Source organism: Parabacteroides sp. AM58-2XD, assembly GCF_003463685.1.
GTDB lineage: Bacteria > Bacteroidota > Bacteroidia > Bacteroidales > Tannerellaceae > Parabacteroides > Parabacteroides segnis.
In genome coordinates this window covers 1-87,768 of sequence record NZ_QSDP01000008.1, presented here as the reverse complement: position 1 = coordinate 87,768, position 87,768 = coordinate 1, and the positions used below count along the sequence as shown (strand labels likewise).

69 protein-coding genes and 6 pseudogenes are annotated in these 87,768 nt (G+C 43.1%); 41 read left to right on the top strand and 34 right to left on the bottom strand.

Annotated elements, in window-relative coordinates:
- The first annotated feature begins 117 nt into the window (after positions 1-117).
- Positions 118-3,390 (top strand): TonB-dependent receptor, encoded by a 3,273-nt coding sequence (locus DXA15_RS03430; protein ID WP_128133138.1) that lies wholly within the window; start codon positions 118-120, stop codon positions 3,388-3,390.
- A 14-nt stretch (positions 3,391-3,404) separates the two neighbouring features.
- Positions 3,405-5,455, top strand: a pseudogene (locus tag DXA15_RS03425) (RagB/SusD family nutrient uptake outer membrane protein).
- Positions 5,456-6,707: 1,252 nt separating this feature from the next.
- Here DXA15_RS03425 and DXA15_RS03420 read toward each other — a convergent pair.
- The 13 genes from DXA15_RS03420 to DXA15_RS03365 all read right to left on the bottom strand — a co-directional run bounded on the left by DXA15_RS03420 (position 6,708) and on the right by DXA15_RS03365 (position 27,698).
- Positions 6,708-8,177: a glycoside hydrolase family 125 protein gene (locus DXA15_RS03420; RefSeq protein WP_128133137.1), complete on the bottom strand. Its 1,470-nt coding sequence runs from the start codon at positions 8,175-8,177 to the stop codon at positions 6,708-6,710.
- A 17-nt stretch (positions 8,178-8,194) separates the two neighbouring features.
- Entirely contained in the window at positions 8,195-9,379 is a 1,185-nt protein-coding gene (locus tag DXA15_RS03415) for a glycoside hydrolase family 76 protein (RefSeq protein ID WP_128133136.1), read from the bottom strand.
- 566 nt (positions 9,380-9,945) lie between these two features.
- Positions 9,946-11,544, bottom strand: a complete 1,599-nt coding sequence (locus DXA15_RS03410; protein WP_128133135.1) for a DUF4874 domain-containing protein — start codon at positions 11,542-11,544, stop codon at positions 9,946-9,948.
- An 83-nt stretch (positions 11,545-11,627) separates the two neighbouring features.
- Positions 11,628-13,565 carry a RagB/SusD family nutrient uptake outer membrane protein gene (locus DXA15_RS03405; protein ID WP_128133134.1) on the bottom strand — a complete coding sequence of 646 codons (1,938 nt, stop codon included), beginning with the start codon at positions 13,563-13,565 and terminating at the stop codon, positions 11,628-11,630.
- An 11-nt stretch (positions 13,566-13,576) separates the two neighbouring features.
- Positions 13,577-17,050: a TonB-dependent receptor gene (locus DXA15_RS03400; protein ID WP_128133133.1), complete on the bottom strand. Its 3,474-nt coding sequence runs from the start codon at positions 17,048-17,050 to the stop codon at positions 13,577-13,579.
- A gap of 184 nt (positions 17,051-17,234) precedes the next feature.
- Positions 17,235-18,047, bottom strand: coding sequence for a FecR domain-containing protein (locus DXA15_RS03395; protein ID WP_233566767.1), 813 nt, complete (start codon positions 18,045-18,047; stop codon positions 17,235-17,237).
- Positions 18,048-18,175: 128 nt separating this feature from the next.
- Positions 18,176-18,301: a hypothetical protein gene (locus DXA15_RS27520; protein ID WP_255419916.1), complete on the bottom strand. Its 126-nt coding sequence runs from the start codon at positions 18,299-18,301 to the stop codon at positions 18,176-18,178.
- Positions 18,302-18,373: 72 nt separating this feature from the next.
- Positions 18,374-18,919 carry an RNA polymerase sigma factor gene (locus DXA15_RS03390; RefSeq protein WP_128133132.1) on the bottom strand — a complete coding sequence of 182 codons (546 nt, stop codon included), beginning with the start codon at positions 18,917-18,919 and terminating at the stop codon, positions 18,374-18,376.
- A 195-nt stretch (positions 18,920-19,114) separates the two neighbouring features.
- Positions 19,115-20,539 carry an arylsulfatase gene (locus DXA15_RS03385; RefSeq protein ID WP_128133131.1) on the bottom strand — a complete coding sequence of 475 codons (1,425 nt, stop codon included), beginning with the start codon at positions 20,537-20,539 and terminating at the stop codon, positions 19,115-19,117.
- Between the two features lie 79 nt (positions 20,540-20,618).
- Positions 20,619-22,526: a RagB/SusD family nutrient uptake outer membrane protein gene (locus tag DXA15_RS03380; protein ID WP_128133130.1), complete on the bottom strand. Its 1,908-nt coding sequence runs from the start codon at positions 22,524-22,526 to the stop codon at positions 20,619-20,621.
- Between the two features lie 21 nt (positions 22,527-22,547).
- Positions 22,548-26,042, bottom strand: coding sequence for a TonB-dependent receptor (locus tag DXA15_RS03375; RefSeq protein ID WP_233566765.1), 3,495 nt, complete (start codon positions 26,040-26,042; stop codon positions 22,548-22,550).
- A gap of 223 nt (positions 26,043-26,265) precedes the next feature.
- Positions 26,266-27,243 (bottom strand): FecR family protein, encoded by a 978-nt coding sequence (locus DXA15_RS03370; protein ID WP_128133128.1) that lies wholly within the window; start codon positions 27,241-27,243, stop codon positions 26,266-26,268.
- A gap of 131 nt (positions 27,244-27,374) precedes the next feature.
- Positions 27,375-27,698: a hypothetical protein gene (locus DXA15_RS03365; protein ID WP_128133127.1), complete on the bottom strand. Its 324-nt coding sequence runs from the start codon at positions 27,696-27,698 to the stop codon at positions 27,375-27,377.
- Positions 27,699-28,015: 317 nt separating this feature from the next.
- On the opposite strand from DXA15_RS03365, the gene DXA15_RS03360 reads away from it, so the two are divergent.
- From DXA15_RS03360 to DXA15_RS03345, 4 genes and pseudogenes are all read left to right on the top strand, one after another.
- The gene (locus DXA15_RS03360) at positions 28,016-28,939 is read left to right on the top strand and encodes a metal ABC transporter solute-binding protein, Zn/Mn family (RefSeq protein WP_128133126.1); all 924 of its coding nucleotides are present in this window, start codon (positions 28,016-28,018) and stop codon (positions 28,937-28,939) included.
- A pseudogene (locus tag DXA15_RS03355) lies at positions 28,923-29,680 on the top strand (metal ABC transporter ATP-binding protein). Before DXA15_RS03360 ends, DXA15_RS03355 begins: the two are co-directional and overlap by 17 nt.
- A 16-nt stretch (positions 29,681-29,696) precedes the next feature.
- Complete coding sequence (locus DXA15_RS03350) at positions 29,697-29,903, top strand: hypothetical protein (RefSeq protein WP_128133125.1); 207 nt, start codon at positions 29,697-29,699, stop codon at positions 29,901-29,903.
- Between the two features lie 3 nt (positions 29,904-29,906).
- Positions 29,907-30,913, top strand: a pseudogene (locus tag DXA15_RS03345) (NAD-dependent epimerase/dehydratase family protein).
- A gap of 1 nt (position 30,914) precedes the next feature.
- Here DXA15_RS03345 and DXA15_RS03340 read toward each other — a convergent pair.
- The 5 genes from DXA15_RS03340 to dusB all read right to left on the bottom strand — a co-directional run bounded on the left by DXA15_RS03340 (position 30,915) and on the right by dusB (position 35,488).
- The gene (locus DXA15_RS03340) at positions 30,915-31,484 is read right to left on the bottom strand and encodes a DUF2807 domain-containing protein (protein WP_128133124.1); all 570 of its coding nucleotides are present in this window, start codon (positions 31,482-31,484) and stop codon (positions 30,915-30,917) included.
- Between the two features lies 1 nt (position 31,485).
- Complete coding sequence (locus DXA15_RS03335; protein ID WP_128133123.1) at positions 31,486-32,271, bottom strand: head GIN domain-containing protein; 786 nt, start codon at positions 32,269-32,271, stop codon at positions 31,486-31,488.
- Between the two features lie 222 nt (positions 32,272-32,493).
- On the bottom strand, positions 32,494-33,318 hold the full coding sequence (locus tag DXA15_RS03330; RefSeq protein WP_128133122.1) for a head GIN domain-containing protein: 825 nt from the start codon (positions 33,316-33,318) through the stop codon (positions 32,494-32,496).
- A 29-nt stretch (positions 33,319-33,347) separates the two neighbouring features.
- Positions 33,348-34,160: a head GIN domain-containing protein gene (locus DXA15_RS03325; RefSeq protein ID WP_128133121.1), complete on the bottom strand. Its 813-nt coding sequence runs from the start codon at positions 34,158-34,160 to the stop codon at positions 33,348-33,350.
- A 341-nt stretch (positions 34,161-34,501) separates the two neighbouring features.
- Entirely contained in the window at positions 34,502-35,488 is a 987-nt protein-coding gene (gene dusB / locus DXA15_RS03320; RefSeq protein WP_128133120.1) for a tRNA dihydrouridine synthase DusB, read from the bottom strand.
- 168 nt (positions 35,489-35,656) lie between these two features.
- Here dusB and DXA15_RS03315 point away from each other — a divergent pair, with 168 nt between their 5' ends.
- The 11 genes and pseudogenes from DXA15_RS03315 to DXA15_RS03270 all read left to right on the top strand — a co-directional run bounded on the left by DXA15_RS03315 (position 35,657) and on the right by DXA15_RS03270 (position 45,843).
- On the top strand, positions 35,657-36,013 hold the full coding sequence (locus DXA15_RS03315) for a BlaI/MecI/CopY family transcriptional regulator (protein ID WP_010801464.1): 357 nt from the start codon (positions 35,657-35,659) through the stop codon (positions 36,011-36,013).
- Positions 36,014-36,025: 12 nt separating this feature from the next.
- Positions 36,026-37,297 (top strand): M56 family metallopeptidase, encoded by a 1,272-nt coding sequence (locus DXA15_RS03310; protein WP_233566763.1) that lies wholly within the window; start codon positions 36,026-36,028, stop codon positions 37,295-37,297.
- Positions 37,291-37,884: a hypothetical protein gene (locus DXA15_RS25885; protein WP_233566762.1), complete on the top strand. Its 594-nt coding sequence runs from the start codon at positions 37,291-37,293 to the stop codon at positions 37,882-37,884. The genes DXA15_RS03310 and DXA15_RS25885 overlap by 7 nt, the downstream gene beginning before the upstream one ends.
- 269 nt (positions 37,885-38,153) lie before the next feature.
- Positions 38,154-39,389 (top strand): lipopolysaccharide assembly protein LapB, encoded by a 1,236-nt coding sequence (locus DXA15_RS03305; RefSeq protein ID WP_128133119.1) that lies wholly within the window; start codon positions 38,154-38,156, stop codon positions 39,387-39,389.
- Between the two features lie 66 nt (positions 39,390-39,455).
- Positions 39,456-40,652 (top strand): 6-bladed beta-propeller, encoded by a 1,197-nt coding sequence (locus DXA15_RS03300; RefSeq protein WP_128133118.1) that lies wholly within the window; start codon positions 39,456-39,458, stop codon positions 40,650-40,652.
- Positions 40,653-40,936: 284 nt separating this feature from the next.
- Positions 40,937-42,193 carry a peptidase U32 family protein gene (locus tag DXA15_RS03295; protein ID WP_044215189.1) on the top strand — a complete coding sequence of 419 codons (1,257 nt, stop codon included), beginning with the start codon at positions 40,937-40,939 and terminating at the stop codon, positions 42,191-42,193.
- Entirely contained in the window at positions 42,193-42,603 is a 411-nt protein-coding gene (locus DXA15_RS03290) for a thioesterase family protein (RefSeq protein WP_007655786.1), read from the top strand. Before DXA15_RS03295 ends, DXA15_RS03290 begins: the two co-directional genes overlap by 1 nt.
- Before the next feature lie 7 nt (positions 42,604-42,610).
- Positions 42,611-43,720: a DNA-processing protein DprA gene (gene dprA / locus DXA15_RS03285; protein ID WP_128133117.1), complete on the top strand. Its 1,110-nt coding sequence runs from the start codon at positions 42,611-42,613 to the stop codon at positions 43,718-43,720.
- Between the two features lie 118 nt (positions 43,721-43,838).
- A pseudogene (locus tag DXA15_RS03280) lies at positions 43,839-44,620 on the top strand (HipA family kinase).
- On the top strand, positions 44,598-44,981 hold the full coding sequence (locus DXA15_RS03275) for a DUF3037 domain-containing protein (RefSeq protein ID WP_128133116.1): 384 nt from the start codon (positions 44,598-44,600) through the stop codon (positions 44,979-44,981). The pseudogene DXA15_RS03280 and the gene DXA15_RS03275 overlap by 23 nt, the downstream one beginning before the upstream one ends.
- 349 nt (positions 44,982-45,330) lie before the next feature.
- Positions 45,331-45,843, top strand: a complete 513-nt coding sequence (locus tag DXA15_RS03270) for a hypothetical protein (RefSeq protein ID WP_128133115.1) — start codon at positions 45,331-45,333, stop codon at positions 45,841-45,843.
- A 12-nt stretch (positions 45,844-45,855) separates the two neighbouring features.
- On the opposite strand, the gene DXA15_RS03265 is transcribed toward DXA15_RS03270, so the two are convergent.
- Positions 45,856-46,905, bottom strand: coding sequence for a linear amide C-N hydrolase (locus DXA15_RS03265; protein ID WP_128133114.1), 1,050 nt, complete (start codon positions 46,903-46,905; stop codon positions 45,856-45,858).
- 100 nt (positions 46,906-47,005) lie between these two features.
- A complete protein-coding gene (locus DXA15_RS03260) occupies positions 47,006-47,581 on the bottom strand; it encodes an RNA polymerase sigma-70 factor (RefSeq protein WP_128133113.1) in 576 nt (191 codons plus the stop codon).
- Between the two features lie 97 nt (positions 47,582-47,678).
- On the opposite strand from DXA15_RS03260, the gene DXA15_RS03255 reads away from it, so the two are divergent.
- The 8 genes and pseudogenes from DXA15_RS03255 to DXA15_RS03220 all read left to right on the top strand — a co-directional run bounded on the left by DXA15_RS03255 (position 47,679) and on the right by DXA15_RS03220 (position 55,073).
- The gene (locus DXA15_RS03255; RefSeq protein ID WP_007655777.1) at positions 47,679-48,266 is read left to right on the top strand and encodes an FKBP-type peptidyl-prolyl cis-trans isomerase; all 588 of its coding nucleotides are present in this window, start codon (positions 47,679-47,681) and stop codon (positions 48,264-48,266) included.
- 13 nt (positions 48,267-48,279) lie between these two features.
- On the top strand, positions 48,280-48,990 hold the full coding sequence (locus DXA15_RS03250) for an FKBP-type peptidyl-prolyl cis-trans isomerase (RefSeq protein WP_128133112.1): 711 nt from the start codon (positions 48,280-48,282) through the stop codon (positions 48,988-48,990).
- Between the two features lie 168 nt (positions 48,991-49,158).
- Positions 49,159-49,626: an Lrp/AsnC family transcriptional regulator gene (locus DXA15_RS03245; protein WP_007655775.1), complete on the top strand. Its 468-nt coding sequence runs from the start codon at positions 49,159-49,161 to the stop codon at positions 49,624-49,626.
- Positions 49,627-49,725: 99 nt separating this feature from the next.
- Positions 49,726-51,102: a S8 family serine peptidase gene (locus DXA15_RS03240; RefSeq protein ID WP_128133111.1), complete on the top strand. Its 1,377-nt coding sequence runs from the start codon at positions 49,726-49,728 to the stop codon at positions 51,100-51,102.
- A pseudogene (gene xseA / locus DXA15_RS03235) lies at positions 51,083-52,431 on the top strand (exodeoxyribonuclease VII large subunit). The gene DXA15_RS03240 and the pseudogene xseA overlap by 20 nt, the downstream one beginning before the upstream one ends.
- A gap of 61 nt (positions 52,432-52,492) precedes the next feature.
- Positions 52,493-54,019 (top strand): RNA-binding domain-containing protein, encoded by a 1,527-nt coding sequence (locus tag DXA15_RS03230; protein WP_128133110.1) that lies wholly within the window; start codon positions 52,493-52,495, stop codon positions 54,017-54,019.
- A 125-nt stretch (positions 54,020-54,144) separates the two neighbouring features.
- Positions 54,145-54,342: an exodeoxyribonuclease VII small subunit gene (gene xseB / locus DXA15_RS03225; RefSeq protein WP_007655765.1), complete on the top strand. Its 198-nt coding sequence runs from the start codon at positions 54,145-54,147 to the stop codon at positions 54,340-54,342.
- Complete coding sequence (locus DXA15_RS03220) at positions 54,342-55,073, top strand: 2-C-methyl-D-erythritol 4-phosphate cytidylyltransferase (protein ID WP_128133109.1); 732 nt, start codon at positions 54,342-54,344, stop codon at positions 55,071-55,073. Before xseB ends, DXA15_RS03220 begins: the two co-directional genes overlap by 1 nt.
- Here DXA15_RS03220 and DXA15_RS27515 read toward each other — a convergent pair.
- On the bottom strand, positions 55,030-56,064 hold the full coding sequence (locus DXA15_RS27515) for an alpha-L-rhamnosidase C-terminal domain-containing protein (RefSeq protein WP_255419915.1): 1,035 nt from the start codon (positions 56,062-56,064) through the stop codon (positions 55,030-55,032). The genes DXA15_RS03220 and DXA15_RS27515 overlap by 44 nt on opposite strands.
- On the bottom strand, positions 56,061-57,755 hold the full coding sequence (locus DXA15_RS03215; RefSeq protein WP_255419914.1) for a family 78 glycoside hydrolase catalytic domain: 1,695 nt from the start codon (positions 57,753-57,755) through the stop codon (positions 56,061-56,063). The genes DXA15_RS27515 and DXA15_RS03215 overlap by 4 nt, the downstream gene beginning before the upstream one ends.
- Before the next feature lie 239 nt (positions 57,756-57,994).
- On the opposite strand from DXA15_RS03215, the gene DXA15_RS03210 reads away from it, so the two are divergent.
- From DXA15_RS03210 to folE, 16 genes and pseudogenes are all read left to right on the top strand, one after another.
- Positions 57,995-59,134 carry an ATP-binding protein gene (locus DXA15_RS03210; protein ID WP_007655762.1) on the top strand — a complete coding sequence of 380 codons (1,140 nt, stop codon included), beginning with the start codon at positions 57,995-57,997 and terminating at the stop codon, positions 59,132-59,134.
- 730 nt (positions 59,135-59,864) lie between these two features.
- The gene (locus DXA15_RS03205; protein WP_233566761.1) at positions 59,865-60,995 is read left to right on the top strand and encodes a lipopolysaccharide assembly protein LapB; all 1,131 of its coding nucleotides are present in this window, start codon (positions 59,865-59,867) and stop codon (positions 60,993-60,995) included.
- Positions 60,996-61,045: 50 nt separating this feature from the next.
- The gene (locus DXA15_RS25875; RefSeq protein ID WP_233566760.1) at positions 61,046-61,438 is read left to right on the top strand and encodes a hypothetical protein; all 393 of its coding nucleotides are present in this window, start codon (positions 61,046-61,048) and stop codon (positions 61,436-61,438) included.
- A gap of 207 nt (positions 61,439-61,645) precedes the next feature.
- Positions 61,646-61,978, top strand: a complete 333-nt coding sequence (locus DXA15_RS03200; RefSeq protein ID WP_082150349.1) for a DUF3244 domain-containing protein — start codon at positions 61,646-61,648, stop codon at positions 61,976-61,978.
- Between the two features lie 38 nt (positions 61,979-62,016).
- Positions 62,017-63,126, top strand: coding sequence for a DUF4848 domain-containing protein (locus DXA15_RS03195; RefSeq protein WP_128133108.1), 1,110 nt, complete (start codon positions 62,017-62,019; stop codon positions 63,124-63,126).
- A 23-nt stretch (positions 63,127-63,149) separates the two neighbouring features.
- Positions 63,150-63,848 (top strand): porin family protein, encoded by a 699-nt coding sequence (locus DXA15_RS03190; protein WP_082150348.1) that lies wholly within the window; start codon positions 63,150-63,152, stop codon positions 63,846-63,848.
- A 326-nt stretch (positions 63,849-64,174) separates the two neighbouring features.
- Entirely contained in the window at positions 64,175-64,780 is a 606-nt protein-coding gene (locus DXA15_RS03185; RefSeq protein ID WP_052716663.1) for an outer membrane beta-barrel protein, read from the top strand.
- An 8-nt stretch (positions 64,781-64,788) separates the two neighbouring features.
- Entirely contained in the window at positions 64,789-65,253 is a 465-nt protein-coding gene (locus DXA15_RS03180; RefSeq protein WP_229061025.1) for a hypothetical protein, read from the top strand.
- 145 nt (positions 65,254-65,398) lie between these two features.
- A complete protein-coding gene (locus DXA15_RS03175; RefSeq protein WP_046145615.1) occupies positions 65,399-66,484 on the top strand; it encodes a YhcG family protein in 1,086 nt (361 codons plus the stop codon).
- Positions 66,485-66,509: 25 nt separating this feature from the next.
- Positions 66,510-68,605, top strand: a pseudogene (recG, locus tag DXA15_RS03170) (ATP-dependent DNA helicase RecG).
- Positions 68,606-68,813: 208 nt separating this feature from the next.
- The gene (locus DXA15_RS03165; protein WP_128133107.1) at positions 68,814-70,061 is read left to right on the top strand and encodes a M23 family metallopeptidase; all 1,248 of its coding nucleotides are present in this window, start codon (positions 68,814-68,816) and stop codon (positions 70,059-70,061) included.
- Positions 70,062-70,154: 93 nt separating this feature from the next.
- On the top strand, positions 70,155-70,700 hold the full coding sequence (locus tag DXA15_RS03160; protein ID WP_007655754.1) for a DUF1599 domain-containing protein: 546 nt from the start codon (positions 70,155-70,157) through the stop codon (positions 70,698-70,700).
- A gap of 3 nt (positions 70,701-70,703) precedes the next feature.
- Entirely contained in the window at positions 70,704-71,981 is a 1,278-nt protein-coding gene (locus DXA15_RS03155) for a BT_3928 family protein (RefSeq protein WP_128133106.1), read from the top strand.
- 38 nt (positions 71,982-72,019) lie between these two features.
- Positions 72,020-72,775: a triose-phosphate isomerase gene (gene tpiA / locus DXA15_RS03150; protein WP_128133105.1), complete on the top strand. Its 756-nt coding sequence runs from the start codon at positions 72,020-72,022 to the stop codon at positions 72,773-72,775.
- Between the two features lie 68 nt (positions 72,776-72,843).
- Complete coding sequence (locus DXA15_RS03145) at positions 72,844-73,347, top strand: cell division protein (RefSeq protein ID WP_046145613.1); 504 nt, start codon at positions 72,844-72,846, stop codon at positions 73,345-73,347.
- 50 nt (positions 73,348-73,397) lie between these two features.
- Positions 73,398-73,991, top strand: coding sequence for a GTP cyclohydrolase I FolE (gene folE, locus DXA15_RS03140; RefSeq protein ID WP_010801487.1), 594 nt, complete (start codon positions 73,398-73,400; stop codon positions 73,989-73,991).
- Between the two features lie 42 nt (positions 73,992-74,033).
- Here the strand turns inward: folE and DXA15_RS03135 are convergent, their stop codons facing one another.
- The 12 genes from DXA15_RS03135 to DXA15_RS03080 form a co-directional block, all read right to left on the bottom strand.
- A complete protein-coding gene (locus DXA15_RS03135; protein ID WP_128133104.1) occupies positions 74,034-74,642 on the bottom strand; it encodes a hypothetical protein in 609 nt (202 codons plus the stop codon).
- 13 nt (positions 74,643-74,655) lie between these two features.
- Positions 74,656-76,182 carry an FGGY-family carbohydrate kinase gene (locus DXA15_RS03130; protein ID WP_128133103.1) on the bottom strand — a complete coding sequence of 509 codons (1,527 nt, stop codon included), beginning with the start codon at positions 76,180-76,182 and terminating at the stop codon, positions 74,656-74,658.
- Positions 76,175-76,876, bottom strand: coding sequence for a deoxyribose-phosphate aldolase (gene deoC / locus DXA15_RS03125; protein WP_128133102.1), 702 nt, complete (start codon positions 76,874-76,876; stop codon positions 76,175-76,177). Before deoC ends, DXA15_RS03130 begins: the two co-directional genes overlap by 8 nt.
- Positions 76,877-76,878: 2 nt before the next feature.
- Positions 76,879-77,649 carry an SDR family oxidoreductase gene (locus DXA15_RS03120; RefSeq protein WP_128133101.1) on the bottom strand — a complete coding sequence of 257 codons (771 nt, stop codon included), beginning with the start codon at positions 77,647-77,649 and terminating at the stop codon, positions 76,879-76,881.
- Between the two features lie 15 nt (positions 77,650-77,664).
- Entirely contained in the window at positions 77,665-80,028 is a 2,364-nt protein-coding gene (locus DXA15_RS03115) for a hypothetical protein (protein ID WP_128133100.1), read from the bottom strand.
- Positions 80,029-80,037: 9 nt separating this feature from the next.
- On the bottom strand, positions 80,038-80,850 hold the full coding sequence (locus DXA15_RS03110; protein ID WP_128133099.1) for an IclR family transcriptional regulator: 813 nt from the start codon (positions 80,848-80,850) through the stop codon (positions 80,038-80,040).
- 254 nt (positions 80,851-81,104) lie between these two features.
- Positions 81,105-82,268 carry a DUF1735 domain-containing protein gene (locus DXA15_RS03105; protein ID WP_128133098.1) on the bottom strand — a complete coding sequence of 388 codons (1,164 nt, stop codon included), beginning with the start codon at positions 82,266-82,268 and terminating at the stop codon, positions 81,105-81,107.
- 30 nt (positions 82,269-82,298) lie between these two features.
- Positions 82,299-82,727, bottom strand: a complete 429-nt coding sequence (locus DXA15_RS27510) for a RagB/SusD family nutrient uptake outer membrane protein (RefSeq protein ID WP_128133097.1) — start codon at positions 82,725-82,727, stop codon at positions 82,299-82,301.
- Positions 82,691-84,253, bottom strand: coding sequence for a RagB/SusD family nutrient uptake outer membrane protein (locus DXA15_RS03095; RefSeq protein WP_128133096.1), 1,563 nt, complete (start codon positions 84,251-84,253; stop codon positions 82,691-82,693). Before DXA15_RS03095 ends, DXA15_RS27510 begins: the two co-directional genes overlap by 37 nt.
- 8 nt (positions 84,254-84,261) lie before the next feature.
- A complete protein-coding gene (locus DXA15_RS03090; RefSeq protein ID WP_128133095.1) occupies positions 84,262-86,619 on the bottom strand; it encodes a SusC/RagA family TonB-linked outer membrane protein in 2,358 nt (785 codons plus the stop codon).
- The gene (locus DXA15_RS03085; protein WP_233566769.1) at positions 86,613-86,954 is read right to left on the bottom strand and encodes a TonB-dependent receptor plug domain-containing protein; all 342 of its coding nucleotides are present in this window, start codon (positions 86,952-86,954) and stop codon (positions 86,613-86,615) included. The genes DXA15_RS03090 and DXA15_RS03085 overlap by 7 nt, the downstream gene beginning before the upstream one ends.
- On the bottom strand, positions 86,939-87,505 hold the full coding sequence (locus DXA15_RS03080; protein WP_128133093.1) for a carboxypeptidase-like regulatory domain-containing protein: 567 nt from the start codon (positions 87,503-87,505) through the stop codon (positions 86,939-86,941). Before DXA15_RS03080 ends, DXA15_RS03085 begins: the two co-directional genes overlap by 16 nt.
- Positions 87,506-87,768: the final 263 nt, after the last annotated feature.

Genomic DNA, 87,768 nt, shown 5'->3' with positions numbered 1-87,768 from the left:
TGTTTAATAAGACTAATTTCAATGATGTCAAAGAACAATTTAATCCCCTTATTCCGGGATTATTTGATTAATTAATAACTCGTCCCGATTTTAACGGGACACTAGTGATTTAAATTCATGAAAAAACTGTTATGTTTATCGAATGCAAATAATGCTACGCTCCTGAAAATCCCAAAACAAGCAGGCATTATCACCAGCATTTTACTGGCTTTTTCTCCGGTAATGAGTGCTAACGGAAATCCGGTAGCAGAGCCGGAAATTGTGGTACAGGTTTCTCAGCAATCTTCGACAGTAAAAGGTGTTGTAGAGGATGATATGGGTCCTGTAGTAGGAGCAACGGTAGTTGTGAAAGGAACTACGAACGGTACGGTAACCGATATGGACGGCAACTTTTCTTTACCCGGGGTGAAAGAGGGTAACATATTGGTCGTTTCGTATGTCGGTTATCTCTCTCAGGAAATTACTTACACCGGACAATCTTCTCTCCGGATTCAGCTGAAAGAAGACTCGAAACAGCTGGATGAAGTGGTAGTTGTGGGGTATGGCTCACAGAAAAAAGTGAATCTGACAGGATCTGTCAGTACGGTAGATTCCAAGGTCCTTGAATCTCGCCCGGTTCAGAACGTATCGCAGGCACTTCAAGGCGTTATCCCCGGTTTGAATATGTCGGTAGGCAGTAGCGGAGGTATGCTGGATGGATCACTGAATATTAATATCCGTGGCGGAGGTACGATCGGTCAGGGATCGAGCGGAAGTCCGTTGGTACTGGTTGATGGCATTGAAGGGGATATGAATACCGTGAATCCGAATGATATTGAGAATATCAGTGTCTTGAAGGATGCAGCCTCGTCTTCCATCTATGGAGCACGTGCCTCATTCGGTGTGATCCTTATTACGACCAAAAGCGGTAAATCCGGTAAGACCCGGGTGAATTACTCGGGTAACGTACGTTTCTCCGATGCTGTCCAGGTGCCGGAGATGGTCGATTCTTATTCATTTGCCCAATATTGGAATAGAGCAAATACGAATGGGGGAGGAAATCCGATATTCAATGACGACGCCATGAAAAACATCAAGGATTATATGGACGGTAAGTTCACCGACCCTACCAAACCTGAATACTATGGTACTGTTGCCGGATCTGATGGTAAATGGAATAACTATGGAGGCGCTTTTGCCAACACGGATTGGTTTTCCGAGTTCTATCGTGACTGGGTGCCTTCTACGGAACATAATCTTAGCCTGAGTGGTGGTACCGATAAGTTGACCTATATGCTCAGTGGTAGTTTCCTTGACCAGACCGGTTTGCTAAAGCATGGCGATGACAAGTTCAACCGTTATACAATGAATGCAAAGATTTCGGCAAAACTGGCCGACTGGGTCACTGTAAACTACACCGGCAAATGGACGCGCGAAGATTATCATCGCCCGACCTATCTGACGGGCTTGTTCTTCCATAATATTGCACGCCGCTGGCCGACCTGTCCGGTTGTCGATCCGAACGGGCATTATCAGCGGGATATGGAAATTGTCCAGCTGGAAGACGGAGGAAAGCAAACCAGCCAGAAGAACTGGTACACACAGCAGTTGCAGGCTATTTTCGAACCTGTTAAAGACTGGCGTATCGTTGCTGAAGGCAGTATGCGTTCTTACTACCGTAAACAGAGCTGGGCGGTATTGCCTATTTATGCGTACGATGCCAAAAATGAACCGTATCTTCTTTCCTGGAACGGTGGTGCAGCCGGTTACTCGGAAGTATCGGATTCACGTGAGGATGAAGACTACTTCTCTACCAATATTTATTCGGATTATACCAAATCGCTGGGCAATCATAACTTTAAAGTAATGGCCGGTTTCAATGCCGAACTTTACCGTCCGAGCGGATTGAATGGCTTCGGTACGGATCTGATCTCTGCGGATGTCCCGTCGCTCGGCCTGACACAGGATAATAAGAAAGCTAGTTCCTGGACACGTGAACGGGCCATTGCCGGTTTCTTCGGACGTATTAACTACAATTATGCCGACCGTTACATGCTGGAAGCCAATCTGCGTTACGATGGTTCTTCCCGTTTTATCGGCGATCAGCGCTGGGGCCTTTTCCCTTCCTTCTCGACTGGTTGGAATATAGCTCGCGAAGCATTCTTCGAACCCCTGAACAGTGTAGTCGGAACATTGAAGGTAAGAGCATCCTGGGGACAGCTCGGTAATAACAATACGGACAGTACCGATGCCTGGTATCCGTTCTATCAGAACATGCCGACTGGCACGGCTTCTTCCAGTTGGCTGATAAACGGTACCCAACAGAATGTGGCCGGCCTTCCGGGCATCGTCAGCAGTCTGATGACCTGGGAAACGATCGAATCATGGAATGTCGGTTTCGATTGGGGATTGTTCGACAATCGCCTGACCGGTTCGTTCGATTATTATAACCGTTATACATATGATATGATCGGGCCGGCTCCTCTGTTGCCTTCCGTTTTGGGTGCCAATGCTCCGCAGATCAACAACTGCGATATGAAATCATATGGATGGGAACTGGAAATGTCATGGAGAGACCGTATCCAGAAATTCAACTATGGCGTTCGTCTAGTAGTATCCGACAACTTGCGTAAGATACTCAGGTATCCGAATGAAACAATGGCCCTGAGTACGTATTATAAAGGACAGATCCTGGGGGATATCTGGGGATACCAGACGGTCGGGATCGCACAAAGTCAGGAAGAGATGGACAAACATCTTGCCAACGGCGGTACGCCTAACTGGGGAACAAGCTGGGGACCGGGCGATATCATGTATGCCAATACCGATGGTAAAGACGGTGTAGACAGCGGAGCCAATACGCTCGACGATCATGGGGACATGAAGATCATCGGAAATAACACGCCACGCTATAACTTCGGTCTGACATTGGACGGAGCCTGGAACGGACTCGACTTCTCTATTTTCCTGCAAGGTATCATGAAAAGAGATTATATGCTGGGTGGCCCGTATTTCTGGGGAGCACAAGGCGGCGAATGGCAATCCTGCGCTTTCAGCGAACATATGGATTACTGGCGTCCGGAAGGCGACCCGTTAGGAGCCAACACCGGAGCTTACTATCCGAAACCCTATTTCAATACCGACAAGAACCAGCGTACCCAGACCCGCTATTTGCAAAACGCAGCTTATATACGTTTGAAGAATATGCAGGTCGGATATACATTACCGAGAATATGGACGCAAAAAGCAGGAATGGAATCGGTACGTATTTATGTTTCCGGTGACAATTTGCTGACTTTATCTGATATCAGCGGCGTATTCGATCCTGAATTGCTGGGCAGCGACTGGGGAGACGGTAAACTCTATCCTTTGCAGAAAACTATTTCAATCGGTTTAAATGTAAACTTTTAATTCATTGAATGAATATGAGACTAAAATTAAAACATATATATGTCGGCGCATTGATCGGTATGGGCGGATTGGCGATGACATCCTGTAACGACTTTCTGGAACGTGCTCCGATCAGCCAGATAACCCCGGAATCTTATTTCACAACAGTGGATCAGGTGGGTAATTACGTGCTTAACTATTACGATTCCCAGCTCGAAAATTCCAACGGAACCAAGATGTTTCATCAAACGGCCTGGAATTCCGGCGTGCAACGTAATGATGCCAATACCGATAACCTGCTGACGGACGAAGGCAACCTTAATTATTTTGCCGGAAACTGGCAGGTGTCGGCCGGTAAGACCACACAAGGCTTGTTATCCCGTGTCCGTGTATGGAATTATCTGTTTGAAGAGATACTTCCTAAAGAAGAGGCCGGAACGATCCAGGGGCGAGCGATCTGCTTAGCCATTATATCGGGGAGGCCTATTTTTTCCGTGCATTGAGTTATTACGTAGCCCTTGTGAAATACGGTGATTTCCCGATCGTGGAAGAAGTGCTGCCCGACCAGAGCGACGTGCTTGTCGAACACAGCAAACGAGCACCCCGCAATGAAGTGGCCCGTTTTATCCTGAAAGACCTCGATGAAGCGATCTCCCGTCTTAAAGATCATGGATTTCAGATGAACCAGCGTATCAATAAACAAACGGCGCTGCTGCTGAAATCGAGAGTAGCCCTCTTTGAAGCTACTTTCGAAAAATACCACCAGGGTACGGGCCGTGTACCGGGCGATGCGAACTGGCCGGGAGCTAAGATGGACTATAACAGCGGTAAATCGTTCGATATACCCGGCGAAATAGACTTTTTCCTTACTCAGGCTATGGATGCTGCGTCAGCAGTAGCCGATCAGGCCACGCTGACGGATAATTCCCATGTGATGAACCCCGTTTACGGACAAGTATACGGCTGGAATCCTTATTTCGAAATGTTCAGTACGCCGGATGCGTCAGGGATTAACGAGGTGTTGCTATGGAAGCAGTATAATAAGGGGTTGAGCATTTCCCATTGTGTACCTATCCGTTTGCAGGTAGGCGACCGCACCGGAATGACCCGTGCACTGGTTAATACTTTCCTGATGAAGAACGGGCTGCCCATTTATGCCGCCGGTTCGGGTTATCATGGAGATGTAACCGTATCGCAGGAGAAAAAAGACCGCGACGAACGCCTGCAACTGTTTGTCTGGGGAGAAGAAGACGTACAGCGCAGTGATACGAAAGACCCTACAATAGCCGATACCGGTGTCGTAGTGCATATGGAAAATTTCCGTATCATTTCAGATGCCGAACAAAACCGGGATATCACCGGATACCGTCCGTGCAAAGCTTACACATACGATTACGACCAGAACAGGAATGACGAATTGTTGGGAAGTAACGGTTGTGTTATTTTCAGGGCTACGGAAGCCTATCTGAACTATATGGAAGCATGCTATGAGAAAAACGGTTCGCTCGACGGCAAAGCGCAAGGGTATTGGAAAGCTATCCGCCGTCGTGCCGGTGTTGACGAAGATTTCTCAAAAACCATCAGTGCAACCAATCTGGGCAATGAAAATGACTTGGCTGTTTATTCCGGCGATCAGTTGGTGGATCCGACACTTTATAATATCCGTCGCGAACGTCGTTGCGAATTTAATGGCGAAGGCATGCGTTGGGACGACCTGATCCGGTGGCGTGCTTGGGATCAGTTGCTTACGAAGCCTTATATCATTGAAGGCGTGAACTTCTGGGATGCCGCTTACCTGAAATATACAAAAACTGTAGACGGTGTGGAAGTTTCGGCAGTAGTTGCCGACGGCACGACTGAGGCAAATGTTTCGCGGAAAGAAGATAGTAAATATTTGCGTCCGCTACGCAGAACCAGTATCAACAACCAGCTTTACGATGGGCTGACCTGGCGAAAGGCATTTTACCTCAGTCCGATCGGTTTGCAGGATATGCAGCTTGCCGTCACCAATCCGGAAGATATAAACACCACGGTAATGTATCAGAATCCGTATTGGCCGATGGCGCCTGGTAAAGCACTGGAATAATACTGAATATTTAAAGAGTACATACAGTTAACTGAATTGATGGTTAACAGGGTAGGGGAAGAGAGTTCGGGAGAATATTCTTCCCCTTTTTGATGAATCTCTATTTATTTCGACTTGCCTATGACTTTTGACGTGTTGAGTATCTTAACTATCTAAAGTTTTTCTGTTTTTTTTCTTCATTTATTCATATTGGAGTTACTGTGTTGATGATTAATGGTTTGTAGATGAATATAATGAAGGATATCATCCTGTAGCATCTATATAATTCAAATTTTCCATGTAATAAATGAATAAAGGGAAACTTTCTGTATACCAACAAAAGAGTAAGTCGTGTGTTGTAAGCATTTATCTTATTATTCTTTAGTTGAAAAGTCATGTCCAATTTCTTGTTTGTCATCTGTCGGATGCTTGTTCGACAGATATCAGATAAGCGTCCGACAGGTATCGAACAAGCGTTTGACGAATGACGGACAAGAACGGATACAGCACTTTGGGTCTAAAAGTATATCAGTCCCACCCTACCTATACACTAATAAAGAGATAAGATATACCTTTGGATTTGCCGGTATCCAATGGTTGTTCATGATGAAGTGATAGGGGAGAAATAGAGATGTTTACATCAATTCAATTACAAATTATATTGGATCCTTCATTGTATTCATTTTGTATTCTTTGATTTATAAACTCTATATGCTATAGATGAAGGAATGAATACAGAAAACGGAAAAACTTTTATTGAAGAGAGTCTGCAATCGGTTTTGTTTTATTTACTGGTATTAATGCACCTCTTATCGTCTTTCAAGAGGAGAAACAGGTACAACTAGTCATATTCATAGATGGTTCACTTCTTATCAAAAATGAGTGTTTGTTTATAGCAACTGGTTGTAACTGGCTCCCCTCTCGAGAGGGGGAAGGGGGTGTGTCATATTCCCGCCTATACAACCATCCTAATCAGAGTCACTAGACTATTACATGTTCATTTGCCGTCTGCTTCAGCTGACGGTTTACAAGTTGTTTCTCTCTTTTGGCTTCAGCCACATGTCTCTTAGATAGAAAACTGTAAGAAATGGGACTAAAGTCCAATGAGATAGATCCTTTACTAATCCGTCAGCTGAAGCAGACGGCAAATAAACCTGTAACAAGGCTTGTTTTATTGACTGGCTTTAACACACCCCCTACCCCCTCTCGAGAGGGGAGCCAGTTACAACCAGTCACTTAAATAGATAGCTTAAATATTTCTATATTGACTCAATCATCCCAAATTATTCAATATATCCGTTTTACCTTCCTGTACCAGGCGGTAGATCATTTCACCGAATAGAGTATTTACCCAGGCGAACCAGGAACGGGTGAACTTCTTTGGATCGTCTTTGTGGAATGATTCGTGCATGAAACCGGTGTCGCCGTCCGTATCACGGAGCATTTTTACACAGTGGCGTATTTCTTCGGTATCGTTAGTCGTGTTGCATCGCATGATGATACTCATCGGCCAGATAAAGTCGAAACCGATGTGCGGACCGCCGATACCTTCGCCTGCCTTGCCTTTATAGAAGTAGGGGTTCAGCGGGCTCAGAACCAGTTTGCGGGTATTCTGGTAGACCGGATCGTTCACATCGACACATCCCAGGTAAGGCATAGCCAGCAAACTGGGGACATTGGCGTCGTCCATGAAAACGTGGTTATAGAAACCGTCTGCTTCGAAGGCATATACCTTTCCGAATTCGGGGTGTTCTACAATACCGTATTTCTCGATGGCGGCAGCTACTTCGTCGGCCAATGAGTCGCACTGGCGGGCAAAGTCGTTATCTTTTTTGATGTCGCGCATCATCTCTGCCAACTGGCGGAGTGAAGTGACGGCAAACATATTCGACGGGATCAGGAAACCGAACAAAGTCGCATCATCAGACGGGCGGAAAGAAGAAACGATCAATCCGACAGGGTTTACCGGACTACCGTAACCGTCGTTCAGCAAGGTGTCTCCCTGGCGGTCTGTCTTACGGGAGAAGCGATACGGGCCGAGGCTGTCTTTGCGCTGCTGCTCGATAAATGTTTTATAAACCGATTTCATCGCTTTCTCCCATTCGGCATCGAAAGGAGAGGTGTCGCCGGTCTTTTTCCAGAAGTGGTAAGCCAGGCGGATGGGGTAACAGAGCGAGTCGATCTCCCATTTGCGTTCGTGAAGTTCCGGTTTCATTTCCGTACGATCGCTTTCCCATTCACTGCCTGTCGGGCCTTCGTTGAAACCGTTGGCGTACGGGTCGATGTTGATACACCAGGTCTGGCGGTTGATAACACCTGCCAGCATTGTCTTTACTTTCGGGTCTTCATTTGCAAAAATGATATGCGGAAAAACCTGTGCGGATGAGTCACGGAGCCACATCGCGTGGATATCACCTGTAAGGACGAATGTGTCAGGCTTGCCGTTTACCATTTTATGCTCACAGGTTGTGTCGAGTGTGTTTGGAAAACAGTTCTCAAACATCCAGGCCAGTTTCGGATCTTTCAGTTTGGCTTTTGTCGTCTGGATTGCCTTTTCGACGGCGGCAGAAGTAAACTGGCGTTTCTCCGGTGCCGGACGTTGGCAAGTGTACTGTAATGTGTTAGAAACGAGAGGTGCGCCCGGTGTAGCCGATTCTGCCAAATGAGCAAATGATTTTTGCCCGACCAACAGACCTGCCAGAGACAAACCTCCGGATTTTAGAAAGTTTCTACGTGTAGTCATGGGTTTATATATTTTATTTATTGAATGTTACTTGTTTCAGCAAAAAGCTCAATCATACAGGCATTGTCCAGCAGCCACTTGAACTTTTTGTTATCGGTCCCAGCCCAGTCATTCCCCAGGAATCGGTTCTCGTCACGGGTATATTCCCAGGCGTAATGGGCATTGTCCACCATTGTTCTGACATATGTATAATCGTTGTCTACCTCCGCCAAAGCAAGGAGACCGCGTAATAAAATGACATTGAACCATGGATTTGTGGGGTAAAAGTAAGCATCTTTTCCGTTAATCCCTGTACGTTTCCCTAAAAAATGCTTGTAAGCGCCTTTTGCAGTGTTCTTTGCGTCTGCCAGATAGATTTTGTCCGAGGTCGTCTGGTAAAGGAGTACGCCTGCCTGGATCATTTGTCCGCTGTTGTAGGTGAATTTGGCTTTACCGATTGTTTGATCGAGTCCGATGTTATCCCAATATACCGAATCGGCAGGGTCGCACAGGTTCTTCTTTGTCCAGTTATACGTTTCTATGGCCTGGTCGAGGTACTTTTGTTCTTTCGTCAGGTTATACAGTTTCATGCACAAAACGGTTGCCGGAGCATTGGAGCAGGTGTTTTTAGAAGTCTTTTTCTGTTCGCACCAATAGATGCCGCCTCCCAGCGCATCGTCCCATCCGCTGTATATATACTCGTGCAACTCTTTTGCTTTCAGGAGATATTGTTGGTCTTTGGTGAGGGCATACAAATCGCAGAAGTCGATGGCCAGCCAGTCATTATCATCGTAAAAGCGGTCGCTTTCACCATTGAATCTCGGATAGCTTTGATAACAGTGCGGAGTACGTGTATTATCCCAATACAGATCCAGTCCCGGGATAATACGTTTTTCCAGTATTTCCAGGTATTTCTTTTCTCCGGTAACGTCATAGAGGGAGATACATCCCGACAGCATACCGGAGTAAGGCCATAGGAAAGAGACTTCCTGGTTCTTTTTCTGTTCACTCCCTTCGGCAAGGTAAGTGACTTGATTTTCCGGGTTTACCGGATAGGTCTCGGAAAGAAGACCGTACTTTTCGACGTTATACTTTGTCAGAATGTTGGTTAATAAGGAATCAGCGATAGCTACATTTCTGTTTTCACCGGGAAGATGTTGTCCGGTGCACGCACAAAAACACAATACGAGCAGGCAACAATTAAGAATTGATTTAGTATTCATGGTCTACAATAATTGAATTAAGAATAAAAGATGCAAATATAATATTTTTCTTTAGTTATTGAATTATAAAAGAGGCAGACAAAACTAGAAATTGTTTTGAATTTATTGTTTGGTTCCAATATAGAAATAATTGAACTATCTGTTTAGTGACTGGTTGTAACTGGCTCCCCTCTTGAGAGGGGGTAGGGGGTGTGTTAAAGCCAGTTAATAAAACAAGCCTTGTTACAGGTTTATTTGCCGTCTGCTTCAGCTGACGGATTAGTAAAGGGTCTATTCCATTGGACTTTAGTCCCATTTCTTACAGTTTTCTATCTAGGAGAAATGTGGCTGAAGCCAAAAGAGAGAAACAACTTGTAAACCGTCAGCTGAAGCAAACGGCAAATGAACCTGTAATAGTCAAGTGACTCTGATTATGGTGGTTGTATGGCGGGGATATGACACACCCCCTGCCCCCTCTCCAGAGGGGAGCCAGGTACAACCAGTTGCTATAAACAAACATTCAAATTTGATAATAAATAAATCAAATAATAAATTCAATGCAGTTTCTAATCCGACCGGGGAATAGATCAGTGGCGTATTATATCTAATGACGTTAAGATGTTGATGCCATATTTGTTGTCGGGCGAACTCCACCATTCCGTATCTCCGTTGGCACAACGGATGGCATAGCGGTTGTTATATTTCAACCGTTCGGAGCCATCAGGAATCCATAGACCTAACCGGTATTTTCCTGTTTCCAGGTGTTCCGGAATAATAAATTGTCCTTTGATGGCATGAAGCAAAGGTTTACACTCCGGATCTTTGGGCTGGTACGGTTGGAAGTCGTGAACGTTCGTCTCCGTCAGAAATTCCGTGATCCGGTCCTGTTCATCGATCAGTACAAAATAAACGGGATGCTCATTGAATAAGGTGGAAAAGCCTCTGTTAATCAGGGAGAGGTCCAGTGAGATTTCTTTTCCGGCTGTCGGGATGCCGTTTATTTTGAGTTGTTGCAGTTCCAGTCGATAACCCAGATGATCTCGGATATAATCGAACACATTTCTTACGGCAGGACTTCCGTCCTGATTCTTAAAATAATTACCGGAGACAGGCATATGGTTTTCCGACAGGAATGATTCTTCCAGTGGAGTTTCTTTCCAGTACATCATTGAGTATTTGTCTTTAGTTCCTTTCTCCTTGTAATTATGGATGGCACTGAGCGAGGTGTAATGTTGCAGGAAAAGTTGCCTGGCGGTCGCTTTACCGTCGATAACCCATCCGGCTTCCGGGTTGTCGGGGTCTTCGTTCATGCTCCAGGTACCCCAGGGGAGCTCTCCGTCTACAACTAAATAAGGACTTTCTTCAACGATCTGGTTGAAGTAGGAAGTCCCTTCGTGCATGCCTCCGTCCCATTGATGAGGTTTTATTACGATAAAATCATCGTGGAAAGAGATTCGGTTGTATGATTGGTCTTCCTTGTTGATCAGGTTTTTATATTCGGGGACTCTTATCTGTACCATTCTGTTCTCCGGAGTCATCCAGACTATCTTTTCCAGGATGGTACGTTTGCTGTCGTTCGTTTTTTCCAGTCCGTGGAATGAACTGTGCCATTCGCCCCATGCGCCGATGAATCCGGCTTGAACAACTTGGATGACATCTGTGTTTTGTGCAAGGAATGGTTTCAGTTGTTCCATATGGCGGAGCACATCTTCCAGGGTAGGACCAGTTCCTGCCCTTCCCATAAAGGCGGTTTCATAAGCGAACCGCAACACAGCCTTTTTACCAGATTCCCTTAGTTTGTTGAAATAGGTGTCCATTGTGACAAAAGCATCTTCCGACAGTTCCTTCCCGGCAAATCCGGTGAGATAAAAATAACTTTGGACCAGGCTGATACTGTCTGATGCATAAATAGCGGATTCTGATTCTAAATGACTGGTTATATCAGGGAATTGTTTAGGATTCCAGACATCTTTCCGGCCGGCAATATCGACTGCTATTTCTAACCGTAAACCTCTTTCCGGATTGTACAGACCTTCCTGTCCGGCAGGGTCGTCGGCATAGATGCCGCGGAAGGTGATTGTCTTTGCTTTTTCGTTGCCTTTATCCGGATTATTTCCGTGTATACTATTAGTAATGGAAAAGAATAACCCTGACAGGATAAGAATAAGGTATTTTTTTTGTTTCATGAGATATGATTTAAGAGAGAATAAGCCCTATACTAATAATATAACTAGTATAAGGCCTATCTGTTTTTATAATTAATCAGTTTTTACCATAAAGGATTCTGAACCAGAAGCCGACTTTTTTGTATTTCATCCTGTGGAATCGGATAAAGGTACATGGCACGTCTCCAGGCACGGTTTTCAAGAACAATGCGGTTGAAGAACGAATTGTTGGCTCCGATCGGTTGATCTTTGTATCCGTTCATATTCATCGAATAGAGAACGCTTTGATCTGCCTCTTCGCCTTCTCCGCAAATCATCCAGCGCCGGATATCGAAGTAGTGTTGTCCTTCCATAAACAGTTCCACAGTACGTTCGCGCTGAATCATTTTCCGTTGCAGTTCCTGATTGCCAATAATATTCTTTTTACCGGAAGCGGCAAGTTCTTTATAACCCGGAATGCCGGCACGTTGTCTTACCAAGTCCAGATATTTAATGATATTGGGATCGTTCGGATCGACTTCGTTACAAACTTCTGCATAGTACAGATAGAAATCTGCCAGACGGAAAAGGATAGAAGGACGTGCCCAGGCTCTTAAATAGTTTCCGGTAAACAGGATTTTACGGTTTTTGAATTTAGTAGGCAGATAGCCGGTACGAGGGTTATCGGCAGACGAGTTGTCGCTACCTTCCCCTTTGGCAAATCCGATTGTGTAATCGGGTCTTCCCACCGGCTGAATATGCCAGCTTTTGCCTTCATATCCTACGCCTGCATAGAAACGAGGTTCGCGGTTGGCATACATATTGAATACATTTGTATCTACCCGCTTGTTTTCGTTACATGGGTTGACAACATCGGTAAAACCATCTTCTTTATACATGCTACCCGGATCATCGATTGTTAACCCGTCTTTAACGAAGAAGGCATCCACTAAATTCTGAGAAACACCAAGATATCCCCACCCTGTGTAGCAGTCTCTGGGGTTGGTGTTCTGTTCCATAGTTGAACCGTTCCAAAGGTTGTCTCCGGTAGCCCACAATATTTCGTCATTGTAGTTCTGGAATAACTGATAAACAGATTCATCCGGATTGATGGTTCCATCTGTATTATATACGGTAAACAAGGTGTGTTTGTTTTGTTCCGCATTATTCAATAGATCTTCCAGACGGCTTTTAGCAGTAACCCATTTGTTGGCATCGTAGGAAGAAAATATTTTTTTACCATCGGTATTGGCAATATCCAGTGTCTCTTTGTAACCGCCATTGAATAGGGGAGAAGCTGCATATACCCAAAGTTTAGCTCTTAATGCTTTAGCAACGGTCATTGTCGGACGGACAATCTCGTTCAAATTGTACCGGTCGTTTCCGGTAGCTGACTGATTTTGGATAATCGTTTCGGGCAGATCACCGGATTCAATGACTTCTTTCAATAAGTTATCGATGTATTCAACAGTTTCATCCACGGAAGATCTGGCATAATCCAAGCCTTTGTCTTCCGGATCGGCTAATTCATCCAGGATAGGAACCGGGCCATACATTTCAAAGAGTGAAAAATAACTGTAAGCAATAAGGTATTTAGCCTCTGCTTTCATTCTCTTTACGTCTGCTTCAGTTAATTGAAATTGGTCGTTGATACCTCCTTTAGGATTTACTCTATCCAGGAAAATCTTAGCATCACGAATATACTGATATAACGGTGTCCAACGTTGGTATGGAGCATTGGCTGATGTAAAACCGGATATCATTTCACTCCAACCGGCAGCACTGATGGTTGTTTCTCCACACATGGATACCCAAACTCCGGAAAAGGCTCCGGCTCCGGGATAATTGTTGGTTTTATTTCTACCGATACTGGAATATTCTGAAATACAGTTGAACAGATTACCATGCCAACGACGCATGTAGTTGGGGTTATCAAAAACTTCATCTAAAGTCAGGTTTTCTGCCACTTCATCCGATACATCCAGATAATCACTACATCCTGTGAGGGCAAGAGTTAAAAAGCATGCAGAAGCTATTGATGTTATTTTATTTAAGAATTTCATATTTGTTGTTTTTAAAATGTGACTTCTAATCCAAGAGAATATGTGCTGCAGATAGGATATTTGGCACCTGAATTTGCACTACCTAATTCCGGATCCCAGTATTTGATGTGATCCCAGACTGCAACGTTATTTCCTTGCAAATAAACTCTCAAATTTTTCATACGGAGTTGCTTGAGTATTTTGTCATTGAACTGATAACCGATTTCGATGTTCTTCAGTCGAAGGAATCCAGCATTGCGATACCACCAGGTACTATTTTCCATATTATGGCTAAATGAATTGGTATGTAGACGCGGGAAAGTAACATCCTGGTTATTCGGGTTACCGGGCAGCCAGCGGTCTGTAATTTCTGTACGGGCCGAACCGTTGTCGATACCTTTCGTGAATGGGATCATTGCATAATTGTTTGCCAACATATTGGCCGACGTATGTGCTGTTCCCTGGAAGAAGACGCCGACAAAGAAACCTTTCCATTCTGCGTTTATCCCGAATCCATAGACGATTTCCGGTGTTGCCTGATAGAATTTGTGATCGTAAGTACGGTCATAAGAGTCGATGACACCATCGTTGTTCAAGTCTTTGTATTTGATATCACCGGGTGCTACATTGGCGGCAGGTACAGCTATACCGTCTTTCAACTTATAAGTCTGGGCTCCGTATTCGTTTGTTGTGATATTAAAATCATCCGGTGTATAAAGACCTTCTGCGATATACAGTAATGGTTTGTCGATGGAGTTTCCTGTATATGTCTGATAATCGTATTTCTGAGGAATCTCATCGCGTTCAAGGATCTTATTTTTTGCATAAGTCAAGTTGCCTCGAGCGGAGAGATCTACATTCCCTACTTTCTGTTTTAGTACAAGATTGGCATCAACTCCCTGGTTTCTAACGACACCGAAATTCTGGTACGGTTTTACTCGGAGACCGGAAACGTTTGAAACAGTTTGTCTTTGCAACAAGATATCGCTACGGCGGTTATAAAAATAATCGGCACTGAAGTCGACACGTCCTCTGAATAATCCTAAGTCGAGACCTAGATTCAGTTTTTTTTCAATTTCCCATGACAGGTTAGGCATGGCAAAACTACCTTCTGCAATACCGTTGCCCGGAGAGTTACCTGTACCGCCATTAGCTCCTGGCGTTAATCCGAAGCTATAACTGCCAAGACCAGTATTGATACTTTCTCTATAAGGGAAACGTGTATCTTCCCCAATGTTATCATTACCGGTTATACCATAAGAAGCTCTCAGCTTCAGTTTACTGATATAATCTTCTACTCCTCTCATGAACTTTTCATGGCTGACGAACCAGGCTGCACCTACGGCTGGGAAAATACCCCATCTGTGGCCTTGTGCAAAGTTTTCACTACCGGTCATACCCATACTGGCTTCCAGCATGTACCGGTCGTTGTATCCATAAGTTGCACGGGCAACAACGCTCTGTTTGCGGTAGGGTAAAAGTTGTAAACCCTCTTTGTTTTGATATTGCGTTTCTTTTTGCATATACAATATCATACCGGTTACATCATGCATCTTGTTGAAAGAACGCTGATAATCTAATGATGCTTCCATGTAGATCTTTTTCGTACCATCAGTCGAGGATTTGTAAGGATTGCTCAAGGCAGAACTTTCTTTGATCGTTTTTTTATTGAGTGTCCCGTCTTCATTTCGACCTAATGCAAAAAACGTTTGCGGGGTTTTTGATCTCTTCATGGTTGAAGAGAAGTCGGCATCAAAACTGACAGAACCTTTCACTGATAATCCTTCTGTGATGAATTTAAGATCTTGCTTTAATGTGACTTTTGTTTGTAAGAAAGCACTCCATGTTTTGCTGTATCCGCTATTATTCAACATGTTGTATGGCTGATATTCAACACCGTATCCGGGAGCTCCATGATCCGAGGCAGTATCGTCGGAATAGTACATCGGAATAACATGTACAGGGAAGTGGCTGATATAATTGAAGATTTCATCCGAAGTATATCCCGGTTGATTTTTCTTCAAGTACTGTCCACTCATATCGATAGATAGTTGAGTCGTTTTTGTCAGGTCCATATCCACGTTGGAACGCAGGTTGAAACGTTGTAATCCGATATTGGCATTGTAATCCTCTTTAGGAGTAGAATCGAAGATACCGTCTTCTGAATAGTAAGCCCCGGAAGCAAAAAAGCGTACTTTCTCGGAACCTCCTCTGAAGTTTACCGTATATCTCTGACTTTGTGTATGATCCTGAAGTAAATCATACCAGTTTACAGAAGGATATAAATCCCTGTCTATACCGGTTCTGTATTTTTCAAGTGTTTCGTCGGTAAATTGAGGATTGAAATACTCTTTGTTCGGATTACCCTGGTCATTCCATAATGCTTCATTATATAATGACAGATAATCATAAGAATTTAATGTTTCAGGCATGCGTGTCGGACTGACAATACTGTATTGTGCACTGAAGTTGACAGATGTCTTTTGGGCTTTACCGCGTTTGGAAGTAATCAATACAACACCATTCGCACCTTCTGCACCATAAACGGCAGTAGCGGCAGCATCCTTTAAAACGGTGAAACTCTCGATTTCGTCTACGTCGATATCGTCCATGCTTCTGGGAACACCGTCTACTAATACTAAAGCAGAGGTACCGCCGGCATATGAACTCTGTCCGCGAATATAGAATGCAGCTGCATCGTTACCCGGCTCACCGCTTCTTTGTACGGCAATTACACCGGCAATTTGTCCGGCCAACGTGTTGCGCAGGTTACGTTGTTTTACATTTAACTCAGCCGGTCCGATCGTGTTCAATGAAGAAACTACGCTCTCTTTTTTCTGTTGGCCGTAACCGATTACAACCACGTCTTCCAGACCTACGGAGGCTTCCATCATGCGAATGTTGATGTTAGCTTCGCCTTTGTAGGTTTTTTCTTCCGTATTAAATCCGATATATCGGAACTCAATAACGTCACCTTCGTTGACGTTATTGAGTATATATTTACCATCTATATCAGTCGTAACACCGTGGGTGGTACCTTTGATAGTAACTGTTGCACCGATAACCGGATTACCATCAGCATCAGTCAATAAACCGGTAACGGTTTTTTTTTGCTGGTTGGTACTTAGTACTCCGGTGTTTTCTTTTGTTTGTGATTTTTTGACAATGATCTGTCGACCTTTTATAGAATAGGTGTCGTTTGTTCCGGCAAAGATTTCATGAAGAATTGTCTGAACCGGTTGATCGTTCAGGTCTATGGATACTTTTCTGTCCAGATCGATTTTGGTACCCTGGTAGATAAAAATGAATTCACTGTTCTTTTCGATATAGGAAAATACATCCCGTACCGTTTTGTTGTTCATTTTTACAGTTAAATAAACTTGTGCCGAATAATTTTCGGTTAAATTTGCTGCTGTTTCTGCTGCAGTGCATAATAAACAGCCACTTAAACAAATACTTTTTAGATAATTAAATCTTTTAGATTTGATACTCTTTTGTTTTTTCATACATTTGTGTGTATTTTTTAGTAACGAACTAGATTAATACTTTCCTGAGCCAGGCAATATGACGGTATTGTCTGGCTTTTTCAGTATCATATACTTTTCTCTCTTGAGGGGGGAGATGTGGAATTTCCCTTTTCATTTCGTGTGTTTATTTCATAAGCAAATATATTTTAGGTTAAACAATCATTTATTGAAAGATCCGGATACTCCCGTCCGGCTCGGTTTTATATTTAATATCCAGTAACTCTGTAAGAATATCTAAAGAGTTATTTATGCCACTCTTTAAATCCAGTTTTCCTGAAACCGGATATGAGGCTATGGATGGTTCGCATTCGATATGAACACCATAATAGCGTGATAAACGTGTGAATACATCTCCGGCGCGATGCTCTGCAAACAGCATGATATAATCTTTCCATGAAATGTATTCATTTACGTCCACGATGCTAACTGTTGATTCTCCGTGGGCAATAGCGATTTTCTCATTGGGTCTGATCGTGGTTTTCTGAATGTTGTTATCCACTTCCACTTTACCTTCTACCAGTACGACGGATGCTATAGCGTCGTCTTTGTAGGCGGACACATTAAACGTTGTTCCCAATACTTTTACATCGAAATCCTTCGTCTTAACAAAGAAAGGACGTTTAGGGTCTTTAGTGACCTCCAGGTAAACCTCTCCTTCTACAAGAATTTCTCTTTTGTCTTTATCAAAGTCGGAAGGATAAATAACATGACTTCCGGAATTGATATACATAGATGTTCCGTCTGAAAAGGTTATGGTGGCCCTTTTCCCTTTCGGGACAATAATGTGGTTTAGTTTTTCTTTGTGACGGACAGGATTTTCTTTAGTAACATCTTCTTTGTTTACCTGTAGTGTCCCATTTTTTTTGTATTCCAGAGAAGCTTCGTTGGAGAGTTTCATCCGGTCGTTTTGGGTGATCAGGGTGATCTCTTTATCTTGATGAGGTATACTATCGTTCAGTAAAGATGTTGCCAGCATATCCCAGTCGTAGGAGTTTGGTGAATATAGAAAGTTGATTGATAAGGCTGCTATCAATAACGATGCGGCAACAGAAGCAGCGTAAAGCCATAGTTTTCTTCGTTTGTGTTGTATCTGATAGCTGTTTTTCAGATCATCCAGAGATTGTTCGATTCTTTGCAGGTCAACCTTTTCGGTTCCTGTATATGATCGATCAATGCCTGTCCGGCCTTTTTGAAAGAAGTTTTCCGTATGTTGTTTTCTGCTTTGTTCATCCTTTTTTCGTTGTCTCTCTATTATAAATACGGTGAAATTGGGAAAAGGTACTTGTAAGAAACCGAAAAAAGTTATTTTTTATTCAGGAAAAACATTTTACGTAATTGAACGAGTGACTGGGATAGTCTGTTTTTGCTAGATTGATAGTTGATATTCAATATGTCGGCAATTTCTTTGTGAGAGATACCTTTGATATAAAAAAGATATAATATTTCTTTTTGTTTGGCAGAAAGTTCCTGATAAGCCAACGACAGATTGCTTATATCTTCTTTAAGGGCAGATTCTTCTTCTGTTGTAGTGTGATATACTTCCGGTATTTCGTCAATGAAGATGAAATCATTGTGTTTTTCTTCTTTTTCAAGACTGTCCAGCAGATTGTTGCGGAAGGCTTTAAGTAAATATCCTTTTACAGAGGGTGTGTCTGATAAGTTTCGTGATTTAGACATTAGTTTTATAAACAAATTCTGAATGCAGTCTTGTACCAGATCCTGATTGGCAGAAAGTCTGCATCCGTAATTCAAAAGTAATGGATAGTATCGTCTGTATATCTGTTCAAGGGCTTCTTTGTCCCCTTTCAGATAAAGTGACCATAGTATTTCGTCAGACAATTTTTCCATTAACGGGTGTTTGAATTGTATAAAACTATATGGATAAAATTAAAAAATATTCTCGTATCTCGTCTGCAAATGTATGATATTTTTGTGGATAGGGTAATATTATTTCATTGTTTTCAAAAGAAAGAGGTTGATCAAAAATATCAGGCGGGATATCTTTGATCAACCTCTTTTGTCGTATTTGGTTTTAGCTATCGGTTAAAATTCAGCCGGTAGCAAAGGCCAGTTCGTGTCTTTTGTATGGACTTGCTCCATTAATGTTTTCAACTCGGCAAACTTTTCAGGATTGCGGTCGATCATGTTGTGTACTTCCGAAGGGTCGGCAGCGATATTATACAACTCATATTTCGGTGATTTCTGGATATCCAATAGGATCAGTTTCCAGTTTCCCCGGATGATGGCCTGGCGTCCGTTCATTTCGTGGAATTCAAAGTAGAAGTAATCGTGTTGCTTCTGCCCTTTTTCTCCTTTTAATGTAGGCAGGATACTGATACCGTCGCATTCCGGAGTTTTCTTAGTATGGATGACTTCGGCAAAAGTAGGCATCATATCCCAGAAAGCACAAGGCTGGTGGGAGATCGTTCCTTCTTCTATTTGTCCGGGCCATGCAGCGATCATCGGTACACGGATGCCTCCTTCATATAAATCCCGTTTGATGCCGCGGTAGATGCCATTGCTGTTAAAGAATTCAGGGTCGGCTCCTCCTTCACGGTGCGGTCCGTTATCGCTGGTGAAGATGATGAGTGTATTATCATATAACCCCAGTTCCTTCAGTTTGGCAACGATCTGCCCTACATATACATCGTAGCGGTAAACCATTGCTGCGAATGTGGCATGCGGGTATACCTGGGAACAATAGCCACCTTTGCGGAACATAGGCCCTGAATCGGTACCGTGATGAGGCTGTTCCGGATACATTCCTCTGAATTTCTGTATAATACTGTCTTCCGGTACCAATAATTCGGCATGGGGTAAGACATAAGGGATGAAGAGGAAGAAAGGCTCTTCTTTATTGTCGTCTATGAATTTCAGGGCATGTTTGTGAATCTCGTCCTGGGAATAGGTCCCATAGGCTCCGTTTGCATTTTCAGGATAATCAATTCGTTTATCGTTATCCCACATATGGTCGGGATAATAGTTGTGTGCAAGAAGCTGGCTGTTGTATCCGAAGAACGTATCGACGAATTGCTTGTTCGGATCACCGGTGCTGCCAACTTCTCCCAGTCCCCATTTCCCGAAAGCTCCGGTTTTGTAACCGGCCTCTTTGAATATTTTGAAGATGGTGTTGGTGCCGGTAGGAAGGGCTACTTCATAATCAGGGTTTACGCTGGAGTTGCCGCGGATGCAGGTGTTTCCGGTATGCATTCCGGTTACCAGGCTGCAACGGGAAGGGGCGCTGACGGTCGTTCCTGAATAACATTGGGTGAAACGTATGCCCCGCTGTGCCAGTTCGTCTATATTAGGTGTCTGGAATTTTTCCTGTCCGTAACAACTCAGGTCGCCGTAACCAAGGTCATCAGCCAGGATGAATACGACATTTGTTTTCTCTTTGGCTGAAAGGGATATTGCACTGCTCCCGGCGGTGAGCAGGTAGATACTGTAAAGTGAAATATTTCTTTTCATGGAATTAAGTGGGAATTTAAAAGGCTGTTTCAAAACGAAGGTTTCAAAAACAGCCTTTTATAATTAATAATGGAATTGTTTATTCAGCATTGGAACGCGGATAACCTTCATTCTGATCCATATTCTGGTTCAGCAACAACTCATTGCTGGGCAGTGGGAACAGATAATGGCGGTCTACCCATCCTACAGGTTTGCTGAAGAATACGATACGACCTTCGTCGCCATTGCGGTCAAGTTTCAGTTTGAAGTTTGACGGATTGGCAGAATCACCCATGTGACGTTCGTCTTCCAGGTCTGATTTCTTCAGATAAACGCCGAATTGCTGTTTATTCATATATTCTGCCTTTTTCCAACGGCGCAGGTCATCGTAACGGTATCCTTCGAACATCAGTTCGACACGGCGTTCACGACGGATTTCCCACAGAACCGGATCGACCGACTGGTCTCTTTTCGGATCGAAAGAAGCATTGATCTCGCTTACTTTCATATCCGCCACATGAGCACGTTTACGTAAAACGTTGATGGTGGCATCTGCAATTCCCTGGTTGAACTGTCCTAACTCCCAGGCAACTTCTGCATGGTTAACCATCACCTCTCCCATGCGGAACAACGGGAAGTCGGTAGAGTTCACGCTACCCGCGGAGTTTACCGGAGTAACCGTATTATAATATTTCCATACATAGTAACCGCCATAAGAAGTCATGAATCCCTGTCCCATATTATAAGAGTTTTCACGGAAATGGGGAACTTCGCGTAATATCTGGCCAGCCCACTGTAATGCCGGAAGCGTTTTAGTAGAACCGCCTGTGTTCGAGATTTGTGCCATCAGGTCTATAAATTCTTTATCCCGGGGATCATCTGTATTGGTAACTTTCGACATATCCATATTCGTTGCCGTCGGGCTGTTTACCTTATACGGAGGACATACATTGAAATATAAACGATAATCCCTGTTGCGGAATTCTGTGTAAACATCTGCATCACCGGTTTCTTTGTTTCCTCCGAACATTTCGCTGGTATAAATAGGTTTACCATCCTGGCAAAGATAAGCGGCGACACCGTCCGAGCTGATTTCCGAATAATGGGAAGATGTTCTCACGTAGCGTGTCATATTGTGTCCTTTTCCGTCTGACAGGAAATTCTTGTAAAGCAATATACCTGTCATTCCCTGTAATTCTTCAGAATTGAACAGTTCGTCATAATGATTATGTACGGTCGGATGAGCATTGATCAACTCTGTCGAAGCCTTGTAACTTGCCTGTAAATAGGTCATGCCGTCAGAAATGTTGTGGTATTTCTGCCAGGTTCCTTCGAACAAACCGAAACGGGAGATCAGGGCGCAAACGACTTCGCGGTTGATTGTGTTTTCACCGTCACCGTCGGGATTTATATTTTCCTTAGCGTATTCCAGCATTTCCAATACTTTGGCTGCCAGTTCCGTACGGGGAGTCCTTTTGGCATATAATACTTCCGTATCTGTATCTTTCAAGGCATTTTCTACCCATATGGCACTTCCGTAGTAAGCGATCAGTCGGTAATATTCGTTTGCTTTGAAGAAATAACCGAGACTGCGCCAGTGGGCTTTCTCCGTTTCGTTCATCTGGGAATTATCCAGATTGTCCAGCATGATGTTGATGGCACGGATACGTTCATAAGGTTTACTGTAAGCGTCGTCCGTACTGGGAACAGTTACTTTTTCAGGCCATACCCATTGGTTCTCACTTCCCGGATTTCCATAGAAACCATTATCCGAATAGCTGTCGAAGATATATTTTTCGTTAGGACCGCCTTTTATTGCTGTCGGACCGGCATAAGCAGTCAGATACGTATAAAACTTCCAGGAGTATGTCTTGAAATTGTCGTAGCTTACGAATACTGTTTCTTCCGTCTGCTTGTCGAGCGGAAGTCTTTCCAGGTAGTCGTTGTTCAGGCATGACTGGAAAAGAGTGGTACCTATTGCCAGGAAACTTATTAATAACTTTTTCATATATAGTGAATCTCCTTTACTTTAGAATGTAACATTAATACCAAAAGAAAATTGTCTCATCAACGGGTAGGACCAGCCGGATGCTTTAGAGTCGCCTTCGATATTGGCGTTTACTTTGTTGCTGCCCGGTGTCATACTGTATGAATCAGGATAGTATCCTTCCGGCAGGTGATGCCATGTGAAAAGGTTTTCACCGCTGAAGAATATTCTCAGCTTCTGAAGGTATAGCTTATTGCAAAGATCTGCCGGCAGATTGTAACCTATGGTCAGGTTCTTTAAGCGGACATACGAACCGTCTTCCAGATATTTAGTCTGGCGTTTGCTGTTGTAACTGTTGTTGCCGCCTTCTCCGTATACTCTCGGATAATATGCGTTGGTGTTTTCTTCTGTCCAGTAATCTGTCTGATAGTCAAATACGGAGGTGACGAACTGTCCGTTGGGTGCCCATAAGTCTCCAACCCATAAGTCACGTTTGCCTACTCCGGTGAAGAATAAAGACAGGTCGAAGTCTTTGTAAGAGATACCGGCATTGATACCATACTGGAAGCGAGGAGTGCTGTTTCCGATTTTGCGCAGGTCGCCCGGGTTATTTTCCGAGTTGTCACCGTCGCTGATTTTGCCATCGCCGTCGAAGTCTTTGTAAAGAATGTCGCCCGGTTTTACATTATCCCTGTTCTGTCCCAGGAAAACGGGAACGTCGTCTTTCAGTTTTCCGTCAACGAAATCATTTTCCGTATAGAAACGGTCGGTTGTATAACCCCATATTTCACCGAATTCCATGCCTTCGCGATAATACATTTTTTCGATGTTATTGTCCGAGGCATCCTTATAAGTCAACAGGTTGTCGTCATTGCTGTATTTGGTGATCTTTGAGCGGGAATCATACAGGTTCAAACCGATGTTGTAACGGATATATTTTCCGATCTTGTCGTTCCATGTGATTGCCAATTCCCAACCTTTACTACGCATATCGGCAGCATTCACTTTTGGGGCTGAAGCTCCCAGTACGCCTGGCAGCGGTTTGGCTGCGGTAAGCATATCTTTCGTATCACGCTGGTACCAATCGAAAACAATGCCCAGGCGGTTGAGCAGATTCAGGTCGACGCCAATGTCCAATGTGTTAACTGTTTCCCAGGTAAATGAAGAACTAACCAGTCCCGGAACACCTAAGGTCGTTACATATTTGTCTGTTCCCGGTAAGATCCAGTTGTAGTCATTCTTAGCATCGATAGTCGGCAGGTAAGCGTAATAATCTACATTCTGATTACCGATGCTACCCCATGATGCTCTTAGTTTCAGATTGTTCATCCAATCTTTTGTATCTTCCATGAAAGATTCTTCCGAAATACGCCATCCGGCAGAGAAAGAAGGGAAGAAACCGAAGCGGTCGTTTTTCGGGAAGCGGGATGAACCGTCGTAACGTCCGTTTGCCTCCACCAGGTATCTGCCTTTGTATGAGTAGTTCACACGATAGAATAAACTTCTGAGGGCATATTCTTTAAAGCTGTCTTCTGAGGTGATCGTTCCGGTTGACTGCGAGATAGAAGGCAATCCCTGGTTGATCGGGTCTTCACGGGTCGCTTTCAGTGATTCGTAGTACCAGTTTTCTTGGTTGTAACCACCCATTACGGAGAAAGAATGATCGTCGATATCTTTTGAATAAGTCGCAAAGATGTTGATAGCATTGGTGGTTTCAAAGAACTGTTTCATCTGGTACTTTGAATTTGTATATGTATCTTTCTTTTCTCCTGTTACCGGGGCGATGTATTTATAGATTTCATTGAATTGCTTTTCTGATCCCCAGTTGCGGTTGAAGCTGTATTCGCCGATGATATCCAGTCCTTCAAGCGGTTTAACCATTACACGGCCCAGGATACGGGTGTTGTTTGCCCGGTTGATCTTGGGAGAAGCCAGTCTCAGCAGATTGGATGGTGTTCCGTAAGGAAGTAATTCGTCGTCATCTTCGGTTGCATAGCCGTATCCCAGCGGACACATACTCGGCATGCTGCTGGCAAACGACCAGATAGCGTTTTCTCCATGTTCGGAAGTACCGGATTGTGCTGTCGATGTCTTGGAGTCCGTATAACGGAAATCTGCCTGCAATGTCAGCCATTTGTTTGCATCCATACTAACGAAAGCAGATGCGTTATAACGTTTATATGAGTCTTTGTCTGTAACCAGTATACCGTCTTCATCCACCATGCCGAATGATACGCGGTAAGTCGCTTTACTGCTACCGCCTGTTACAGAGACATTGTGCTGTTGCTGGAAACCGAAGTTATCCATCATATCGTCAATCACATCTGTTTCAGCCAGGTTGTAACGTACGCCGTCTGCATAAACATAACCGTCTTTGTGTTGTCCGTTCCTGTATTCATTCAGGTATCCCAACCATTGTTCGGTGTCCTGTCCCCCGTAGTAACGTTTCAGTCCCATATTGGCATAAGTCTGTACGGTCGTGTACGGATCAACTTTATTAGGCATGGTAGCAGGAGTGGAAAAGGAGAAGTTATTATTATAACTTACACGCATCGGCGTATCTTTTTTTCCTTGCTTGGTGGTAATCAGGATTACACCGAATGCAGCACGGGCTCCGTAGATAGCAGAAGCAGCAGCATCTTTCAGGGTGGTTACGCTTTCGATATCATTCGGGTCCAGTAAGTCGATGTCCATCGGAACGTTATCGACCAATACCAGCGGTGCGCCGTTTGTATCGTCGTTGATACTGGTTGCACCACGTACGTTCATATTGATAGTCGTACCGGGTTTACCGTTGTTGCGGCTTACCTGCAAACCTGGGATTGCTCCTTCCAGTGCCTGTGCCGTGTTGCCGACGGGGCGGTTACCCACTACGTCTTCCATTTTAACGGTTGTGATCGCGCCGGTCAGGTTTACCTTTTTCTGGGCACCGTAACCAACCACCACCACTTCGTCCAATGCCTGGCTGTCTTCTTCCAGGATTACGTTGAGGGTCGATTCGTTACCAACTTTAATTTCTTTCGTATTGTAACCGATAAAAGAAACCTGAAGGATAGCTCCGGGTTGTACGGTCAGTGAAAATTGGCCGTTCACATCGGTGATCGTTCCGTTGGTAGTCCCTTTTTCGACAATGTTGGCACCAATAACTTCCAGTCCGCTTTTATCTTTGATAACTCCGGTTACAGTCTTTCCTGTCTGTTGGGATTGAGCGGTCGAATTTATTTCGGAAGTGTTTTTTTTCATAGAAAGCACAATGTGCTTACCTTCCATTTCGTAGGTAATGTTTGTGCCGTTGAAGAGTTCCGACAATACTTTGTCAACTGTCTTTTCTTTCGCTTTAACAGAAGCCGTACGGCTGACATTTACATTATTCTTGTTGTAAATGAACAAATAATCGGTCTGTGATTCGATTGAATTTAAAATTTTACTGACTGCCACGTTATTCTCGTTCAGAGTTACCCTGGCGTTCTGAGAACTTACATTTCCTGCAATACCAGTGAATGCGCAACTCAGCAGAAGGAATGTTGATAATTTCATAATCCGTCCCAAATGGTTTGATTTATACTTTTTAGGTACAAAAAGGGTTTGACAAAGAAAATTTATCATAACTTTGTGTGGATTTAAATGTTAATAATGAGATAATTAATCGATGTTGTCTCTGATTAGCTTTCGGCCGGGGGATGTGGGGACATCTTCCGGCTTTGCTTTTTTTTCTTATGGGTCTCTGTTCATGGTGTATTGATTTTAAGATGTAACATATTTATATGATTGTAATTGTATTCAAGTCATCGTCTCTTATATATTTGAATGAGACGTCTTTCTGAAGAACTCTCAATGCATATTCTATACCGTCGGTTTGCCTGAACTTTCCGGTGCAGCGGTATTTCGATACGCTGTTATTTTTTATGAAGATGTCGATGCCGTAATAAACAGAGAATTTTTTCATCAGACTGTCGAATGGTTCGTCATCCAGGCAGATCAATCCTTCTCTCCAGCGCAGATGTTCCATATTATTGATCGTATCTTTTCGCAACGTACCGTTTATTTCTGTTACTTTCTCATGGGGAGTGAGTGAAACATGCTCAGTATTGTTGGATGAGAAAACTTCGACTGCACCTTCCAGCAGGGAGGTTTCGAATGCACTCAGTTTATTCTGATAGGCGGAGATATTGAAAGTTGTTCCTAATACTTTGATATCATACTTGTGTGTTTTTACGATAAAGGGTGCCTTTTCATTTTTCGTTACCTCAAAATAGCCTTCACCATCCAGTATGACTTCGCGCTTCTTTTTCCCGAATGAAGTGGGATAGGTTAGTTTTGATTTGGAGTTGAGCCAGACCCGTGTGCCGTCTTCAAGCACCAACTCTACACGCTGGCCGGCGGGAACCATAACGGCTTGTAATCCCCCGGCTTCTTTATTGCCGGAGATAATCCAGATCCAGGAGAGAGCAAACAGTAGAGCGACAGAAGCGGCGATGCTCGCTACTTTCCAAAGAATAAATGATTTATTCTGAACTGAGAATGCTGTCGCGTTCTCAGTAGGCTTTGTATAGTGTACTAATAGCGCATTCCAGATTTTGCGCTCTTCCAGATACTCCCGGTAATTGTCACCGGAAGCTTCCGCCCAATCCATGATCAGTTTTTCTTCCTGGGGGGAAGTTTCGCCTCTGAAATATTTATGTAGTAATTCTTTTTCCATTCTTTCGTATTGATTCAGGTTCCCGTTCAGTCCTTTCATACTAATAACACCCCATTCCCGGATTACCCTAACGAAAAAAGAAAAAAAATTACATCTTTTCAGATCAGCGCTGATCACAGATCGGCGAAAGCATGCAAAATATATGTGTGTTTAACTTGGGAATCAATGTCTTATTTGAAATAACTATGTTCCTTGACTACGGCTCCTTTGTCATCGAAATAAACTTTCATTTCTTTTCCTTCGCGTGTCACCAGGATAACTTTGTATTTAACATAAGTGCTGTTATTCGACACGTAAACGGATTTTATCAGACAATCCTGATAGACATTGTTTACACCCTCCTGAAGTATCTGGGGGATATTCGTAACGTCTATTTCATAAAACTTATCCTGTTTTTCTACCTGTGTTTTGTTGTCCGGTGCGTTTTGTGCCTGAAGCTGTGACGTAAAAGCGGTGCACATGGCAATCGCTGTCATTAAAATAATCTTTTTCATACTTTCTTTTTTGCCTTAAAACTAAAAACCTAAATTTACCTATTGCCCCATATTCTTCAATTTCCGTGCCAAAAAGATGATATGAACTATTCTTTCAGGTAACATGTTCTAAATGGGCAGGTTAATTTTTTATTGATTAACCGGGGTAAAAAGAAGTAAATCCGTCAGGTGGGGAATTTCTCCATACTTGTGTGGATTTTTCTACAAGAAGAAGTACCTTCTGTAAGGAATCGAAGGAGAAACAAAAAAATTACTACCTTTGTCAGGTTGTGATAGAAATAAAAGATTGCATGATATATAATGTATAGAAAATCAAGATGAAACAAACGAGTATACTAATCACTATTCTCTCATTTTTTCTGTTGACGGCTTGTGTGACAAAGCAGGCTAATGAGACTGTTGTTACAGTCACGATTGAACCTCAGCGCTATTTTGCGGAAAAGATAGCAGGAGATAAATTCAAGATAAATTGTGTAGTCCCTGCCGGGCAAAGTCCTGAAACATACGATCCTACTCCCCAGCAAATGATACAGATCGGAAGAAGTATCGCTTACTTGCGCATCGGTCCTATCGGGTTTGAACAGGCCTGGATGGATAAGATACGTGAAAATAATCCGAAACTACAGGTGTTTGATACATCTGAAGGAATGAACCTGCTGACAGATACGGAAGACGACGACCATGCACATGAACATGGCACCCACGATCATGATGCCCATGCCGGAGAGGAGGCGCATCACCATCATCATGGCGGAGTCGATCCGCATATATGGAGTTCGATTGCCGGAGCTAAGGCTGTTGCCTGGAATACGTTGAATGCATTTATTGAACTCGATCCCGAGAATACGGAGTACTTTTGGCAGAACTATAATAAACTGGTGGACGAGATCGATAAAACAAATACTGAGATAAAGCAACTGCTCGACCCGTTGACTGACCGTACATTTATTATCTACCATCCGGCACTGACTTATTTTGCCAACGAGTTTAATCTCACGCAACTTTGTATCGAGATGGACGGCAAAGAACCTTCGCCTGCACAACTGAAACGGTTGGTGGAAACAGCGCGTGCCAACAATGCCCGTGTCGTATTCATTCAACAGGAGTTCGATCAGAAGAATGCCGAACTGATTGCCAAAGAGACAGGTTGTAAACTGACTGTAATCAATCCGTTGGCTTATGACTGGACTAAAGAAATGATTCATATAGCAAAAGCACTGGCTGATGGACAAACTCATTGAAATAGATAAGATAACAGCCGCTTACGGGAATAAGACTGTCTTGAAAAATGTCTCCTTGATCGTATGGAAAGATGATTTCCTGGGCATAATCGGTCCTAACGGCGGTGGTAAAACAACACTGCTGAAGGTGATTCTGGGATTACTTCAGCCGGTATCCGGTGCGATACGTTTTTATCAGAATGGGGTTGAAGTTTCTTCTTTACGGATTGGTTATCTGCCTCAGTTGAATAATATTGACCGTAAATTCCCTATTTCCGTATGGGAAGTGGTCGCTTCGGGACTGGCTGCTGAAAAGCCTCGCTTCCGTTCTTATACGGCTGTCCAGAAGGAGCGTATTGAGGTGGTGATCCGGCAGATGGGGCTCGAAGATTTGTATACCCGTTCGATCGGAGAGTTATCGGGAGGGCAGCTACAACGTGTTTTGTTAGGCCGTTCGATCGTTTCACGTCCGCAATTACTGATTCTTGATGAACCTAACTCGTATGTCGATAAACGGTTTGAGTCGCGTTTTTACCAGTTACTGGAGGATATCAATAAAGAGAGTGCCATTATTCTAGTCTCTCACGATATCGGAACGGTCCTGGCAATGGTGAAAAATATTGCTTGTGTGAACGAGACTTTGCATTATCATCCGGTGTGGACGTTTCGGAAGAATGGTTGGGTGAGAAATATGCCTGCCCGATCGAGTTGATCGGACACGGGAATCTGCCGCACCGCGTATTGAAAACACACGAACATTAATATTCTTAATTCCACCATGTCACACATACTTTGCTTAATCTCATTACCGGAAGCCGGTGTTATCGTAGGCATTGCCGTTATCCTGTTCGGATGCAAGGCCGTTACGCAAAATCCTTTTATCTCCAGAGGACAGAAGATTGTATGGATACTAATCATTATTGTTCTCAACTGGATTGGTCTGTTATGGTATTACTACACCTATTATATGAAGAATAAAGACTGAGTTATGAAGATATTGATTACAGGTGCAAGCGGATTTATCGGTGGTTTTCTGGTAAAAGAAGCGTTGCGCCGGGGATATGAAACCTGGGCGGGCATACGTGCCACAAGCAGCCGTGAAAACCTACAGGATGAACGGATTCATTTTATTGATCTCAAATATAACAATCGGGAGGCATTGACTGCCCAGTTGAAGGATTTTGTCCGTGAGCAGGGCGCCTGGGATTATGTTATCCATAATGCAGGTCTGACAAAGACGCTCGATAAGCGGAATTTCTTCCGTATCAATGCAGAGAATACGCATAACTTCATAGAGGCATTGGCTGCTGCCGGTTGCAAACCGAAAAAGTTTCTGTTGATGAGTAGCCTGAGCAGTTATGGGAGGGGAGACGAGGTGAATTTCCGTCCGATTCGCCTGGATGATCCGCAACAACCGGATACTGCCTATGGTAAAAGTAAACTGGAAGCGGAGAACTATGTGCGCAACCAATCTCATTTCCCTTATGTGATCCTACGTCCGACGGGTGTGTATGGCCCCGGTGAAAAGGATTATTTTATGGAGATCAAAAGCGTAAAGTCGGGATTTGACTTTGCGGTAGGATTCATTCCCCAGCGTATTACATTTATATATGTAAAGGATCTGGCGAGAGTAGCGTTCCTGGCGTTGGAAAATGAAACAATCCTTAACCGGCATTATTTTGTGGCAGACGGAGATGTGTATACCGACGAGTCATTTGCACGGATGATACAGGATATAGTAAAGAAAAGACATGTGCTGCATGCCCGCATCCCGCTGGGACTGGTTCATGTAGCGTGCCATTGTTCCGAGTGGATAGGCAAATTGTTGAATAAGAGTATGACACTGAACACCGATAAATATATCATCCTGAAGCAGCGTAACTGGATTTGCGATGTTACGCCACTTCAGGATGAACTAGGTTTCACTCCTGAATACCCTTTGCGCAAAGGTTGGAGGAAAGTATTGAGTGGTATTGTAAGGAAGGGTGGCTGTAGATCAGTCCACCTTTTTTACACTACCGATTCCCGCCTTTTCCATTTTTATGGAAGGGTCTCCTTTATACCTGATATTCCCGCTACCGGCTATAGATACTTCCAGTTGGTTTACCGTAACAGTATCTTTCATGTGAAGCATGACGCTGCCCGCCAGGTTGAATTTGACCTTGTCGTTCGAAGACAGCTTGCTGTTTACATTGAATTTTTCTGCACCGGCCAGATCTACCTTCTTCAACTGCCTGGAATTGGAGGTAATGATGAATTGGGTCGGACGGAGGCGGAGTGTTTTATTTTCTTGTTTAGGGCGGATGACAAGCTTATTATCATCCGTCTTGAAATCGAAAAGGTCATAAATGTTCTGATCGACTGTGACAGTCAGTGCAGGTGCCGATTCTTCCTGAGTGTAATTGAAAACAGCTGCCGATGCATCGACGCTTATCTGATCGTAGTCTGAAATGTCGATCGTATGTGTCGTTACATTTCCGTCTCCTTTTACAGCAGGAAAAAATATACATCCTTGGGCAAGTAAAAGGATACTGCCCAATACTATAAGTGATAATTTCTTACTCATCTTATTTTACTTCTTCTACGGAGCCTTTACCAATAATTTTCTGTTGAACGGCTGTCGGGCCTTTATAACGGATTTTGCCTTTGCCGACAACGTTTGCCTTGAGGTTATTGGTGGGGTGAACTTCCATCGTTCCGTTGCCGGTCATTTTGCAACTCAGTTCAGGAACGTCTACACCGAAAGCCATGATCTCTCCACTGCTGGTGATGCTGTATTCACCTTCCTTGGCATTTCCTTTTTTCAGGTTGATAGTGCCGGAGCCGTTGATGCTGCATTCCAGTTTGTCTACTTGGAGGTCATTGACTACCATATTGGCACTACCGGAAACATTCAACTCCAGTTTTCCTACTTTTATCAGTTCTTTTAGTTGTACCAGGCAGTTGGAGTTTGCCTTTATTTTTACTTCGTCACCGGTCAAAGAGCTGTTTATCATGAAATTTGCATTTCCGGCGGCTTTCACCTCTTTCAGCCATTTGGAGTTGGTCTTTACGATAAATTTGGTATAGTGGTCCACTTTGACTCCTTTAAAACCAACAGAAAGTTCGCGCTCCTTTATATTGATGTTGACGTATTCATGCAGGTTTTCATCAACCGTTACTTCAATATAGGGTTCTGCATTCGACTGTTCATAGTTGAAATCGATAACGCCGTCAATCTTGATGGCATTGTAATCATCGATTTTTATTTTCTTTGTGGTAAGGGTCCCGTTGCCCTTCACATGATCTGCCGCCTGGACTGTAAATAACAGGCCCAGCAACATGATAATAGATAATAACCCTTTTGTTCTCATAATTTATTTGTTTAGTATTGCCTTTTCTTATAATAAATAGACGTGACTCCGATGCGGTCGGTTACAAAAATAGGAGTAATTTAATTTATAATTCCTACATTTCGTATATTTTTATAGGGAATTAAGTTTTGGAATTATAATAAATAACCCAGATATCACTATTCATCCAATGCCTTGATGAAAAGTAACTCCGGGTTTTCCAACTCCCAATATAATGATCTCTTATTTTATGTGGTCGATATCGCTGGAACCGCTTGAATGCTTTTTAACTTCCGGGTTACCTTTGTATTTGATATCGCTGCTACCGGAAGCGTTGGCTTCCAGTTTTTCGGTAACGGTTGTGAAAATGTCACTGCTGCCGCTTGCAGAACATTTCAGTCTTTTTATAACGAAGTCGTATGCTTTGATATCACTGCTGCCGCTGCAACTATATTTTCCGTCGTTTGCTTTTCCTTTCAGATTCATGTCGCTGGAGCCTGAGGAGTGGGTATCTATTTTGTCACAAATCAGATCTGAGATTTTCAGGTCGCTGGCCCCGCTCAGGTTGATTTTGCACAGGCTGGTTATGCGTATCGGTTTTTCCAGATAAACATCACTTGCTCCGGAAGCACTGATTTCCAGGTTTTCTCCGGAGAGGGAGCTGCGCAGATAGAAATCGATGCCCCCTGATACCCCTAATTTATTTAATTCTGAGGAATGAGTTTCTATAATCAATTTGCTCGGATTAATACGAGTGCCGCGTTCTGTCTCTATCTGAAGTACGTCTCCGTTTGAGTTGAATTTTAATTCGGAAAGGAGGTTCTCGTCGATGGTGATCTTTAAGCCGGATTTACCGCCCTTCTGTGTGTAATTCACCTGGGGAGACTGGTTCTTGCCGAAGAAAGAGTTTCCGCCTGTTTCGATTCCCTGGCCTACTTTTATCTGTTTATAATCGGAGACCTGGATCTCTTTGGTTATTATATTACCGTTCCCTTTGATTTTCTCTGCAAAACAGGATATAGTGCTGAATGCGATTAAACTGATGATGGCGAATGTAATTCTTTTCATGATGTTTGTTGTTAAGTTATGTTTGTTATTTAGTTTGCACTTTTTAATTTACCGGAGCCGATGATACTTTTGCTCGTAGTTGGATTACCTTTATAATAGACATTCCCGCTTCCTACGATGTTTGCTTCCAACTGATTTCTGGTATGAGTCTGGATATTTCCGCTACCGGCTATGTTGCATTCCGTTTTGCCGGTGACGCATTCGTAGGCTTTAATGTTGCCGCTTGCTGCCAGGTTGTATTCTGCGCGGTCCGCTTTTCCTGCAATCTGGATATAACCGCTGCCTGCCAGGCTGCATTCTATTCCTGCCAGATCGATATTGGAGGCTACTACGCTCCCGGAGCTGGCCAAGTTGATTTCCAGCTTGTTTCCTTCTACTTTCTTTTCCAAAAGAATATTGCCGCTGCCTGCCATATTGATTTCCAGTTTTCCGATATTTATCGGACTGGCAATAATGAAATCACCGGAAGATACCACGTTCAACTCTTTTATTTCGCGTGAGTTGGTTATAACCTTAAATTTGGTCGGTTGGAGGTTATATGAATTACCGTTACGACTATTTTCCTTGATCTTTTTGGGACCGATTATCAATTCCTTGCCGTCTACCTGTGCTTTCAGTAACGGAAACAGATTCTCGTCGATCATGATTTTCAGATAAGGAGCGGCATCCGATTGTTCATAAACAAACTCCATGACTCCGACTGTCGATATTTCATTATAGTCGCTGATAGAAATTTCTTTGGTAATGATATTTCCGTTTCCTTCCACTTTTTCATTGGTGAAAGCAAATCCAGTCAATGTGGTCAGTAAACAGGCAATAAGAAGGGATACTTTTGTTTTCATCTGTATAATTTTTTAGTTCTTTTATTTATAAGACGAATGCTATTGCGTTTAGGTTGCAGATTTGAAAGACTTTTTTGGGAAAAAAGCGAAAAGAAAAGGGATGGACGGATAAAAAGAAAACCGCAATCCATATAATTAACGGATGCGGCTTCTTTGCTTTCCAACGAAGCAGTCTCACGATTCCTCCTTTGCAAAGACTTGTTAACCTTAGATCTAAAATACTATGAAAAAAACTCATTGCAAATATAAGAGGAATTATAATATGTGCAATATACTATCGTCTCAATTTATTGTAAATTTGTCACTTTATGACGTAAATGTTACAATTTTTGAATGATTTGTTACAGTATACCGAACTTTTTCGGGATAGAATCCATAATATCAAACAGTTCTGACACTGTTTCAGCCCGTAACATAGCGACACGTGTTTGCTTGAAATCGCTAATTCCTTTGAACAATGGAGTGGCTGCCAGGTGACGTCGGATATGCAAAATACCGCGTCGTTCGTCCAAACGTTCCACACTTTGGTTGACCTGCTGTTTAAGGATATCCAGATACCAGGTGAATTTTTCTTCCGGCAGTGTTTCCCCGGTAGTCAGGAAATGTTTCACTTCACGGAATATCCAGGGGCGTCCGATACTTCCGCGACCGATCATAACGCCATCTACTCCATAATTGTCGAAACGCTGTTTGCATATTTCGGCAGAGGTCACATCGCCGTTACCGATAATGGGGATATGCATCCGGGGATTATTTTTTACCTCACCGATCAGTGTCCAGTCCGCTTCGCCGGTGTACATCTGGGCACGGGTACGGCCATGGATAGAAAGGGCAGCGATGCCACAATCCTGCAACTGTTCGGCCAGGTCGACGATTATTTTATTATCCGCATCCCATCCCAGACGTGTTTTAACCGTAACCGGAATATTGACGGTTTTTACTACTTCTTTCGTTATTTCAAGCATCAAAGGAATGTTCCGGAGCATACCGGCACCGGCACCTTTGCCTGCCACTTTCTTGACCGGACAACCGAAGTTGATATCCAGTATATCAGGACGGGCAGCTTCGCATATTTTGGCTGCTTCCACCATTGCGTCTACTTCTTTTCCATATATCTGGATAGCGACCGGGCGTTCATCTTCGGCAACGGTCAGTTTTTCCTGTGTCTTGTTTACGCTGCGTATCAAGGCGTCGCTCGATACAAATTCCGTATAAACCATATCCGCACCGAATCGCTTACACATCAGACGGAAAGAGATATCCGTTACATCTTCCATCGGTGCCAGGAATACCGGGCGTTCACCTAAATCTATTGAGCCTATCTTCATACCTTCTTATTATAGAGCACAAAAGTACTGCTTTTCCGGTAAGAATCATGAAATAATAGCCTTCAATCTGTGATCTACTACATATTATAGTAGATTAACTATATATTGTAGTTGTATTACTAAGGAATATAGTTATATTTGTGCATTCCTTTAATAAAACAACAGATTATGAAACGATTGACATCGAAAGAAGAAGAGATATTGGGCTATTTTTGGGCGAAAGGCCCTCTGTTTGTCCGCGAACTTCTCGATTTGCAGGAGGAACCCAAGCCGCATTATAATACGCTTTCAACCATTGTTCGCACATTGGAGGAAAAAGGATATATCGGTTATAAGGTATTTGGAAATACACATCAGTATTATGCATTAATTTCGGAAGACGAATACCGGAAGAAAACCCTGAAGCAGGTGGTCGATAAATATTTCGATAATTCCTATACTCGTGTCGTCTCTACTTTGATTGAGGAAGAGGCGTTGACTCTTGACGAATTGCAAGAGTTGATACAACAGATTAAAAATAAGTAAAAACGTAGGCTTATGGGAGCTTTACTTCTGTACATACTGAAATCCACTATTTGCCTGATATTATTTTATTTAGGTTTCAAGGCGTTGCTTAGCAACGATACGTTCTTCCGTTTCAACCGGTGGGTGTTACTAGGAGGGATAGGGATCTGTATGTTGCTGCCGGTCATAAAGATACAGACTTCCGAACCTTTGTTGATACAACAACCGATAATTCATCTGGAAAAGATGATAGCCGGTGAGGAAACTGTTGCAATTCATCTTCCGGATAATAATTCCGGAGTGGATATAACTCCCGTAACCGGGCCGGCAAGGATGATCGATTGGGGACAGATCATAGCTCTCCTTTATTGGGCAGGAGTTGTTTTTTGTCTGATGACAACGTTGCTGTCGTTCAGAAAGATGTTTGTTTTGATTCGGAGTGGGCGCAAATTGCAACAGGGGCGCTATACATTAATAATAGTTCCTTCCTGTGTGTCCCCTTTCAGTTGGGGACGTTATATTATTCTTTCGGAAGAAGATTATGAGAAATATCCTGACGAGATTCTGACGCATGAAATGATGCATTTGAAATCTCATCATTCCATTGACCTGCTTTTTATGGAGTGCATTCTTTGGCTTCACTGGTTCAACCCGGCTATCTGGCTGTTGAAACGGGAGTTGAAGGATATTCATGAATACCAGGCCGATAAAGGAGTACTTACCCTGGGCATCGATGCAACAAAATATCAACTGTTACTCGTGAAAAAAGCTGTCGGCTCCAGCCTCTACACTCTTGCCAACAGCTTCAATCACAGTAAAATTAAAAAACGTATTACTATGATGTTAAAAGGTAAATCAAACAATTGGGCCCGGTTGAAGCTATTGCTCCTGGTCCCCGTAGGACTTATCGTCCTGAACGCTTTTGCCCGTCCGGAAGTAAACCGGCAGTTAGAAACGCTTGTACAGAGCAAAGATAAGGAAACTCCGCCGGAAGAGCAACAGGATATGAAGAGTTTCTTTAAGACGGAATTGGATAGTTATATGAAAAAGGTGGAACCGCAAACCCGGTTTGAACCTGATGAAATTATAGCTTTCATGAAAAAGAATACTGAGCCGAAGGATTTATTTATCAATGCTAAAGGTGATGTGCTGTTGAATAATGATTTTGCAAACTATAAAGAAAAGGAACAATTCTTGACCAAGTTGCAGGATTTATTTGAAAAAAGTAAAAAGCCTGTTTCCTTCTATTTCCTTATTGACATAAATACTCCGGAGGAGCTACTGAGGCCGTTTTACACTTGGTAAAAGAGGCATTTGATAAGCGACAAAAAGTTGTAGGTGTTGATAAAGCCCCCTTCCTTCTGTTTGAGGATGCCAGAAATAATAAGAATTTTCCGGGAAAGGAGCAGGAAAAGAAGCAGGATGTAGCTTATTATACGGTCGATGGAAAGCAAGTGAGTCCTAAAGCGTATGAAGAGTTGAAAAAGAACTTTAAACAGATTAAACCTCGCAAGAGTGATTTAGTGGATATAAAGGGTAAAGTCGTGGAAATTCATACCTATATGAAACTGGAAGATGGCTCGACTATACCTTCGCCCGCTCTTTATGCTGAAATTTTAGAAGATGACAGTACTGCTTATCCCGTATTAATATCTTATCGAACGGCATCTTTCGAATCCGGTGTTTATGAAGCTACGCTGTCTAAAAAGATGGAGAATGTAAAAGCTACTGCTGAAAGAATAAGTAAGGGAAAAGAGAAGGTTGAGGAACTCACTGTTTTGCCGGCCAACAAAGATGTTCCATTGAGTTATCTTGAAGCAGTAAAGCAGGTTCTGGAAGAGAAAGGACTCTCTTGCGTGATTAAAAATAAGGTTCCTGACGGTGTTAAATGATTTGTTTATTTTTTATATCGGGGGCAAAAGTCAGTTTTGTCATGGCGGACTTGATCCGCCAACTCATACTATAGATTGAGTATAAGTCAAGTATGGGGTCCCGGGTCAAGCCCGGGATGACAGAACTGTCGCTCTGATAAGGAAAAATAGAGACTCACATCTGACAAATAGTGAATCATATTATAAAATCAAAATAGTTTCTAGAAGAAACTCCTATCTTTATGGCCGTTCAAAACGGACCACTTTGGACGAAAATGATATTGAAACAGATGAGATATAAGATAGGAATAGTATTTTTCATTTACCTTTTCGTCGCCTGTTCTTCAGCTGAGCGAAAAGAGGCTGTAACTGTCGGGGAACTGTTCCGGCAGGCTGCTTTCTATGAGGAAAGGTTACAGTATATTCCAGCATTGGATACTTATCAACAGGCTATCAGGCTGGCCGAAAAGGATAAAGACAGCCTTGCTCTTTCTCATGGTTATCTGGAAATGGGAAAAATTTACCGGAATCAATCTCTAAAGCAAAAGGCCCTGCAAAGCGAGAAAAAAGCATTGTCTTATCTCGGAGGTGCAGGCGGTGATTCTCTTCGAACGGTGCTTTACCGGGAGATGGGGGATATTTATATGTTGTCCCGAATGCCGGACAGTGCCTTCTATTATTATCAAATGGGCGATTGCCGGATAAAGCAGGCAAAAGTATTGCAGCAGGGAGGAAAGTATAAGGAGTCGGAGGCTTTACTGAAAACTGAATTGGAGCAAACAATCTCCCAAGAAGAAAAAGCGGAACTCTTTCTGGCTCTGGCCGATTTGCAAATAAACATGGGGAAATTGGAAGAAGCTGAAATAAATTTAAGCCAGGTACCCTCTTCCCATCCGCATTTATATGCCGCTTTGTCCCGGATTGCCCAATGTCGCGGAGACAGTCTGCAAGCTGATTTTTATCAAAAGAATTATCTCCATAACCTGTCCGTTTTGCGACGGCAGCAGGAAGACAATCAAATAACTCAACTTCTCTGGACTTCGGAGCAGAAAGAGTGGGAGAGACGTCTCTCGAATGCTGAAAATACTCAAACAGGGCGGCTGTATCTCTGGAGCGCCCTGTTTATCCTTTGCGGTACAAGTCTCTTGGGTTATTCCCGTTACCGGAAGAAAAAGGCGGCCGTCTCCCTGTCGGAAACAGATTTCTTCTCTTCGGAAGTTTATCAGCGTTTCCACCGGAAAGAAGAATGGCGGCCGGGCACTAAAGACTGGGAAGAGTTGTTGCAAGCCTTCAACCGGACCTACCCGGAGTTTCGCGAACGGCTGAAAAAGAAAATACCGAAACAGAGTGAACAGGAATGGCGCATGTGCTGCCTGATTAAAATGGATGTTCCCCCTTCTACAACGGCCATGTTGCTCTGTTGTACCAATCAGGCTATTTCGATGCGTCGTGTCCGTCTTTACCAGAAAATGACGGGTGGAAAGGGAACACCGGAACTGTGTGACTCCTTTATTCGTGATTTTTAAGCAGATGTGAACTGATGTGAAACCGTGAAGGAGACTGTTTCTTCTACTTTTGTCAGAAAAAAGCGTATGAGAAAGATGTTATTGGGGCTCATGGCAGCCATGATGGTTTTAACCGGATGCGGATCGAAGCAGTCGGCCGGCGAATTATCGGAGATTGATTTGACGGCAAAAACGTTTTCTTCCGATAAGGTTGGAATAGCGGACGAAATAGAATCTATTGAGTATATTCCTCTGGAGTTGACCGATGAATCTCTGATTGCAAACGTATTGGATTTATGTGTTTCCGATGAGTATATCTTTATTTATTCTACCCGGCAGGAAAGCGTTTTACAGTTTGACCGGAAAGGAAAGTTTGTCCGTCCTATCGCAAAGACAGGGAACGGTCCGGGAGAAGTCGCACAGATTATATCACTCACCATCGATGAAGAAAACCGCCTTTTTTGTGTTAACGAGTATTTTTCTACCTCGTTCTACTCTTTTGACGGCGAATTTATTAAAAAGATAACGAGCCTGCGTCCTAACTCTTATCAGCTTTCCGTCGGAGCGAATACGATGGCCGAACTAGGCCGGATGTATGTCCCTATGAATATTCCGGGAATGTTCAGCCTTGGAATTTTCAACTGGGCTACGGACGATACGATTGCATTTCGGCGGACGATTGGAAATGTGGGTTTAATGCCACTGGAAGAAGTCAGTTTAAAAGGATGGATATATAATGGCAGCATAGATGGCTGGTTTTGCTATTCGGATGGGATAGATACCGTCTGGAATGTGAATGCAAAAGCAATTTCACCGGCATTTCTTATCAGGCATGGTTATTCTGCTGCCGATGAGGAAGAAATACGTTCTTCTAAAACAGGAAATGCCGCTGTGGATGGTAAATTCAGTATTTTCAATATCTTTGAGACTCCCCGGTCTTATTTTGTCAAATGCTTTAAAGGTTCCGACCAATCTAAATTCTTTTTGTACAGCCTGAATAAAGAAACCGGAGCCTTGTGTCGTGAGGCTTCTCTTATCGACGCAGACGAATTGTTCGGATATAACAGGGCTTTGACCGGCATCGGTATCCGTAATGAAACGGACGGGGGACTTCCCATCTGGCCTTTCTTCTCTTTTCCGGCTAAAAAACTGATGATACAATTCAATACGGCGGTAGAAATAGAATATCTCAAAGAGAAATATCCCGATCTCAGGAAACACCCTGTCCTGCAACAGATAACGGAAGATTCGAATCCGCTCGTTACTATTTATCATTTACGTTGAAAGGCTTAAAAGGTATCGGATGAAGCGTTTTATAGATAAGCTTGTTACCCGGAAAAGTTCCTGACCGTTTTTGCTGCCGACAATTGTGAGCAGGCCTGTCGACAATTATGTGCAAGCCTGTCGATAATCGTCGGCAGGCCTGCGCATAATTATCGATAGCCGGCAGGATTGGATTGTTTTTTCGAAAGCATACCGGTAAGAGGCTAAAAGTTAACCGATTTTATTCATGTAATATTAGGAAGAAACCCGTATCTTTGTGGTTTCTAATTTAAAACCAAACAGCTTTGAACGAAAAAGATTTTGAAATAATGGCGCCGGTAGGTTCGTATGAATCGTTGATGGCGGCTATTCAGGGAGGTGCCGACTCTATCTACTTCGGCATTGAAGGACTGAACATGCGTTCGCGTTCTTCCAATAATTTCACGACAGACGATTTGCGCAAGATTGTTTCTATCTGTAAGGAACACGGGATTAAAAGTTATCTGACGGTCAATACGGTTATTTACGGGGAAGACCTGGCTCTGATGCGCGAGATTATCGATGCGGCGAAGGCGGCGGAAGTCTCTGCCATCATTGCGGCGGATGTGGCTGCAATGAGTTATGCGAACCGTATCGGACAGGAGGTGCATCTTTCTACCCAGTTGAATATTTCGAATGTGGAGGCGCTGAAGTTCTATGCCCAGTTTGCCGATGTGGTGGTGCTGGCCCGCGAGTTGAACCTGAAGCAGGTTTCTGAAATCTATCAGCAAATCGTTGAGCAACAGATTACCGGTCCGGGAGGCGAACTGATTCGTATCGAGATGTTTGCACATGGCGCTCTGTGTATGGCTGTCTCCGGCAAATGTTACCTGAGTTTGCATGAGATGAATGCCTCTGCCAACCGCGGAGCTTGCATGCAGATTTGCCGCCGTGGCTATACGGTGAAGGATAAGGACAGCAATATCGAACTGGATATAGAGAACCAGTATATCATGTCGCCCAAAGACCTGAAGACGATTCATTTTATGAACAAGATGATGGATGCAGGTGTCCGGGTATTTAAGATTGAAGGTCGTGCCCGTGGACCCGAATATGTGCGTATCGTAACGGAGTGTTACAAGGAGGCGGTGAAGGCTTATTGCAGCGGAAGTTATGATGAAGAGAAAATCGCTGTTTGGGACGAACGTCTGAAAAGTGTCTTTAACCGTGGTTTCTGGGATGGTTATTATCTGGGGCAGCGCCTGGGTGAATGGAGCAGCAAGTATGGTTCCGGTTCGACCAAAAAGAAAGTCTATGTGGCGAAAGGAATCAAATATTTCAGCGGTATCGGTGTGGCGGAGTTTGAAATGGAATCGGGTTCGCTGAAAGTGGGCGACGAGATCCTGATTACTGGGCCGACAACCGGTGCGGTGATGCAGACTATCGATGAAATACGTGTCGACCTCAAACCGGTGGAAGAGACTGTCAAAGGCGAACGCTTCTCCTTTAAAGTCTCCGATAAAGTACGTCCTTCGGACCGTCTTTATAAAATGGTATCTACGAACGATAAAGAACTGAAATAATGAAAGAGTATATTTTTAAACTGACAGACAAAGTGCGCGACTACGAATGCGACTTGCAGGGTGTGGTGAATAACTCCAACTATCAGCATTATATGGAACATACCCGTCATGAGTTCCTCGAGTCGCTGGGAGAGAATTTCGGTGCCATGCATGATAAGGGAGTGGACGGGTTTGTCTCTCATGTGGAGATCGATTACAAGACCTCTTTGAAGAGCGGTGACAGCTATATCTCCTGCCTGAATGTATATAAGAAAGGCGTAAAGTTGGTCTTTGAACAGGATATCTACAGAGCCTCCGACGGTGCGCTGGCAACTAAGGGGAAAGTCGAATCGGTTGTCGTACAGGACGGCAAGCTGACCCGCGGCGAATATTTTGACGAAATGTTGAAAAGGATACAAGACAAACTATGACAGTATCATGACAGATAAACGGATTTACCAGATTGGCTTAACTATGATAAACGGGGTGGGAGATGTCCTGGCCCGTCAGCTTCTGCAAACCTTCGGCGACGCAGAGGCTGTCTTTGCGGAAAAGAGACAGACGTTGGAGAAGATTCCGGGTTTCGGCAGCCTTACCGCTGCTGCCGTCAAAAGCCCGGAAGTGCTTCTGCAAGCCGAGAAAGAGTTGACTTTTATTGAAAAGAACCAGATAAGCTGTTATTTCCTGACAGATGAGAGTTACCCCAAACGTTTGAAAGAGTGCTCCGACGCTCCTGTGCTACTTTATTTTAAAGGGAAGGCCGACTTGAATAATACACATATTGTCAGTATTGTCGGGACGCGCCACATAACAGAATATGGCAGGACAATGACGGAAGAGTTGATACATGCCTTGTCGGTCTCTTATCCGGATTTGCTGGTCGTGAGCGGACTGGCTTATGGCGTCGATATCTGTGCCCATCGGAGTGCGCTGAAGTATGGACTGCCGACTGTAGCAGTATTGGCTCATGGTCTGGACCGCATCTATCCTTCCTCACATCGCTCCGTAGCCGTTGAAATGTTGTCTCATGGCGGATTGTTGTCCGATTTTCCCAGCGGAACGGAACCGGATAAACCGAACTTTGTCCGGCGTAACCGGATTGTTGCCGGATTAGCGGAGGCAACGGTTGTTATGGAATCGGCAGAAAAAGGGGGCTCGCTTATTACGGCTGACCTTGCTTTTTCCTATGGGCATGACGTCTATGCATTCCCCGGGCGGGTAAACGATTATTATTCCAAAGGATGCAACGCGCTAATCCGCCAGAATAAGGCGGGTTTGATAACATCGGCTTCCGATTTGGTGTCGGCACTTTGTTGGGACGTGAATAAAGCGCCTTCGCCTGCCCCCGTCCAGGCTGAATTGTTTTTTGAAGAAGACGACCGTGCCGGAACAGTCATAAAACTTCTTCACGAAAAGGGAGAAATACATATCGACCAACTGGCAACGGAACTGAATCTGCCTGTCCGTGAACTGTCTTCCCTACTATTTGAACTGGAAATGAACGGACGGATTAAGACGCTGCCGGGAAATATCTATAAATTGGTCTGACATGATTTGATTACGTCCTTTGAATAAAAACAACGGCTCGGGTATTTTGTTTTAGAGATGTAGATAGTTTCTTTTGTGTAAACAGGAAGTATCTTTATCTTTGTCAAAAGCATTTATTATGGAATTGCGAACAGCGAATGTAGTCAGATATATTATGCCTCTCCGGGAGGGAGGTTCGTTGCCGGCTTTGGCAGAAGCCGACGATGAATATAAATATGTCGTAAAGTTCCGGGGAGCCGGTCATGGAACCAAGGCCTGATAGCCGAATTGATTGGCGGTGAAATAGCGCGGGCATTGGGTTTTCGTGTGCCTGAACTGGTCTTTCTTAACCTCGATGAGGCCTTTGGTCGTACCGAAGGGGATGAGGAGATACAGGATTTATTGCAGGCAAGCCGTGGTTTGAACCTGGGATTGCATTTCCTGTCGGGTGCCCTGACATTTGACCCGGTAGTCAATAAGGTCGGAGAAAAACTCGCATCCCAAATAGTCTGGCTGGATGCCCTCCTGACGAATGTGGACCGTACGACCCGCAATACGAATATGCTGATGTGGCATAAGGAATTATGGCTGATTGACCATGGTGCGTCACTCTATTTCCATTATTCATGGTCGAACTGGCGCAAACATGCTTTAAGCCCGTTTATCCAGATTAAAGACCATGCCCTGTTGCCGGAAGCCGGTAAGTTGGAGGAAACGGATGCCGAATTTAAACGTATTCTTACTCCGGATAAAATCCGTGAAATTGTTTCTCTGGTTCCGGACGACTGGTTGCAGTGGAACGAAAGTCCCGGTACGCCGCAGGAAATAAGAGACGTTTATATTGAATTCCTGACAGAAAGGATTGCCCATTCCGAAACATTTATAAAAGAAGCGCAGCATGCAAGGAAAGCACTTATATGAATACGCCGTTATCCGTTTTGTTCCCCGGGTGGAACGGGAGGAGTTTATTAATGTGGGTCTTATCATGTTCTCTAAACGGGCCCGGTTTATAAAGGCGCGTTATCAGGTGGATGAAAAGAAGCTCTGCCTGTTCTCTTCCGAATTGGATATGGATTCGCTGTATGCCGGTCTGAAAGTATTCGACCACATCTGCTCCGGCACTGCCGACGGTGGCCCGATAGCCTCTATGGATATTCCCGAGCGTTTCCGTTGGCTGACGGCAGTGCGTAGTTCTTCCATCCAGACTTCGCGTCCGCATCCCGGCTTTTCGACTGACCTGGAGGTTACGTTTGAAAAGTTGTTTGCGGAGTTGGTTCTGTAAACCGGCGAATACGTTTTCCCAGAGTAAAAAAGCTCTCTTTAATTGTTAATTTTAGCAGTTTTTGCCAGTATTGTATATAGTTTTATCTTAGCTAACACTTTTTGGCGAAAGATGCTTGGAGGCTTAACATATATTGTCTGTAAAAAGCTTGACAAACGCTTGCTACAGGTGTATCTTTGTACTGTGGTTTTTTCATAATAGTATTAGATTTAAGGTTAACAAAGTTTGATTAGGGCTTGTCGTGAGACAGGCTTTAATTGTTTTTACCCGGAATATTTCTGTTATATGAGTTTTATTGGTTACTTTTGTGAATAATCAGCAACCCAGTTGTTTATAAAATCGATTATAAATGATATCTATCTTTACTTATATATTTATTGCTATAGCAGGGATTATTCTTTTAGTTTTTATTGCCGGCCTTCTTTTGCCGGATGAAAGAACTGCAACCAGTGAATGTTTTTATAATGCTTCACCCGAGAAGGTGTATAATGCACTCATCAATAATGCCGATTACGGTTATCGCAGTGATCTGGAAGAGATTGTTATTGTGGAAGAGAAAGACGGTATAGAAGTCTGGGATGAAATAGCGAAAAACGGCTCCGTTATCCGGTTCAGGACAGCCCGTAAAGTACCTCATTCCTTATATGAATTTGAAATTGTGAAAGGAAACGGATTCACCGGATACTGGAAAGGCGAACTGAAAGTAACCAGTACAGGAGGAACTCATTTTACATCGACGGAAATTATCCGGATGAAGAATCCTTTTCTGAAAGTCGCTTCCCGTCTTTTCTTTGATCTGGAAAAGTTTATGCATACTTATCAGAATGACCTGCGCGTGAAACTTAGTGAAGATATAGCCTGAAAAAAGGGAGTCTTAATCGACTCCCAGGAATTTGAATGGTTTAGCTTCGACAAATTGGTTTGCTGTGTTGCCAGCATAGGTTTTACCGCTAACCAGGTCAAGCATCTTCACCGGTGCCTTTTCTGAAAAATCCACATCTTGTAAATTTACCCAGAATACATTAGGCTGGATGGTCGATTCAAAGAAATAAACCTTGTTCTTTTGGTCGGAAACGGTTCTCCATCTTGTCGATGAGATATTCGGTTCATTAGGTGTTGTGATACCTAATGGTACTGATGTATTACGGATTACACTGAATACACTGGCAACAGCCGTACGGGTATCCGCCACTTTCGGAATAGCATTAATATAGAAAGAGGCTCTAACAAAACGGTCGGCAGCGCGGTTGGTTCCAGGTAGGAATGTCGTTCCCCCGATATTTTTCCAGTAATCATTCAAGGCCAGTTGCTGGTCGAAAACCGGAGAGTTAGTCATTACCTGGTATGACTTATCGTGGTGGATTTTCAATTCTCCGCCGATATATTCAAAGATAGCATTGTCACCGTCGGCATCCGAGATGGAAAGATGTAATGTTGCCATGCGGGTTCCGTCAGGCATCATGTCCGATACAACTTCGAAGGTACCTTTTTCAACATAAGAAACCGCTTCGTCGACCGTGGCGAAATTGTCCAGTATATATTGAACCCAGGCTGCAATGGACAGTCCCGGTTTTTTGCCATCCCACTGCGGGTATTCCGACTCTGCCAGCCAGAGCAGGTTGGCGACCAGTCCTTTTTCGTTCATCCCGTCCGTACTGCAAATATCGTAGGCGGAAGCAACTACACTTCCATATTTGGAAGTCCATTCAAGCGGATTCTTTCCTATTTCTCCATTACGCTTCATACCTCGCGGAAATATCCACAGGTTACTGCGGGTATCTTCTTTCCAGTCCATCGACCGGGCGGTCAGAACCGTATTGTCTTTTCCCTGATAAACAACCCGGGTGCAGGCTTCAGTGGAATTTAACTGGGCGCCCGCTGTAATTGTGGCTAGCACTATACCCCATTTCTGTATACGTCTCATAATCTTATCGTTTTACTTCATATATAAACGATGAAGAGGTTGTAATGTTTAAGTAATCTGACTCTTTTTACGCTGTAGAAGAGTGGATTTAAGGAATTGGTCAGAAATCGCTTATTCCGGTCAGTACCAGGAGTACCGGTAGATAATCTTTCAACCGGCTACGGAATAGTTTCAGTGCTTTCGAAATATGGAATTCTACTGTTTTGATACTGACTTCCAGTTCGGCTGCAATTTCCCGGTTGGTTTTGCTTTCATACCGGCTTTTAAAGAAGATCGCGCGGGTCTGTTCCGGCAGTTCGTTTAATGTTTTTCGGATGATCTCTTTGACTTCGACGGTGAAGAGGTCTGACGGGTCGCACGACTCCAGGGACGAGATACGAAAATTCAGTTCCCGCTGCCGGTGATCATATAACTGGTCTTCCACATCTGTACGGATGACTTGGTGGCGTAAGTGGTTGAGTGACTTGTTTTTTACAGTTGTTAATATGTATCCGGGAATATTGGTGTCGGCTGGCAGTTCTTTTCTTTTTTCCCAGTATTGGATGATTGCCTCCATGTAAATATCCTCCGCGGCGGCCATATCCCTTACGTATGAATTGGCAAACAGAATGAACGGCTCTTTGAATTGACCGAAGAGCGTTGAAAATAGTGAAGATTCCGTTTGTTGTTCTCCCATAACAGATGCAAAAGTAATAAAAAAGTGCCTTCTGATGACGTTTGTGTAGTTAAAAGCATTACTTTTGTAACTTGTAATTAGTTGAAAACGAAAAAGAATGGATAAAGTAAGTTACGCACTTGGCTTAAGTATCGGAAATAATTTCCAGAACTCGGGCATTAATGATCTTCAGATTGAAGACTTTGTGAAAGGATTGAAAGATATTTTAGGTGGTCAGACCCCGGAAATCAGTTATGACGAAGCTAAGCAGGTGATCAACGATTACTTCATGAAGCTGCAAAAAGAAAAATTTGAAATAAATAAGAAAGCCGGAGAGGAATTCCTGAATATCAATAAAGGAAAAGCAGGTGTAGTTACCCTGCCCAGCGGATTGCAATATCAGGTACTTCAGAAAGGTGAAGGTCCTAAACCGACTGCTTCTGACAAGGTGAAATGTCATTATCACGGAACATTAATCAACGGAACAGTGTTTGATAGTTCGGTACAGCGTGGTGAACCGGCTGTATTCGGTGTATCACAGGTAATCCCGGGATGGGTGGAAGCATTGCAGTTAATGCCGGTAGGATCTAAATGGAGACTGTTTATCCCGTCAGACCTGGCTTATGGCGAACATGGAGCAGGAGAAGCTATCGAACCGAACAGTGCATTGGTTTTTGATGTTGAATTGTTAGACATAGTAAAATAATTTATAGAGAAAAATGAAAAAGATTAATGTTTTAGCTGCTACAGCGATTGTAGCTTTAGGCATTGCTGCCACTTCTTGTGATTCTAAGCCAAGTGCAAATTTGAAATCGGCAGTAGATAGCGCAAGTTATGCTATCGGTGTTTCTACCGGTGCCGGTTATAAAGAAAATTTGAAAACATTACCTGGCGGCGAAGCCAATATCGATGCACTGATCGCAGGTTTTGTTCAGGCTATTAAAGGTGATTCTACAAAGATGACTCCGGAACAGGCTCAGACTTATCTGAACACTTACTTTGTAGAAGCTCAGGCTAAAGATGCTCAGAAGACTAAGGAAGAAGGCGAAAAGTTCCTGGCTGAAAACAAGACTAAGGAAGGTGTTATCACAACAGAAAGCGGTTTGCAGTATAAAGTGGAAAAAGAAGGTACAGGTGCAAAACCGGCAAAAGAAGATAAAGTAAAAGTACACTACACTGGTACACTGTTAGACGGTACTGAATTCGACAGTTCTGTTACTCGTGGCGAACCTGCTGAATTTAATGTTGACCGTGTAATTCCAGGATGGACTGAAATTCTGCAGATCATGCCGGTAGGTTCTAAATATGTGATCTGGGTTCCTTCTGAACTGGCTTATGGAGAACACGGAACTCGTGGTATCAAACCGAACAGCGTTCTGAAATTTGAAGTGGAATTATTGGATATCGTTAAAGACGATCAGAAAAAGTAATATCTCATTTTGTAGATAAAGAGGCGGGTAAATTATGCTAAAAAGCATTATTTGCCCGCTTTTATTATTTATTTGCTACTTTTTTCTTTCAGAATGATAGATTGTTGAAAATAATTATATACTTTTGATATATAAATAAAAAGAGCGTATAATAAAGCGATAGTAGAAATGGAGAAAATAGACAAACTGGACCGGCAGATATTGAACATTATTTCAAAGAATGCCAGGATCCCTTTCAAGGATGTAGCTGAAGAGTGTGGTGTGTCGCGTGCAGCCATCCATCAACGGGTACAGCGCATGATTGATATGAATGTGATCGTTGGGTCGGGTTATCATATTAATCCTAAGATTCTGGGATATAATACCTGTACGTATATCGGTGTGAAGCTGGAACGCGGTTCTATGTATAAAGACGTTGTGCCTGAGTTTGAGAAGATACCCGAAGTGGTTGAGTGTCATTTTACAACAGGTCCTTATACAATGCTGATCAAGTTATATGCCCGTGATAATGAACATCTGATGGAATTGCTGAATACAAAGATTCAGGAGATACCGGGAGTTACTGCTACAGAGACTTTGATTTCTTTACGTCAAAGTGTTAAGCGTGAAATTCCTATCTGTAACGTAAACGAATAAATTAGTTTAAAAAATAATGGCCCGGCCTCTTGATGAGTTGCCGGGCTTTTTTATATCCAAGGCAATTACTACTTTTGTAGAGTTGAGTTATATGATCCCATGAAAAAATATATAGGACTGTTTGTTTTGCTATGCTGTTTTTCTTCGTGGCTTACTGCCGGAGAAAGTTACTGTTTTCGTGTCTATTTGAAAGATAAAGGCGATTCCGGCTTTACAGTGGAAGAACCGGAGGCTTTCCTGTCGAAAGAATCCATTCAGCGGCGTAAAAAGGCGGGAACGCCGGTCACCGCTTCCGATCTTCCCATTGCGCATGCTTATCTGGATACATTGGTCGCTACCGGCGCTGAACCGGTGGTACAGAGTAAATGGCTTTCTACCGTAGTTGTGACCAGTAAAGACAGTACAGTTGTCGACCGTCTGAAAAACCTGACGATGGTCGACTCAGTAAAATGGGTATGGAAAGGGCATGATGTGACTCCGGCCCAGGAAGATGATCAGGAGATCCGTCTTTCTCCCTCTGATGCTCCTTTGAAAGAGAAATACGGATATGCTGAAAGGCAGATCAAAATGCTGAATGGAATCAAACTGCATGATGCCGGCTTTCGTGGGGAAGGGATGCGTGTGGCAGTGATAGATGCCGGCTTCCAGAATGTAGACCGTATCTGCGTTTTCGATTCCCTGCAATTGATCGGGACGCATAATGTGATTTATCCGGGCCGCAGTGTGTATGAAGCAGACGACCATGGGACAAAGGTTCTGTCTTGTATGGCAGCCAATATGCCCGGGATCATGGTCGGGACAGCTCCCAAAGCGTCTTATTTGCTTATAAAAAGCGAAGACAGCGATTCCGAGTACCCAATAGAAGAAGACTATTGGGCGGCGGCTGTTGAATATGCCGATAGTGTAGGAGTCGATGTGATCTCTTCTTCATTAGGTTATTTCGCTTTTGATGCAGATGAATTATCTTACGATCAGTCCGCCCTGGACGGAAAGAGTTCTTTGATCAGCCAGGCGGCACATATCGCAGCACAAAAGGGGATCCTGATGTTTTGCAGTGCCGGAAATGAAGGAAACGGCAGTTGGGGGAAAATTACTTTCCCTTCCGATGCATCGGATATTCTGACGGTTGGGTCTATTACAGAAGATAAAAAGAAAAGTATTTTCAGTTCGGTAGGATTTACTGCCGATTACCGGGTGAAACCGGATGTGGTGGCATTAGGGTCGGGTAGTTGTGTGATCGATCCACAAGGAAATGTACGTTATGCCAGCGGAACATCTTTTGCAACTCCTATACTGGCGGGATTGGGCGTCTGTCTGTGGCAGGCGTTGCCGGAGCTGAGTAATAAGGAAGTCATTGCTTTATTACAGCAGGTTTCCAGCCAGTTCAAACAGCCTGATGCTGAATTGGGGTATGGTATCCCGAATATATATAAAGCCTATAAGAAAGGAATGCAGTATGCCAGGACTGAACATTAATCCGGAATATATGGGCGAAGAACGCAGGGAACTGTCTTTGCTGGAATTGAATAACCTGGTGCGCGGTGCAGTCAGTGAGGCTTTCCCCGGCACTTGCTGGGTTCGTGCGGAGATGAGTGATGTACGGACGAATGCTTCTTCCGGGCATTGCTATCTGGAGTTTATTGAAAAAAATCCTATAACCGGGCAATTGGTTGCCAGGGCACGCGGCTCGATATGGGCTAAAACGTTCCGGATGCTGAAGCCTTACTTTGAGATGGAGACGGGGCAGTTGTTTGCTTCCGGGCTGAAAGTACTGGTGAAAGTATCGGTCGAATTTCATGAACTGTATGGATACAGCCTGACGGTGTTGGATATCGATCCTGCTTATACATTGGGGGATATGCTGAGAAAGCGGATGGAGATTATCCGCCAGTTGAAGGAAGAGGGCGTATTTACATTGAATAAAGAATTACCGTTCCCCGTCCTGCCTAAACGTATTGCTGTTATTACTTCCCCGACGGCTGCCGGGTATGAGGATTTCTTGAATCAGCTGGCAAATAATAAAGCGGGCTATCCGTTTTATCCGAAATTATTTCCCGCCCTGATGCAGGGGGAGAGAACGGAAGAGTCTGTCATCGCGGCGCTGGACCGTATTTACCATCATATCGATTGTTTCGACGTGGTGGTCATTATCCGCGGCGGTGGTTCAACTTCTGATCTGAATAGTTTCGACTCCTATCTGCTGGCGGCAAATTGTGCCCAGTTCCCGTTGCCGGTGATAACTGGTATCGGTCATGAGCGCGATGATACCATTCTGGATATGGTGGCACATACGCGGATGAAAACGCCGACTGCCGTAGCCGAATTTCTGATCGGCCGTATGGATGCAGCGGCGGAAGAACTGGAAGACCTTCAGCAGGAGGTGAGCGAACTGGCAAGCACGATCTTATTGAAACAAAAAAACTTCCTGCAATTGCTGGGTGCACGTTTACCGGTGATCGTTACGAACAGGATCGAGCGTAACCGTTCTTTCCTGCAAATGGCAGGCAATAACTACCGGCTTCCGCTTCGGCCATGTTGCTCCGCCGTCGTTCAACGCTTGAAAGCCTGCAAATGCAGTTGCAGAACCGTGCTGCTTCGCGCCTGGCGGAAGGCACGCGGTTTATTCAGTTGACGGAGCAGTTCATTAAAATGGCATCTCCCGATTATGTATTGAAGCGTGGTTATAGCTTGTCCCTGAAAGATGGTAAAATCATCAAACATGCAACCGATCTGAATCCCGGCGATGAACTGGTGACCCGGTTTGTGGATGGGGATGTGAAGAGTATCGTTAAAAACGCAAAGTGAATCAAAATACCGTTTGTATTTTGATTACTTTTGCAATAAGTTAATAATTGAAGGATATATTATGGCAATACCTGTGAATTTAGAGGATCTTCTACAAAAAAATAAAGTAGAATCTAACCGTATCGAGTTTAAAGAGGGTTGGAATCCTGATCGGATTTACAGAAGTATTTGTGCCTTTGCCAATGATTTTGACAATATAGGAGGTGGTTATATCCTGATAGGTGTAGAAGAAGAAAATGGAGTTGCTAAACGTCCGGTTAAAGGTTTACCGGTTGAACAGTTAGATAAGATACAGAGGGAGATTCTTCAATTTAATAATTTAATGCAGCCGGTTTATTTTCCTAAACTATTTATAGAAGAGGTGGATGGTGGATATATTGCTGTTGTTTGGGCAATGGCAGGCCAGGGACGTCCTTATAAATGTCCGGAATATATAACTCAAAAAAATAAGATATATCAATATTATATTCGATATGGTTCAAATTCCATTATTGCGAAAGGTGAAATGGAAACGGAACTTATAAGTTTGTCTAATCAAACACCTTTTGACGATCGTCCTAATCATAAAGCAACTTTAGATGATCTTTCTTTTATTTTAATAAGAGATTATCTGGTGAAAGTAAAAAGTAGATTGGCTTCGCGGCTGTCTGATTATACTTTAAAAGAGATATTGGACCGTATGGATCTTCTATCTGGGACTGCAGAACATTGGTATATAAAAAATTTGGCGTTAATGATGTTCTGTGATACTCCGGAAAAATTCTTTCCTTATACACAAATTGATATTGTTATTTTTCCAGAGGGAAAAGTTGTGAACCCAGATAACTTCATAGAAGTACCGGCTATAAAGGGACCTGTACCTTATATGATTACAACTGCACTTAATTATTTGCGGACTCATGTGATTAAAGAAAAAATTATAAAACTGAGGCAAAAGGAAGAAGCTGTCCGGTTTTTTAATTATCCTTATCAGGCGCTGGAAGAAGCTGTGGTAAATGCACTTTATCACCGGGATTACCAGATACAAGAACCTGTTGAGATTACAATAGAGCCTAATCGCATTTCTATTTTGAGCTATTCTGGTCCTGACCGCTTAATTAGCATGGATGCCATCTTTAAAGCTGAAAATTTGCGTTCAAGAAGATATAAGAATCGGCGGTTAGGTGATTATCTTAAAGAACTGGAACTGACGGAGGGTAGAGGGACTGGTATTCCTACTATTCAAAAAGAACTGAGAGATAATGGTTCTACTCCCGCCATTTTGGAAACAGATGAGGGGCGCAGTTATTTTTTAATAGATATACCTTGTCATCCGGAATTCCAGTCAGGTCAAATGGAAGAAATTTATATAGAAGATAAGTTAAAAGAAGTCGTAAAAAGGGTGCTTACAGCTCTATCTGAAAAGGAAATGAGCCGATCAGAGATTTTGGGTATGATTGAAGTTCCTGATAATTGGTATTATAAAGGAATATATTTGAATCCACTTCTCTCCAACAAATTAATAAAATCTTCGCAGGAGAAGAAAAAATCTCCCAAGCAGTCCTATATGATAACAAGGAAAGGATTGGATTATTTAGACAGATTATAAACTTGCAAGTTATTTGTAAGTTGTTTGCAAGTTATTGCTTTGAAAAACAATCGAATAGATGTATTTATTCTAAGCTTGCAATTATTTATGTTTGCAAGTTAAGTGCAAATGAAATATATAAGAATATGACAAAGAAAGAAGAAACATACAATGAAGCGGTAGAGAAACTCCGTAAAATTGTGGCCGATATAGAGAACGGTGATCTGGATGTGGATGTCCTTTCAGAAAAGGTGAAGGAGGCTACCCGGCTGATTAAGTTGTGTAAGGAGAAACTGTATAAGGTAGACGAAGAAGTCAAAAAGGTATTGGAGGAACTGGAGTAATGCACAAATATGTATTGATCGTGGCCGGAGGGAAAGGTCTCCGGATGGGAGGCGATCTGCCTAAACAGTTCATTCCGCTGGAAGGTAAACCGATCCTGATGCATACGCTGGAAGCCTTCCATCGCTGGGATAATGCGGCAGAATTGCTGCTGGTCCTTCCCGAAGATCACCAGCCTTACTGGAATATGCTTTGCCGGGAGATCGGGTGTAAGGCGCCTCACCGGATAGCGAATGGCGGTGAGACCCGGTTTCATTCCGTTCGGAACGGATTACAATTCCTTTCGGAAGAAATTGGAAATGCATCCGGACGAAATGAAAAAGTCTTGATCGCGGTACATGACGGTGTACGTCCGTTTGTCTCTCCCGAAGTAATCTGTGCCTGTTTTGATGAGGCAGAAAAAAGCGGTGCTGCTATTCCGGTTATGCCGATGATCGACTCGTTGCGTGAAACCGATGAAAACGGTTCGCATCCGGTAGACCGTAGCTGTTATGTAGCTGTACAGACACCGCAGGTTTTTCGCAGTGATATTTTGCTGGAAGCATACGAACAACCGTTCACATCTCTTTTCACGGATGACGCTTCGGTTGTTGAGGCTGCCGGAGTACCGGTCCGGTTGGTAACCGGCAACCGTGAGAATATCAAAATAACGACCCCGTTCGATCTGCTGATAGCACAGGGATTGCTTCTTAATCAGTCTCAAAACAATATTTTCCGGAAGACACCTCCATAACCGCATAACCATCCTGTATCCCGTTGTACTTAACGCCTTTTGCCTGTTTGATGCCGGAGCGACATTCTTTTACCGTCTTTCCGGAAATAACCGGCAGATAGACTGTGGCACGGCTTCCAACAGGTATTTCAACGTCCATTTTGAACGTATTATTTTGTTTTTCCCAACTCACAGCCGCCTGTCCGAAAGGGGTACGGGTAGAGTAGGAAGCATAGTTGATCGCTTTAGGAGGATAAGGTTTTATGATGATGTGTTTATAGCCGGGTTCCTGTTGGTCGCTATTCAGTCCTGCCATCTTCCTGTAAAACCAGGTAAAGCCGCCACCGAACATCGGGTGGTTGCGAGAGTTGTTGCCGTTCCATTCTTCCCAGGTCGTTGTGGCTCCCTGTGAAATCCACCATCCGTAACCAGGCATATCCTTTTTATTCATTGCTTCGTAGGCCAGTTCGTTCATTCCGTTGTCTGCCAATGTCTCAAAAAAGAACTGAGTACCGAAAATACCTGTGTATAAGTGTCCGTTATGGGCGCGCACTTCTTCCCGTATCGTTTCCTGTACATCTTTCTTTACTTCATCCGGAACTCCCATCACCAGAGCGAAGATATTGCTGCCCGAAGGACCATATGTTTTAGTCACCGGATTATAGAAACGTTTGTGGAAAGCCTGCCGTGTTTTCTCTGCCAGAGCGGAGAAAAGGCTTGCATCCTTTTTCTCTCCCAGTGCTGATGCCGCTTTTGCCGTAAGATCGGCACAACGCCAGAGATAGAATGTATGAACCAGGTCTTTCGGAGGAAATCCGTCTGCCGGGCACCATTCTCCCAGGTTGTGCCATTCGCTGACGTTTCCGTTGCTTTTTATCTGCGAAAGCATGATGCCGTCGGAATCTACCCAGGTTTGCATGTACCGGAGCTGTTCTTTCATTCCGGTGTAATTGGCAGCCAGCAAATCTTTATCTGCATAATGCAGATAAAACTCCCACGGCATAATGTTCATAGCTGCTCCCCATGCCACGCCGCCTCCGCAGCCGGGCTGCCAGGTGCACCGTTCGGAACATAACCGGTCGCTTTATTCTGGGCAAGCAATATGTCTTTGATCCATTTGGTATATAAAGCTGCGGCATCATAGTTGTGCATGACAGTGACGCAAGCCACCTGTCCGTCGCCGGTATAGGCAGAACGTTCCCGATGGGGACAGTCGCTGATAATACTGCCGTGTGAGTTGTCTGTCAGGCTTCGTCTCCATATCTTATTGATCTGGTTGAAAAGAGGGTTCGAGCATTCGAAATGTCCGGTCGTTTCAATTTCCGTATATACGGCTTCTGCTGTCAGGTTATCCTCCCGGAGTTCACCCGGCCAGTTGATGATCTCCGCTTCCCGGAAAACAAACCAGGTGAAGCGGGCGGCATACGATTCCGGTCCGCCGCCTTTCATTGTGTAAGAGTTTGATCCGTTGGGTGATTCACAGATATAACGTATCTCTACCTTTCTGCCTGCCTCTCCCTGCATATTGTGCAGATGTACCCAGCCGGATATTTCTTCTCCGAAATCGACTTTATAATTTCCGTTTTCCAATCGTGTGATCTTTTTCGGTTTCAAGACTTCCATTACCTTGTCGGAATGAGACATCTGTGCCTGTAGTTCACCTTCCGGCGCTTTCCGTACGACGGCAGACTCCCATCCGTCAGCTGGTTTGTCCGGCGAACACCAATCCGGCTGTTCCAACCGGGCGTCATAATGTTCTCCCTGGTAAATTCCATCTAAGACAATGGCGCTACGCGATACTTTCCAGGAAGTGTCCGATGTGATGACCTCCTCGCTGCCGTCGGTGTAGCCGATATGTAACTGCGCGATCAGACGTGGCGATCCGTAGGGCATCGTCCAGCTTAGTGCCGCATTATAGAAGCCGTTACCTAACAGGCAGCCGAGTGCATTTTTACCTTGTTTCAACGCTTCTTTCAGGTCGTAGCAGAGATAGAGTACATTATAGCCTCTGAAATTATCGTCGAGGGTCACACGGGTTACATCCAGGTCGTCCCGTTTCCCATAATTGGTCTGGTTGGGGACCAGAACGTCGTTGCCGACTTTTTCTCCGTTCAGATATAATTCAAAATAACCCAATCCGCAGATATAGATTTTTGCTGAAGCTATTTCTTTGGAAACGGTAAAATCTTTTCGGAAGAGTGGGGCAGGGGGAAGTGTTTTGTCTGCTGATTTTGCCGTGGCTTCTTCGCCTTGCCAGGGGGCACCGATCCATTGTGCTTTCCATTCATCGGCATTCAGCAATCCCATATTCCAGCGGGCAGGTTCACTCCAGTCCGATATTTTTCCGTTGGCATCCCAAACACGGACTTGCCACCAGCATTCCTGTCTCGATTGTAGCGGCTTTCCTTCGTAACGAACCAGAAAGGACTGGCTGCTTTTTTTCTTACCACTGTCCCAAAGGTCGGCCTGTTCCTTTTTCAGTTTATCGGCCGATGAAGCAACCCGTATCTGATAGGCGGTCTGCTGTTGTCCTCGTTCGCCGGGAGCGGCTGTATTGATCCACGACAACCGGGGATGCCGGGCATCTATAACGGAGGGATCGACCAGATATTCACAGGTGAGCCTGACAGGAGTAAGAGTTGCATTTGCTGTCAAAACAAAAAGAAATGACAAAAGAATTGAAATACCGGACTTAAGTTTCATATTGACAAAGTTTAGTTTCACATGGATTAGGACAAATGTATATGATTTTTGTCGATGCTCAAATAGTGAACTTGTACTTGTGTCAGATTTGACAAGAAAATTATCAAAATCCAAAACTATACCGACTGTCGATAGGGCGGCAAGGTTTGTGCTTGTTAATAAAAAGTATCATACAAAATGTATCATACAAAATGTATGATAAAAAAGTGTATATTTGTAATTAATAAAACTTATGCAATATGGCTTTTAGTAGTGTAAATCCTTTTCCAATAACAGGTTATATCGGTAAATCATTTTTCTGTGATCGGGAATATGAATTAATGACTTTAAAAAAACAGGTCGAAAATAATATAAATACGACGCTTATCTCTCTGCGAAGATTGGGAAAATCGTCGTTAATACATCGTTTGTTTGAGGATTTGAGAGTTGATAACACTTGTCATTGTATATATGTAGACATATATCCTACACAGAATTTGAAAGAATTTACGGAAAATCTGTCACAAGCCATTTTGCAACAAATTCCGGAACACAAAAGTTTCGGAAAGCGTTTTCTTGATTTGTTGAAGGGATTTCATCCGGTCATTTCGTATGACCCTTTGACTGGGGCACCAGAAGTTAGTTTTGGGTTTACTGAGATGAAAACTACAGAAAAGACACTTACCGGTATATTTCAGTTCTTGGAAAACGAAGCTCAGCAGGCAGTAGTCGCAATTGACGAGTTTCAGCAAGTTGCTAATTATCCGGAGGTAAATACAGAAGCATTACTTCGTTCACGGATACAGAACCTGCAGAAGACACGATTTATTTTTAGTGGAAGTAACAAACATATGATGGCAGAAATATTTAATAGTGCCAAGCGCCCGTTTTTTTCAAGTACACAAATGATGTATTTGAATCCTATTTCGCAGGATGCATATTATACTTTTATAAAAAATAAGTTTGAAGAGGGTGGGAAAAAAATAGATGACGAAGCGATCGGTTTCATTCTCGAATGGACGAGGCTACATACTTATTACACACAGGTTATTTGTAATAACACGTATGCTTTACCGTTAAAAAATATCCGTTTGGAAGATGTCAAGCAGGTTTGCAGTAATCTTTTATTATCTCAGCAAGCCACTTATGTTCAATACCGTCAGTTGTTAAGTCCTGTGCAATGGCAACTTTTGATTGCGATCGCCAAAGAAGGAAAAGTGTATCAGCCTCAGTCTAAGACATTCATACAGAAATATAAGATAGGAACACCTGCTAATTCCAAACGAGCACTCGATGCTTTGCTGGAAAAGGAAATGATTTACCGGGAGGAAGATGTTCGTGATTTATGGTACCAGGTATATGATGTATTTCTGTCCCGCTGGCTTGAATTGACTTTTTGATAGTATGTCTAAATGTTTACCCTTAATGGAGCTGGCGTCAAGACTTGTCAACAAGGGGGTAAATGGGGATAGAAGAATTATCAAAATGTAAAATAAGGTCTCTTATCAGTGAGTTGTATGGGGGCTTTATAGGGGACATGAATTTTTACTCGTTTTATTCGTTATAAGTGAATATCATTATTTTTATATTTACTTGGTGTGGGTGTCTTTATGATTTTGTTTGTGACGCATATGTAGGGATTGGTAGGGTGAATGGTATTATCTGTGTGAATTTGCTGTTTGAATTTTGTATGTATTATTGCTCTTTCTGGAAAGAAAAACTGTTTTTTAACATGTATTTGTGCATGAAAAAGAATGCTCTAAAGCGCTTTTTTCGACTGCAATCAATAAAAAACTCGTTTTAAACGGAGTTCAACTTCATTTAAAACGAAAAAAATTTTGCTTTAAACGGAGTTGAAATTTGTTTTAAGTGAATAGTTTGAATTGATATTGGCTAATTATATGTTAAATAGTGTATTTATTTCCATTCTATTTTGTCCGTTTTGTGAAAAATGGCGGATATGAAATTTGTGCAAAATGCATTATTCTGATATTGGTTAGGTAAAAAGGATGTCTTTTTGATAATAGGGAAATTCTGATTGGTGTTTTTATTTTGAATATACTTGCTGTTAATTTGTGCATTAAATATTTAATTCGGATATTGCAGTTCGAATAACACACAAGTATTGATATGAAAAACGCCATATTACTATTTATCCTTTTCTGTTTGTTCTTTTCCTGTAAAAGTAACAATGAAATTAATTTAAAGATAAAGGAGGCGGAAGAATTGATTCGGACTGAACAGCCGGATAGTGCTTTTGCCTTGTTGGAAAGTATTACCAATCCGGAGGTGTTGAGTGATAAGGTCTTTGCTCATTTCTGCATGGTTTCTGCCGGTTTATCCGAACAGTTGGGTGAAGACATGCCGTTCGTGCCGCAAATGGAGCGAGCAAATGATTATTACGAAAAGCATGGTTCTCCGGAAGATAAGATGAATAGCTTACTGTATCTGGGGATGGCTTACGAGGGAGAGACCGATTATGAATGGGCGATGAAATCCTATCTGAGCGCGGTAGAGTTGGCGAAAAGAGCAAAAAACTATCGGCTGGTGGGGAAATTGTATAATAAGATGGCTCAGTTACATGATTTTGATGACAATTACGAAGAAGCGAAATATTGCCATCAGCTAAGTGGGGAATGTTACCTGAAAGGGAATGATAGTGTGAATTATATTTATTCGATTCGGGATATAGGATGGATACATCTATTGAAAGAAGAATATGACGAGGCTTTGGAATATCATCAGAAAGCGTATCGGTTGGCTTTACTCCTGGGTGATTCGTTAGTGTTAAGTTCTTTGACGAATCGATTGGGAATTAATTATGAAAAAATGAAAAACTATGCATTGGCAGAAAAATTTTTATTTCAATCGATTGCTTATGATGAGGCGGGTAGTGCACCGACTTATTTGTCATTGGCTGCTTTATATACGAATATGGGTGAATATGATAAAGCTCGTGCGTATATAGAGAAGACTGTTTTGCATAAAACGGCTAAGCGCCCTTTGACCGGTGGTATATTGTATCAATCGTATATGTTGGAAAAAGAATTGGGTAATTATAGTTTGGCTTTAGATTATTATGAGCGTTTTAACCATATTGCTGATTCTGTAGCTGAATTGCAATCGCAAATGGACTTGTTGAAGGTGGAAAAGCGATATGAGTATGCAGAGGTATTGAATCGGAATACTATTTTGGAATTAAAGTATTCTCGAAATATTATTGGGGGAATTTTGTTGTTGATATTTATAAGAAAAGATTAGATAAGGCAAATGAAAAATTGAAAAAGGAACAAGAGGAATTTGTTAAAAAAATGCAAGAAAAAGAGTTGAAGGTGCAAGGCTTAAGCAAACAAGTCTTGAGCATTCGAGAGGGTATATTGGAAAATACGGAAACATATAAAAAGATCATGCAGAATGCTTGTTCGGTAGAGGAGGCTAAAAAGAATCCGTTGACGAATGAGGACTGGTTGTCGTTGTACGGATCATTAAAAATAACTTATCCGTTTTTCATGGATGGATTGGAACAGCAACTCCCTGGGTTGACAGAGGAGGAAAGGCATTTTTGTTGTTTGTTGAAGTTAGGGTTGGACAACCAGCAATTGGCAATCTTTCTGGATATACATCTACTTCGGTCGATCGCAGGCGTTATCGGATCCGTAAAAAGGGGAAATTTGAAAATACACAAACAACATTGGAAGAGTTGATTGCTGCGCTTTAGAGATCTCTTTAAGATAGGTGAAAGACCCTCTGTACATATATTGTTGTATGTACAGAGGGTCTTTGTTTATTGATAATCAATTCGTTATACGCTTGTCGCGGTAAAGTGGCCTGTACATGTGTTTGCCGCTTAAAGGTCTTGTGTCCTAGTTTTATCTCTCTACTTTTGCCATAGATTATAAAACACAAAAGAAATGAAAAGATGTTTGTTAGTTGCGATGTTGCTCTGCGTAACAATTGCAGGTTTTGCAAAAAGGGAGAAGATCTATTTAAATGATAGACGTCGTTCTTTAATGCCTCCGATCGAAGCCTATATTGATGGGCAGGTATTAGAGTTGGGAATTTCAGACGAGTTAAAGACATTGGATATAGTAATAGAAGATGTTGCAGGAAATATAGTTTTTGACTCTTCTATTGAAGGATATAGTAGAACCATTCCTTTGGAGTTGGATTTGAAAAAAGGAACCTATATCATTATTGTTCTTAGTGATGAGTATAAACTATGGGGAAATTTTTCTATAGAATAGAATTATTATTGTATTATTAATTATATAAATTACATTTTATGAATAAGTTAATTATGTTTATTGGTACATGTTTGTTTTCATGTGCATTATTTTCTTGTGGAGAAAATAGCGTTTTAGAAGAAGTTGATAATAGTGGTGATGCTCCACAGACTAAATCATCAGTAGATGTCCCTTGCTATGTTCAAGGAGATGGTTCGCTTTGTTTTAGAAGTACAAAAGATTATTTTGCTGTAACTGACTCGCTTATTAAGTTAACAGATCAGGAGTTAAATAATTGGGAAAAGACAATGGGATTTGTGTCTTATCGATCCTATGTGAATAAATTCGTTAATGAGGTAGAAGAAGCATATAACGATGAGGATTTTGATAAATTCGATCAATTATTAAATAAGTATGCTGAATATATTTATTTGGATACAGACAGTCTTGTTAAGCCGGTTATTAAATCAAAGACTTATCAGTGTATTACAAATAAAGATGGTGTGTTTTACTTAGGAGATGTGAAAAATGTAGTAGATGAGACTTCTGTTTATTCTATAGGGAAAGAACGTTCTATGTCTCCAAGAATTTCTTATGTAATGACTGGGAATGCAAGAGAAGTAACCGATGTTATTGGATATAAAGAATATAGTTATAAAAAAGCAGACTATACAAAGATGGTAATTACATCATGTTCGTTACTTAGAAATGTAGTGTTAACTGATACTCAGGGGACAAATGAGGCTTGTATACAATTCCATATTTTTGTTGATGGAAAAAGGAAAAAGGGAAGTTGGAAGCATTATTCAACATCGTATGCCGTGGAGCAAATAGAATGTGTATTTAAAAACATACCTTTAACTGTTAATGAGGATCAAACATTAAAATCGATTGGTGACTTTGAACTTTCTCATCCCGGGTTGGATGAGGCTGATGTATCTGATAATCACACATTTGTGTATAATTTAGGTTTAAGTGTTAGGAATTATACGAAACCTGTCCAACATGCAGCTTGCATACATTATAAGGCAATAACCGGAGGTACAAATCCGGAAGGTCTCGGTTACAATTATGCGAATGGAAAATATGGTATGGATGAAGACCATAATGCTGGTAATTGTGCTAAAAAAGTATGTGATGAGCATGACAATGTACATTCTGGAGAATGATTAATTCAGTATACTGAAATTGTATGAAAACAAAATTTTACATCATGCTTGTACTAATTCTTTTTAGTGCAGCAAAAATGAGTGCTCAATTTCGTTTGGGGGCAGAAATTGGAATGAATGTTTCTTCTTTGGCTATTATTGCCAATTCACATAACGTAGATGTTACAGGAGGAGTTTCTGTCGACTATTTGTTTAAGAATGGAGTTATGCTACAATCCGGATTATCTTATTCGAGTAAAGGTGCTTCCGGATTATGGGATCGATATAATTATTCGTCTGTATTAAGGCATGCTAATATCCATTTGGGGTATCTTGAGATTCCTTTAATGGTCGGTTATCGGATTCCTTTAATGGAAAAGGTACATTTGGTGCCTTCTATTGGAACATACTTTGCCTGTGGTGTAGTTGGTTCTGGTGATCTTGATATTATTGTTTCAGATGAAAGTGGAAGTACTCGCCCCGCTGAAACCTGGGATAATCCATTTAAAGACTTTAAAAAAGAAGGATTTGTAGATACGGAAATCAAAGCATTTGATCGTTTTGACTCCGGACTGCGTTTTGGACTGTCTGGTGAAATATCTGATTTTGTCATTTCTTTTGCTTATGATCTGGGACTAAAGAAAGTATGGTCTGGTTTTGATACTCCAAGTTATAAAACTTCAACTCATAAGATGAAAAACAGAACAGCCAGTATTTCTGTTGGTTATAAATTCTCTTTGTAAGAGAAATCTGTTTTATATCAAAGGAGGTGCCAAAAGTCTGTTTTGTCATGGCGGACTTGATCCGCCAACTCATACTACACTGATTATTGCGCTTAGTATGCGATCCTGGGTCAAGCCCGGGATGACAGGATCGTGACTTTTGACACACTTTCTTACTTTTGACAGAAAAATCTATATCTCTTTATTTTCTTAATGTGTATGTGCTTTTTCTGTGTGATTAATCGATAAGTTTAAAACTTATTCTTAGTTTTGCAAACGAAGGAATATTTGTAGTGATATTTGCGAGATGTTGATTGTGTTTATTTATTAATTAAATAATGTGGCGTATGAAAAAGCATTTATTATTTCTTTTTCTTTTGGTGGCTATGAGTAGCCATGCACAGTTGAGAACAGGTTTACTGGTAGGGGGTGGTTTGGGATTTGACAGAAATGTAGCTCCCAATATGAAGAATCCCGATATTATTGAAAAAGTAGCTAAGGGGACAAAACTCTTTGAAGATTACAAGTTTAATTTACAGCTGGGCTATCGTTTCCGTATTGAAGACAAGAAACATACCCGGTGGTTCTATGATATTGATCCGCTGGTTAATGCCAAAATGTTTAAATCGAAAGATGTCAGGTCTGATGCAGGTCGTGTTGAGGCGAACGATGCGAATCTTTCACTCGCCTTGTCTTCTTCCGTTAATTATAAGATCGTGAAAGGCTTATATGCAGGTCTAGGACTGGAGCCTACCTGGTATGTGGCTTCCGACGGGAAGAAGTTTGATATTCCGCTTTTATGGAAAGTCGGTTATAATATCAATAATAAGATCGATATCTCTGTGAACTACCGGTTAGGCTTTACAAATACGATAGATACCGAGAAGTTCAGGAAGGGACAAATTTCCGATTGTAATATATCTGTATTTATCCCGTTTACACTTTGTAAATAAATGAATATATGATGAAAAAGACACTGGTATTAATTGTTATTGCATTGTTCTCTGTTTTTAATTGTGTACAGGCCGCTGATATAGAGGCACGTACCGGTATAATGGGTGGAGATGTATGGGGGCTTCATGCGGGAGCCTATATAAACTTTCCGCAATCAACATTATTTTCAATTCAGACCGGGGTGTTGTTGCATACGGCAAATAGGTCGGCAATCGGCAATTCGGATACATGGGATATTGATTTTAATATCCCGGTTTATGCATCATTCCACATTCCATTGAAGGAAAAGGCAAATCTTCGTCTGAATGGAGGCGTTTATTTTGGTACGGGGCCGGAAGTTCAGGTAGGTGCTACGGCAGAAGTCGGTGTTGAAATGAAAAGAGTCTTTGTCGGCGTTAACTGCTTCCAGAATTGTATAAATGAACAGGAGTTCCTGTTTGGAGTATCTGTCGGATACAAATTCAAATTATAAAAAAGCAGAGTATCTTACTGAAAATGTGAGATACTCTGTTTTCTTATTTGCATAATGCCCATAAAAATGATAAATTCGCTGTCCAAATAGACAGCTATGTTCGATTCAGACCGATGCTGTACTATTGAAAAATCCGTAAAGAAATATGAAAGATTCAGAGATGTCAAATTCGCAAACAATAGAGGTTTTATATGATAAAATCTCTATGTTGATAGAGTCGACTCGTAGACAACTAGCTACAGCTATAAATGTGGCTATGGTGTATACAAACTATGAAATAGGACGCTATATTGTGGAAGAAGAACAGCAGGGAGCTTCTCGTGCGGAGTATGGTAAAGCTACATTGAAAGAATTGTCAAATAGGCTTTCGCAACAATTTGGCAATGGATATTCTTACCCGAATTTGAAGAGAATCAGACAGTTTTATGTAACTTATTCTAATAAGCTCAACAGTGTTGAGCCAATTGAAACGGAGATTTTATCAGGGCAGACCGTCCAGTTTACTCTTAGCTGGTCACATTATCTTGTTCTTATGCGGATAGAAAATCCTGAAGAACGAAATTTTTATGAAATAGAATGCGGCAAACAGAATTGGAGTGTACGACAATTAAGTAGACAAATTGGATCAAGTTTATATGAACGATTAGCATTAAGCCGAAACAAGAACGAGGTAATGCGTTTGGCAATAGAAGGGCAGACATTAGAGAAATCATCTGATATAATAAAGAATCCATTGACTTTGGAATTTTTGGGGTTGAGAATAGATGCTGCTTATAGTGAGAGTAAGCTTGAAAATGCGATCATAGGAAAATTGCAAGACTTTCTATTGGAGTTAGGAAAAGGTTTTTTATTTGAAGCGCGTCAGAAGCGTTTTACTTTTAACGAGCAACATTTCTTTGTTGATTTGGTTTTTTATAATCGATTGTTACAATGCTATGTTCTCATAGACTTGAAAGTTGATAAATTAACACATCAGGATTTAGGACAAATGCAGATGTATGTCAATTTCTTTGATCGTTATGTAAAGATGGATTTTGAGAAACCGACGATTGGTATTTTGCTTTGTCAGGAGAAAAATGATGCTTTAGTCAAACTCACTCTACCAGAGAATGCAAATATTTATGCAACGGAATATGCGCTATATCTTCCGAATAAAAGCTTACTACAAAGAAAATTGAAGGAATGGATTGATGAGTTTGAAGATAAAGGCGATGACGATTATGTTTTGTGAATTATATAGACAGAAATAGACAGCTATGCTTGATTTAGACAAACGATCCCTTATGTATCTGCCGGGTGTAGGCCCGAAGAAAGCGGAGATATTACGGAAAGAGGCCGGAATATCTTCGTATGAGGATTTGTTGTTTTATTTCCCGTATAAATATATCGACCGTAGCCGGTTTTATAAGGTTTCCGAAATAACGGGAAATATGCCTTATATCCAACTGAAAGGACGTATTCTGTATTATGACACGGTGGGGGAAGGGCGAACCCGGCGATTGGTGGCTAAATTTACCGATGGCACCGGGACGATCGATCTGGTCTGGTTCAAAGGTCTTAATTATGTGACCGATAAATACAAAACGGGGACAGACTATATTGTTTTCGGCAAACCGACCGAGTTCGGACATATTTATAATATTCCCCATCCCGATATCGATCCGATGGATCAGGCAGACCAGGTGGCAGCCGGCCTGACACCTTTCTATAATACATCGGAAAAAATGAAAAAGTCGTTCCTTAATTCGAGGGCGATACAGAATCTGCAATATACATTACTGAGTTCTTTGAACTGGATATTGCCTGAAACACTTCCGGCAGATGTCCTGTCGCGTATCCGGATGATGCCGTTGAAGGAAGCGATCCGTAATGTCCATTTTCCGGAGTCGACGGAGAAGCTGAGACAGGCACAGTTGCGCTTGAAGTTCGACGAACTGTTTTTTATACAGTTGAATATCCTCCGTACAGCCAGTCTGCGGAAGTTGAAGCTGAAAGGAATCGTATTCCCACTGTCGGGAATTACTTTAATACATTCTATAAAGATTATCTTCCGTTTGAACTGACCGGTGCACAAAAACGGGTGGTGAAGGAGATCCGTGCCGATATGGGGAGCGGGCGGCAGATGAACCGTCTGTTGCAGGGAGATGTGGGAAGCGGAAAGACGTTGGTTGCTTTACTCTCCATGCTGCTGGCTGTCGATAACCATTGTCAGGCCTGCATGATGGCGCCGACGGAAATACTGGCAACCCAGCATTATGCTACTGTGATGGAATTCCTGAAAGATATGGACATTCGTGTTGCCTTATTGACCGGATCGACGAAAAAGAAGGAGCGTAATAAAATACTTCCGGCCATTGCCAGCGGTGAAATACAGATCGTGATAGGAACGCATGCCCTGATTGAAGAAACTGTGGTATTCTCTTCACTCGGGTTGGCTATTATTGACGAACAACATCGTTTCGGTGTGGAACAACGTTCACGCCTCTGGAAAAAGAATGCAGTTGTCCCTCACGTATTGGTGATGACGGCTACTCCTATTCCTCGGACACTTGCCATGACCTTGTATGGTGATCTGGACGTTTCCGTTATTGATGAGTTACCTCCCGGTCGCAAGCCTATCCAGACGGTGCACCGTTACGATAATAAAAAAGCCCAGTTATATGATTTTCTGCGTAAGGAAATCCAGTTGGGGCGCCAGGTGTATGTTGTTTACCCGCTGATTGAAGGAAGTGAGAAGCTGGACTATAAAAATCTGGAAGACGGTTTCGAAACATTTAAAGAGGTGTTTCCCGAATATAAAGTTTGCATGGTGCATGGGAAAATGAAAGCGGCGGACAAGGAAACCGAAATGCAGAAATTTATTACCGGCGAAGCGCAGATATTGATGGCAACAACTGTTATCGAGGTAGGGGTGAATGTTCCGAATGCCTCTGTGATGGTGATTGAAAGTGCCGAACGTTTCGGTCTGTCACAATTACACCAGTTGCGCGGCAGGGTAGGACGTGGTGCGGAACAATCCTATTGTATCCTGGTCTCTTCTTATAAGCTGAGCAACGATACCCGTAAGCGTCTGGAGATAATGGTAAACAGTAATAACGGTTTTGAGATTGCAGAAGCGGACCTGCACCTTCGCGGACATGGAGATCTGGAAGGAACCCAGCAAAGTGGGGAAGGGCTTGACCTGAAGATTGCGAACCTGGCTGCTGACGGGCAGATATTGCAATATGCGCGGGATATCGCACAGGAAGTCTTGGACAAAGACCCCGAATTACTGTCCGAACCCAACCGGATTTTGAACGAAAGGTTAAAAACACTCTTTACCCGGAAGATAAACTGGAGTATGATTAGCTAATATGTTGTGAAACATGTTTTTGTGTAAGTGTTTGTGTTTCAGAAAGAATAGTGCGTAGTTTTGAATTTGTTCACTTTCATTGCGGAAATTTTTCCGGATTGAATTTTGTCAACTTGCTCAAAATAACGAACTTTGGTCGATTTGTAAAAAATAGGGTCTGTTTCACAGCTTATTTTACTTCTGGATTCCATTTCGAAAAATGATAAAAATGAAAATAAGAGCACTACTTTTTATTTGTTGTACTTCCTTTATGGTTTCGGCTGTATCAGCTCAGAAACAAACAGGGACAGATACTCCAAAAGAAACTATACATATAGTAAAAATGGATAAACGCGTATCCGAACTGATGGCTGACCGCGTTACCATCCGTAAAGATATGGGTTTGAAAGAACTGGCAGAGATCAATGCGAGAGTTGATGAATCTCTTGCAGCCAATGAAGCCCTACTGTTTCCTGCAGATGAATTATACGGATCAAACTGGGACACCCGTTGGGTTGATCCTTTCCGTGGAGGAGCTAAGGTTGAAATGCCTGATTCCTGCGCTATAGATTGTTCAACATTTATTCTTCCTATTGATACAATGACGCGCGTTACCTCTAAATATGGTCCCCGTCGTCGTCGTATGCATAAAGGAATAGACCTGAAGGTTCAGGTGGGCGATACGATTCGTGCTGCTTTTGACGGAAAGGTTCGTATCCGTAATTTCGAACGTCGCGGATATGGAAATTATCTGGTGGTTCGTCATCCGAACGGACTTGAAACAGTTTACGGTCACCTATCCAAATCACTTGTTGATGTAAACGACATTGTTCGTGCAGGCGATCCGATCGCATTAGGAGGAAACACCGGACGTTCTACCGGTTCTCATCTTCATTTCGAAACCCGCTTCCTGGGACAGGCTATTAATCCGGCCGACATTATTGATTTCGAAAACTCAGTTCCTCATCAGGATGTTTATGTATTCCATAATATAAAGATTAACGGGCGTAAGAGTAATATTTATACTTCTTCAAGCGACCAGATGGTTTATCACCGTGTGAAATCGGGTGATACACTGGGTAAGATTGCCCGCATGTATGGCACGACAGTCAATGAGCTTTGCCGTTTGAATGGTATCAAGAGTACTTCTATGCTTCGTTTAGGCCAGTCAATCCGTTGTAGTGCCGGAAAAGAAGCGACTGTAGCAGCTAAATCTGCAACCCAAAAGACAAATACGCAAACTGTAGCGAAAGCGGTTAAGACTACAACTGTAGAAGCTGCCACTCCGGTTGCCTCTCTGACTGGAAATGTCAGTGCTGATCAGGAAGCAACACCTGTTTACCACCGCATTAAGAGTGGTGATACCTTGGGTGCTCTGGCTGCTAAATACGGAACAACAGTTGGCAAGTTGTGCGAAATGAATGGTATATCCAAGACTACTGTTTTGAAACTGGGTCGTTCCATCCGCTGTAAATAAGTTATTTTTAAGATAAAGGCAAGGCGCAGATGGAAACTTCATCTGTGCCTTTGTTGTTTTTTTACTATCTTTGCGGCATAATATATTTAGTATATGGCTGATACGAAAGAGCAATTCGAGAAAGTGATCTCCCAATGCCGGGAGTTGTTCGAAAAGAAGTTGAAAGATTACGGTCCCTCCTGGCGGATTATGCGTCCCCTGTCTGTGACCGACCAGATATTTATTAAGGCAAACCGTATCCGCAGCCTCGAGATAAAAGGGGTGAGCATGGTGGACGAAGGGATACGTCCGGAGTTTGTTGCGATCGTTAATTACGGAGTGATCGGATTGATCCAGTTGGCAAAAGGTTTTTCGGATACGACCGATATGACGAATGAGGAAGCGTTGGCATTGTACGATAAGTACATAACGGAAACCAAAGAGTTGATGTATGCCAAGAACCATGATTACGATGAAGCCTGGCGCAGCATGCGTATCAGTTCCTATACCGATCTGATCCTGATGAAGATCTACCGTACCAAACAGATAGAAAGCCATGGTGGCAAGACGATCGTATCGGAAGGTGTAGATGCCAATTATATGGATATGATTAATTACGCCTTGTTCGGTTTGATCAAACTCGAATATGGCGAAGAATAATATATGAACTATAAAGAGACTGCAATAAAGATACTGACAGAATGCAGCCGTCTGCTGATCGGGGTCGTGTTTATCTTCTCCGGTTTTGTGAAGGCGGTCGATCCGACGGGAGGTGCGATCAAGATAGGCGACTATCTGACTTCTTTCGGGTTGGATATGTTGCAGCCTTTTACCGTCCTGGCATCTTTTGCCCTTTCGGCTGCCGAGTTTGCCATGGGTGTTTGTATGTTGTTAGGGGTATACCGCCGCTACAACTCTTTCCTTGTTTTACTTTTCATGGCGTTCATGACGCCGCTGACGTTGTATCTTGCGATATTCAATCCGGTTTCCGACTGCGGTTGTTTCGGGGATGCAGTCGTTATTACGAATTGGGAGACGTTTTTCAAGAACCTGGTTCTTTCGGCTGCTGCTATTATGGTATTTATGAATTGCGGCAAGATGTTCCAGTGTTTTACTTACAAGGTTTACTGGTTCGTGGCGTTGTTTTCTTACTTCTTCTGTCTCGGTTTTGCTTACTGGAATTACAATCATCTGCCGGTCATGGATTTTCGTCCGTATAAGATCGGGGCTAATATCCCTTCTTTAATGGCAATACCCGATGGCGCTCCCGAAGATGAGTATAAATATACTTTTGTCTATGAGAAAGATGGCGTACAGAAAGAATTTTCTTTGGAAAACTATCCGCAAAATGACAGTACCTGGACATTTGTAGAGTCGAAGACCGAACTGATAAAGAAGGGATATGAACCTCCTGTAGCTTCCTTTAATATCTATAACGCCGAAGGAGACGATGTCACCGATGAAATATTACATAATCCGCAGCCGGTTCTGCTGCTGATCGCTCCGAAACTGGAAAAGGCGGATGATGAACAGATCGACGAGATAAACGGAGTGTACGATTATGCGTTGGAATATGAAATGCCTTTCTATTGTGTGACCGGTTCCTCTCCTGAAATGATCGACGAATGGAGCGACAATACCGGTGCCGAATATCCGTTCCGTATGGCCGACGAGGTATTATTGAAGACGATCGTCCGTTCTAATCCCGGACTGGTATTGCTGAAAGACGGTATTGTGATGGGCAAATGGCATTATAACGATATCCCGGACGAGGAACATGTGAAGGCTGAGATCGAAGATCATTTGAACCTGAGTGAAACAAAAGAAAAAGAAGATGGCTGGCTTATTACCATTTTATTGACTTTTACCGTACCTTTGCTGCTCGTTTGGGTATATGACTTTTTCCGTTTCCGCCGGAGACGGAAAGAGAAGGCTGAATAAAAGATTTTATTGTATTTATATATTTAATTAATTAAATCATGAGAAAGAATATTGTTGCAGGAAACTGGAAGATGAACACAACTCTTCAGGAAGGTCTGGAATTAGCAAAAGGATTAAATGAAGCTCTGAAAGGCAAAGCTATCAACTGTGATGTAATCATCGGTACTCCGTTCACTCACCTGGCAAGCGTTGTTGCTGCTATCGATACTGATAAGATCGGTGTAGCTGCTGAAAACTGTGCTGACAAAGAAAAAGGTGCTTACACTGGTGAAGTTTCTGCTGCTATGGTTGCTTCTACAGGTGCTAAATATGTAATCCTGGGTCACTCTGAAAGACGTGCTTACTATCACGAAACTCCGGAAATTCTGAAAACTAAAGTTCAGTTGGCTTTGGCTAACGGTCTGACTCCGATCTTCTGTATCGGTGAGGTACTGGAAGAAAGAGAAGCCGGTAAACATTTCGAAGTGGTAGACGCTCAGATCAAAGAATCTTTGTTCGACCTTTCTGCTGAAGATTTCGGTAAGATCGTATTGGCTTACGAACCGGTTTGGGCTATCGGTACAGGCAAGACTGCTTCTGCAGAACAGGCTGAAGAAATCCATGCTCATATCCGTGCTACACTGGCTGCAAAATATGGCAATACAGTGGCTGACGACTGCACAATCCTGTATGGCGGTAGCTGTAATGCTAGCAATGCTAAAGAATTGTTCTCTAAACCGAACGTAGACGGTGGTCTGATCGGTGGTGCTTCTCTGGCTGTTGATAAATTCATGCCGATCATTGAAGCATTTTAATGACATTATCCTGTAGGGAAAGGGCAAACGCTCTTTCCCTCCCGATTTGAACATAAAAATAAATCACAATGAAGAATTCCCCTTGTATCACTTTCTTATTCATGTTACTGGTTTGTGTGACCGGGGCGTCAGCACAAACGAGTGTCGACGGATCGGCACAGACGATCTTTGACGACCTGCAAACATCGAAGCCCGGTAAAGGCGAGGTGATTGTCAATCAGCCGGAGGCCCTTCGTAAAATGGTGGGAGTACGCCTGTATGGTGATAATGTAGAGAAGACGGATAGTACTGCCTTCCTGAAGATACAGGGATTCCGGACACAGGTGTTTTCCGGAAATAGCCAACGTAAGTCGAAAGATGAAGCGTTCGAAAAAGAAAAGAAGATCAAGGAACTTTTCCCTGATGTCCCGACTTATGTCAGCTATACCGCACCGTTTTGGAAACTGCGTGTAGGTGATTTCCGTTCACACGAAGAAGCATATCATATGCAACGCCTGTTGATGACTGCTTTCCCTTCGTTCGGAAAAGAAATGTATATTGTCCGGGAAGAAGTAAAAATCCCATTGAATTAACTAAGAAAATAAGAAACTTGTCCCCGTGCCTGACACGGATAATTATAGAAATGACAAAAGAAATAGACGACAAGACCTTGGCGGCACGCGAAGAACTGGCCGGCCATTACAAACAAATATTAGGCCTGTTGGGCGAAGATGCCGAACGTGAAGGTCTGATCAAAACGCCGGAACGTGTAGCAAAAGCTATGCAGTTTTTAACCAAAGGATACAACGAAGACCCTGCAAAGGTACTAGCTTCCGCTATGTTTCAGGAAGAGGACTACAAGCAGATGGTTATTGTAAAAGATATTGATTTCTTTTCTCTGTGTGAACATCATATGCTTCCGTTCTTCGGAAAGGCCCATGTCGCTTATATTCCCAAGAAATATATTACGGGTCTGAGCAAGATTCCCCGGGTAGTGGATATCTTTGCCCGCCGCCTGCAAATCCAGGAACGCCTGACTATGCAGATCAAGGACTGCATCCAGCAAACGTTGGACCCTCTGGGTGTCATGGTGGTAATCGAAGCACAGCACATGTGCATGCAGATGCGCGGTGTGGAGAAACAGAATTCCCTGACGACAACTTCCGACTTTACAGGTTTCTTCCAGCAGGCTAAGACGCGTGAGGAATTTATGAACCTGATCAAGAATAACCGGTAGGATTTGCGGTGACCGTACGGGATTATACGGTCACCTGATTGTTTAAGGACGTAGCACGTCTGTGAACACAGCCTTTTGATTGGTGAATTTTAATCCGTTCCCATCCTGGTATGTTCCAAATTCTGAGATGATGGCGCCATTGTCGCCTGCACGAAGGAAATGAGGAGACAAGAGTTCCTTCAGCGGAAGTATATCGCCGACTTTCATATAAGTGAAGTTGGAGACGGTGATAGCCTCTTTCTGACTTTCAGGCAATGCCGGAGGATTGGGGGTAGGATCACCGATCCCGAAATTATAAGCCGATCCGTTGCGTACCATCCATGATTCGAATTTAGCCGGATACTCAGGGGTTGCCACATGACGGTGTTCCGGGATCATTTGTCCGGGTAACAGATATATTTCGTGTCCGAAATGGCGGTTAACCGGGTCGTTAACCCAAAATACGCCGGCCATACCGGCATGTTCGAAATCTCCTAAGCCGAAATCGGATATCCACATGTTCTCCTTCATAAAGTCTGTAAAGGGAACTCCATAAAATTCAAACATTTCGAGATAGGCTTTCAGGGCGACTTCGCCGTTGTACTTTCCGCCTACATAAAAATCTGCATTTGTGTACTTTTTGGTGAATACCTTTTCTTTTGTCTGTTCCATGTTATCTTTACTTTTATTTGTTTATACTATTCAGGGAAGCTATGCTGTCGGCAAGTGCCTTGAAGTTGTCGAGGACTTTCCGGTAGGTTGCCTGATGACGGGGATCGGGCCTGAACCGTTGTTGTTCCTGATGCAGGGTGTCGATCTTTTCATAACTATTCCAAAGACCTGTACCTTTCAGGGCGAGTGCCGCAGCTCCCAACGAAGCCGCCTCCTGCCCGATGTTTGTCTTTTGGATTTCCAGTTCGTAGATGTCGGCAAAGAGTTGCATCCAAAAATCACTTTTTGTGCCACCGCCGACAAATAACATCTCGGAGAATGAGGCGTGATATTTCCGGAACAGATCCAGTGCGATACGAAGATTCAAAGCGATACCTTCCATGGTGGCACGAATCAGGTCGGCACGTGTATTCCCCAATCTCAGTCCGGTAAAGGCTCCTGTCATATCCGGGCTGGGCTCGATGCTTGAACCGCCAGCCAGGCTTGGGTTGAAGAGCAGGCCATTCGCACCCGGAGCCGAAGTCTCTGCCAGTTTGTTCATGGCTATATAGGCGTCTTCTCCACCTTGTTCTTCGGCCGATAACAGATCGGGACAGATCGTATTTCGTACCCATTGCAGGCTACTCCCTGCCGAGAATATGCAGGTGGCGGAGGCATACATTCCTTTGATGACGTGTGCAAAGACATAAGGCTTTTTGTCAAAGTCGAGCACCGGATTTTCGGATACCAGGGCGATCCAGGCAGAAGATCCCAGCGAGGTATAAATACGGGAAGGCTTGATACCTTTGCTTCCCAGGGCCATACAAGAGTTATCCACACCACCGCAGATAACCCTGACATGTTCCGGCAATCCGGTTTCGAGAGAGGCTTCGGGAGTAATTGTCCCGACGATAGCGTCCGAGTCCAGTATTTCCGGGAATATATCCGGGCGGATGCCGGAAGCCTGTATATATTCCTCTTTATAGTTCCAGGTTTTTAAGTCGAAAACTCCGCTTCCGGAGGCATACGAATAGTCGGTGCAAAGGCGGCCGGTAAACCGGTAGTTACAGTAGTCTTTTGTTCCGATTATTTTGTTTGTAACCTCATATTGTTCTGGGTAATGTTTCTTGTACCACATGATCTTGAAGACCGAATAACATTCCGGCGGGAAACCGTTGCCGGTTGTCTCATACCATTCTTTATAATCGATCCGGTTGAAGAACGTTTCAGCTTCGCTACTGGCCCGGCGATCGGACCAGATAGGGGTGGCAGCCTGCAACAGGCTACCGTCTTTGCCGATTGGGACGACGCCCAGGCTGTGTCCGGAGATGGCAAGGGCGGTTATTTCATTTTTATCGATCTTAGTCTTATCCAGCAGGTGCCGGGTGGAACGGATGATAGCCTGCCACCAGTCTTCGGGTGCCTGTTCTTGCCAGCCAGGTTGCGGGTAGGCAGTCGGATAGGGGATAAAGACGGAATGTAGAGCCTCTCCGTTGCGATTGAAGAGAGAGGCTTTTATTCCTCCTGTTCCCAGATCATAGGATATTACTTTTTCATTCATGTGCTTCCCTGTTTATACATTCTTCCATGATCCTAAGAGCCGATTTATAGCCAATGCCGAAACGGCTGACGCCCATTTGATACATTTCCAGCAATGTGTCGAGCGTGCGGACACCTCCTGCCACTTTTAATTTGATGGCGTCACCGACGGTCTCTTTGATCAAATCGATATGATGGAGCGTAGTTGCTCCCGCCCAGCCGGTTCCGGTTTTAATGTAATCCGCTCCGGCTTTCAGGATGATGGAGGAAGCTGTTTTTATCTCTTCATCGGTGAGGAGGACGACTTCCATGATTACTTTTAAAGGAAGAGGGGAAACGGCGGCTTTGATCTGCCGGATTTCGTCTTCTATATCGTTCAACATGCCGGACTTTAGTTTGCCGATATTCAGAACCATGTCGATTTCGTTGCAGCCAGCCTCTTTCAGTTCTTTAGCCTGGAACAGCTTGCTTGCCGTTGTCTCTCCGCCGGAAGGGAAACCGACAACACCTCCGATTCCGATCTGCGAATGGTCTTTCAGTTTCTCAAAAACGAGCGGAAGCATGCCGGGCATGGGGAAGATGCAAATGAAGTTGTGTTTTATGGCTCCGTCGATGATGTCTTCCACGTCCTGACGGGTGGAATCTGCACGTACGGCACTGATGTCGATCAGGCGTGCGATTTCCCGGGAGGAAATGATTGGATTGTGAGTGCTCATGATTATAAACTTGTGTAACCGCCGTCAACAATTAAATCTGTCCCTGTTGTGTAGCGTGCGGCATCGCTTAACAGGTATAAATAGGCTCCGATAAGGTCTTCCGGCACACCGAGGCGACCGGCCGGGATTTTCGATATCCATCCTTTGTGCATGTCCTTCATCTCTGCAACCAGCTCAGTTGCCATATATCCCGGACTGACACAGTTGACGCGTATATTATACTTGGCCCATTCGACTGCCAGTGCTTTAGTCAGCAGAAGCACACCACCCTTTGAGGCACAATAGTTGGCTATTGTCTGTGGGGTGTTGATGATGTGGGCGGACATGGAGGCCGTGTTTACGATACTGCCGGCTTTCCCTTCTTTTATCATCTGGCGGGCTGCGGCCTGGGCTGTCAGAAAGACGCCGTTCAGATTGATGTCGACAACTTTCTTGAAGTCTTTGGATGAGATTTCCTCTGCTGCATAAGTGTTTGCTATTCCGGCATTGTTGATGGCAAAGTCGATGCTGCCGTACTCTTTGATAAATGTGTCCATCATTTGTCCTACATCTTCTGCATCCGTCACATCGCAGCGGATGGCGATGGTGTGGGCTGAGTAACGGGCGGCCAGTTCTTTGGCTGTCTTTTCTGCCTCTGCAATATCTATGTCGACAATGGCGATAGAGGCGCCCATTTCTGTGAATGCATCGGCAAGACATTTCCCGATACCGCGTGCGGCTCCGGTGATAAAGCCTTTTTTCCCTTTCAGGCTGAATAAATCGAGTGTACTCATGGTTGTGTGTTTATATTATTTGTCGTAAATCTTATCACCTTGTCCGATGACCGAACAGTTTTGCTGTTCGACTTTCAGACGTTCCGCATATTTCCGTAGCTGTGCTTTATGCCGTTCGCAGGGAACGAGGTCTTTTTCAATATCTCCGCGTGGAGTAGCTTTCAGCCGCTTTTGTCCGGTGCGGATGATTTCGACGGCACGGACATATTTCTGCTTGTCGTTTCTGATTTTATCCAGGCATGGACTGACTTCCGGGCGGTCGAAAGATATTTGTGCGGTCAGTTTTCGGCCGTGGTGGTTGAGGTCCCAGATGTTTACTTCCGTCAGTTTTATTAATTCTTGTATTTCGTAATTATATAGCGGGCTTCGTCCGGCAAGTGTAGAGTCGAAAGCGGACTCATAAACCGGATAGTAAACGCCGTTCAGGTCCATCCAGGTGTAAAGTATCTCTTTATCTTTGGGGGATAATTTCACATCGTGATGATTGCCTTCAATGACCTTTGTCAGTTTGCTGGCATGCGATCCCCAGGAATAAGGCTCCTGTATCTGTGCGGGGCCTCCACCGATGAGTGTAATTTCTTTCTTTACATATAAATTGACGTAGGCGGCATTGAAGAATGGATTTTTGTCTTTTGCCAACACCAGCTTGTTACGGTTCTTCTGGTCGAAATCATGACAACGTACACAGCTTTTATCCAGAATCGGTTGAACCTGTTCCATAAAGGAGAAGTTCCTGGGTGCCTTACCCATCCAGCCATTCATCTTTACAGGAGCCTTTTTTAAGGCCAATGGTTTGGGACCCATTGCACTCGGAACACTCAGGCGGTCTTCGTGGCAACCGATACAACCATTTACCTCTCCCGGCATAACCATTGTTCCGCTGCGCATGGATTGGATCATTTTCTTATCCTTGTCGAGCAACTGGAAATAGACGAATGTACCCGAAGGAACTTCGAAATTAGCAGAACCGTCTTCTTCTACCGGTACTTCTCCCAGGATACGTTTGTTCTCGAAGCTGTGCCAGTTAACGGCCGGTGCCTGCTCGCCTTGTCCGCCCCAGCCGTTCTTTGTCCATGTCCTTTTCTCCGGAGATTCGATGACACGCAGGTATTTGGCTGTTCCCGGTTCGACGCCTTTCATATGTGTGCCATGATAAACATTTTGCACGTAGAAGGAACCTTTCTTATCTGTATAATTCCTGTTGGATGGTATAGCGTGAGGTTTAGGGCGCGGTTCGATAATCATCGGATCGAAAAGGCTTCTGTTTCCTTCGATAATCAGTTCCTGTGTTCCGTCGCGACCGATCAGGTAGATGCCGGATTTGGAGTCGAGATGCATCCATCCGCCCGGCTTTGCCCAGATTGTACGGGAAGCCAGAAAGAAGTTCTCATTGAGAGGATAAGGGTCTTCAAAGAAGTATTCGATCCATTTGAATGAGTCGAGGTCGCCGTTGTCAACCAGTTTCCTGCTGTCTTCGGGCCATATCTGTACGACCGGGGTCAAGCCGTCTACTCCTTTTTTTCTGTCTATAATGGCAAGGGCTCCCCAGGGACGGTCATGGCAGGAGCCGAAGATACAGATTACCTGGTCGGTTCCGGGGATTTGCCGGGCGTCGATTACTCCGCCCGGCGATTGAGTATTGTTGCCATAGTATATAGAATGTTTTGTTCCGTCGGGGTTTACCGTCCATAGTCCCTGTGCATCACCGAAATTACGGTCCACGTATTCCCAGCGATCGTAGAGGATTCTACCGTCGTTCAATAAAGAGGAATGTCCTTCGAATAACGTGCTAACGCCGATTTGTGTGATATTGGCACCATCTGCTTCCATCCGGTACAGGTTGCACATGATATGTCGGTTGCACATGCAATATTTGGGCTGGCGGGTGGAACTGAACACGATTCCTCCGTCCGGCAGATATAAAGGATCTATATCGGATACTCCTTCGGCGAAAGTTAATTGCTTTAATTCGCTTCCATCTGTGTTTATTTCATAGATATGATAGAAATCATCCTTATTTTTCCGCATGGAAAAGATGATCTTTTTCCCGTCGAAAGACAATTCAGGATCGCGGACCAATCCGTCTTTCAGTTCGATAAGTGTGGTCGTATTCCCTGTGTTCACATCAAAAATACGCATGGCACCTCCCGGGAAGAAACTGCTTTCATTGATTTCCTCTTTCTGGAAAAGAGTGGCGGTATTATGATGGTCCGGGGCATACTGTTCCCTTTCTATATACAATATTTGTTTTCCCGCCAATTGTTCTTTGGCCTTTGCGGTGAGTGTAATTTTCTTCGGGTCCATTTGTTCGGCGGAAAGTTGCATACTCCCTATGCAGACTGTCGCCAGAAGGATGATGAATTTGCTGTAGTTTCTCATGATATGTGGTTATTTATATTGTTTACAAGTATATCCCAAACTGGTAGAGATACTATTCGCTGTTTGGATTAATTCTTTTGCGACTACAGGAAAGATACTTTTGGTTAGACGGCCGGATGGACCGGACGTCCAGATTGTTGCGACAATATTATTAAATTGATTAAATATAGGTGCAGCGATACATTGCACACCGGCCATTTCTTCTTCCAGGTCTACTGCATATCCGATTTTCCGAATGTGTTCGAGCTCTTTTTTCAGTTGAGCTTCGTTTTCGATAGTATGTTTGTTGAAGACGGTATATTGTATCGTTTCCAGTGCTTTTTCGAGTTCTTCTTCCGGCAAATAGGCGAGGGTCAATTTGCCGGGGGCAGAGGCGTGCAAGCAGAAGCTTGTTCCGGGACGTAGCAGGAAGGTGAAATTGTGAGATCCCAGTACTTGCTCCAGCAGGACTATTCTGTTTTCCATAAAAACGCCGAGCATAATACTTTCTTTGATCTTATCGCGCAGCGCTCTCATGGGTGAAAGAGATTGTTCCACTATATTGGATTCGCCCAAAGCTGCCAGACCCAGTTTTAAAAACTTTTTGGAAAGGAAAAACTGTTGGGTATCGATGTTTTTTGATAGATATCCCATATTGAGCAAAGAGTTCAGCAGGCGGAAAACAGTCGTTTTGGGTGTATTCAGCAGGTTGACTGTTTCCTGCATGGTTAACCCGTTCGGATACTTGATAAGTAGCTCCAGCAGTTCAAAGCTTTTTTCAAGCATGGGGATGTTATATTTATCTCCGTTTTTTACTTCTTTTGTTTCTTCCTGATTCATCATATTGTCACTTTCTTTTTTTTGTTTCTTATTTGAAATCACATTTCTTATTTGAAACAAATTTCGCGTTTTTATAATAAATAGACTTCATGTATTTTGTTAATTAATTAATAACAACAAGGGGTAAGGTTATATAATTTGTTAATTTGCAACCATGGAACAAATGTGTGGAATATGAAAAACGGGAACACGTCAACCGTGTTCCCTGTTTTTATATTTTGATTGATTCAAATATTTTGCTTATGCATTTTCTTATCCTATTTATCTTCAGGTAACCAATATTTGTATCCTTTCGATTTTACTTGTGCCCAACTTTGGGGAGAGATGCTATTCCCTTTGATCGGATCCAACGTCAGGTCTTCTGATTCGAAGGTTAATACATCGGTATAATCCTGCCCGATTACATTCTTGTAATGAATGGTAAGGGTCTTTGTTTTAGGATCATATTTGTTGTCTTCCGTGACACCTTGTACGGTGCTATAGGCAAATGTTCGGGCTGGGAAGTCATTGTTTCCTGCCAGGATGGGTTCGATGGTGTAAGTTCCGGCAACCTGGTCGTTCAATGTGAACAGGTTATACATCCAACCGGAACCATGATAGGCGAAGACTTCGAAACTCCAAACCCCGGTTCCCCAGATTATATACTTTCCTTTTAGTTCAGGGGTATCGCCCAACGGTGTGATATATTTATATTTACGATGTCTGCCGTCTGCCGGTATGTTTTCGGCTCCGTTTCCTAACAGACGGGCTGAGAGGTAACGGCCTGTCGGTATTTCTGGTATCGGAAAACCGGACCAGTCGACCACTCTTTCCAGGTCTACATTGAGTTTGGATACCATGAAGTTGTAGTATTGGCGGCTCAGTGTAGCATTTCCTGTCTCTTTTATTTTCAGGGCAAAAGCGAAATCGGCATACGTTTCCATCTTGTCGCGTTCGATGGGAACCTGAAATGTCAGAGACGTGGAGGCTGTTCCTGCTTTAATGACGACAGGGAATCCTTTTCTTGTCTGGTCGTAAGGGATGTTTGTCGTGTACAGTGACGGATCCGGAATATAACGTTCGGCATTTTTTGAAATGTTATAGTCTTTCACGGCTTCTTCGTCAAAATCGATCAGGATTTCCAAATCTTCATGGGCGGAAAGCGATCCTCCTATTCCTATTTTGAAAATAATATTGGCCGTGCCGACTTTGTAGTCTACTAAAGTGTCCGTGTCGTAACTGTCGTTGATGATCTTTAGTGTATCAACGAAAGTATAAGCTTGGATACCAGTTATCTCGCGCTCCGTGGCGGAGGTCGATTCTGAATTGATGATATAAACTTCCTGTTTATAAAATTCTTTATTTTCGTAATCTAGCTTTCCACATGCTGCTGTTATCAGCGTAAGCGTGAAAATGGTTATATAAGACAAATATGTTTTCATATACGTTATTATTTTTATAGGATATTAAAATTACCATCCCGGATTTTGAACAAGGTCTCCCCAGTGATTTGCCACATCCTGGTAAGGAATCGGCAGGAAGTAGTTTTTTTTCTTGAACAGGTAACCGTCTATGATGGTCCGGTCATAAAAACTACCGTCGGTGGCTTGATAATTGCAACCATATACGGGGCCGTTCATTCCTTTGTTGTTACCGAATTGATCTCGTTCGTTTATCTCTGCATCTTTCCATCTGCGCGAGTCGAAATATCTCTTGCCTTCAAAAGCGAATTCGACATATCTTTCTCTTTTGATTCTTTCCCGATTTACATCTTGGTTTCCCGATCTGTAACCCGGTAGTCCGGCTCTGTAACGAACGTAATTCAGATATTTCAAAACATCCGGATTCTGTGGGTCATATTCATTTAATGCTTCGGCATACGATAAATAGATTTCCGCCATTCTGAATACAGGATATTGTTTATCGAACTTCCGGCTGCGTTTTGATCTTCGTCATTGATCCATTTTACGATCTGGTAGCCGGTACGGATAGAAGGACGGTCGGATTGTAAATATCCGTCAACCATATTGGCACGGTAATCGGCATAGTATATGCTTCCGGTATTTTCGACATAGCCTTTCCCGATGAACCCGATCGTTGCATAAAAGCGAGCTTCCCTGTTCAGGCATCTGTTGGGCACTTTTTGAATCGTGTTGTTCAGTTTGAATCCGGTTATTATGGGAGAAACTTTGTCTTTCTTCCCTTCTCCATGAATGAAGTAGTTGTCGCCGATGGTGGTCATTCCCAGATCGATGTACAACTCTTTTTCTTCCTCGATTGTCTTGCCGTTATTCATAAAATAAGCATCGACAAGCTTTTGTACGGCACATAATTTACCGGCCATACCGGCGCCCTGTCCTTTGTTATAGTTGCGGGGGAAACCTAAACGACTTAACGAGGAGCTTTGTCCGGATGTGTTCACCTGCCAGATTACTTCTTTGTTCCAGTAATTTTTTCCTCCGTTGAATAATGCTTTATAAGACTGATAGGCGTCGATACCTGCGGGACCGTTTGGCCATTCGATATTGTTGCCTTCGAATTCGCCAAGCGGAACGGTTGGATAGCCGTCGTTGGCGGGCATCGTGAACAAGTCGAATTTATTTAAATCGATAATGTCCTTAGCGGCTTTGGCGGCTTTTTTCCATTTCTCCATATCTGGCGATTGTACGTTGAAATACGGAACACCTTCTTTATTAACAAAGTCACTATAATCCGGATTTCCGTTTACCAACGGACTGGCAGCCCATAGTAGCAGGCGAGTTTTCACGGCCATGGCTGCCTCTTTGGAAGGACGGCCGTAGTCGGAAGTCAGGATGTCTTCGCTGTTGGGAAGTTCGGCAATACACTGTTCTAATTCTTTTAGGATGAAATCCGTACATTCGTCCAATGTCGATCTGGTGGTAGGGTATTCTTCCAGCTGCGAATAGTCGATCGTTTTGTCGATGATGACAAACGGGCCATATAATTCTATCATTTGGGAATAATAGAAGGCTCTTAAAAAGCGGGCGTCTGCAGCATAACCTTCTACTTCGCCCTCTTCCAGCAGTTTGTCGTTTGCCAAATGAGAGTTTTCCAGAAATTGGCAGCATAACCGAATGGCTTTGTAATAGTTTTTCCAATATTCGTATATCGGTTTGTCTGCGTCATATTTGCCTTGGGCAAAGGTAAGGCATTTATAACTGTCCAGGCCGCCATGAGCTTCGTCGTAATTGCAGTTGAAAGGCCAACCGTTGACCATGTCTGCATAGTTGGGCATGGCTCCGTAGCAAGCGGCCCATGCTTTTCGTATGCTGTTTCGTTCAGTCCAGATATCGTTCAGGTTTTCTACCTCATTCAAATACTCATTTGCATCCAGATAGTTGCAAGAGTTAAAACCCGCCGACAAGCAAAGGCTTAATGCTAATTCTATGATATATGTTGTTTTCATGATTTGTATTATAAATTAAAACCGATTTCAAAACCTAATGTGATCGTTCTTTTTAGCGGATATGCATAAGGAGAGGTTAGTTCCGGATTCCAATCCTTGAATTTGGAGAACGTACATACATTATCGCATCTTCCGTAGAAATAGATACTCTTGAAGAATTTATTTTTGTCTTTAGGTATCCAGTTATAACCCAATTCTATGTCGGCAATTTGCAAATAAGAAGACTCACGAAGCCAGAAGGTAGATTGTTGGGCATTGTTTCTGTTTTCAGATCCGAAAGCCAGACGCGGATAAGTCGCATTCGGATTTTCTGTGGCAGTAGTTCCTGAATAAGAGGCCGGTGTCCAGTGGTCGTTCATTGCGGCATAATACAATGCTCCGTTTTCGTTGATTACTTCCTTGCCGTTGGAATCATATGGATTGAAGGGTATTCTACCTCCGCTGATCGTCCTGTAAACATTCGACTTTCCGATGAGTCGCGATGCCAGAGTGAAGTTTTTGTAACTGATGTCGAAAGCCAACGAGTAAGTCCATTTGGGATACCGGTTTCCTAACCATACACGGTCGGTAGGCGTAATTACACCGTCTCCGTCTATATCTTTATATTTTATATCGCCGGGCTTTACATCATTCCATGTCTGAACAGGACTATTGTTGATGTCTTCTTGGTCTTTGAACAGGCCTAAAGCAATATAATTGAGAGATCTTCCGTAGTCCAGGCCGATACCGCTCTGGTAAGGAACTTTCGGGTCTAATTGTCCGTTTTCTTTGATCTCGTTATTATTGTAACTGATGATACCTTTTATGTAATTGATTCTGAAATTATTCCATGAATTGGAATAAGTGAAATCGAAGTCAACACCTTCGGAAATAGTGCGTCCCAGATTGGCTTTTGGTATGGTCGGTAAGCCTAATGTGGATGGCAGACGGTTCAGGTCGATCAATTGCATCTCGTTGTCGTAGCGGTATAACTCAGTGATTAATTTGAATTGTTCAAATAAACCGATTTCTATTCCGAGATTAATTTTCTTGTTGCGCTCCCAAGTTAAGCCTAATTGTTCCAGTCGTGTTTCGCCAATACCTCCAATGCTGACGCCACTGCCTGCGGCATTACCGAAACCGAATGAATAACCGGTCAGAGGACCTGTCGCTGCCAAATAACCAAAACGTTTGGCACTACCCGGAGCCCCTACTTCACCATAAGTGACTCGGATTTTAAATAGATCCACTACAGGACGTAAACCTGACCAGAAGTTTTCATCCGAAATCAGCCAACCTACGCCAATAGAAGGGAAGGTAGACCATCTCTTATCCGGTGTAAAGAGTTGAGAGCCTGATGCCCCTATATTCACATCCATAAAGTAGCGATGCTTCCAGTCGAATGTCAAACGGCCTGCCAACGATTGTTCGCGTGAGGCCAATGCGTTGATCAGCAATTCGGCTCCTTTCCCTTGGGGTGCATCTGTCAGATATTCTCTTTGCTTATAAAGGAACAATCCTGTTGTGTGAAGATCGGTGAAGAAAGTTCTGCTGTAATTTGCGCTACCTTGTACTTCTATAACTCTGTTTCCTGTTGGTGCTACATATTTAAAACTCATTTTGTCGTCGACATCCGGGGTTTTATTAATGGTGACCAGATTGCCTTCTTCGTCTCGCCCGGTACCCATATAACTATGGGCGAAGTCAGGAGCATGTTTTTGATACTTCTTTTCGTACTTGTGCGTGTAATAGTTGTTTTTTGTAAAAGAAGCAATAAAGTTGACAAATAGCCCTTCTGTTATAAAGTCAAGTTTTTGAACGATATTCAGGTTGGTTGACATGTGATTGGCATAATCTTTTACAAAACCAGTCTTTGTCAGCAACGAATACGGGTTTGTCACACCGGGCGGCTCTTCTGGAGCTGTACCGTTCGAGTATTCGGCCGGGAAAAGCGTCGGGTTTAGATTATTCATAATATTCAGAAGATTGTCAACGCCTTGACCCGGTTCTGTCGTTGTATTGTAACGACCGTCAAATCCTAAAGCTAATGTTGTTGAAGAGCTCACATCGGCTTTGATATTTGAACGGAAATTGAACTGGTTGTAATCGGCATTGGAATCATTTCCGCTGTTGAACATACCATTTTCTTTATAAAAACCTCCGGACATGTAGTAGGTTACCACGTTTCCTCCACCGCTGATGTTGAAGTTCGCTTTTTGAGAGAAATTATTCGGTTTAACCATAGTCTTGTACCAATCCACATTCGGATAAAAGTCCATATCCGCATCACCGAATTTCTCTATATCCTGATCTGAGTAATACGGTTTTTTCCCTCTGACAACGTATGCTTCGTTTTTCATCTTGGCATAATCAACTGCATCTACCACTTGGGTTTGTAAGTCGAGTTGTTAATAGAAGCTGAATAGCTGACTCTTACGGATGGTTTTGCTAAAACTTTTCCTGTTTTTGTTTTAATAACAATGATACCGTTGGCTCCTTCCAGACCATATACAGCTGTTGCTGAGGCATCTTTTAAAACGGAGAAGCTTTCAATATCATTCGGGTCTACGTCGTCAATCGTTCTTTTTAATCCGTCAATTAAGATAAGAGGTTCACTATTTCCTGTCACAGAGTTGATCCCTCTGATAATAAAGGAGGCACCATCTTTTCCTGGTTGTCCGGACTTTTGTACAAAGGTAACGCCTGCTACTCTACCAGCAATTGGGTTGATAATGATCGTGTTGGCGCTTTTAATTCACTTGGTTCAAGAGTCGTAATAGCACCTACGATACTTACTTTTTTTTGAGAGCCGACACCTGTGACAACAACTTCATCCAGAAGTTCAGAGTCTTCTTCCATTTCGACAAGAAGGGAAGTCAGTTCCTGATTCTTTAATTTACTGATATTTATTTCTTTCGTTTTGTAACCGAGATAAGAGAATACGAGGGTCGAATTTCTTGGTACATTGCTCAAGCTAAAACTTCCATCTTCTCCAGATATTGTTCCGATCAGCGCGTTGGCTTTAACGTGAATTGTTATATACGCTAATTCTCCTAAAGCATCTTTTACTTTACCAGAAACCAAAACGTTGTCTTTGGCTTGTTGGTGCTTGGTCGGTTGTTGAATAGGGGAAGGCTCTCCTATATTATCCGCCCATATATGCCCTACAAAGAATGAGAAAAATAATAAAGACCCCAAAGGTCTAAAAATGTGTGTACAGATTGAATTTGGATGATAAAATGTAATATCATCTTTTATGCGATTTTTTTTCATACTTTTGTATGCGTTTTTGTTAGTATTAATTTAATGAGAAAAGAGGTACTAATTTAAGGCTGATAAGTGAGGCAACACTTATTGGCCTTTTTTGTACAAAGGCAAGTGATTGTGTTTATTTCATAGGCATGTGAATTTAAAATGTTACTAAATGTTTAACTGTATTGTATTGAATTTGAACGCGTAATATCATTTGTTTAGGGTTTGTGATACAAAACTAAGTTTCATATACAAAACTAAGTTCTGTATAGAAACTTAAACTT

What these genes read in the sequence shown, in the direction of transcription:
- DXA15_RS03430 (WP_128133138.1), top strand. Translation starts at nt 118, where the DNA reads ATGAAAAAACTGTTATGTTTATCGAATGCAAATAATGCTACGCTCCTG.
- DXA15_RS03420 (WP_128133137.1), bottom strand. Translation starts at nt 8,177, where the DNA reads ATGACTACACGTAGAAACTTTCTAAAATCCGGAGGTTTGTCTCTGGCA.
- DXA15_RS03415 (WP_128133136.1), bottom strand. Translation starts at nt 9,379, where the DNA reads ATGAATACTAAATCAATTCTTAATTGTTGCCTGCTCGTATTGTGTTTT.
- DXA15_RS03410 (WP_128133135.1), bottom strand. Translation starts at nt 11,544, where the DNA reads ATGAAACAAAAAAAATACCTTATTCTTATCCTGTCAGGGTTATTCTTT.
- DXA15_RS03405 (WP_128133134.1), bottom strand. Translation starts at nt 13,565, where the DNA reads ATGAAATTCTTAAATAAAATAACATCAATAGCTTCTGCATGCTTTTTA.
- DXA15_RS03400 (WP_128133133.1), bottom strand. Translation starts at nt 17,050, where the DNA reads ATGAAAAAACAAAAGAGTATCAAATCTAAAAGATTTAATTATCTAAAA.
- DXA15_RS03395 (WP_233566767.1), bottom strand. Translation starts at nt 18,047, where the DNA reads ATGCTGGCAACATCTTTACTGAACGATAGTATACCTCATCAAGATAAA.
- DXA15_RS27520 (WP_255419916.1), bottom strand. Translation starts at nt 18,301, where the DNA reads ATGAACAAAGCAGAAAACAACATACGGAAAACTTCTTTCAAAAAGGCC.
- DXA15_RS03390 (WP_128133132.1), bottom strand. Translation starts at nt 18,919, where the DNA reads ATGGAAAAATTGTCTGACGAAATACTATGGTCACTTTATCTGAAAGGG.
- DXA15_RS03385 (WP_128133131.1), bottom strand. Translation starts at nt 20,539, where the DNA reads ATGAAAAGAAATATTTCACTTTACAGTATCTACCTGCTCACCGCCGGG.
- DXA15_RS03380 (WP_128133130.1), bottom strand. Translation starts at nt 22,526, where the DNA reads ATGAAAAAGTTATTAATAAGTTTCCTGGCAATAGGTACCACTCTTTTC.
- DXA15_RS03375 (WP_233566765.1), bottom strand. Translation starts at nt 26,042, where the DNA reads ATGAAATTATCAACATTCCTTCTGCTGAGTTGCGCATTCACTGGTATT.
- DXA15_RS03370 (WP_128133128.1), bottom strand. Translation starts at nt 27,243, where the DNA reads ATGAAAGGACTGAACGGGAACCTGAATCAATACGAAAGAATGGAAAAA.
- DXA15_RS03365 (WP_128133127.1), bottom strand. Translation starts at nt 27,698, where the DNA reads ATGAAAAAGATTATTTTAATGACAGCGATTGCCATGTGCACCGCTTTT.
- DXA15_RS03360 (WP_128133126.1), top strand. Translation starts at nt 28,016, where the DNA reads ATGAAACAAACGAGTATACTAATCACTATTCTCTCATTTTTTCTGTTG.
- DXA15_RS03350 (WP_128133125.1), top strand. Translation starts at nt 29,697, where the DNA reads ATGTCACACATACTTTGCTTAATCTCATTACCGGAAGCCGGTGTTATC.
- DXA15_RS03340 (WP_128133124.1), bottom strand. Translation starts at nt 31,484, where the DNA reads ATGAGTAAGAAATTATCACTTATAGTATTGGGCAGTATCCTTTTACTT.
- DXA15_RS03335 (WP_128133123.1), bottom strand. Translation starts at nt 32,271, where the DNA reads ATGAGAACAAAAGGGTTATTATCTATTATCATGTTGCTGGGCCTGTTA.
- DXA15_RS03330 (WP_128133122.1), bottom strand. Translation starts at nt 33,318, where the DNA reads ATGAAAAGAATTACATTCGCCATCATCAGTTTAATCGCATTCAGCACT.
- DXA15_RS03325 (WP_128133121.1), bottom strand. Translation starts at nt 34,160, where the DNA reads ATGAAAACAAAAGTATCCCTTCTTATTGCCTGTTTACTGACCACATTG.
- dusB (WP_128133120.1), bottom strand. Translation starts at nt 35,488, where the DNA reads ATGAAGATAGGCTCAATAGATTTAGGTGAACGCCCGGTATTCCTGGCA.
- DXA15_RS03315 (WP_010801464.1), top strand. Translation starts at nt 35,657, where the DNA reads ATGAAACGATTGACATCGAAAGAAGAAGAGATATTGGGCTATTTTTGG.
- DXA15_RS03310 (WP_233566763.1), top strand. Translation starts at nt 36,026, where the DNA reads ATGGGAGCTTTACTTCTGTACATACTGAAATCCACTATTTGCCTGATA.
- DXA15_RS03305 (WP_128133119.1), top strand. Translation starts at nt 38,154, where the DNA reads ATGAGATATAAGATAGGAATAGTATTTTTCATTTACCTTTTCGTCGCC.
- DXA15_RS03300 (WP_128133118.1), top strand. Translation starts at nt 39,456, where the DNA reads ATGAGAAAGATGTTATTGGGGCTCATGGCAGCCATGATGGTTTTAACC.
- DXA15_RS03290 (WP_007655786.1), top strand. Translation starts at nt 42,193, where the DNA reads ATGAAAGAGTATATTTTTAAACTGACAGACAAAGTGCGCGACTACGAA.
- dprA (WP_128133117.1), top strand. Translation starts at nt 42,611, where the DNA reads ATGACAGATAAACGGATTTACCAGATTGGCTTAACTATGATAAACGGG.
- DXA15_RS03275 (WP_128133116.1), top strand. Translation starts at nt 44,598, where the DNA reads ATGCAAGGAAAGCACTTATATGAATACGCCGTTATCCGTTTTGTTCCC.
- DXA15_RS03270 (WP_128133115.1), top strand. Translation starts at nt 45,331, where the DNA reads ATGATATCTATCTTTACTTATATATTTATTGCTATAGCAGGGATTATT.
- DXA15_RS03265 (WP_128133114.1), bottom strand. Translation starts at nt 46,905, where the DNA reads ATGAGACGTATACAGAAATGGGGTATAGTGCTAGCCACAATTACAGCG.
- DXA15_RS03260 (WP_128133113.1), bottom strand. Translation starts at nt 47,581, where the DNA reads ATGGGAGAACAACAAACGGAATCTTCACTATTTTCAACGCTCTTCGGT.
- DXA15_RS03255 (WP_007655777.1), top strand. Translation starts at nt 47,679, where the DNA reads ATGGATAAAGTAAGTTACGCACTTGGCTTAAGTATCGGAAATAATTTC.
- DXA15_RS03250 (WP_128133112.1), top strand. Translation starts at nt 48,280, where the DNA reads ATGAAAAAGATTAATGTTTTAGCTGCTACAGCGATTGTAGCTTTAGGC.
- DXA15_RS03245 (WP_007655775.1), top strand. Translation starts at nt 49,159, where the DNA reads ATGGAGAAAATAGACAAACTGGACCGGCAGATATTGAACATTATTTCA.
- DXA15_RS03240 (WP_128133111.1), top strand. Translation starts at nt 49,726, where the DNA reads ATGAAAAAATATATAGGACTGTTTGTTTTGCTATGCTGTTTTTCTTCG.
- DXA15_RS03230 (WP_128133110.1), top strand. Translation starts at nt 52,493, where the DNA reads ATGGCAATACCTGTGAATTTAGAGGATCTTCTACAAAAAAATAAAGTA.
- xseB (WP_007655765.1), top strand. Translation starts at nt 54,145, where the DNA reads ATGACAAAGAAAGAAGAAACATACAATGAAGCGGTAGAGAAACTCCGT.
- DXA15_RS03220 (WP_128133109.1), top strand. Translation starts at nt 54,342, where the DNA reads ATGCACAAATATGTATTGATCGTGGCCGGAGGGAAAGGTCTCCGGATG.
- DXA15_RS27515 (WP_255419915.1), bottom strand. Translation starts at nt 56,064, where the DNA reads ATGAACATTATGCCGTGGGAGTTTTATCTGCATTATGCAGATAAAGAT.
- DXA15_RS03215 (WP_255419914.1), bottom strand. Translation starts at nt 57,755, where the DNA reads ATGAAACTTAAGTCCGGTATTTCAATTCTTTTGTCATTTCTTTTTGTT.
- DXA15_RS03210 (WP_007655762.1), top strand. Translation starts at nt 57,995, where the DNA reads ATGGCTTTTAGTAGTGTAAATCCTTTTCCAATAACAGGTTATATCGGT.
- DXA15_RS03205 (WP_233566761.1), top strand. Translation starts at nt 59,865, where the DNA reads ATGAAAAACGCCATATTACTATTTATCCTTTTCTGTTTGTTCTTTTCC.
- DXA15_RS25875 (WP_233566760.1), top strand. Translation starts at nt 61,046, where the DNA reads ATGCAAGAAAAAGAGTTGAAGGTGCAAGGCTTAAGCAAACAAGTCTTG.
- DXA15_RS03200 (WP_082150349.1), top strand. Translation starts at nt 61,646, where the DNA reads ATGAAAAGATGTTTGTTAGTTGCGATGTTGCTCTGCGTAACAATTGCA.
- DXA15_RS03195 (WP_128133108.1), top strand. Translation starts at nt 62,017, where the DNA reads ATGAATAAGTTAATTATGTTTATTGGTACATGTTTGTTTTCATGTGCA.
- DXA15_RS03190 (WP_082150348.1), top strand. Translation starts at nt 63,150, where the DNA reads ATGAAAACAAAATTTTACATCATGCTTGTACTAATTCTTTTTAGTGCA.
- DXA15_RS03185 (WP_052716663.1), top strand. Translation starts at nt 64,175, where the DNA reads ATGAAAAAGCATTTATTATTTCTTTTTCTTTTGGTGGCTATGAGTAGC.
- DXA15_RS03180 (WP_229061025.1), top strand. Translation starts at nt 64,789, where the DNA reads ATGATGAAAAAGACACTGGTATTAATTGTTATTGCATTGTTCTCTGTT.
- DXA15_RS03175 (WP_046145615.1), top strand. Translation starts at nt 65,399, where the DNA reads ATGAAAGATTCAGAGATGTCAAATTCGCAAACAATAGAGGTTTTATAT.
- DXA15_RS03165 (WP_128133107.1), top strand. Translation starts at nt 68,814, where the DNA reads ATGAAAATAAGAGCACTACTTTTTATTTGTTGTACTTCCTTTATGGTT.
- DXA15_RS03160 (WP_007655754.1), top strand. Translation starts at nt 70,155, where the DNA reads ATGGCTGATACGAAAGAGCAATTCGAGAAAGTGATCTCCCAATGCCGG.
- DXA15_RS03155 (WP_128133106.1), top strand. Translation starts at nt 70,704, where the DNA reads ATGAACTATAAAGAGACTGCAATAAAGATACTGACAGAATGCAGCCGT.
- tpiA (WP_128133105.1), top strand. Translation starts at nt 72,020, where the DNA reads ATGAGAAAGAATATTGTTGCAGGAAACTGGAAGATGAACACAACTCTT.
- DXA15_RS03145 (WP_046145613.1), top strand. Translation starts at nt 72,844, where the DNA reads ATGAAGAATTCCCCTTGTATCACTTTCTTATTCATGTTACTGGTTTGT.
- folE (WP_010801487.1), top strand. Translation starts at nt 73,398, where the DNA reads ATGACAAAAGAAATAGACGACAAGACCTTGGCGGCACGCGAAGAACTG.
- DXA15_RS03135 (WP_128133104.1), bottom strand. Translation starts at nt 74,642, where the DNA reads ATGGAACAGACAAAAGAAAAGGTATTCACCAAAAAGTACACAAATGCA.
- DXA15_RS03130 (WP_128133103.1), bottom strand. Translation starts at nt 76,182, where the DNA reads ATGAATGAAAAAGTAATATCCTATGATCTGGGAACAGGAGGAATAAAA.
- deoC (WP_128133102.1), bottom strand. Translation starts at nt 76,876, where the DNA reads ATGAGCACTCACAATCCAATCATTTCCTCCCGGGAAATCGCACGCCTG.
- DXA15_RS03120 (WP_128133101.1), bottom strand. Translation starts at nt 77,649, where the DNA reads ATGAGTACACTCGATTTATTCAGCCTGAAAGGGAAAAAAGGCTTTATC.
- DXA15_RS03115 (WP_128133100.1), bottom strand. Translation starts at nt 80,028, where the DNA reads ATGAGAAACTACAGCAAATTCATCATCCTTCTGGCGACAGTCTGCATA.
- DXA15_RS03110 (WP_128133099.1), bottom strand. Translation starts at nt 80,850, where the DNA reads ATGATGAATCAGGAAGAAACAAAAGAAGTAAAAAACGGAGATAAATAT.
- DXA15_RS03105 (WP_128133098.1), bottom strand. Translation starts at nt 82,268, where the DNA reads ATGAAAACATATTTGTCTTATATAACCATTTTCACGCTTACGCTGATA.
- DXA15_RS27510 (WP_128133097.1), bottom strand. Translation starts at nt 82,727, where the DNA reads ATGGCGGAAATCTATTTATCGTATGCCGAAGCATTAAATGAATATGAC.
- DXA15_RS03095 (WP_128133096.1), bottom strand. Translation starts at nt 84,253, where the DNA reads ATGAAAACAACATATATCATAGAATTAGCATTAAGCCTTTGCTTGTCG.
- DXA15_RS03080 (WP_128133093.1), bottom strand. Translation starts at nt 87,505, where the DNA reads ATGAAAAAAAATCGCATAAAAGATGATATTACATTTTATCATCCAAAT.